Annotated in this window: 102 protein-coding genes, 1 tRNA gene, 4 pseudogenes and 2 riboswitches (2 of these 109 cut by a window edge); of the genes and pseudogenes, 52 read left to right on the top strand and 55 right to left on the bottom strand. The window is 69.5% G+C overall.

Going from position 1 to position 112479, the window contains the following annotated elements; all coding sequences use genetic code 11:
• Positions 1-577 carry the 3' portion of a DUF3750 domain-containing protein gene (locus ACWPN3_RS06915; RefSeq protein WP_492243858.1) on the top strand. The gene continues 191 nt to the left of window position 1, outside the view, so the window shows 577 of its 768 coding nt (coding positions 192-768); its start codon lies beyond the left edge, outside the window; the stop codon is at positions 575-577.
• A 61-nt stretch (positions 578-638) separates the two neighbouring features.
• On the opposite strand, the gene ACWPN3_RS06910 is transcribed toward ACWPN3_RS06915, so the two are convergent.
• The 12 genes from ACWPN3_RS06910 to hisG all read right to left on the bottom strand — a co-directional run bounded on the left by ACWPN3_RS06910 (position 639) and on the right by hisG (position 11582).
• The gene (locus ACWPN3_RS06910; RefSeq protein WP_492243859.1) at positions 639-1595 is read right to left on the bottom strand and encodes a glycosyltransferase family 2 protein; all 957 of its coding nucleotides are present in this window, start codon (positions 1593-1595) and stop codon (positions 639-641) included.
• A gap of 383 nt (positions 1596-1978) precedes the next feature.
• Positions 1979-2054, bottom strand: a tRNA-Phe gene (locus ACWPN3_RS06905).
• 118 nt (positions 2055-2172) lie between these two features.
• Entirely contained in the window at positions 2173-2424 is a 252-nt protein-coding gene (locus ACWPN3_RS06900; protein ID WP_492243860.1) for a DNA gyrase inhibitor YacG, read from the bottom strand.
• A 29-nt stretch (positions 2425-2453) separates the two neighbouring features.
• The gene (locus tag ACWPN3_RS06895) at positions 2454-3689 is read right to left on the bottom strand and encodes a ribonuclease E/G (protein WP_492261192.1); all 1236 of its coding nucleotides are present in this window, start codon (positions 3687-3689) and stop codon (positions 2454-2456) included.
• Positions 3676-4308: a Maf family protein gene (locus tag ACWPN3_RS06890; protein WP_492243862.1), complete on the bottom strand. Its 633-nt coding sequence runs from the start codon at positions 4306-4308 to the stop codon at positions 3676-3678. Before ACWPN3_RS06890 ends, ACWPN3_RS06895 begins: the two co-directional genes overlap by 14 nt.
• 25 nt (positions 4309-4333) lie before the next feature.
• Positions 4334-4552 (bottom strand): translation initiation factor IF-1, encoded by a 219-nt coding sequence (gene infA / locus ACWPN3_RS06885; RefSeq protein ID WP_012977999.1) that lies wholly within the window; start codon positions 4550-4552, stop codon positions 4334-4336.
• Between the two features lie 157 nt (positions 4553-4709).
• Positions 4710-5888, bottom strand: coding sequence for a lysozyme family protein (locus ACWPN3_RS06880; RefSeq protein WP_492261191.1), 1179 nt, complete (start codon positions 5886-5888; stop codon positions 4710-4712).
• A gap of 112 nt (positions 5889-6000) precedes the next feature.
• Positions 6001-8376 carry a hybrid sensor histidine kinase/response regulator gene (locus tag ACWPN3_RS06875; RefSeq protein ID WP_109450589.1) on the bottom strand — a complete coding sequence of 792 codons (2376 nt, stop codon included), beginning with the start codon at positions 8374-8376 and terminating at the stop codon, positions 6001-6003.
• A gap of 203 nt (positions 8377-8579) precedes the next feature.
• Positions 8580-9047: an arsenate-mycothiol transferase ArsC gene (locus ACWPN3_RS06870; protein ID WP_109450592.1), complete on the bottom strand. Its 468-nt coding sequence runs from the start codon at positions 9045-9047 to the stop codon at positions 8580-8582.
• A 16-nt stretch (positions 9048-9063) separates the two neighbouring features.
• On the bottom strand, positions 9064-9546 hold the full coding sequence (locus ACWPN3_RS06865; protein ID WP_109450594.1) for a UPF0262 family protein: 483 nt from the start codon (positions 9544-9546) through the stop codon (positions 9064-9066).
• Positions 9547-9583: 37 nt separating this feature from the next.
• Positions 9584-10888 carry a histidinol dehydrogenase gene (hisD, locus tag ACWPN3_RS06860; protein WP_492243866.1) on the bottom strand — a complete coding sequence of 435 codons (1305 nt, stop codon included), beginning with the start codon at positions 10886-10888 and terminating at the stop codon, positions 9584-9586.
• Positions 10872-11582, bottom strand: a complete 711-nt coding sequence (hisG, locus tag ACWPN3_RS06855; protein WP_425290399.1) for an ATP phosphoribosyltransferase — start codon at positions 11580-11582, stop codon at positions 10872-10874. Before hisG ends, hisD begins: the two co-directional genes overlap by 17 nt.
• Before the next feature lie 546 nt (positions 11583-12128).
• Here hisG and ACWPN3_RS06850 point away from each other — a divergent pair.
• The 5 genes from ACWPN3_RS06850 (at position 12129) to ACWPN3_RS06830 (ending at position 15758) form a co-directional block, all read left to right on the top strand.
• A complete protein-coding gene (locus ACWPN3_RS06850; RefSeq protein WP_492243867.1) occupies positions 12129-12329 on the top strand; it encodes a hypothetical protein in 201 nt (66 codons plus the stop codon).
• Positions 12330-12401: 72 nt separating this feature from the next.
• Entirely contained in the window at positions 12402-13181 is a 780-nt protein-coding gene (locus ACWPN3_RS06845; protein WP_109050373.1) for a MetQ/NlpA family ABC transporter substrate-binding protein, read from the top strand.
• Positions 13182-13225: 44 nt separating this feature from the next.
• Positions 13226-14278 (top strand): methionine ABC transporter ATP-binding protein, encoded by a 1053-nt coding sequence (locus ACWPN3_RS06840; protein WP_492243868.1) that lies wholly within the window; start codon positions 13226-13228, stop codon positions 14276-14278.
• Positions 14256-14924: a methionine ABC transporter permease gene (locus ACWPN3_RS06835; RefSeq protein ID WP_109450600.1), complete on the top strand. Its 669-nt coding sequence runs from the start codon at positions 14256-14258 to the stop codon at positions 14922-14924. The genes ACWPN3_RS06840 and ACWPN3_RS06835 overlap by 23 nt, the downstream gene beginning before the upstream one ends.
• A 42-nt stretch (positions 14925-14966) precedes the next feature.
• Positions 14967-15758: a MetQ/NlpA family ABC transporter substrate-binding protein gene (locus ACWPN3_RS06830; protein WP_109450602.1), complete on the top strand. Its 792-nt coding sequence runs from the start codon at positions 14967-14969 to the stop codon at positions 15756-15758.
• Here the strand turns inward: ACWPN3_RS06830 and ACWPN3_RS06825 are convergent.
• Positions 15689-19408 (bottom strand): tetratricopeptide repeat protein, encoded by a 3720-nt coding sequence (locus ACWPN3_RS06825; protein ID WP_492261190.1) that lies wholly within the window; start codon positions 19406-19408, stop codon positions 15689-15691. The genes ACWPN3_RS06830 and ACWPN3_RS06825 overlap by 70 nt on opposite strands.
• A gap of 219 nt (positions 19409-19627) precedes the next feature.
• Here ACWPN3_RS06825 and ACWPN3_RS06820 point away from each other — a divergent pair, with 219 nt between their 5' ends.
• The 11 genes and pseudogenes from ACWPN3_RS06820 to ACWPN3_RS06770 all read left to right on the top strand — a co-directional run bounded on the left by ACWPN3_RS06820 (position 19628) and on the right by ACWPN3_RS06770 (position 29916).
• The gene (locus ACWPN3_RS06820) at positions 19628-20023 is read left to right on the top strand and encodes a response regulator (protein WP_109450607.1); all 396 of its coding nucleotides are present in this window, start codon (positions 19628-19630) and stop codon (positions 20021-20023) included.
• Positions 20024-20033: 10 nt separating this feature from the next.
• Positions 20034-20666 (top strand): chemotaxis protein CheC, encoded by a 633-nt coding sequence (locus ACWPN3_RS06815; RefSeq protein ID WP_492243871.1) that lies wholly within the window; start codon positions 20034-20036, stop codon positions 20664-20666.
• 57 nt (positions 20667-20723) lie between these two features.
• Positions 20724-22712 carry a methyl-accepting chemotaxis protein gene (locus ACWPN3_RS06810; protein ID WP_492261189.1) on the top strand — a complete coding sequence of 663 codons (1989 nt, stop codon included), beginning with the start codon at positions 20724-20726 and terminating at the stop codon, positions 22710-22712.
• Positions 22713-22717: 5 nt separating this feature from the next.
• Positions 22718-23608: pseudogene (locus ACWPN3_RS06805) on the top strand (chemotaxis protein CheW); the annotation flags it as partial.
• Positions 23609-23726: 118 nt separating this feature from the next.
• Complete coding sequence (locus tag ACWPN3_RS06800; RefSeq protein ID WP_492261188.1) at positions 23727-24395, top strand: chemotaxis protein CheW; 669 nt, start codon at positions 23727-23729, stop codon at positions 24393-24395.
• Between the two features lie 19 nt (positions 24396-24414).
• Entirely contained in the window at positions 24415-25518 is a 1104-nt protein-coding gene (gene cheB, locus ACWPN3_RS06795) for a chemotaxis-specific protein-glutamate methyltransferase CheB (protein WP_492243874.1), read from the top strand.
• A 4-nt stretch (positions 25519-25522) separates the two neighbouring features.
• The gene (locus ACWPN3_RS06790; protein WP_492243875.1) at positions 25523-26146 is read left to right on the top strand and encodes a HEAT repeat domain-containing protein; all 624 of its coding nucleotides are present in this window, start codon (positions 25523-25525) and stop codon (positions 26144-26146) included.
• Between the two features lie 5 nt (positions 26147-26151).
• A complete protein-coding gene (locus ACWPN3_RS06785; protein WP_109450620.1) occupies positions 26152-27030 on the top strand; it encodes a CheR family methyltransferase in 879 nt (292 codons plus the stop codon).
• Positions 27027-27437, top strand: a complete 411-nt coding sequence (locus tag ACWPN3_RS06780) for a response regulator (protein ID WP_109450622.1) — start codon at positions 27027-27029, stop codon at positions 27435-27437. The genes ACWPN3_RS06785 and ACWPN3_RS06780 overlap by 4 nt, the downstream gene beginning before the upstream one ends.
• Positions 27434-29677 (top strand): chemotaxis protein CheA, encoded by a 2244-nt coding sequence (locus tag ACWPN3_RS06775; RefSeq protein ID WP_492243876.1) that lies wholly within the window; start codon positions 27434-27436, stop codon positions 29675-29677. The genes ACWPN3_RS06780 and ACWPN3_RS06775 overlap by 4 nt, the downstream gene beginning before the upstream one ends.
• The gene (locus ACWPN3_RS06770) at positions 29677-29916 is read left to right on the top strand and encodes a hypothetical protein (protein ID WP_109050385.1); all 240 of its coding nucleotides are present in this window, start codon (positions 29677-29679) and stop codon (positions 29914-29916) included. The genes ACWPN3_RS06775 and ACWPN3_RS06770 overlap by 1 nt, the downstream gene beginning before the upstream one ends.
• Here the strand turns inward: ACWPN3_RS06770 and bluB are convergent.
• Genes bluB through cobA form a run of 3 tightly spaced genes read right to left on the bottom strand, consistent with a single transcriptional unit; the run spans position 29888 to position 32653 of the window.
• On the bottom strand, positions 29888-30544 hold the full coding sequence (bluB, locus tag ACWPN3_RS06765) for a 5,6-dimethylbenzimidazole synthase (protein WP_492243877.1): 657 nt from the start codon (positions 30542-30544) through the stop codon (positions 29888-29890). The two genes, ACWPN3_RS06770 and bluB, sit on opposite strands and share 29 nt — an antisense overlap.
• 2 nt (positions 30545-30546) lie before the next feature.
• Entirely contained in the window at positions 30547-31860 is a 1314-nt protein-coding gene (locus ACWPN3_RS06760) for a cobyrinic acid a,c-diamide synthase CobB (RefSeq protein WP_492243878.1), read from the bottom strand.
• On the bottom strand, positions 31853-32653 hold the full coding sequence (gene cobA, locus ACWPN3_RS06755) for a uroporphyrinogen-III C-methyltransferase (RefSeq protein ID WP_492243879.1): 801 nt from the start codon (positions 32651-32653) through the stop codon (positions 31853-31855). The genes ACWPN3_RS06760 and cobA overlap by 8 nt, the downstream gene beginning before the upstream one ends.
• Between cobA and ACWPN3_RS06750 the strand changes: the two genes are divergently transcribed.
• On the top strand, positions 32652-33833 hold the full coding sequence (locus ACWPN3_RS06750) for a cobalt-precorrin-5B (C(1))-methyltransferase (RefSeq protein ID WP_109450687.1): 1182 nt from the start codon (positions 32652-32654) through the stop codon (positions 33831-33833). The genes cobA and ACWPN3_RS06750 overlap by 2 nt on opposite strands.
• Here the strand turns inward: ACWPN3_RS06750 and cobM are convergent.
• The 3 genes from cobM to cbiE are packed head-to-tail and all read right to left on the bottom strand — an operon-like array spanning position 33788 to position 36269.
• Entirely contained in the window at positions 33788-34573 is a 786-nt protein-coding gene (cobM, locus tag ACWPN3_RS06745) for a precorrin-4 C(11)-methyltransferase (RefSeq protein ID WP_109450689.1), read from the bottom strand. The two genes, ACWPN3_RS06750 and cobM, sit on opposite strands and share 46 nt — an antisense overlap.
• Complete coding sequence (locus tag ACWPN3_RS06740) at positions 34570-35013, bottom strand: cobalamin biosynthesis protein (protein ID WP_109450691.1); 444 nt, start codon at positions 35011-35013, stop codon at positions 34570-34572. The genes cobM and ACWPN3_RS06740 overlap by 4 nt, the downstream gene beginning before the upstream one ends.
• Positions 35001-36269 carry a precorrin-6y C5,15-methyltransferase (decarboxylating) subunit CbiE gene (cbiE, locus tag ACWPN3_RS06735; RefSeq protein WP_109450693.1) on the bottom strand — a complete coding sequence of 423 codons (1269 nt, stop codon included), beginning with the start codon at positions 36267-36269 and terminating at the stop codon, positions 35001-35003. The genes ACWPN3_RS06740 and cbiE overlap by 13 nt, the downstream gene beginning before the upstream one ends.
• Between cbiE and ACWPN3_RS06730 the strand changes: the two genes are divergently transcribed.
• The gene (locus ACWPN3_RS06730) at positions 36268-37062 is read left to right on the top strand and encodes a cobalt-precorrin-6A reductase (RefSeq protein WP_492243880.1); all 795 of its coding nucleotides are present in this window, start codon (positions 36268-36270) and stop codon (positions 37060-37062) included. The two genes, cbiE and ACWPN3_RS06730, sit on opposite strands and share 2 nt — an antisense overlap.
• A gap of 125 nt (positions 37063-37187) precedes the next feature.
• Here ACWPN3_RS06730 and cobJ read toward each other — a convergent pair whose 3' ends face one another.
• From cobJ to ACWPN3_RS06690, 8 genes and pseudogenes are all read right to left on the bottom strand, one after another.
• Positions 37188-37961 (bottom strand): precorrin-3B C(17)-methyltransferase, encoded by a 774-nt coding sequence (cobJ, locus tag ACWPN3_RS06725; protein ID WP_492243881.1) that lies wholly within the window; start codon positions 37959-37961, stop codon positions 37188-37190.
• Complete coding sequence (locus tag ACWPN3_RS06720; RefSeq protein ID WP_492243882.1) at positions 37958-38710, bottom strand: precorrin-2 C(20)-methyltransferase; 753 nt, start codon at positions 38708-38710, stop codon at positions 37958-37960. Before ACWPN3_RS06720 ends, cobJ begins: the two co-directional genes overlap by 4 nt.
• The gene (locus ACWPN3_RS06715) at positions 38707-39345 is read right to left on the bottom strand and encodes a precorrin-8X methylmutase (protein WP_109448255.1); all 639 of its coding nucleotides are present in this window, start codon (positions 39343-39345) and stop codon (positions 38707-38709) included. Before ACWPN3_RS06715 ends, ACWPN3_RS06720 begins: the two co-directional genes overlap by 4 nt.
• Positions 39338-40678 (bottom strand): precorrin-3B synthase, encoded by a 1341-nt coding sequence (cobG, locus tag ACWPN3_RS06710; RefSeq protein WP_492261187.1) that lies wholly within the window; start codon positions 40676-40678, stop codon positions 39338-39340. The genes ACWPN3_RS06715 and cobG overlap by 8 nt, the downstream gene beginning before the upstream one ends.
• A complete protein-coding gene (cobN, locus tag ACWPN3_RS06705) occupies positions 40675-44079 on the bottom strand; it encodes a cobaltochelatase subunit CobN (RefSeq protein WP_492261186.1) in 3405 nt (1134 codons plus the stop codon). The genes cobG and cobN overlap by 4 nt, the downstream gene beginning before the upstream one ends.
• An 87-nt stretch (positions 44080-44166) precedes the next feature.
• Positions 44167-45229 (bottom strand): annotated as a pseudogene (cobW, locus tag ACWPN3_RS06700) (cobalamin biosynthesis protein CobW).
• Positions 45230-45242: 13 nt separating this feature from the next.
• A complete protein-coding gene (locus ACWPN3_RS06695) occupies positions 45243-46022 on the bottom strand; it encodes a CbtA family protein (RefSeq protein ID WP_492243887.1) in 780 nt (259 codons plus the stop codon).
• 10 nt (positions 46023-46032) lie between these two features.
• Complete coding sequence (locus tag ACWPN3_RS06690; RefSeq protein WP_492243888.1) at positions 46033-46218, bottom strand: CbtB domain-containing protein; 186 nt, start codon at positions 46216-46218, stop codon at positions 46033-46035.
• Between the two features lie 45 nt (positions 46219-46263).
• Positions 46264-46494: riboswitch (cobalamin riboswitch) on the bottom strand.
• A gap of 318 nt (positions 46495-46812) precedes the next feature.
• Here ACWPN3_RS06690 and ACWPN3_RS06685 point away from each other — a divergent pair.
• From ACWPN3_RS06685 to ACWPN3_RS06655, 7 genes are all read left to right on the top strand, one after another.
• Entirely contained in the window at positions 46813-47589 is a 777-nt protein-coding gene (locus ACWPN3_RS06685; RefSeq protein WP_492243889.1) for an ABC transporter ATP-binding protein, read from the top strand.
• Between the two features lie 23 nt (positions 47590-47612).
• Entirely contained in the window at positions 47613-48305 is a 693-nt protein-coding gene (locus ACWPN3_RS06680) for an ABC transporter ATP-binding protein (protein WP_492261185.1), read from the top strand.
• A 163-nt stretch (positions 48306-48468) separates the two neighbouring features.
• On the top strand, positions 48469-49677 hold the full coding sequence (locus ACWPN3_RS06675) for an ABC transporter substrate-binding protein (protein WP_492261184.1): 1209 nt from the start codon (positions 48469-48471) through the stop codon (positions 49675-49677).
• Positions 49678-49806: 129 nt separating this feature from the next.
• The gene (locus ACWPN3_RS06670) at positions 49807-50694 is read left to right on the top strand and encodes a branched-chain amino acid ABC transporter permease (RefSeq protein WP_492243890.1); all 888 of its coding nucleotides are present in this window, start codon (positions 49807-49809) and stop codon (positions 50692-50694) included.
• Between the two features lie 3 nt (positions 50695-50697).
• Complete coding sequence (locus ACWPN3_RS06665) at positions 50698-51672, top strand: branched-chain amino acid ABC transporter permease (RefSeq protein WP_492243891.1); 975 nt, start codon at positions 50698-50700, stop codon at positions 51670-51672.
• A 405-nt stretch (positions 51673-52077) separates the two neighbouring features.
• On the top strand, positions 52078-53490 hold the full coding sequence (locus ACWPN3_RS06660; RefSeq protein WP_247873269.1) for a sigma-54 interaction domain-containing protein: 1413 nt from the start codon (positions 52078-52080) through the stop codon (positions 53488-53490).
• Between the two features lie 112 nt (positions 53491-53602).
• Positions 53603-54415: an IclR family transcriptional regulator gene (locus ACWPN3_RS06655; protein WP_492243892.1), complete on the top strand. Its 813-nt coding sequence runs from the start codon at positions 53603-53605 to the stop codon at positions 54413-54415.
• A gap of 313 nt (positions 54416-54728) precedes the next feature.
• Here the strand turns inward: ACWPN3_RS06655 and ACWPN3_RS06650 are convergent, their stop codons facing one another.
• Positions 54729-56402, bottom strand: coding sequence for a methyl-accepting chemotaxis protein (locus ACWPN3_RS06650; protein ID WP_492243893.1), 1674 nt, complete (start codon positions 56400-56402; stop codon positions 54729-54731).
• A 320-nt stretch (positions 56403-56722) separates the two neighbouring features.
• On the opposite strand from ACWPN3_RS06650, the gene ACWPN3_RS06645 reads away from it, so the two are divergent.
• Positions 56723-57385 carry a DedA family protein gene (locus ACWPN3_RS06645; protein WP_492261183.1) on the top strand — a complete coding sequence of 221 codons (663 nt, stop codon included), beginning with the start codon at positions 56723-56725 and terminating at the stop codon, positions 57383-57385.
• A 21-nt stretch (positions 57386-57406) separates the two neighbouring features.
• On the opposite strand, the gene ACWPN3_RS06640 is transcribed toward ACWPN3_RS06645, so the two are convergent.
• A complete protein-coding gene (locus ACWPN3_RS06640; protein WP_109451296.1) occupies positions 57407-58060 on the bottom strand; it encodes a LysE family translocator in 654 nt (217 codons plus the stop codon).
• A gap of 219 nt (positions 58061-58279) precedes the next feature.
• On the opposite strand from ACWPN3_RS06640, the gene ACWPN3_RS06635 reads away from it, so the two are divergent.
• Together ACWPN3_RS06635 and ACWPN3_RS06630 are read left to right on the top strand one after the other, a co-directional pair.
• The gene (locus tag ACWPN3_RS06635) at positions 58280-59269 is read left to right on the top strand and encodes a BMP family lipoprotein (RefSeq protein ID WP_109451298.1); all 990 of its coding nucleotides are present in this window, start codon (positions 58280-58282) and stop codon (positions 59267-59269) included.
• A gap of 11 nt (positions 59270-59280) precedes the next feature.
• A complete protein-coding gene (locus ACWPN3_RS06630; RefSeq protein ID WP_492243894.1) occupies positions 59281-60825 on the top strand; it encodes an ABC transporter ATP-binding protein in 1545 nt (514 codons plus the stop codon).
• 12 nt (positions 60826-60837) lie between these two features.
• Here the strand turns inward: ACWPN3_RS06630 and ACWPN3_RS06625 are convergent, their stop codons facing one another.
• Positions 60838-61551: an SDR family NAD(P)-dependent oxidoreductase gene (locus ACWPN3_RS06625; RefSeq protein ID WP_492243895.1), complete on the bottom strand. Its 714-nt coding sequence runs from the start codon at positions 61549-61551 to the stop codon at positions 60838-60840.
• Between the two features lie 134 nt (positions 61552-61685).
• On the opposite strand from ACWPN3_RS06625, the gene ACWPN3_RS06620 reads away from it, so the two are divergent.
• The gene (locus tag ACWPN3_RS06620; protein ID WP_492243896.1) at positions 61686-62609 is read left to right on the top strand and encodes a LysR family transcriptional regulator; all 924 of its coding nucleotides are present in this window, start codon (positions 61686-61688) and stop codon (positions 62607-62609) included.
• A gap of 31 nt (positions 62610-62640) precedes the next feature.
• Here the strand turns inward: ACWPN3_RS06620 and ACWPN3_RS06615 are convergent, their stop codons facing one another.
• Complete coding sequence (locus ACWPN3_RS06615; protein WP_492243897.1) at positions 62641-63069, bottom strand: VOC family protein; 429 nt, start codon at positions 63067-63069, stop codon at positions 62641-62643.
• A gap of 168 nt (positions 63070-63237) precedes the next feature.
• On the opposite strand from ACWPN3_RS06615, the gene gcvA reads away from it, so the two are divergent.
• Positions 63238-64134, top strand: a complete 897-nt coding sequence (gene gcvA, locus ACWPN3_RS06610) for a transcriptional regulator GcvA (RefSeq protein ID WP_109451304.1) — start codon at positions 63238-63240, stop codon at positions 64132-64134.
• A 69-nt stretch (positions 64135-64203) separates the two neighbouring features.
• Here gcvA and pcp read toward each other — a convergent pair whose 3' ends face one another.
• The 5 genes from pcp to ACWPN3_RS06585 form a co-directional block, all read right to left on the bottom strand.
• Positions 64204-64863 (bottom strand): pyroglutamyl-peptidase I, encoded by a 660-nt coding sequence (gene pcp / locus ACWPN3_RS06605; RefSeq protein WP_492243898.1) that lies wholly within the window; start codon positions 64861-64863, stop codon positions 64204-64206.
• A 30-nt stretch (positions 64864-64893) separates the two neighbouring features.
• The gene (locus ACWPN3_RS06600; RefSeq protein WP_492243899.1) at positions 64894-66321 is read right to left on the bottom strand and encodes a glycosyltransferase family 9 protein; all 1428 of its coding nucleotides are present in this window, start codon (positions 66319-66321) and stop codon (positions 64894-64896) included.
• Entirely contained in the window at positions 66318-66551 is a 234-nt protein-coding gene (locus ACWPN3_RS06595) for a hypothetical protein (protein ID WP_492243900.1), read from the bottom strand. Before ACWPN3_RS06595 ends, ACWPN3_RS06600 begins: the two co-directional genes overlap by 4 nt.
• A 113-nt stretch (positions 66552-66664) precedes the next feature.
• Positions 66665-67546 (bottom strand): RNA polymerase sigma factor RpoH, encoded by an 882-nt coding sequence (gene rpoH, locus ACWPN3_RS06590; RefSeq protein WP_109451310.1) that lies wholly within the window; start codon positions 67544-67546, stop codon positions 66665-66667.
• 136 nt (positions 67547-67682) lie between these two features.
• Positions 67683-68423 (bottom strand): helix-turn-helix domain-containing protein, encoded by a 741-nt coding sequence (locus ACWPN3_RS06585; RefSeq protein ID WP_492243901.1) that lies wholly within the window; start codon positions 68421-68423, stop codon positions 67683-67685.
• Positions 68424-68626: 203 nt separating this feature from the next.
• On the opposite strand from ACWPN3_RS06585, the gene ACWPN3_RS06580 reads away from it, so the two are divergent.
• From ACWPN3_RS06580 to ACWPN3_RS06555, 6 genes are all read left to right on the top strand, one after another.
• The gene (locus ACWPN3_RS06580) at positions 68627-69079 is read left to right on the top strand and encodes a DMT family transporter (RefSeq protein ID WP_492243902.1); all 453 of its coding nucleotides are present in this window, start codon (positions 68627-68629) and stop codon (positions 69077-69079) included.
• A gap of 12 nt (positions 69080-69091) precedes the next feature.
• The gene (locus tag ACWPN3_RS06575) at positions 69092-69784 is read left to right on the top strand and encodes a metallophosphoesterase family protein (protein ID WP_492243903.1); all 693 of its coding nucleotides are present in this window, start codon (positions 69092-69094) and stop codon (positions 69782-69784) included.
• Positions 69785-69893: 109 nt separating this feature from the next.
• Positions 69894-70658 carry an ABC transporter permease subunit gene (locus tag ACWPN3_RS06570; RefSeq protein WP_109451316.1) on the top strand — a complete coding sequence of 255 codons (765 nt, stop codon included), beginning with the start codon at positions 69894-69896 and terminating at the stop codon, positions 70656-70658.
• 16 nt (positions 70659-70674) lie between these two features.
• Positions 70675-71475 (top strand): ABC transporter permease subunit, encoded by an 801-nt coding sequence (locus ACWPN3_RS06565; protein WP_492243904.1) that lies wholly within the window; start codon positions 70675-70677, stop codon positions 71473-71475.
• On the top strand, positions 71472-73178 hold the full coding sequence (locus tag ACWPN3_RS06560) for an ABC transporter ATP-binding protein (protein WP_492243905.1): 1707 nt from the start codon (positions 71472-71474) through the stop codon (positions 73176-73178). Before ACWPN3_RS06565 ends, ACWPN3_RS06560 begins: the two co-directional genes overlap by 4 nt.
• A 96-nt stretch (positions 73179-73274) precedes the next feature.
• A complete protein-coding gene (locus tag ACWPN3_RS06555) occupies positions 73275-74348 on the top strand; it encodes a sensor histidine kinase (RefSeq protein ID WP_109451322.1) in 1074 nt (357 codons plus the stop codon).
• 12 nt (positions 74349-74360) lie between these two features.
• Here the strand turns inward: ACWPN3_RS06555 and ACWPN3_RS06550 are convergent, their stop codons facing one another.
• Positions 74361-75608, bottom strand: a complete 1248-nt coding sequence (locus ACWPN3_RS06550) for a winged helix-turn-helix domain-containing protein (RefSeq protein WP_492243906.1) — start codon at positions 75606-75608, stop codon at positions 74361-74363.
• A gap of 132 nt (positions 75609-75740) precedes the next feature.
• Between ACWPN3_RS06550 and ACWPN3_RS06545 the strand changes: the two genes are divergently transcribed.
• Positions 75741-76943, top strand: a complete 1203-nt coding sequence (locus ACWPN3_RS06545; RefSeq protein WP_492261182.1) for an NnrS family protein — start codon at positions 75741-75743, stop codon at positions 76941-76943.
• A gap of 40 nt (positions 76944-76983) precedes the next feature.
• Here ACWPN3_RS06545 and ACWPN3_RS06540 read toward each other — a convergent pair whose 3' ends face one another.
• The 6 genes and pseudogenes from ACWPN3_RS06540 to ACWPN3_RS06515 form a co-directional block, all read right to left on the bottom strand.
• Positions 76984-77358, bottom strand: coding sequence for a response regulator (locus ACWPN3_RS06540; RefSeq protein WP_109451328.1), 375 nt, complete (start codon positions 77356-77358; stop codon positions 76984-76986).
• 160 nt (positions 77359-77518) lie between these two features.
• Entirely contained in the window at positions 77519-77911 is a 393-nt protein-coding gene (locus ACWPN3_RS06535; protein WP_109453247.1) for a hypothetical protein, read from the bottom strand.
• Between the two features lie 125 nt (positions 77912-78036).
• Complete coding sequence (locus ACWPN3_RS06530; RefSeq protein WP_492261248.1) at positions 78037-78384, bottom strand: Hpt domain-containing protein; 348 nt, start codon at positions 78382-78384, stop codon at positions 78037-78039.
• 156 nt (positions 78385-78540) lie between these two features.
• Positions 78541-79083 (bottom strand): annotated as a pseudogene (locus ACWPN3_RS06525) (response regulator); the annotation flags it as partial.
• Positions 79084-79153: 70 nt separating this feature from the next.
• Positions 79154-80698 (bottom strand): annotated as a pseudogene (locus tag ACWPN3_RS06520) (histidine kinase dimerization/phospho-acceptor domain-containing protein); the annotation flags it as partial.
• Positions 80699-80772: 74 nt separating this feature from the next.
• Positions 80773-81624, bottom strand: a complete 852-nt coding sequence (locus ACWPN3_RS06515) for a phosphate/phosphite/phosphonate ABC transporter substrate-binding protein (RefSeq protein ID WP_492243909.1) — start codon at positions 81622-81624, stop codon at positions 80773-80775.
• A 370-nt stretch (positions 81625-81994) separates the two neighbouring features.
• Here ACWPN3_RS06515 and ACWPN3_RS06510 point away from each other — a divergent pair, with 370 nt between their 5' ends.
• Positions 81995-82183: a hypothetical protein gene (locus tag ACWPN3_RS06510; RefSeq protein WP_109050254.1), complete on the top strand. Its 189-nt coding sequence runs from the start codon at positions 81995-81997 to the stop codon at positions 82181-82183.
• A gap of 85 nt (positions 82184-82268) precedes the next feature.
• On the opposite strand, the gene ACWPN3_RS06505 is transcribed toward ACWPN3_RS06510, so the two are convergent.
• The 7 genes from ACWPN3_RS06505 to ACWPN3_RS06475 form a co-directional block, all read right to left on the bottom strand.
• Complete coding sequence (locus ACWPN3_RS06505; protein ID WP_109451334.1) at positions 82269-85343, bottom strand: multidrug efflux RND transporter permease subunit; 3075 nt, start codon at positions 85341-85343, stop codon at positions 82269-82271.
• Between the two features lie 10 nt (positions 85344-85353).
• Positions 85354-86592, bottom strand: coding sequence for an efflux RND transporter periplasmic adaptor subunit (locus ACWPN3_RS06500; protein WP_247873272.1), 1239 nt, complete (start codon positions 86590-86592; stop codon positions 85354-85356).
• A 6-nt stretch (positions 86593-86598) separates the two neighbouring features.
• The gene (locus tag ACWPN3_RS06495; RefSeq protein WP_492243911.1) at positions 86599-87387 is read right to left on the bottom strand and encodes a TetR/AcrR family transcriptional regulator; all 789 of its coding nucleotides are present in this window, start codon (positions 87385-87387) and stop codon (positions 86599-86601) included.
• Positions 87388-87552: 165 nt separating this feature from the next.
• Positions 87553-88593: a sensor histidine kinase gene (locus tag ACWPN3_RS06490; protein WP_109451338.1), complete on the bottom strand. Its 1041-nt coding sequence runs from the start codon at positions 88591-88593 to the stop codon at positions 87553-87555.
• On the bottom strand, positions 88590-89039 hold the full coding sequence (locus ACWPN3_RS06485; RefSeq protein ID WP_109451340.1) for a response regulator: 450 nt from the start codon (positions 89037-89039) through the stop codon (positions 88590-88592). Before ACWPN3_RS06485 ends, ACWPN3_RS06490 begins: the two co-directional genes overlap by 4 nt.
• Positions 89029-90528 (bottom strand): sensor histidine kinase, encoded by a 1500-nt coding sequence (locus ACWPN3_RS06480; protein ID WP_109451342.1) that lies wholly within the window; start codon positions 90526-90528, stop codon positions 89029-89031. Before ACWPN3_RS06480 ends, ACWPN3_RS06485 begins: the two co-directional genes overlap by 11 nt.
• Positions 90529-90634: 106 nt before the next feature.
• Positions 90635-91222 carry a LysE family translocator gene (locus tag ACWPN3_RS06475; RefSeq protein WP_492243913.1) on the bottom strand — a complete coding sequence of 196 codons (588 nt, stop codon included), beginning with the start codon at positions 91220-91222 and terminating at the stop codon, positions 90635-90637.
• Between the two features lie 297 nt (positions 91223-91519).
• On the opposite strand from ACWPN3_RS06475, the gene ACWPN3_RS06470 reads away from it, so the two are divergent.
• The 3 genes from ACWPN3_RS06470 (at position 91520) to ACWPN3_RS06460 (ending at position 94902) form a co-directional block, all read left to right on the top strand.
• Positions 91520-92707 carry a urate hydroxylase PuuD gene (locus tag ACWPN3_RS06470; RefSeq protein WP_492243914.1) on the top strand — a complete coding sequence of 396 codons (1188 nt, stop codon included), beginning with the start codon at positions 91520-91522 and terminating at the stop codon, positions 92705-92707.
• Between the two features lie 582 nt (positions 92708-93289).
• Positions 93290-94090 (top strand): guanine deaminase, encoded by an 801-nt coding sequence (locus ACWPN3_RS06465; RefSeq protein ID WP_492261247.1) that lies wholly within the window; start codon positions 93290-93292, stop codon positions 94088-94090.
• A 26-nt stretch (positions 94091-94116) separates the two neighbouring features.
• A riboswitch (yybP-ykoY riboswitch) is annotated at positions 94117-94241 on the top strand.
• 82 nt (positions 94242-94323) lie between these two features.
• A complete protein-coding gene (locus ACWPN3_RS06460; RefSeq protein WP_098736136.1) occupies positions 94324-94902 on the top strand; it encodes a manganese efflux pump MntP in 579 nt (192 codons plus the stop codon).
• Positions 94903-94963: 61 nt separating this feature from the next.
• Here ACWPN3_RS06460 and ACWPN3_RS06455 read toward each other — a convergent pair whose 3' ends face one another.
• Positions 94964-96367 carry a CoA transferase gene (locus ACWPN3_RS06455; protein ID WP_492243916.1) on the bottom strand — a complete coding sequence of 468 codons (1404 nt, stop codon included), beginning with the start codon at positions 96365-96367 and terminating at the stop codon, positions 94964-94966.
• Positions 96368-96476: 109 nt separating this feature from the next.
• Between ACWPN3_RS06455 and ACWPN3_RS06450 the strand changes: the two genes are divergently transcribed.
• On the top strand, positions 96477-97706 hold the full coding sequence (locus ACWPN3_RS06450) for a citrate/2-methylcitrate synthase (RefSeq protein ID WP_492243917.1): 1230 nt from the start codon (positions 96477-96479) through the stop codon (positions 97704-97706).
• A 5-nt stretch (positions 97707-97711) separates the two neighbouring features.
• Here the strand turns inward: ACWPN3_RS06450 and tenA are convergent, their stop codons facing one another.
• From tenA to ACWPN3_RS06435, 3 genes are read right to left on the bottom strand one after another with little or no spacing between them, the layout of a single operon-like run.
• The gene (gene tenA / locus ACWPN3_RS06445; RefSeq protein ID WP_109447313.1) at positions 97712-98410 is read right to left on the bottom strand and encodes a thiaminase II; all 699 of its coding nucleotides are present in this window, start codon (positions 98408-98410) and stop codon (positions 97712-97714) included.
• A 49-nt stretch (positions 98411-98459) separates the two neighbouring features.
• Positions 98460-99299, bottom strand: a complete 840-nt coding sequence (locus ACWPN3_RS06440) for an ABC transporter permease (protein ID WP_109447310.1) — start codon at positions 99297-99299, stop codon at positions 98460-98462.
• Complete coding sequence (locus tag ACWPN3_RS06435) at positions 99286-100125, bottom strand: ABC transporter ATP-binding protein (protein ID WP_247873033.1); 840 nt, start codon at positions 100123-100125, stop codon at positions 99286-99288. The genes ACWPN3_RS06440 and ACWPN3_RS06435 overlap by 14 nt, the downstream gene beginning before the upstream one ends.
• 87 nt (positions 100126-100212) lie before the next feature.
• Here ACWPN3_RS06435 and ACWPN3_RS06430 point away from each other — a divergent pair, with 87 nt between their 5' ends.
• The 3 genes from ACWPN3_RS06430 to ACWPN3_RS06420 all read left to right on the top strand — a co-directional run bounded on the left by ACWPN3_RS06430 (position 100213) and on the right by ACWPN3_RS06420 (position 102611).
• The gene (locus tag ACWPN3_RS06430) at positions 100213-101607 is read left to right on the top strand and encodes an ActS/PrrB/RegB family redox-sensitive histidine kinase (RefSeq protein WP_492243918.1); all 1395 of its coding nucleotides are present in this window, start codon (positions 100213-100215) and stop codon (positions 101605-101607) included.
• A 9-nt stretch (positions 101608-101616) separates the two neighbouring features.
• The gene (locus ACWPN3_RS06425; RefSeq protein ID WP_492243919.1) at positions 101617-102213 is read left to right on the top strand and encodes an ActR/PrrA/RegA family redox response regulator transcription factor; all 597 of its coding nucleotides are present in this window, start codon (positions 101617-101619) and stop codon (positions 102211-102213) included.
• A 188-nt stretch (positions 102214-102401) separates the two neighbouring features.
• Positions 102402-102611: an addiction module protein gene (locus tag ACWPN3_RS06420; RefSeq protein WP_492243920.1), complete on the top strand. Its 210-nt coding sequence runs from the start codon at positions 102402-102404 to the stop codon at positions 102609-102611.
• A gap of 354 nt (positions 102612-102965) precedes the next feature.
• On the opposite strand, the gene ACWPN3_RS06415 is transcribed toward ACWPN3_RS06420, so the two are convergent.
• On the bottom strand, positions 102966-103127 hold the full coding sequence (locus tag ACWPN3_RS06415) for a hypothetical protein (RefSeq protein ID WP_492243921.1): 162 nt from the start codon (positions 103125-103127) through the stop codon (positions 102966-102968).
• A gap of 720 nt (positions 103128-103847) precedes the next feature.
• Between ACWPN3_RS06415 and ACWPN3_RS06410 the strand changes: the two genes are divergently transcribed.
• The 6 genes from ACWPN3_RS06410 to ACWPN3_RS06385 form a co-directional block, all read left to right on the top strand.
• The gene (locus ACWPN3_RS06410) at positions 103848-106052 is read left to right on the top strand and encodes a GumC family protein (RefSeq protein WP_492243922.1); all 2205 of its coding nucleotides are present in this window, start codon (positions 103848-103850) and stop codon (positions 106050-106052) included.
• An 87-nt stretch (positions 106053-106139) separates the two neighbouring features.
• Positions 106140-107603, top strand: a complete 1464-nt coding sequence (locus ACWPN3_RS06405) for a flippase (protein ID WP_109447300.1) — start codon at positions 106140-106142, stop codon at positions 107601-107603.
• A gap of 407 nt (positions 107604-108010) precedes the next feature.
• A complete protein-coding gene (locus ACWPN3_RS06400) occupies positions 108011-109366 on the top strand; it encodes a nucleotide sugar dehydrogenase (protein WP_109447298.1) in 1356 nt (451 codons plus the stop codon).
• A gap of 48 nt (positions 109367-109414) precedes the next feature.
• Positions 109415-110410, top strand: coding sequence for an NAD-dependent epimerase/dehydratase family protein (locus ACWPN3_RS06395; protein ID WP_109447296.1), 996 nt, complete (start codon positions 109415-109417; stop codon positions 110408-110410).
• 132 nt (positions 110411-110542) lie between these two features.
• Positions 110543-111508 (top strand): GDP-L-fucose synthase family protein, encoded by a 966-nt coding sequence (locus tag ACWPN3_RS06390; protein WP_492243923.1) that lies wholly within the window; start codon positions 110543-110545, stop codon positions 111506-111508.
• A gap of 6 nt (positions 111509-111514) precedes the next feature.
• A protein-coding gene (locus ACWPN3_RS06385) for a glycosyltransferase family 4 protein (RefSeq protein ID WP_109447292.1) crosses the window boundary here: on the top strand, positions 111515-112479 show its 5' portion. 331 nt of this gene lie beyond the right edge of the window; the window shows 965 of its 1296 coding nt (coding positions 1-965); its start codon is at positions 111515-111517; its stop codon lies beyond the right edge, outside the window.

The raw sequence follows: 112479 nt of genomic DNA, 5'->3' as shown, positions 1-112479 counted from the left end.
CGCCTTCGGCGTGCATCCCTGGTTCGCCGTGAAGCCGGCCGGCGCCCGCAGCTACACGGTCTACGAGGTGATCGGCTGGCGCGCCTACCGTGGCCTGTCGGTGGTGTCCGTCAGCAACCGCGATCCCGACGGCCGCTGGTTCGGCGCCCAGCCGGCCCTGCTGGCGGAGTTGCGTGGCCCCGCCGCCGAAGCCGCCATTCCCAAGATCGCCAAGGCCGCCGCCGGCTATCCCTATGCCGGCGAGTACCGCGTCTGGCCCGGCCCCAACAGCAACACCTTCGCCGCCTGGGTCGCCCGTGCCGTGCCGGAGCTGCGGCTCGACCTGCCATCGACCGCGCTGGGCAAGGATTATCTCGGCCGCGGCCTGTTCGCGTGGGCGCCGAGCGGCACCGGCTGGCAGATCAGCCTGTTCGGCGTCGCCGGCCTGCTGCTGGCTCTGGAGGAGGGGGTGGAGCTGAATGTGCTGGGGCTGACCATCGGCATCGACCCGCTGGACCTTGCAGTGAAACTGCCGGGAATCGGACGGGTGGGATGGTTCGGGTCGGGGACCGTCGATGCGACGCAGGGTAAGTCCTGACTTGCGCCCGGCCATAAGGACCGCGCCCGCCGGTTGAGGGTGAGCGCGAAGCCCAAGGGAATTAGGGGGCCTTAGAGAAAGGAGCCCATGATTGAGCGGAGAAATAGGCGTCGGCAAAGCCGGTGCAGGAGGAAAATCGAGGCGGTAGTAAATCGAATCGAATAATTCCAATATTCTGCACGTAAATCTCTTTTGGATTTATGAAACGATGTTTATGGCGTGCCAGAAGCATGTGCCTGTTGCGGTGCTCGACCTCCTGAAAGAGGCGTTTCTTGTTCGGATCGGTATAAAGATCCTTGCTTCCGCCGCCAAAACGACTGAAATGGGGTATGCTGGTGAACGCCACTTTCAGCCCATGCGCGTTTGCCCGCATACAGTAATCGAGATCGTCATAAAGAAGAGGGGCAAAGCCCTCATCAAGAAGGCCGACCATATCCAATGCTCGTCGAGATAGGATCAGAGGCGAACGAATCACCATAGGGCATAATGTAACCATGGACTCGAACCGATTGTCCGAAGGCAATCGGAACCGTTTGGCGATGGTGTGAAGATAAATATAATGGTCGCCGTCGATTACCGGCGGGTCTGGAATATTGTCTAATGCTTCGATCTTGTTCGGTATCTGCCAGGAACTTTGTGGAGGGTTTTCAGAGCTTACGCAACGCACACCAATCTGTCCGACTCCACGACCGCTCAGAATGTCGATCCCATTGCTCTCCATGAAGTCGACACAGACATCAAGCCAGTCGGCTGCCAATATAAAGTCGTCATCCTGCACGATGGCGACCCAGTCTCCGGTCGCGGCAGCGATTCCGGCGTTGTTTGCACGAACCTCCCAGATGTCGTTGGTGACGATCAACCGGTCTGCATAGCATCCCAAAATCGCTTGAGTGCCATCAGTGCTTCCATCGTCGACCGCCACCAGTTCCGCGTCACGAGCGGATCGGCGAAGTTGATCGAGAAAAACATCAAGATAATGAGCTTTGTTGTGAACACTAAGAACGATGCTGGACTTCATGAGGATTTCCAGGAACAGGTCAATCGCGCTTATAGAAACAAAGCGGCATCCCAACAATAGGATAGGATCTGCGCTGTTGCAAACAGCCAGCGCAAGCCGCATCCCTGTCGGGCAAGCCCGTCGTCAAGCCGGCCGATCCGTCCCCGCTTTCGGCCGCGCCAACACTCCAATCACTGAACGGTCCAGCTTCGGCGTTCCAGATCGAGGAAACAGCGGTGATCAGAAGAGGCGTAGCCCTTCACCATGCCTGCCGCATGCTCGCAGGGCCGTGTCCAGCCCAGGCTACGCGTTCCGAAGTTCGTGGCCGGTACGCCAAAAACGGCGAAGAGCCTTTTCAGGCTCGCCTGCACCAACCAACCCGCTGAATTTAAAAGAAGGGAGGGTGGTGCCCAGGGACGGAGTCGAACCGCCGACACGGGGATTTTCAGTCCCCTGCTCTACCAACTGAGCTACCTGGGCATCTCGGCGCCGCTTGGTGGGTGACCGTTTCGGTCGGTGCGGCGCGTCGTGTGGGGCGCTTTTTAGAGAGGTTCGGACGGGCTGTCCAGAGGAAAATTCAAAAAATTTTCGACCCCGCTCACAGCCCCTCGTCGGGGTCGGATCCGCCGGGCACATCGGCGGTTTCCGGGCCTTCGATGCGGTAGACTCCGCCCAGCCAGCGCGACAGGTCGATGTCGGCGCAGCGCTTGGAACAGAAGGGGCGGGTGGCCGGCTCGGTGGGGCGGCCGCAGATCGGGCAGTTGGTGCCCGCCTTGGTGCCCGCCTGGGCCTGGGGCTGCGCATGGGGCTGGGAGCGCTGCGGTGCGCCGGGGGAGCGGGAGTCGGTCAAGGGAAGGCCTCCGTAACGAACTTAAGCAGTCAGGGCCGCAGCAGGGCCGCCAGCGGCGTGCCGCGGCGGGCCCGGGTCAGTTCGACCAGACCCAGTTTGGACATGCCATAAACTTGGGTCTGCACCGGGTCGCTTTCCACCGCCTGCGACAGTGCGGCCAGCACACGCTCGGCATCGCCGCGGCTGCGCATGTTGACGAAATCCACCACCACGATGCCGCCGACATTGCGCAGGCGAAGCTGGCGCGCGATCTCCGCCGCGGCGTCGAGGTTGACGTCCAGGGGGTTGCCGCGCTCCCCGGCATTCACGTCGACCACCGTCAGCGCCTCCGTCCGCTCGATCACCAGCGAACCGCCGAGCGGCAGCGGCACCCGGACGTCGAGCAACTCGGCAATCGCAAAGTCGAGGTCGCGCAGGTCGAACAGGCGTTGGGCGTCGGTGTGGCCGCCGAGGCGCGGCAGCAGGTCGGGGGCGTGGTGCCCGCACCAGTCGCGCAAGGCCGACAGCAGCGGCCCATCGCCGATCCTGATCCCGCCAGCGGGCGGCGGGTCGTCGACCAGGATGGCGGCCGGGGCGGCCGCCCCTTGCTCGATCAGGGCGCGGGTGGGGGCGTCGGGGCCGGGATGCAGCAGGCGCGGGGCGGAGCCGGCGCGGGCATCGTCGCGGATGGCGCGCCATTGCAGGTGCAGCGCCTCCGATTCGGCGGCCAGCAGATCGTCGGATACCTGGGCGGCGCCGGCGCGCACGATCCAGCCGGCGCCGGTGGCGAGCTGTTCGATGCGGCGGGCCAGTGCCGTCCGTTCCGGACCGGAGCCGAGGCGCTTCGACACCGCGATGTCACGGCCGAGCGGGGCATGCACCAGGAACCGGCCGGGCAGGGTGATGTCCATCGTCAGCGATGGACCCTTGGCCCCGGCGGCGTCGGCCTTCACCTGCACCAGCACCGGCTGGCCGGTGCGCAGCAGCGCGCCGATGGGGGCCGGCTTGGCGCCCGGCCGATTGGCGCGCGGTTGTGGGGAATCGTCGTCGAGGACGGGACGGCGCACGTCGGCCGCCGGCAGCAGGCCGGACAGGCTGTTCCCGAGATCGACGAAGGCGCCGTTCAGGCCGGTGGCGATGCGCTCGACCCGGCCGAGGATGATGGCGCCGAGCAGCGACGGGCGGCCGGCATGGTCGATGTGCAGGTCGGTCAGGCGGCCGTCGGTCAGCACCGCCGCCCGCGTCAGCGGGCCGTCGCGGTCGACCAGCAGCTCAAGCCTGCTCATCGGTCGGATGGGGGATCGGGGGGTGCGGGAAGCCGGCGCCGTGCAGCATGCCGGCGACCTCGTGCAGCGACAGCCCGACGACGTTGCTGTAGGAACCGCCGATCCAGCGCACCAACGCCCCCGCCCGGCCCTGGATGGCATAGCCGCCGGCCTTGCCCTTCCATTCGCCGGACGCGATGTAGGCGTCGGCTTCCGACCGGTCGAGCACCTTGAAGGTGACGTCGGTGCGGACCAGCCGGTCGATCCGGCGGTGACCGTCTCCGTCGGGCACCAGCAGCACGATGCCGCCGATCACCCGGTGCCGCCGGCCGGACAGCAGGGACAGGCAGCGTCGTGCCTCCTCCTCCCGTTCGGCCTTGGGCAGGATGCGGCGGCCACAGGCGACCACGGTGTCGGCAGCGAGAATCCACGAGTCGGGATGGCGCGCGGCGACGCACGACGCCTTCTCCGCCGCCAGACGTAGGGCGTGCTGGGGCGGGAGTTCGTCGCGCAGCGGCGTTTCGTCGAGATCGGCGGGATCGACCGCGTCGGGCACGATGCCGATCTGGCGCAGCAGGTCGAGCCGGCGGGGCGAGGCCGAAGCCAGCACCAGCCGGGGCGCCTTGGACGGGATCGTCACGGGGAACCGCGATGCAGCAAGGATGCTACTTGAACCGGAAGGTGATGCGGCCCTTGGTCAGGTCGTACGGCGTCATTTCCACATTGACGCGGTCGCCCGCCAGGACGCGAATCCGGTTCTTACGCATCTTGCCGGAGGTGTGCGCCAGAACCTCGTGATCGTTGTCGAGCTTCACCCGGAACATCGCGTTCGGAAGCAATTCGACGACGGTCCCGGAAAACTCGATCAGATCTTCCTTTGCCATAGGCCCTTATGTCCGTCCTAATAGTTTCGCGGCAATAACTGACCTTCCAAGGCCGCCGGGTCAAGGGGGATTCCCACCTCCGATGCGTTCGGCCGCAGCCATTCGCGCGGGGCAGCCCCGCGTTGCGTGCCGGAAATACCCCTCAACCCGCGTCCCGTCAGACCGACTGGTAGGGGTTGAGTGGCGATGCACCGCCTTCTTCCAGGCGGCGCGGCTGGTCCATCGCCTTGCCGATCGCCGCGAACATCTCGCGCTGGTCGATCTCCATGCGGCGGGTCAGGCGGCCGACGGTTTCCGCCGCACTGAGCGCACGGCCGCTGGATCTGTCGTGGAACAGGTTGTGATTCGCCTTCGCAGCACTGGGCAACAGGTCGGCGGCGACCGCGCCCGGTGTCGATTCGGCGGCTCGGATCAGCTTCGCCGCCCCGCCGGAGCCCAGAACATAGGCCATGCGGCTTTCCAATTCGCTGGCCGGGCGGCCCAGCCGCTTCTCCAGCGCCTCGCGCCCCTCGGCCAGATAGCGGGCGGCCATGCCGGCCGACAGGTCGACGTCGTGGCGAAGCTCCAGGATCTGGCGGCGGATCGCCGGATCCTTGACGCTGGACACCCCGTTGCGGACCTGGATGTGCGAGGCCAGCTCGCCCTGGCCATAGGCGGCGCCATGGCGGCGGAACAGGTCGAGCCAGGTCGATTCGAGGAACTGGAACGGGCCGGCGGCCGAGCTGCGGCTGTTCTTCGCCGCACTGTCCAGCCCGCTCTCCTGGGTCGCCTGGGCGAGGATGGCGGTGAAGCTGTGGCCCGACAGGCCGGCGACCTGCTGCGAGGCGACCAGCACCCGCGTGGCGGTCGGATCCTCGGCCGCAACGGCCTTCACCGCCTCCGCCACCTTGGCGGAGCTTGGGGCCGGTGAAGTCTGCGCCGGTGCCGCCGGCTTCAGACCGGGCAGGGGCGCGCGCGGCGCTGCGGTCTCCGCGGACGTGGAGTCGGAGGCCATCAGGACCGGCGCTTCGGGCTTTGCGGCGGGAACCGGCACTGTGCTGCCGTCGGCGAGGCGGATGGGGGTGACCGGCTTGGCCGCGGGCAGGGGAACCTGGGTCCCGTCGCCCAGCAGGATCGGGGCCGGCGGCTTTGAAGTCGGCAGGGGGGCGGCCGGCAATGGCGGGGTCTTCTGACCGTTCGCCGGCCGGCCGACCGGCACGGTCCCGGCGCCTGTCCGGGTGGACTGGACCAGCGTGTCGCGGAAGGACGGCTCGCCGACGCTGCCGTCGGTGAGCGCGGGGGAGGCGTCGGGCTTGCGCTCCGGAACGGGGGCGAGAGGGGGCTGCGCAACCTTCATGGCACACACTTCGCTACGGACCGGCCGAGCCTGCCGGGAGAAAGCCCCGTCTTTCCATGCCCCACGAGCGTGGGCATGGCCGGACGGATGCAGGCACTATAGCACCAACTCGTCAGCGATGTGCGATCAACTGTGGGCGCGGGGCGTCGTCCCCGGCCTCATCCCCGCCGGGGAACGGATGGCCGGCCAGCGGATCATCAGGCAGCGGATCGTCGGGCAGCGGATCATCGGGATGCGCGACGCGCGCCCAGCGGCCGATGGCGGCCAGCAGCTTGGATTTTTCCAGCGGTTTGGCCAGATGGGCGTTCATGCCGGCCTGCAGGCAGCGTTCGACCTCGATCTGCATCACGCCGGCGGTCAGGGCGAGAATCGGGATGCGGCTCACCGGGCCGGGCAGGGCGCGGATGCGACGGGTGGCCTCCAGCCCGTCCATCACCGGCATCTGCACGTCCATCAGCACGAGGTCGTAAGGCTGCTCCTGCACCGTGGCCACCGCGGCGGCGCCGTCGTCCACCGCGTCGACCCGATGGCCGGCCCTGGTCAGCATGGTCACCGCCAGATCGCGGTTCATCGCCAGATCCTCCGCCAGCAGGATGCGGGCGCTGGCGACGCCGGACTCGAGAGGGGACAGGATGGCGCTGTCGGGCTGGATCGCGGCGCTGCCGGCGGGCAGCAGAGGCAGCGAGAACCAGAAGGTGCTGCCGGTGCCGAGCTGGCTTTCCATGCCGATCTCCCCGCCCATCAGCTCCACCAGCCGGCGGCAGATCGCCAGCCCCAGCCCGGTGCCGCCGCGCCCGCGCTCCAGCTGGGTGAAGCGCTGGAACAGGTCGCGCTGCCGTTCGGGGGCGATGCCGATCCCGCTGTCGGTGACGGTGAAGGTGCAGATGCGGCCGCCGCCCTTGCTGCCGTCCTCGATCGCCTTCACCGTCAGGCGGACCGAACCGCGGTCGGTGAACTTCACCGCGTTGCTCAGCAGGTTCAGCAGGAGCTGGCGCAGCCGGTCGGGGTCGCCCATGACGAAGCCGCGGGCGGTGGCCGAGATGCCGGTCTGCAGCTCCAGCCCCTTCTGTTCCGCGGCCAGCCGGACGATGGCGACGCAGCGGTCGGCCAGATCGTCCAGCCGGAAGGGCACGCTGACCAGGTCGAGCCGCCCCGCCTCCAGCTTCGACAGGTCGAGCACGTCGTTGATGACGGTCAGCAGCGACCGTCCGGCATCCCGCACCTGCGAGGCGTAGCGCCGCTGTTCGGCGGTCAGCGGGGTTTCCAGCAGCATTTCCGCGAACCCGATCACGCCGTTCATCGGCGTGCGGATCTCGTGGCTCATGGTGGCGAGGAATTCCTCCTTGGCGCGGCTGCCGGCCCGCGCCTCCTCCATGGCGGAGCGCAGCTCCTGCTCGCGCTGCTTCAGGCGGCGCGACATGTTGTTGAAGGCATGGGAGACGACGCGGAATTCGTGGGGGGCGCGGTCCGCCTCGATCACGGTGCCGCCGCCGCCGTCGCCGATGCGGGTGGCCGCGGTGCCGAGTTCCCACACCCAGCGCAGGACCGAGGCGCGCAGCAGCACCCAAAGGGCGGTGACGCTGACCAGCGCCGCGATGGCGAGCAGGCCCAGGCTCTGCCACAGGTCGCGCCGGGCCTCCGCCAGGATCGGCCCGGTCGGCATGCCGACGGCGAAGACGGTGTCGGTCTCGTCCGAATGGCGGAAGGCCCACAGCCGGCCACGGCCGTCGGCGCTTTCCGCATCCAGCGTGCCGTCCTTCTCCTTCAGCATCTGCCGGATATGCGGCATGTTGCCGATGTTGCGGTTCAGCCAGCCCTCAGGATCGGGCTGGCGGGCGACGATCACGCCGTGGCGGTCCAGCACCATGACGCGGGCGTCCGGCTGCTTCATCACCTTCACCAGATCGGTCAGCCAGGTGAGGTCGACCGCCACGCCCATGACGCGGACGATCCGCCCATCCTCGATGATCGGGCTGGCGACGATGATCAGCGGCTTCAGCGAGCGCTTGCCGATGATGAAATCGCTGACCACCCAGCTTCTGGTGTCCAGCACGCGCTGGAAATATTCGCGTTCCCGCAGGGTGATGCCGGCACCGGGGCCGGTGGTGTCGCAGATGATGTTGCCGTCGGCGTCGGTCAGCCAGACGCCGGTGGTCCAGCGGTGCTGGCGCGGCATCGGCGCCAGGGTGGCGACGCAGGCGTCGGTGTGGTCCATCGTCGCGTTGCGGATGGCGGGCACCAGCGACAGCACGCCAAGCAGGTTGCGCGCCTCGCCGATCAGGTCGTGCTGGCGCTCCACCCCGTCGTCGGCCAGATGCTGCACCAGCTCTCGCGCCGCGTCGATGTGGTCGTCGAGCTGCTGGTCGGCGAGATAGAGCGTCCCCCCCAGCGGCAGCGCCAGCGAGGCCAGCACCACGCCCATCAGGCGGGCGCGCAGGCTGCGCGGGCTGAAGGCGCGGAGCAGGCGGTGCATCGGACCTGCGGGCATGGATGACGGCTCTCCGCGGGAATGTTCGTCTACGCCCCCCGAGCCTAAGGCGGCTCAGGGTGCGTTGCGATGACACAGCTCAATAGCACTGGCGGGGACGCGAAGTGAACACGGAGCCGCGCAAAAAGTTGCAGAATACCAATTTTATTACCGACCATGCCGTGTGGTGGGCGATTAGACGGGGCGATTAGACGGGGTGACCGTCAGACGGTCGGCCCGCGGGACAGCGGGAAGCGCTGCTTCATCTTGGCCATCAGGCCGTCGCGGACCTGGCGGTAGGCTTCCAGCATGGCGTCGCGGGTGCCGTCGACCAGGGTGGGGTCGAAGGTGTTCCAGAACTCCACGTCGCAAGCCATGGTGCGCGTCATCTCGATGGCGCGGTGCTGTGCCTCCGGCGACAGCGAGACGATCAGGTCGAAGTTGGTGTCCTCCAGATCCTCGAAGGTGCGGCAGCGGTGCTTGGACAGGTCGATGCCGATCTCCTCCATCACCGCGACGGCGAAGGGATCGACCTCGTCGCCCTCGCGGACGCCGACGGAATCCACATAGACCCGCGTGCCGTGGTAATGGCGCATCATCGCCGCCGCCATCGGCGAACGGATCATGTTGTAGGTACAGGCGAACAATACGCTCGTGACCGGCAGAGGGGTGAGGACCGGGGTCGCCGCCATGGCCTTGCCCGGTCCGTCAGCCGCGAATGTGCAGGACGCAGATCAGCGTGAACAGCCGGCGCGCGGTCTGCAGGTCCATCTCCACCTTGCCGGCCAGCCGTTCGCGCAGCATCTCGGACCCCTCGTTGTGCAGGCCGCGGCGGCCCATGTCGATGGCTTCGATCTGCGACGGCGTCGACCGCTTGATGGCGGCGTAATAGCTCTCGCAGATCAGGAAATAGTCGCGGACGATCGACCGGAAGCCGGTGATCGGCAGCATCAGCCGGTCGAGTTCGCTGTTGTCCTCGCGCCGGACGTCGAAGACCAGCCGGTTGTCCTCGATCGACAGATGCAGGTGGTACGGCCCGTCCTCCGCGAACTCGCAGGGGCAGAACTCGTTGTCCTCCAGCAGGTCGAAGATGGCGACGGCGCGCTCATGCTCGACCTCCGGCTTGTGGCGGACGACACTCCGCTCGTCGAGCGTCACATGGGTGATGCGCCGCTTGCTTTTCGTCGTCACGCCCCGCCTCCCCCGCAGTCTTCAGTCTTTGTAGAACTTATTCTTTATAGTTTGGCAGCCGCTGGGCGACGGAGCGCGCATGCGCCTCCAGCCCCTCGGCCATCGCCAGCGTCACCGCCGCCGGGCCGATGGCCCGCAGGCTGTCGGCGTCGCAGGCGACGAAGGTCGTCCGCTTCATGAAGTCCAGCACGTTGAGGCCGGAGGAGAAGCGGGCGCTGCGCGCCGTCGGCAGCACATGGTTGGGACCGGCGACATAGTCGCCGATGGCCTCCGGCGTGTAGCGGCCGAGGAAGATGGCGCCGGCATTGCGGACCTTCGCCGCCAGCGCGTCCGGATCCTCGACGGCCAGCTCCAGATGCTCCGGCGCCAGCCGGTCGACCAGGGCGGGGGCATCGGCCATCAGGTCGCCGACCAGCACGATGGCGCCATGCTCGCGCCAGCTTTCGCCGGCGATTGCCGTGCGCGGCAGGGTCTCCAGATGCCTGTCCACCGCCGCGGCCACCGCGTCGGCGAAGGCGGCATCGTCGGTGATCAGGATCGACTGGGCCGAGGTGTCGTGCTCGGCCTGCGACAGCAAATCCATGGCGATCCAGGCCGGATCGTTGTGGCCGTCGGCGACCACCAGGATCTCCGACGGGCCGGCGATGCTGTCGATGCCGACGAGGCCGTAGACCTGCCGCTTGGCGGCGGCGACGAAGGCGTTGCCGGGGCCGACGATCTTGTCGACCGGCCGGATCGTCGCCGTGCCGTGGGCCAGCGCCGCGACCGCCTGGGCACCGCCGATGCGGTAGATCTCGTCGATGCCGCAGCGCTTGGCGGCGGCCAGCACCAGCGGGTTGATCGCCCCGTCCGGCGTCGGCACCACCATGACGACGCGCTCGACGCCCGCCACCTTGGCCGGCAGCGCGTTCATCAGCACCGAGGACGGGTAGGAGGCGGTGCCGCCCGGCACATAGAGGCCGACGGCGCCGACCGCCGTCCAGCGCGCACCCAGCCGCACGCCGGCGGCGTCGCGGTAGTCGGTGACCTCCGGGATCTGGCGGCGGTGGAAATCCTCGATCCGCTGGGCGGCGAGGTCGAGCGCCTCCAGCGTCTCGGCCGAGCATTTGGCCGTGGCCGCGTCGATCTCGTCCCGGCCGATGCGCAGGGTGTCGGCGGTCAGGGTCTGGCGGTCCCAGCGGGCGGTGTAGTCGATCAGCGCCGCGTCGCCGCGGCTGCGGACCTGCTCGATGACGCCCGCGACCAGCGTCTGGACATCCTCGCTGGCCTCGCGCTTGGCGTGCAGCAGCGCCTCGAAGCCGGCGGCGAAGTCCGCGTCGCGAATATCAAGCCTGACGGGCATTCACCGCCTCCCGGAACTTGTCGATCCACTGAGAAATCTCGGCCGTCCGCGTCTTGAAGGCGGCGCGGTTGACGATCAGGCGCGAGGTGACGTCGGCGATATGCTCCACCTCCACCAGCCCGTTGGCCTGCAGGGTCGAGCCGGTGGAGACCAGATCGACGATGCGGCGGCAGAGGCCCAGCGTCGGCGCCAGCTCCATGGCACCGTTCAGCTTGACGCATTCGGCCTGGACGCCGCGCGCGGCGAAGTGACGCTTGGTCACCTCCGGGTATTTGGTGGCGACCCGCACATGGCTCCAGCGCGACGGATCGTCGCTCTCCAGCATCTCCGCCGGTTCGGCGACCGACAGCCGGCAGGCGCCGATGCCGAGGTCGAGCGGGGCGTAGATCTCCGGATAGTCGAACTCCATCAGCACGTCATTGCCCGCCACGCCCAGATGGGCGGCGCCGAAGGCGACGAAGGTCGCCACGTCGAAGGAGCGGACGCGGATGATGCTGAGGTTCGGCACGTTGGTGGCGAAGCGCAGAAGCCGGCTCTTGTCGTCGTCGAAGGCCGGCTCCGGATGGATGCCGGCATGGGACAGCAGCGGGCGCAGCTCCTTCAGGATGCGGCCCTTGGGCAGGGCCAGCACCAGCTGGTCGTCGACAGGAACCTCGGCGGCCGGCAAGCCCAGGGCGCTGGTATCGGCGGACAAAACACTCTCCTCGCATCGCTCGCCGGGGCGGTGTGGGGGCCCCGGATGAACCATCGCCGCGATAGATAGCACATTCCGGGCGCCCGTCACCTGTCGCTGTCGCGACCGCGAGATTTAACGGGAAAAATATGCTCAATGAGGAATTTCACACAAACCGCAAAAATGGGTTTGACCAAACTCCATCAAAAGGGTAGATAAAAATCCATGGACGCCCCGCCGGGCATCCCGCGGCAATTTGACTTCTGCAGCTTGCGCCGCGTCACCAAACGCTAAAGCGCCACGATACCGGTCGTGGACCTCTTCAAGAAGGAGAGACCGGAATGACATCGCGAGTTTCCGCTCCCCCATCCGCGCTTCGGACCGCTTTTCCGGCCTGCATGATGCGCTCGGGCCTGTGTTGCCGCTGACATCGCGGCCCCAAGACACAGCGCCCATTCCGCACATCCGCCGATCCTGACCATCAGGTCCCGAACGCATCTGCGCCGCCGCCCCGCCATGACGAGGGCCGCCCGCGCGCCCAATCCCATCTGGGGGGAGCAGTCCGCCATGTCCCACGCCAACGCCTACGCCATCGAAGTCCAGGGCCGCTCCGCCGGCATCGTCGTCGCCGAACGCGGCGGCTTCACCTTCTTCGTGTCCGATTGGGCTTTCCGCGATCTCGACCGCCGTGTCTTCCGCAATGTCGGACAGGCCCAGCGCGCCGCCCACCAGCATTGCAGCCGGCTGCCCGACACCCGCCGCCGCTGAACCCCGATAAAAGCCCGCTGCCAAGAAACCCGCTCCAATAGCCCGCTGCTGAAAATCCTGAGGAAAGACCCGATGAAGCGTATCCTGATGTCGGTGGCCGTCGCCGCCGGCCTGCTGACCGCCGCGACCTCCGCTTTCGCCGCTCCGCTGAAGCTGGGCGTGTCGGCCGGCCCCTATGGCGAGATCCTGGAATTCACCGCCAAGCTGGCCGCCAAGGAGGGCATCGAGGCGCAGGTGATCGAGTTCACCGATTGGAACATGCCCAACGCGGCGCTCCAGGCCGGCGACATCGACGCCAACAACTTCCAGCACCAGCCCTTCCTCGACAATCAGGTCAAGCAGCGCGGCTACGACATCGTCTCCGTCGCCAAGAGCGTCGTGGTGCCGATGGGCGTCTACAGCAGCAAGGTGAAGGCGCTGGCCGACCTGAAGCCGGGCGCGTCGGTGTCGATCCCCAACGATCCCACCAACGGCGCCCGCGCCCTGTTCCTGCTGGCCAAGGCCGGCGTGATCGGGCTGAAGGAGGGCGCCGGCCTCAACACCACCATCGCCGACGTGGTGAACCCGAAGGGCATCAAGCTGGTGGAACTGGACGCCGCCCAGCTGCCGCGCTCGCTCGACGACGTGGATGCGTCGGTCATCACCCTCAACTATGCCGTGCTGGCCGGGCTGGAGCCGAAGAAGGCCCTGGTGCTGGAGGATGACCAGTCCAAGTGGAACCTGGTGTGGGCGGTCCGCAAGGATCGCATAGAAGACCCGACGATCAAGCGCTTCATTGCGCTGTATCGTTCGCCCGAAGTGCGGCAGTTTATCGAAACGCGCTTCAACGGTTCCATCATTCCGACGTGGTGAGGGAGGCTGGGGGACGCTGGACGTCCCCTTTTGCCGATTAAAAGATGATAACGCTAACAAACATTCACAAGACTTACGCGGCGCGCGGCGGTGGGGCTCCGGTCCATGCGCTGACCGACATCGACCTGTCCATCGAACGCGGCGAGGTCTTCGGGATCATCGGCCGGTCCGGCGCCGGCAAATCCACGCTGCTGCGCACGGTCAATCTGCTGGAAAGCCCGAGTTCGGGCAGCGTCACGGTGGACGGGGTGGAGATGACCGCCCTGTCGGCGGCGGAGCTGCGCAAGGCCCGCCATTCCATCGGCATGATCTTCCAGCACTTCAACCTGCTGTCCTCGCGCACCGTCTTCGACAATGTGGCGCTGCCGCTGGAACTGGCCGGTACCCCGAAGGCGGAGATCCGCCGGACGGTGGAGCCGCTGCTCGACCTCGTCGGGCTGGCCGACAAGCGCGACCGCTACCCGGCGGAGCTGTCGGGCGGGCAGAAACAGCGCGTCGGCATCGCCCGCGCGCTGGCCAGTAAGCCGAAGGTGCTGCTGTCGGACGAGGCGACCTCCGCACTCGACCCGGAGACGACGACGCAGATCCTGCATCTGCTGGGCGACATCAACCGGCGGCTCGGCCTGACCATCGTGCTGATCACCCACGAGATCGCGGTGATCAAGGAGATCTGCCACAAGGTGGCGGTGATGGAGAATGGCCGGGTGATCGAGCAGGGGCCGGTCTTCGACATCTTCGCCCACCCCAACCACCCGACCACCCGCAGCTTCGTCGATCCCGTCATCAACCGCGGCATCCCCGACAGCCTGCGCGACCGGCTGTCGCCCCAGCCCGGTTTGGGGAGCAACCCGGTGCTGCGCATCACCTTCACCGGCGCGAAGGCGACCACCCCGGTCATCAGCGCCATCAGCCGCCAGCTGAACCTGGACCTGAACATCTGGCACGGCCAGATCGACGAGATCCAGGGCGCGCCGTTCGGCACGCTGGTGGTGGAGGCGCTGGGCGATCAGGCCAAGGTCGATGCCGCCATCGCGCTGGTGAAAGAGAACAATCTGGGTGTCGAGGTGTTGGGCCATGCTCTCCCCGCAAATCATTGACCTGCTGATCAAGGGGCTGATCGACACGCTGCACATGGTGGCGGTGTCGGGCGCCATCGGGACGCTGATCGGCCTGCCCATCGGCGTGATGCTGGCCGTCACCGGCCGAGGCGAGCTGTTGCAGAATTTCGCCTTCAACAAGGTGATGGGGGCGGTGGTCAACATGACCCGCTCCACCCCCTTCATCATCCTGGTGGTGGCGATCATCCCCTTCACCCGGCTGATCGCCGGCACCTCCATCGGCACCAACGCCGCCATCGTGCCGCTGACCGTCGCCGCCGCCCCCTTCATCGCCCGCGTGGTGGAGAATGCGGTGCGCGAGGTCGACCGCGGGCTGGTCGAGGCGGCGCAGGCGATGGGGGCCACGCCGTTCCAGATCATCCGCAAGGTCCTGCTGCCGGAAGCCCTGCCGGGCATCGTCGCCGGCCTGACCCTGTCGGCGGTCAGCCTGGTCGGCTATTCCGCCATGGTCGGTGCGGTCGGCGGCGGCGGCCTGGGCGATCTCGGCATTCGCTACGGCTATCAACGCTTCCTGCCGGAGGTGATGCTGGCGGTGGTGATCGTACTGATCGTGCTGGTGCAGATCGTCCAGTCGACGGGCGACCTGATCGCCCGCCGCGTCAACAAACGCAATCTGAAGTCCTGACCCCCCAAAAGACCTGACTCAAGAAACCGAGGAGTGTTCGAGATGCTGCGCTTCCGTTCGCTGGCTTCGCTGCTGGCCGGTGCCGCCACCATGGCCATCGCGCTTGGTGCTTCCGCCGAGACCATCAAGGTCGGCGTCACCGCCGGTCCGCATGCCCAGATCCTGGAAGCGGTGAAGCCCATCGCCGCCAAGGACGGGCTGGACATCCAGATCCTGGAATTCACCGACTACGTCATCCCGAACCAGGCGCTGGCCGGCGGCGATCTCGACGCCAACAGCTTCCAGCACCAGCCCTATCTGGACAACCAGGTGAAGGACCGCGGCTTCGATCTGGTCAGCGTCGGCAAGACGGTGGTCTATCCCATCGGCATCTATTCCAAGAAGGTGAAGAGCCTGGAAGAGCTGCCGACGGGTGCCAAGTTCGCCATTCCCAACGACCCGACCAACGGCGGCCGCGTCCTGCTGCTGCTCCAGGCCAAGGGCCTGATCAAGCTGAAGGACGGCGGCACCCTGAAGGCCTCGCCCATCGACATCGTCGAGAACCCGAAGAAGCTGGAGATCGTCGAGCTGGACGCCGCCCAGCTGCCGCGCTCGCTGGACGACGTGACTGCCGCCGCGATCAACACCAACTTCGCGCTGGAGGCCGGCATCGACCCGGTCAAGGACGCCATCGCCCGCGAGGCGGCCGACAGCCCCTATGCCAACGTCATCGCCGTCCGCAAGGCCGACAAGGACAAGCCCTGGGTCGCCAAGCTGGTGAAGTCCTACAACAGCCCCGAGGTGAAGGAGTTCATCCTCACCAAGTTCAAGAACGCCGTGGTTCCGGCATTCTGAGTCAGCGCGTTCTGAGACCGATGAGGGCACGCCCGGCGGCGCTGAGCGCGTCGCCGAGCGTCCCGCCCGGTTCCGGGCAGACCAGCCGCATCGACGGATACCAGGGCCGGCAGCCGGTGCCGAGCGCCGTCCAGTCCCCCGCCGGCCCGATCCGCCAGACCGGCACGCCCAGCGCGCCGGCCATCTCCGCCACCGAAGTTCCGGCGGAGATCACCAGAATCCAGCGCCGCGGTCAGGGCCGCCGCACCATCCAGATCGTTTTTGAGGTCGAGCGGTGGGCGGTGGATCGCGATGCCGAAACGCCGTTCGGCGTCGGCGAGTTCGGCCTCGCACTCGTCATATTGCAGGCTGATCAGCCGCAGGCCGGGCAGGGTGAGAATCGGCGCCCAGTCGGTCAGCGGGGCGTAATTGGCGTCGCGCGCGGCACCGCGCATGCCGCTGCGCCAGCAGATACCGACGGTGAGGCTGGAGCCGGCCCCCCCCAACCACTCCCGCCACCGCTCCACCGCCGCCTCGTCGGCGCGCAGCCATCCGCCACGCTTCGCAAAGCCGGCCAGCCCCCAGCCCAGCCGCAACGGCAGCGACCCGGCCGGGATGTGACAGTCGGCATCCGCCGGATCCGCGGTCGCGGCGCGCACCGTCGCCTGTGGGAAGGAGCGCGCGAACAGCGCCACCAGCCGCGGCTCGCATTCCACGATGATCCGGCCCGCGGCTGCGGCTGCGCGTGCGATCAGACCGGGGTAGCAGGCGCTGTGCATCAGCTCGTCGCCGACTCCCTGCTCGCGCCAGACCAGCAGCGTCCGTACCGCCAGGTCGCCGCCGTCCCAGGCGGGAATGCGGAAGCGGCGGTCGGGCAAGGCCTGTCCGGCGGCGAAGCGGGCCTCCAACCCGGTCCAACCGGTGTCTAGTTCCCCACGTGCCAGCGCCGCATAGCCGCGGTTGAAGGCGGCGAGCGTCAGGGTCGGGTCGTCCTCCACCGCCTGCCGGTAGGCAGCATCGGCCTCGACCGGACGGCCGGCGGCGTGCAGGGCGTTGCCCTGGTTGTAGCGCCATTCCGCCCGCTTGGGCTCCAGCGCCAGGGCGCGGCCCCAGCCCTTCAGCGCGGCATCGGGCCGGCCCTGCCGCTGGCGCAGATCGGCCAGCCCGGCCCAGCCGGCGCCGGTTCCGGGCGCAAACAGGATCACCCGCCACCAGGCCAGCCCGGCAGCATTGCCGTCGCCCGCCCGCTCCAGTGCCAACGCGAGGTTGCCCAGCGTGGCGAGATCGCCGTGGTGGCCCTGGAGCGCCAGACGCAGATGGGCGACCGCCTCCGCCGGCCGGTCGAGCGCCAGGGCCGCCAGCCCCAGGTTGCTGATCGCCGCCGGGTCGCCGGGTCGCAGGCGCAAGGCCCGGCCGGCGGTGCGCTCCGCCTCGGCGGCATGGTCGGGGTCGCGCAGGGCCTCGGCCGACAGGGCGGTCCAGCCCTCCGCGACAGCGGGGTCGAGGGCGAGCGCCCGCATGAAGAAGGGCCGGCCTTCCCCGCCCATCGCCTGCCGCGCCAGCCCGGCATTGATCCACAGCCCGGCATGGACGGGGGCGAGGCGCCGTGCCGCGTCGGTCGCCTCTGCCGCTTCGGCCGCCGCGCCGCGGGACAGCCGCAGGGCGCCGAGATTGCCGAGCGCCTCGACATCCTCGGGCGCCAGCGCCGCGGCGGCCTGCCAATCGGCCTCGGCGTCGGCGAGCGCGCCCATCTCCTGCCGGGCCAGGGCGCGGCGCTTGTGGCGGTCGGCGCTCGGCTCCGCCGCGATGGCGCGGGTCAGCAGGGTGTCGGCGATGTCGGGGCGGCCGGCCTGCTGGCCGAGCAGCGCGTAGCCTTCCAGCGCCGCCGGCACCTCGCCGCCCTGGTCGAGGATGCGCTGATAGGCCTTTTCCGCGTCCGGCCAGCGGCCCGACCCGTGCAGGTCGCGCGCTTCGGCCAGCCACTCCTCGATTGGCAGAGCTGAGGGCGGAGCAGGGGCCAAGCGGCGCAATTCCGCCGCCATGCGCGCCAGCACGTCCGGCAACCCCTCGCCGGGGCGGGTGCTCCACAGCCGCATCGACGGGAACCAGGGGCGCACCCCGGTGCCGAGCGCCGTCCAGTCGCCGGCCGGGCCGAAGCGCCAGACCGGCACCCCGAGTGCGCCCGCCATCTCGCCGACGGAACTCGCCACCGTCACCACGAGGTCGAGGCCGGCGATCAGTGCCGCCACGCCTTCCAGATCGTTCTTCAGATCGGTGCCGGGCCAGCGCTGGACCGTCACGCCGAGTTGCCCTTCGACAGCGGCGATCTCCGCCTCGCGCCCGTCATATTGCAGGGTGACTGGGATCAGGCCGGGCAGGGTCAGCAGCGGCGCCCAGTCGGCGAGCGTGGTGTAGGAGGCCTTGCGCTCCCCCAGCATATTCTGGCTGCCCCAGCAGAGGCCGACGCGCAGCCCCGGCTCCAGCGCCGCCAGCCGGTCGCGCCACTCCGCCAGCCGCAGCGGGTCGGGCGCCAGCCAGGAGGGCCGGGCGGGAAAGTCGGCGAGGCCGGGGCGCAGCAGCCGGGGCAGCGATCCCATCGGCAGATGCGCGCCGGCGTCGGCGGGGGCGGGATCCGCCGTCTGCGCCCGTACGGTGACGCCGGGAAGGGCGCGGCCGACCAGCCCGGTCAGGCGGGCATCGACCTCGACGACCAGCGTTTCCGGGCCGAGCCGCTCCGCAAGGTCGGGCAGGGCGGTGCCGAACATCAGCTCGTCGCCCAACCCCTGTTCGCGCCAGACCAGCAGGCGCGCCCCCGGAGTTCCGTCCCAGGCCGGCAGGGAAAAGCTGCGCCCGGCCGACACGCGGCGGGAGACGAAGCGCGCCTCGTACTCCTCCCAGCCTCCGGTCAGCCGGCCGCGCCCGAGCAGCCGCAGGGCGAGGTTCCAGCGGGCCAGCGCAAAGCCGGGCGCCTGGATCAGCGCCTGGGCGTAGAGCGCCTCCGCCTCGTCGCCGCGGCCCTGGGCCTCGCGCAGCAGGGCGAGGTTCACCATGGCTTCGGCATCGCCGGGGGCGAGCCGCAGGGCCTCCAGATGCGCCGCCTCGGCCTCATTGGTGCGGCCGGTCTCCTTCAGCACGACGCCGAGGTTGGTCAGGGCGGTGGCATGGCCGGGGTCGAGCCGCAGGGCATGGCGCAGCGCCGTTTCGGCCTCGGCATAGTCATCCTGCTCCCGCAGCAGCGTGCCGAGATTGGCCCAGGCCTCGGCATAGCCGGCATTCAGGTCCAGCGCGCGGCGGTAATGGACGGCGGCCTCCGCCAGCCGGCCCTGCTCCTGGAGCGCGCTGCCCAGGCTGTTGTGCGCCTCCGCATAGGGTTCGCGGAGCGCGAGCGCCCGGCGGTATTCCGCCTCCGCCTCCGCCAGCCGGCCCAGCGCGTGCAGCGCGAGGCCGAGGTTGGCGTGCTGTTCGGCGACGCCGGGGCGGTGCAGGACGGCCTGCCCGATCAGGCGGACGGCGTCGGCATCCAGCCCGCGCTGGTGGTGCAGCACGCCGATCAGGTGCAGTGCGTCAGCGTTCCGCCCGTCGGCGGCCAGCATGGCGCGATAGGCGCGCTCCGCCCCGTCCAGGTCGCCGGCGCGGTGATGGGCCAGCGCCTCGCGCAGGAGGGCGGCCAATCGGGCCGGGAGTTTGGAGGCGGCGGAAGGCGGCATTGGGCGTCGGCCGGATCGGAGAAAACGTGTCGTTTCGATAGCATGAGTCGGCGGGATGGCGCGCAGGCAAAATCCCAAGAACATTTAAGGGGACTGGCGCGGCACATTTCATTCTGTATACTTGCGCTCAATTCGGTCCAGGCTAGGCTTCCTTGGCCAATATCCATCCAAAAGGCGTATATCTTGAGTAAGACTGCAATCATTGTCGATGACAGCAAGCTTTCGCGCATGCATGTGCGGGCCATGGTCTTGCGCAACAAGCCGGACTGGACGGTGGTCGAGGCTGCGAACGGCGGCGAACTCTTCACGACGTTGCAGGACACGCCGGTCGATGTTGCCATCATCGACTACAACATGCCCGGCGACAACGGCGTGGAGACCGCGGCCAAGCTGCGCCAGAGCCATCCGGGCATCCACATCGCCATCATCACCGCCAATGCCCAGGACGCGGTGGTGTCCGGCATCCGCGGCGTCGGCGCCGCCTTCATGCCCAAGCCGCTGGAGGAGGAGCAGGTCGTCCGCTTCCTGAACTCCACCGCCCTGCCGCCACGCCGCCCGACACAGCCGCAGCAGGAGTGACCGCATTCCCATGCTGAGCGATCTGGAGCGCGACGCCCTGGCCGAACTGGGCAACATCGGCATCGGCCGGGCATCGACGGCGCTCGGCCGCATGCTGGGCGGGCTGGTGACCCTGTCGGTCCCGACGGTGGACATGGTGCCGCCGGACACGGTGGCCGAGCTGCTGGACCGGGCGCTGACGCCGCCGCTGGTGGGCATCTCGGAAACGCTGGGCGGGCTGTTCGCCGGCTGCGCCCTGCTGGTCTTCCCCCAGGCGGGCAGCATTGCCCTGGTGCGCGCCGCCCTGCCGCCCGAAATCCCCGCCGAGGAGGTGCCGGAGCTGGAGGACGAGGTGCTGTCGGAGTTGGGCAACGTCGTCCTGAACAGCGCGCTGGCGCTGGTCGCCAACCTGCTGGGCGAACCGGTCGACACCGGTCTGCCGGCGGTGTTCCGCGGCAATGCGGCGGAGGTGTTGCGGGGCTGTGCGGGAACGGCTCCGACGGCGGAGGGAGCCGCGGTGCTGTTCCACATTGATCTGCGCACCAGCCTGCCGGGCGGCGAAGGCGTCGTGGTCGGCGGGCGGGTGGTCCTGCTGCTCGACGCCGGCTCGGCCGGCGCGCTCCAGGCGACGCTCGGCCGCTACATCGGCCGGCTCGTGGCGTAACGGAAACAAGAACAACCGGCCGGTCGGACAGGCGGGTAAGGAAGACGGGTAAGGACCATGGCACTCATCAAGAAGACCAAGATCGATACGGCGCGCACCGCCCGGACCAGGTCCGGCGCCGACGACGAGGGTCCGGACCGGTCCGCCGCCGCTGTCGAGTCCGCGCCGGCCGCCTCGGCAGCCGCCCCCCCGATGGCCGCCGCCACGGGTGCGCCGCAGCGCCGCCGGGCGCGCGCCGATTCGCGCCGCCGACAGGCCGCCACCGGCATCGCCGCCGCCTCGACCGAACTGGCCAGCGGCATCACCCAGGCGGCGTCGGCGGCGGAGGAACTGCGCCGGGCGATGGAGCAGATCGCCGCCGGAGCCGAGGAGTCGGCCGGCGCCACCCAGCAGTCGCAGCGCATGATCGGCCGCGCGTCGGAACTGCTGACCCGCTCGCGCAGCACGGCGGAGCAGGCGGTGCTGCGGGTCGAGGCGTTGCAGGCGACGCTGAAGGACGTCAGCGGCCAGATCCTGTCCTCCATCGAGGGCATCGTCCGCGCCGCCGAACGGCAGGAAGCATCGGTGAGTCTGGTCCGCGACCTGGAAGCCCAGGCCCGCGAGATCGGCACCATTGTGCAGAGCGTCGCCGCCATCGCCGACCAGACCAATCTGCTGGCGCTGAACGCCGCCATCGAGGCAGCCCGCGCCGGGGAGGCCGGCAAGGGCTTCGCCGTCGTCGCCGACGAGGTGCAGGCGCTGGCCGAACGGTCGGAGCGCAGCGCCAACGACATCCAGTCGATGGTCGGGGAAATCCAGGATGCGGTGGCCGCCATCGCCGCCGGCATCGTCGCCTCGTCGGACGCGGCCAAGGCGGAAGTGGAGCGCGGCCGCAGGATCGTCGAGCAGCTGGAAGGCGTGCGGTCGGACATGTCGACCCTGGTCCAGGGCGCGCAGGAGACGATCCGCGCCGCGGTCGAGGCCGATCAGGCGGCGCGCGAGGCCCTGCGCGGGGCCGAGACCATCGCCGCCAGCGCCGAGGAACAGTCCGCCGCCGCCGAGGAGGCGCTGCGGACCGCGGGCGAGCAGGCGGTGGCCCTGGCCCAGAGCCAGCGCGCCGCCGGCCAGCTGTCCGAGGTGGCCGAGGATCTGGAGGGCACCGCAGACCTCGCCGCCACCGCCGACGAGCTGGCGTCGGCCGCCGAGGAGCTGTCGGCCGCCATCGAGGAGATCAACCGCGGGGCGGCCCAGATCATGACCGCCATCGGCCAGATCTCCGGCGGGGCGCAGTCGCAGAGTGCCGCCACCCACCAGCTTGCCTCCGCCATCGCGGAAATCGACGCGGCGGCGACGCTGGCCGCCGGCCGGGCCGGCGAGTCGGTGGAACGCTGCACCGCGATGGAAGGGCTGCTGGGCGAGACGCGGGACACCATCGGCCGGCTTGCCGACGGCATGCTGGAGGCGGTGGAGTCTTCCCGCCGGGCCGGGGACCGGCTGGACGCGCTGGACCGGATCGGCCGGCGCATCGACAAGGTGGTGGACGCCATCGCCACCGTCGCCATCCAGACCGGCATGCTGGCGGTCAGCGGCTCCATCGAGGCGGCGCGGGCGGGCGAGTTCGGCCGCGGCTTCACCGTGGTCAGCGGCGACATCCGCAAGCTGGCCGGCGACAGCGCCGACAGTGCGGAGCGGGTGAAGGACATCGTCCGCGACATCCAGGACCAGATGCTGCGGGTGCGCCGCGACGTGGAGGAGGGGTCGGCCACCGCGGTGACGGAGATCGCGCGGCACCGCGCCTTCGGCGTCACCCTGACCGCCAGCGCGCAGGAGCTGCGGGTGGTCACCGCCGGCAGCCGCGAAATCCTGGAGGCCGCCACCGAGACGACCATGGCGCTCCGCGAGACCCGCGTCGGGGTGGAGCAGGTGGCCACCGCCGCCGCCGCCGCGAACCTCGCCGGCACCGAAGCGGCCAAGGCGGCGCGCGAGCAGGCGAAGGGTGCCGAGGAACTGGCGTCGGCGATCGAGGAGATCGCGGCGATGGCCGACAGCCTGCTGGGCGCGGTTTGACCGCCGTGGCCGGGCGCGCGCCAGGGGAGACGGACGGGGAGACGGGCGGCGCTCTCGACTTCGTCACGGTGACGGTCGCCGACCTGCGCCTTGCCCTGCCGCTGCCGGCGGTCCGCGCGGTGATCCGGTTGCCGGAGCTGGTGCGCATCCCGCTGGGGCCGCCCAGCCTGGACGGGCTGGCGCACTGGCATGGCGACGCGGTGCCGGTGCTGGACCTCGCCACGGCGTTGGGCAGGCCGGGCGGCGCGGAGCCGACGCGGGAGACGCGGGTGGTGCTGGTCGGGCATCGCAGCCAGATGGGCGGCCAGACGACGGTGGGGCTGCGGGTGGATGCGATGGCCGGCATCCTGCGCAGCAATCCCGACCGCATCGATCCGGTGACGCAGGAGGAGGGCGGGCTCGACCCCGCCCTGCTGGACGGCCTGCTGCGTGACGGCCCGGCGACCATCCTGAAGCTGGATGCGCTGATCGACAGCCAGTTCGGCGATCCGGCGGAGACGGAGCGGACGGACCGGGGCTCAGCCTCCGCGGCGGCCGGCTTCGGTCCCGTGCCGGCCGGGGGAAGTGGTGCCGCGGGCGGTATCAAGGGCACTGTCGACCGGCAGGCCCTGCTGGTCTTCGAGGTGTCGGGACAGGAATTCGCCCTGCCGGTGGATCGGGTGCGCGAGGTTTTGCCGGCCCCGCGCGAGGTCACGCGCATGGCGCGGTCCAGGGCGCACCTGCTGGGCGTGATGGCGGTGCGCGACCGGCTGCTGCCGCTGGTGGGCCTGCGCGCCCTGTTCGGGCTGGAGGCTGGCGAAGGGCAGGACTCCAGTGGATTGGCGGCCGGGCGCCGCGTCGTCGTGGTGCGCTCCGGCAATGGGCAGGCGCCGGTCGGCGTGCTGGTGGACGAGGTGCGCGAGATCCTGCGGCTCGACCCGGCGCTGATCGACCCGGTGCCGCCGCTGCTCGCCCGCGAGCCGGAATTCGAGGATTCTGGACGGCATCGCCAGAGCGGATGGCGGGGCTGGCGGCGTGTCCGGTGGTGGGCAGCGGCTGGTGTCGGTGCTGTCGGCGGAGCGGCTGTTCCGCCATGGCGCCGCATTCGGGACAGGGGCGGGCGCTGCGGAGGCGGACGGGGAAGGGGACGGGATGGAACCGGCGCAGCCTGCGGATGGCTCCAACGGGATCGGCGGTGCGGGGGAACGCTTCGTCGTCTTCCGCCTTGCCGGGGCGGAATATGGCCTGCCGGTCTCCGCCGTGCGCGAGGTGTTGCGCCGGCCCGACAGCATCACGCCATTGCCCAATGCGCCCGACTTCGTCGCTGGCGTGCTGACCCTGCGCGGCGAGGTGCTGCCGCTGATCGACCAGCGCCGGCTGCTGGCGCTGCCGGCCGCCGACAGCAAGAGCGGACCAGCCGGGCTGGAGCGCGGGCGGGTGGTGGTGGTCGGGCGCGACGGGCTGCTGGTCGGGCTGCTGGTCGACGGGCTGTCCGGCCTGCTGACCGTCCCGGCGGATCGGATCGGTCCGGCCCCGGCGGTGTCGGCGGCGCAGCGCCGGCTGATCCGCCGGGTGGCGACGCTGGATGCGGCAGGGGATATGGCCGGGGATGTGGCCGGTGCCGCCCGCCTGATCCTGCTGATGGAGGCGGACAGCCTGCTCGACATGGACCGACTGGCGGAGCTGCCCGTTACCCCGCGGTGACGGACGGATGGGGGGCGGCGTGCTGACGGTTCTGGTGGTGGACGATTCCGCGCTGATGCGCCGGCGCATCGCGGATCTGCTGGTCGAGGCCGGTTTCCGGGTGGAGACCGCGGCGACGGGAGAGGAGGCGCTGGCGCGCCTGCCGGAGGTCGATCCGGATGTGGTGACGCTGGACATCACCATGCCCGGCATGGACGGGCTGACCTGCCTTGCCCGCATCATGGTGGAGCACCCCAAGCCGGTCGTCATGGTCTCCGCCCTCACCGGGGCGGGGGCGGGCGAGACGCTGGAGGCGCTGCGGCTGGGGGCGGTGGAGGCGGTGCAGAAGCCGGCCGCCGGCTCCATCGGCCGCATCGGCGAGGAGCTGGTGGAGACGGTGCGCGCCGCCGCATCCTCCCGCCCGCGCCGGGTGCATGGTCTGCGCGAACGGCTGCGGCTGGCCCGCGCCCGCATCGCGGGTGAGGATTTCGTGGCGCCCGCACCGCCGGCGGCGCCCTCCGTGGCGGTGGATGGCGAGGTCGAGGGCGTGGTGCTGGTCGGCGTGTCCACCGGCGGGCCCAGCACGCTGGAGGACATCCTGCCGCTGCTGCCGGCCGGCTTCCCCTGGCCGGTGGTGGTGGCGCAGCATATGCCGGCCGCCTTCACCGCGACGCTGGCGCGGCGACTGGACGAGATGTGCGCGCTGAGCGTGGTGGAGGTGGAGCGGGCGACGGTGCTGGAGCCGGGCACGATCTGCATCGCCCGCGGCGGTGCCGACGTGGAGCTGGCGCGGCGGGGCGGACGCTTGCAGGCGGTCTGCGTGCCGTCCTCGCCCGACCGGCCCTGGCACCCCAACGCCGACCGGCTGGTGACCAGCGCCATGCGGCTGCTGCCGCCGGAGCGGCTGGTCGGCGTGCTGCTGACCGGCATGGGCAATGACGGGGCGGCGTCCATGGCCGAGCTTCATGCCCGCGGCGGCCGCACCATCGCGGAATCGGAGGACAGCGCGGTGGTCTTCGGCATGCCGCAGGATCTCATCCGGCGCGGCGGTGCCGGCGTCGTGCTGCCGTCGGACCGGATCGCCGGCCAACTGACCCGCTGGCTGTCGCCCGCCGCGCGGCGGACCGAAAGGACTAGGGAGTGACGCCATGGGACTTGTGAAGAAGAAGGCCGCTCCGGAGGTCTCCCCGGCCGCCGCCGGGGGGGTGCGCGATCCGCTGGCCGCGCTGGAGGATGCCGACGCCGCGGTCCGCCGCGATGCCGCCCACGGGCTGGGCCACAGCCCGCCGCCGGGTGCCGAAGCGGCGCTCGCCCGCCGGCTTCAGGCGGAGGGCGACGCCGGCGTGCGCGAGGCCATCCTGACGGCGCTTGCCCGCATCGCCACGCCTGCGGCGGCGGCGGTCCTCGTCCCCTTCCTCGACCGCGAGGATGCGGCCTTGCGCAACGCGGCGCTGGAAAGCCTGCAGCAGATGCCGGCGGAGGTCGCCGCCCCGGCGCTGCTGCCGCTGCTCGACCATGCCGACACCGATCTGCGCATCTTCGCGGTGCAGGGGTTGGGAAGCCTCGTCCATCCGGACCGCGCCGACTGGCTGGCACGGGTGATGGAGCGCGATCGCGACGTGAATGTCGGCCTCGCCGCGGTGGAGGCGCTGGCCGAGGCCGGCAGCCCGGAAGCGCTGTCCAACCTGGAGACCCTGGCCCGCCGCTTCCCCGACGACGCCTTCGTCGCCTTCGCCGTCGATGCCGCGCGTTCGAGCTTCGGCGGACGGTGAACGGAGTGAGCGAAACCGACCCGCAAGGCCTGTCGCCGGAGGATTATGCGACCCTGTGCGGCTTCCTGCGGGACCGCACCGGCCTGTCCTTCACCGAGGCCAAGCGCTATTTCGTCGACCGCCGCGTCGCCGCCCGCATGCAGGCGGTCGGGGCGACGGATCTGCGCGCCTACATGAACCTGCTGCGCTTCCAGGCGTCGGGGGAGGAGCTTCAGCGGCTCGTCAACCTGATGACGGTGAACGAGACCTATTTCTTCCGCGAAAAATACCAGTTCGACTGCCTGGTGAATTCCGCCCTCGACGAGCTGGTGCGCGGGCGGCCGAAGGGGTCGCGGCTGCGCATCTGGTCGGCCGGCTGCGCCACCGGGGAGGAGCCCTATTCCATCGCCATCATGCTGCTGGAGAACTGGAGCCGGGTGGACGATTACGAGATCGAGCTGCTGGCGTCCGACATCGACAGTGCGGTGCTGGAGCGCGCGCGCGAAGGCATCTATGACGAGCGCGCCCTGCAAGGGCTGCCGGCGCATCTGCGCGCCAAATATTTCCAGCCCCTGCGCGGGGCGGCCGACGATTGGGGACCGCGCTGGCAGATCGTCGAGGATTTGCGGGACTCGGTCGATTTCTCGCTGGTCAACCTCGCCGACCCGCAGCAGGTCCGCGGTTTCCGCGGGATCGACGTGATCTTTTGCCGCAACCTGCTGATCTATTTCGACGATCTTGGCCGACGGGAGACCGCGAGCATGTTCCACGATGCCCTGGCGCCGGGCGGCTTCGTCTGTCTCGGCCATTCGGAAAGCATGAGCCGCATGTCCTCGCTGTTCGTGCCGCGCCGGTTCCCCGACGCCATCCTTTACCAGAAGCCGGTCGACGGGGGTGCCGCATGAGCGCGAACCATACCGGCGGGCCGCGCGTCCTGGTGGTGGACGACGCCGTGACCGTGCGCGCCTTCAGCCGCCGCGTGCTGGAGGGCGCCGGCTTCGTGGTGGACGAGGCGGTGAACGGCATCGAGGGGCTGGAGCGCGCCATGGCCGTCGTGCCCGACCTGGTGATCGTCGACGTCAACATGCGCAAGATGGACGGCTACACCATGCTGCGCGTCCTGCGCCGCGATCCGGCGCTGCGCGACGTGCCGGCCATCATGATCAGCACCGAATCGAAGGACAGCGACCGCGAACAGGCCCTGTTGGCCGGTGCCAACTGGTACATCGTCAAGCCGCCGCGGCCGGAGGTGCTGGTGGAAGCGGCGCGGCTGCTGACAGGGCAACCTCTCACCACGGAGGGCGTGCCATGAGCGAGCTGTTCGACCAGTTCGTCGTCGAGGCGCAGGAGCTGCTGGAGACGGCCGGCGGCGCGCTTCTGGCACTGGAGCGCGATCCCGCCGACCGCGCGTCGGTGGACGAGCTGTTCCGCGCCTTCCACACGCTGAAGGGGGCGAGCGGCCTGTTCGACATGGCGCCCTTCACCCGGCTGGTCCATGTCGGGGAGGACACGCTGTCGCTGCTGCGCGACGGCCGGCGCGGCATGACGCCGGAGCTGGCCGACCGGCTGTTCCGCGCGCTCGACCAGTGCGCCCGCTGGGTGGCGGCGCTGGAGGACACCGGCGCCCTGCCCGCCGACGCGGCGCAGGCATCGGAGACGCTGGTCCGCGGGCTGTCCGGGGTGTCTGCGGAGGGGGCGGCCGGTGGCGGCGAGGCCGCCGGGGAGACGGACGCCTTCCCCTGGGTGGCGGCGCTGGCCGGCGAGGACCGGGAGGCGGTTGGGGTGGCCGGCGGCGTGCTGACCGCCATCGACTACAGGCCCGATCCGGACTGCTTCTTCACCGGCGACGATCCGCTGGCCCTGTTCCGGCGGGTCCCCGACCTGCGGTGGCTCCGGATCGAGCCGGCCGAGCCGCTGCCGCCCCTGGCGCAGTTGGACCCCTACCGCTGCCTGCTGCGCTTCCGCGCGCTGAGCGGGGCCGGGGTGGAGGCGGTGGCGCCGGCCTTCCGCAGCGTTCCCGATCAGGTGCGGATCGGCAGCGTCACACTGATGCCTGCTGCGGCGCCCCCCGCGGCACCGCCCTCCGCCAAGCCGATCACCATGGCGCCGCCGGGCTCGCTGGCGGCGGCGATGCTGGAGGAGCAGGCGCGCATTCTCGATCTGCCCGGCAGCGCTGCCGAACGCCAATCCCGCAACGCCGCGGTGACGCGTGCGGTCACCGCGATCCTGACCGCGCTGGGCCGGTCGGCCGACCGGGCCGTCGTGGCGGCGGCCTGCGTCGATTCCAGGACGTTGCGCCGCTTCCTGGCCGACGGGCCTCCGGAAAAGGACCCTGCGGAAAAACCCGCCGCTGCCGAGGCGCGGCCCGCCTCCCCGCGCCGTGCCCTGCGGGTGGAGCCGGAGCGGATGGACGCGCTGATGGCGCTGGTCGGCGAGCTGTCGGTGGTGAAGGGGCAGTTGGAACCGCTGGTCCGTCGCGTCGGGGACGGCGAGCTGACGCGCGACATGAAGGCCTTCTCCGCCCGGCTGGACAGCCTGGTCGGCGACCTGCGCCATGCGGCGCTGCGCCTGCGGCTGCTGCCGCTTGCCCGCGTGTTCGATCCGCTGCCCCGGCTGGTGCGCGACACCGCCCGCCGGCTGGACAAGACGGTCGAGCTGGTGCTGGACGGGGCGGAGACGGAGGCCGACAAGGACATCCTCGACGTGCTGGGCGAGCCGTTGCTGCATCTGGTGCGCAACGCAATCGACCACGGCATCGAAGCGCCGGAGCGCCGGGCCGCGTCGGGCAAGCCACCGGGCGGCACCTTGCGGGTCCATGCCTTCCAGGACAAGGGCGGGGTGGTGGTGGAGGTGTCGGACGACGGCGCCGGCATCGACCCGGCGGCGATGCGCAAGGCCGCCGTCGCCAAGGGGTTGCTCGCCCCGGATGCCGCCGCGGCGCTCGGCGACGACGAGGCCGTGCGGCTGGTCTTCGCCCCCGGCTTCAGCACCGCCGGCAGCGTATCCGACCTGTCGGGCCGCGGGGTCGGCATGGATGCGGTGCGTGCGGCGGTGGAACGGGCCGGCGGCCGGGTGGAGATCGCCTCGACCCCCGGCAGCGGCACGCGGGTGCGGCTGTCGCTGCCGCTGACGCTCAGCATCACCCGGGTTGTGGTGGTGGAGGCGGCGGGATCCTTCTACGGCATCCCGGTGGCGGTGGTCGGCGGCGTCCAGCGGGTGCCGCGTGCCGAGATCCGCGGGGTGAAGCGGGCGGAAAGCGTCGTGCTGCGCGACCGGGTGGTGCCGCTGGTCCGCCTGCGACGCCTGCTGGGCCAGCCCCCCGATGACGGGCACGGGCATGGGGGCGGGCGGGAGGGCAGGGCCGACTGCGTCGTGCTCGCCGAACTGGGCGACGGGCCGGTCGCCGTGGCGGTGGACGATGTCGGCGAGCGTGCCGACGTGGTGCTGCGTCCGATGAGCGGGGTTCTGCGGGGCTTACGCGGCTATGCCGGCACGGCGGTGCTGGGCGACGGCCGGCTGATCCTGGTGCTCGATCTGCGGGAGCTGTTGTGATGCCGATCCGTTATGACGCCGACCTCGCCCGCTTCGAGGCCGCCTGCACCGTCGAGGACGCCCTGCCGCTTGCCGAATGGCTGGAGGCGACGGCGGCGCCGCGCGTCGATCTGTCGGCTTGCACCGATCTGCACACCGCACTGCTGCAACTTTTGCTGGCGGCGCGGCCGACGATGACAGCGGGGCCGGAGGACGCGTTTCTGGCGCGCGTTATCTCCCTCCCTGCCACCGGTCCCTGAACACCAGTTCCTCCAAGGGCAGGCGCTTGCGCCAGCCCTTGGTTTCCAACTCCGGCGTCGCTTCGAAATGGGTGACGTGGCCGAGGCAGAGATAGGCGATCGGCACGATCCGCTCCGGGATGCCGAGCGCTTCCCTCAGCGCCTCCTCGTGCAAAATGCTGACCCAGCCGACCCCGAGCCCTTCCGCCCTCGCGGCCAGCCACAGGTTCTGCACGGCGCAGACGCAGCTGTAGAGGTCCATCGCCGGCATGTGGGTGCGGCCCAGCACCACCGGGCCGGAGCGCTCGCGGTCGCAAGTGATGCACAGGTTCACCGGTGCCTCGCGGATGCCCTCCAGCTTCAGGCGGCTGTAGAGGCTGCGTCGCTCGCCGTCGAACATCGCCTCCGCCTCTTCGTTGGCGCTGGCGAAGTCGGCGTGGATGCGGGATTTCACCTGCGGATCGGTGATGACGATGAAGTTCCAGGGCTGCATGAAGCCGACCGACGGCGCATGGTGGGCGGCCAGCAGGATGCGGGTCAGCACCTCGTCCGGGACCGGGTCGGGGCGGAACTGGCCGCGCACGTCGCGGCGTGAGAAGATCGCCTTGTAGAGCGCGTCGCGCTCCTCCGCGGTGAAATCCTCCTCCATCGTCACCCCCGCGCGATCAGATGGACGAAGGAGCCCAACGCCCGCCCGCGCCGGCTGCCGAGCGCGCCCAGGTCGCTGCCGTCCGCCGCCGTCGCGGCGAGCAGCGGCGCGTCGTCGCCGCGGGACAGGGTGGAGGCGTAATGGAACTCATGCCCCATCAGCAGCGATCCTGCCTCTCCCAGCGGTCCGTCGGCCAGCAGCGACGCCCGGCGATAGCCCAGATGCAGCCGCCGCTTGGCGAAGGAGGTGCGCACCCCCAGCAGCCCGGTCATCTTGTGGGTGACGCCATCGGCATCCTCCAGCGTTTCGCCCATCACCATGTAGCCGCCGCATTCGCCATAGACCGGCACCCGCTCCGCTGCCGCGCGCAGGCCGTCGCGGAAGATGGTGTTGGCGGCGAGGCGGCCGGCATGCAGCTCCGGATAGCCGCCGGGCAGATAGACGGCGTCCGCGTCCGGCGGCGGCGCCTCATCGGCCAGCGGCGAGAAGAAGAGCAGTTCCGCGCCCGCCGCCTGCCAGCCGGCGGTCAGGTGGGGATAGACGAAGGTGAAAGCGGCATCCCGCGCGATGGCGATGCGCTGGCCCGGCGGCGGCAGGGCAGGGGCATCGCTGCCGCGCCCGGCTATGGACGGCTTGGCGAGCGCAACGACACGGTCGATGTCGACATGCTCGGCGATGAAGCGGCCGAGTGCCTCCAACCGGTCGGACAGCCCCTCCGTCTCGTCAGCCTGGACGAGCCCGAGATGGCGCTCGGGCAGGCTGAGATCCGGCGCGCGCGGCAGGGAGCCCAGGACCGGGATGCCCAGCGCCTCGACGGCGCCGCCGGCCAGTGCTGTGTGGCGCGGACTGCCGACATTGTTCAGCACGACGCCGCCGATGGTCACGTCGTCGCGGTAGGTGGCGAAGCCCTTGACCAAGGCGGCGGCCGACTGCGACTGGCCTTTGGCGTTCACCACCAGCAGCACCGGCCAGCCGGTGCGCGCTGCGATCTCCGCCGTCGAGCCGGTGCCGGTGGCCCCGACGCCGGCAACGCCGTCGAACAGGCCCATCAGCGCTTCGCAGACCAGCAGATCGGCGCCCTCGGCGGCACGGGCGGCCAGCCCGTCCAGCAAATCCGGCCCCATCGCCCAGCTGTCGAGATTGACGCTGGGCCGGCCGGTGGCGGCGCGGTGGAAGGCCGGGTCGATGTAGTCCGGCCCCGACTTCACCGCCCCCACCGCCACGCCGCGGGCGCGGAGCGCCGCCAGCAGGCCGAGTGTCAACGTCGTCTTGCCGGTGCCCGAGGCCGGTGCCGCGATGATCAGGCCATTAGCCATGGTGCAGCGCCGTCTGGGCCGGCAGCCAGTCCAGCGCCGGGTGCAGCCGTACCACCTCGCCGATCACGATGATGGCCGGCGGCTCCAGCCCGCTCGCCGCCAGATCGGCGACGCAGGTGCCGAGGCTGGTGACGAGGCTCTTCTGGTTGGCGGTCGTCGCCTCCGTCACCACGCCGACGGGGGTGTCGGCGGACAGGCCGCCGGCCATCAGCTCCGCCGCGATGGTCGGCAGCGCCTTCCACCCCATATAGAGGATCAGCGGCGCCTTGGTGGCGGCCAGCGCCCGCCAATCCGGCCCGCCGCCCAGCGAATGGCCGGTCGCCAGGATCACCGCCTGGTTGGTGTCGCGGTGGGTCGCCGGGATGCCGGCATAGGCCGGGCCGGCGATGCCCGACGTGATGCCGGGGACGATGCGGAAGGGGATGCGCTCAGCCGCCAGCGCCTGCGCCTCCTCGCCGCCGCGGCCGAAGACGAAGGGGTCGCCGCCTTTCAGCCGCAGGACGCGGTGCCCCTCCTTCGCCAGCTCGATCAGGCGGTTGGTGATGTCGTCCTGATGGGCGGAGGGCCGGCCGCCGCGCTTTCCGGCGAACTCCAGCCTTGCCGATGGGCTGGCGAGCGCCATGATCCGTTCGTTGACGAGCGCGTCATGGACGATGACATCGGCTTGCCTTAGACCTTGCAGGGCCAGCAGGGTCAACAGGCCGGGGTCGCCGGGGCCGGAGCCGGCCAGCCAGACGCTGCCGGGGGCGAAGGGAACCAGGACGCTTTCGGGAATGGACGACTCAAACGACATGAACGCGGACTCAGGGTCGGAGAAGACGGAAGGCGGTGCGGAGGATGCTACACCCTTGCGCCGCGGCTGGACGACGGGAACCTGCGCCACCGCCGCGGCGCGGGCGGCGGCGGATGCCCTGTTCGGCGGGGAGTTCCCCGACCCGGTGACGGTGACCCTGCCCGGCGGCCAGGCCCCGGCCTTCGCCCTGGCCGTGACCGAACGGGGGGAGGGGACGGACGGCTCCCCGGGCGAACCCTGGGCCATGGCCGGCATAATCAAGGATGCCGGCGACGATCCCGACGTGACCCATGGCGCGCTGGTGCGGGCGCGGGTGTGGCGCGGTGCGCCCTGCAGCGGCGTGACTTTCCGCGCCGGTCCCGGCGTCGGCACCGTGACCTTGCCCGGCCTGCCGCTGCCGGTCGGCGAGCCGGCGATCAACCCGGTGCCGCGCCGCATGATCGCTCAGGCGGTGGGGGAGGCGGCGGGCGCCGCCGGCCAGCCGGCCGATCTGGTGGTCGAGGTCGGGGTGGAGAATGGCGAGCAGCTTGCCAAGCGCACCATGAACGGGCGGCTCGGCATTCTCGGCGGGCTGTCGATCCTGGGAACCACGGGGATCGTCGTGCCCTATTCCTGCGCGGCATGGATCGCCTCGATTCAGCGCGGCGTCGATGTGGCGCGGGCGGCCGGGCTGCCCCATGTCGCGGCCTGCACCGGCGACCTGTCGGAAAAGGCGGTGGTGGCGCGCTATGGCCTGCCGGAGCAGGCTCTGCTCGACATGGGCGATTTCGTCGGCGGCACGCTGAAGTATCTGCGCCGGCACCCGATTCCGCGCCTGACGCTGTGCGGCGGCTTCGCCAAGTTCGGCAAGCTGGCGCGCGGGCTGATGGATTTGCACAGCAAGCGCCATGCTGTCGATTTCGACTGGCTGGCCGACCGGCTGGCGGATCTTGGAGCCGGGCCGGAGCTGGTCGCGCAGGCGCGCGGCGCCAACACCGCGGCGCAGGTGCTGGGCATGGCGGACGCCGCCGGTCTGCCGCTGGCCGACCATGTGGCCGAGCTGGCGCGCCGCGCCGCGCAGGAGGTGCTGGAGGATGCGCCGGTCGCGGTCGAGGTGCTGGTCACCGACCGCCAGGGGCGCATCGTCGGCGAGGCTCACTCCCCCAACTCCTGGCCCAACTCCTGGCCCAGCCCCCGATAGCGCCTCACATGGCTACCGTCATAGAGCGCGCTGCAGCGGAACTCCTCATGGCCCAGCGCCGGGCCGACCAGGATCAGCGCGGTGCGTTCCATCGGTGAGGCGGCGACCTGGGCGGCGATGTCGGCCAGCGTGCCGCGCAGCACCCGCTCGTCCGGCCAGGTGGCGCGGTAGACCACCGCCGCCGGGCAGTCGGCGCCGTAGAGCGGGGTCAGCCGCTCCACCACCCGGTCGATGACGTGGATCGACAGGTGGACCGCCAGCGTGGCGCCTGAGGCGCCCAGCACCTCCAGCGTCTCGTTCGCCGGCATCGCCGAGGCGCGGCCCTCGGTGCGGGTCAGGATCAGTGTTTGGCTGACCTCCGGCAGGGTCAGCTCCCGCCCCAGCGCGGCCGATGCGGCGGCGAAGGCCGGCACGCCGGGGGTGATGCTGTAGGGGATGCCCAGCTCCCGCAGCGCGCGGGTCTGCTCGCCCAAGGCGCTGTAGACCGACAGGTCGCCGGAATGCAGCCGTGCCACATCCTGGCCGGCGGCATGGGCGGCCTGGAACTCGGCGACGATCTCTTCCAGCGTCAAGGGCGCGGTGTCGATGATGCGCGCATCGGCCGGTGCGTGGGCAATGATCTCCTTCGGGACCAGGGAGCCGGCATAGAGGCAGACCGGGCAGCGGGCGATCAGGTCGCGGCCGCGGAGCGTCAGCAGGTCGGGAGCGCCCGGTCCGGCACCGATGAAATGGACGGTCATGAACGGGTCTCCGACAGGACGATGGCAGGCAGGGCGAGCGCCACGGTGGCGCGGGGGGTGGAGCGGCGCGGCAGCAGCAGGCGCGATCCCGGCCCGGCGGCGGCCAGTGCCGCGGCTTCTGCCACCGAGGCCAGCCCGACCGCGGCCAGCACGGTGGAGGAGCGGGTGTGGACACGGTCCTGTGCCGCCAGCATCGCGTCCTCCTCGATGAAGCGCAGCGGCAGGCCGAGCGCGCGGGCGGCTTCGGCCAACCCTGCCTCGTCGGCCTTCATCGCCGGGGCTGCCAGCGCCGCCAACTGGCGCGCGGCATCGGGCAGCGCCGCTTCGTCGAAGGCGTCGGCGACCAGAGTGGCGATCTCCTCCCAACCGCAGCCGCGGCGGCAGCCCAGCCCGACAAAGACGGGACCGAACAGCAGGGCGTCGGGAGTCAGGCGGTCCATGTGTCCTCCCGGTACGGCTTTTCTGCGCAAGGTTTTTCTGCACAAGGCTTTTCGGCCCGCCACAGCGTCACCGGCATCGATGCGCGCCAGCCGCGGAAGCCGCCGACCGCCGAGGCGCGGGCCACCGAAATCTGGGTCAGCTCGCCGCCCAGCCGTTTGTGGGCGTCGAACAGCACGGCCTCGCTTTCCAGCGTCACTGCATTGGCGGCGATCCGGCCGCCGGAGGGCAGGGCGTCCCAGCAGGCGGCCAGCAGGCCATCCGCGGTCAGCCCGCCGCCGATGAAGATGGCGTCCGGCCGCTCCAGACCCTCCAGTGTAGCCGGGGCCTTGCCGCGTGCCAGCGTCAGGCCGGGCACGCCGAAGGTGGCGGCGTTGGTCAGGATGCGGGCAATCCGCTCCGGGTGGTGTTCGACGGCGATGGCTCGGTTGGCCGGGTCGCGCAGCATCCATTCGATGCCGATCGAGCCCGACCCGGCGCCAACGTCCCACAGCAGTTCCCCGCGGCGGGGCGCGAGGAAGGACAGGGTGACGGCGCGCACCTCGCGCTTGGTGATCTGGCCGTCATGCTCGAACCAGTCGTCGGGCAGGCCGGGGGCCAGCGGCAGGATGCGGGCATCGGGGGCGGCGACGCAGTCGAGCGCGATGGTGTTGAGATCGGCGGTGCGCTCGGCGGTCCAGCCGTCGGCGGTGGCCTCCAGCCGGGCCTCGCGCGGGCCGCCCATCGCCTCCAGAACCATCAGGCGCGAGGCGCCGAAGCCGCGGGCGCGCAGCAGGGCGGCCAGCTTCGCCGGGGTCGTTCCGTCCCAGGAAAGAAGCAGCAGCTTGGCGTTGGGTTGCAGATGCGGAACGACCTGCTCCAGCGGGCGGCCGTGAACGGTCAGGCAGCGGCAGTCCTGCAAGGGCCAGCCCAGCCGGGATGCGGCGAGGCTGAAGGCGGAGGCCGCCGGAATCAACGTCATTTCCGCAGCCGGAACGAGTCGCGACAGGGTGGCGCCGACGCCGTACCAGGACGGATCGCCGCTCGCCAGCACGCAGACCCGCTGGCCGCGCATGCTGAGCAGGCCAGGGAAGGCATCGGTCATCGGCGACGGCCAGGCCAGCCGTTCCTGTCCCGCAACGACCGGCACGAGATCGAGGTGACGACTGCCGCCATGGAGGATGGCCGCACTCTCCACCGCGGCGCGGGCGGCGGGCGACAAACCGTCCCAGCCATCCTCGCCGATGCCGACGATGGTGAGCCAGCGGGTCGTTCCCATGCTATCCATGGCGCCGATCCTGACGGGTGGGGAGGGGGAGATGGTCAAGGCGCTGACGGTCAAAATACTGATCCTGGGCGGCACGACGGAGGCGACGGCGCTGGCCAAACGGCTGGCCGGCCATCCGCGCATCGACGCCTGCGTCTCGCTGGCCGGTCGCACGAAGAACCCGGTGCTGCCGCCGCTGCCGACCCGCATCGGCGGCTTCGGCGGGGTGGAGGGGCTGGCCGGTTATCTGCGCGCCGAGGGCATAGAGGCTGTGATCGACGCGACCCACCCTTTCGCGGCGCAGATCTCCGCCAATGCCGCCGTGGCCTGCGCGCGGGCCGGCGTGCCGCTGCGCCTCCTGACCCGTCCGGCCTGGGTAACGGGGCCGGGCGACCGCTGGATCGGCGTGACGGACATGGCGGCCGCGGCGCTGGCTTTGCGCGGCCTGGGCGACACCGTGTTCCTGACCATCGGCCGGCAGGAGGTCGCGGCCTTCGAGGCAATGCCGGACAAGCGCTACCTGATCCGTGCCGTCGACCCGCCCGATCCGATGCCGGCCCTGCCGCGCATGAGCCTGATCCTCGACCGCGGGCCGTTCACCGTCGAGAGCGAACTGGCGCTGATGCGGGGGGAGGGGGTGGAGGTGGTCGTCAGCAAGAACAGCGGCGGACGCGCCACCGACTCCAAGCTGGAGGCCGCGCGCCGGCTCGGCCTGCCGGTGGTGATGGTGGAGCGGCCGGCCGGAAACGGTGTCGCCGAGCTGCACGACGTGGAGGACGCTGTGGGGTGGCTGGAGGGGATGTGAGGCGAGGATTTTCGGGAAATCATGCCGCGCGTCCCCCTCACCCAGCCCTCTCCCCGGGGGAGAGAGGGTTACTCGCGGCGGGTAGGTCGCGGGCATCCCTGCCCGCAATGCCGTCACGCCCATCCTCACCCCCGGTAATGCCGGGGGGTGTAGACCCAGCGCCCACCATCCGCACGCGCCACGAACCGCGTGTGCGAGGCACCGATGATGACCAGCGTGCGCATGTCGGCCTGCTCGGCCCGCACCTCGCCCAGCGTCGTCACCGTCAGCTCCTCGTCGGGGCGGCCGACGGCGCGGCCCAGCACGATGGGCGTCTCTGGCGCGCGGATGTCGCGCAGGGCGTCGAAGGCGGCGCCCAGCTGCCAGGGCCGGGCCTTGGAGATCGGGTTGTAGAGCGCGATGACGAAATCCGCCTCCGCCGCCAGACGCAGGCGCCGCAGCACCACCTCCCACGGCTTCAGATTGTCGGACAGCGAGATGGCGCAGAAATCATGGCCGAGCGGCGCGCCGGCCCGCGCCGCGGCGGCCTGCATGGCGGAAACGCCGGGATCGACCGAGAGAGGCACCGCGCGCCACGCCTCGGGAGCGTCGGGATCGTCCAGCGCCTCGAAGATGGCGGCGGCCATGGCGAAGATGCCGGGATCGCCGCCCGACACCACCGCCACCCGCCGGCCCTGCGCCGCCAGATCGAGCGCGAAGCGGGCGCGGTCCAGCTCCACCCGGTTGTCGGAGGCGTGGCGCACCTGATCGCCCGGCGGCACGCGATCGACATAAGGGAAATAGCCGACAAGGTCGGTCGCCTCGGCCAGATCGCGCCGGGCTTCCGGCGTCAGCCAGTCATCGGGGCCCGGACCCAGTCCAACAACTTTCAACCAGCCATTGTTCACCGGGCCGCTCATCCGCGCTTGCCCTCGCCCGGAATGACGATCTGGGAGAAGTAGGGGGCGACGTCCGGCGCCTCCAGGAAGGGCATGAAGCGCTGTTCGTCCATGCTGGCGCGCTCGACATACCAGGCCCGCTCGGCCAGTCCGGCGGCGGCGATGGCGCGGCGGACCTTGGGCAGGTTCTGGCCCAGCTTCATCACCACGCAGGCATCGGCGGCGGTGAGCGCGCGGACCAGCGCCGCCTCGTCCAGCGTGCCGGGGATCACCGACAGCACGTCGTCGCGCAGCATCAGCGGGCGCGGCAGCAGCGAGGCGCTGCACACCATGCTGGTGACGCCGGGAACCACCTCCGCCTTGAAACGGCCGGACAGCCGCAGGAACAGGTGCATGAAGGAGCCGTAGAAGAACGGGTCTCCCTCGTTCAGCGCTGCGACCGAACGGCCGGCGGCGAGATGCTCGGCGATGCGCTCGGCGGACTCATCGAAGAAGGCTTCGATCTGGCGACCGTAGTCCGGGTGGGTCGGCGGCAGCTCCACCGTCACCGGATAGACCATCGGCAATTCGATCTGGTCGGGCCTGATCGCCTGATCGGCGATGCGGCGGGCCTGGCCACGGGTGCCGCGCTTGCAGAAATAGGCGACGACCGGGCAGGCGCCGATGGTGCGCACCGCCTTCAAGGTCATCAGCTCCGGGTCGCCGGGACCGACGCCGACACCGAACAGGGTGCCCGGAAGGAGATTGGGGAAGAAGATATCGTCGCTCATTCGACGTCGCTCGCCAGCGCGTTGACGGCGGCGGCGGCCATGGCACTGCCGCCGCGCCGGCCGCGGATCGCCAGATAAGGCACGCCGAAGGGGTTTTCCGCCAGCGCCTCCTTGCTTTCCATCGCCCCGACGAAGCCGACGGGAAATCCGAGGATCGCCGCCGGTTTCGGCGCGCCGGCCGCCAGCATCTCCAGCAGGTAGAACAGGGCGGTCGGCGCATTGCCGATGGCGACGACCGATCCGCCGAGCCGGTCGCCCCACAGGTCGAGTGCCGCGGCGGAGCGGGTATTGCCGATGGTCTTCGCCAGATCGGGCACGGCGGCGTCGCGGAGCGTACAGACCACGGCGTTGCCGGCCGGCAGGCGGGCGCGGGTCACGCCATGGGCGACCATTTCGCTGTCGCAGAGGATGGGGGCGCCGGCGCGCAGGGCGGCACGGGTGGCACTGCCGACATCGGTGGAGAACAGCAGGTCCTGGGCCGCATCGACCATGCCGCAGGCGTGGATGACGCGCACCGCGACCGGCTTGAGGTCGTCGGGAATGGCGGTCAGGTCGGCCTCCGCCCGGATGGTGGCGAAGGACTGGCGGTAGATGGCCGCTCCGTCGCGGATATAGTCATAGAGCGGCTCAGGCACCGGTGGACTCCTCGGTCAACAGATCCGCGACGCGGGCCACGGCGTCGGCGGGGGACAGGCCGGTGTACGGGGAAGCGTCACCGGCTTTTGCGTTCAGGGCGACGTCATACACCCCGTCGCGGGCGGTCAGGGTGACATCGGCGATGGCGGGATGGGCGCAGCCCTTGGCGCAGCCCGACACATGCACCATTCGCACGGGGTCCAGCAAGGGGCCTGCGCGCTCGGCGATGGCGAGCGCCGCCGCATGTGTGTCGGTGGTGCCGACATCGCAGCCGCCAGCCCCGCTGCAAGCGGTCAGCTTCAGCCGGCGGTCGGTGTGGGACAGGATGGCGCCGTGGGTGTGGGCGACGGCTTCGGCGTCCTTGGAGGGGGCGACGAGGATGAGAGCGCGCCAGGGGGTGATGCGGATCTCGGCGCAGGCGGAGGCGAGGGCGGCGAGGGTGGTGGCGGTGAGGCGGCCGAAGGGGAAGGCGGTGGTGAGGAAGGATGGCGCCTCCCCAACGCGGGATTCCTTCTCCTCCCTGGGGAGAAGGTTAGGATGAGGGGGTTCGGCATCGCCGAAGACATCCATGAGGTGCGTCCCCCTCACCTTGATCCTCTCCCCGGGGGGGAGAGGAGAAATCAGGCGGGAGAGGCGTTTGCCGATTTCATCAGTGCCAATCGCCGCGACCAGACCCGCCATGCGGCGTGGCGGCTCCGGCAGTGTCGCGCGCAACTCGAGAAAGGCACGCCCGAGCACCGACGCCACATCCGCAACGTCGTCCGCCCGGCAAAGCCCCAGCGGCGCCGCCTTCGCCAGCGTCCCGCCCAAGGACACCCGGAACCGTTCGCCATCCACCGCGTCGAAGCGTACGTCCGTGCTGCTGTCCGCCAGATGGCCGATGCCGCCGCCGCAAACCAGCCAGCCGAACTTCGGCGGCAGGCGGTGCAGAGCGGCATCCTCCGCCAGCCGGGCATCCAGCGTACGCGCCGCCGCCCATACGTCCATCGCCGCTGTGGGATCCAGTCCGGCGGTGGGGGAGCACAGCACGTTGCGGACCGCTTCGCTCGCCGCATCGCCGGAGACGTGTCCCATGCCGCGCAGGGTGTCGGTCACCGGCTCCAGCCCATCGGCGGCGATGCCGCGCAGTTGCAGGTTGCCCCGCTGGCTGAGGTCGATCAGACCGTTGCCGTAACGACTTCCCAACTCCGCGATCTGGCGGGCATGATCGGCCGGCAGCACGCCGGCCGGAACGCGGACGCGCAGCAGCAGCCCGTCGCCGACCTGCATCGGCGCCAGCACGCCGGGGCAGGCGCCGCGGCGCCGCGGCTGGATGGTGGCAGGGTTCGTCATGCGGCGCTCTCCCGGAGGCGCTGCAGATCCTCCGCGGTGGAGTTGCGGCGGGGATGCCACAGGCCGCGGTCGAGCGCCTCGCTCATGCGCGCCAGAATGTGCCGGGCAGCGGCAGGGTTGTCCTGTGACAGGAAGTCCCACACCTGCGAATCCTCGACGTACGCGTCGAACAGCTGGTCGAAATGGGCGGGACGTACGGCATCGGTGGTGGCGGCGAAGGCGAACAGGGTATCGACGCTCGCCGCCAGTTCCGCGGCGCCGCGATAGCCATGGCGCATCATGCCCTGGATCCAGCGCGGGTTGGCCGCCCGGCCGCGCAGGGTGCGGGCGATCTCCTCCGCCAGGGTACGGATGGCGAGCCTGTCCGGATCGGCGCTGTCGAGATGGTAGAGCGCCGGCTCGGAGTCCTCCAGCGCGGCCGCGGCGGCGAAGCCGCCCTCGAACTGCATGAAACCGTCGGTGGACAGCACGTCGTGCTCGCGCTGGTCCTGATGGTGGACCAGGGCGTCGGCACCGCCAACCCGGCGGCGGAACAAGGCCGGCAGCGGAACCCCCTCCAGCCCGGCGCCATAGGCGTGGCAGCCGCCCTCCAGATAGGCGGCGCCGAAATCGGCCCGCGCGGTCCAGTCGCCGCGCGCGATCATGCCGGACAGCGCCGTGCCGTAGATGCCGGGAGCGGCACCGAAGATGCGGGCGGTGGCCCAGCGGCGGGCGTCCTCCGCGGCCGTGCCGGCGCTGGCGAGGCGCTGTTCCTCGGCTCTGGCGGTGGCGGCCAGCGGGTTGGTGTCGTCGGGTTCGTCCAGCCCGGCGACGGCGCGCACCGCCTGATCGAACAGGGCGATCTGCTGCGGGAAGACATCGCGGAACAGGCCGGAGATGCGCAGCGTCACATCGACCCGCGGTCGGCCCAGCACGCCGGCCGGCATGATCTCGTAGCCGGTGACGCGGCCGGAGCCGTTCTCCCAAATCGGGCGGACGCCGAGCAGGGCCAGCGCCTGGGCCAGCTCGTCGCCGCCGGTGCGCATGGCGGGCGTGCCCCAGCAATCGACCACCAGCCGGCGCGGCCAGTCGCCATGGTCCTGAAGATAGCGGGTGATCAGCGCATCCGCCGCCTGCCAGCCGAGAGTCCAGGCGGTCGGCGTCGGCACCCCGCGCGGGTCGAGCGCATAGAGGTTGCGGCCGGTCGGCAGCGTGTCCGCCCGCCCGCGCGCCGGCGATCCGCCGGGCCCGGGGCGGACGAAGCGGCCGTCCAGCCCGTCGAGCAGAGCCCGCATCTCCGCCTCGCCGCAGGCATCGACCGCCGTGGCGACCATGGCCGGATCGGCGCTCCGTGCGACAGCGGCGGTCAGCCGGTCGCGGCGCTCGCCGGCCGGGCTGTGGCCGAAGACATGCAGGCCGTCGCGGATTTGCAGTTCCTTGATGTCGCAGAGATGGGCGTCCAGCCGCGACAGGATGGCGTCGGGATCGTCGTCGGGCCGCAAATTGCAATCGGCGGCGATGCCGGATTTCCAGGCGAGGTCGAGAATGGTCTCGCGCAGCATGCCCAGCCGCCGCGGGTCGAGGCCGGTCGCCTGCGAATATTCGTCGATGGCGGTTTCCAGCGCGGCGAGGTCGCCGTAGAGGCCGGATTCCACCGGCGGCGGAGTCAAATGGCCGATCAGCACGGCGCCCAGCCGGCGGCGGGCCTGCACCCCCTCGCCGGGGTTGTTGACGATGAAGGGATAGAGGGTCGGCAGGGCGCCGCCGACGATTTCCGGCCAGCACTCTGCCGACAGCGCCACCGCCTTGCCGGGCAGCCACTCCAGCGTGCCATGGGCGCCGATCTGCACCAGCGCATCGATGCCGACGGCATGGCGCAGCCACAAATGGAAGGCGAGATAGCCGTGGCTGGGCGGGGTGTCGGGGTCGTGATGCTGGGCGGTGGTCAGGGGCCCGTGGCCGCGGCTGGGCTGCACCGCCACCACGGCATTGCCGCAGGGCAGGGTGCGGAAGGCGAAGGCGCCGTCGCGGCAGGCCGGGTCGGCGGCGGGCTCGCCCCAGGTCTCGGCAATGCGGGCGCGCAAGCTCGGCGGGGCCAAGCGCAGATAGTCGGCGAGCGGCAGGGTCGCGGTGGGTGGGCCGGTGAGGGACTCCATCAGCGTGGCGGCGCTGTCCGGAATGGCGGACAGTCCGTATCCCTCGGCGGACAGGCGCTGGAGCATCGCCACGGTGCTGGCCGGGCTGTCGAGGCCGACGGCATGGCCGATGCCGCCGCCGGGGCCGGGATAGTCGGACAGCACCAGCGCGACCCGCCGCTCCGCCCGTGGGGTGCGGAACAGGCGGACCCAACTGGCCGCGAGGTCGGCGGTGAAGGCGACGCGGTCGGGGATCGGCCGCAGGGCCGGTGCGGCGAATTGCAGATCGGGGTCGGGATCCCCCGCTGTCTTGAAGGCGATGGCGCGGGCGATGATGCGGCCGTCCATCTCCGGCAGCACGACGTTCATCGCGAGGTCGGACGGCGCCAGCCCGCGCGAGGACGCCTGCCAGCCGGCTTCCGGCGTGGTGGCGAGAATGGCTTGCAGCACCGGCGTGCCGTTGGCCTCCAGCGGCGAACCGTCCTCGCGCGCCGCCGAGAAGGCGGTGGTGTTGACGACGACGGCGGCGTTCTGCGCAATCAGGCTGGCCCGCATCCAGGCGGCGCAGTCCGGTTCCTTCAGGCTGGCGACGAACAGCGGCCGGGGGGCGAGGCCGCGGGCGGCCAGCGTGTCGCACAGGGCATGGACCGGGGCGAGGTCGCCGGCCAGCAGATGGGAGCGGTAGAACACCACCGCCGCGACCGGGGAGTCGGCAGCCAGGGGGGCGGCTGCGGGGCCGGTCCAACCGTCGTATGCGCCAAAGCGCGGGACGGGAGCCGAGTTTTCGTGGGGCAGCGGCGTGCCGGCCAGCGTCGCGGCGCAGGCCAGCAGATGGGTCATGTTGGCCGGGCCGCCCTCGGTGAAGTAGCGCCACAGCCGGTCGGCGGTGTCCGGCGGAACGGTGCCGTAGGCGGCCAGGTTTGGGTCGGGCTGCGCCTCTCCGGACAGGACGGCGAGCGGGATGCCGCGCTCGCGGCAGAGGGCGGACAGGCGGTCGAGACCATAGCGCCAGTAACCGCTGCCGCCCAGCAGGCGCAGAACCACCAGCTTGGCCTTGGCGACGACGGTGTCGGCGTAGAGATCGACCGACAGCGGATGGCCGAGCCGGTTGAGGTTGGCGAGGCGGAGGCTGGGCAGCCACTCGCGGCCCGCCCGCCATGCGGCGGCGAGCGCGGTCAGGTCGCTGTCGGAAAAGGACAGCATGACGAGGTCGGCCGGCGTCTGCCCCAGGTCTTCCGCCTGGGGGCCGGCGTCCAGTTCGTCCTGGCGGGCGGCAAGCAGGTGCATGGTTTGATGTCCAGGGGCGACTGCCCCCTCCCCCCCTCGGAAACGGCGAAGGTCAAGGAGGGGGCGGACGCCGCACTACTCTAACTCTTAACCGGCAATCGCCCGTGTCACCGCATCGCGGTCCAGCCCGGTCTCCCCAATCACCACCAGACGGCTGCGGCGCTCCTCGCCCGGCTTCCACAGGCGGTCGTAATGGGTCTGGATGCGGGTGCCCACACCCTGGACCAGCAGGCGCATCGGCTTGGCCGGCACGTCGATGAAGCCCTTCAGGCGCAGAACGCCATGCAGGCCGGCGACCTTTTCCAGCGTCATCGCCAGGGCGGCCGGATCGGGCTGCGCCGGCAGCTCCACCACGAAGCTGGTGAAGTCGTCGTGGTCGTGGCCCTCTTCGTCGTCATGGTGGCTGGGACGGTTGGCGAGATCGTCTTCCACCGCCGCACCGACACCGAGCAGGACCAGCGGATCGACCGCGCCCTGGGAGGCGCGGACCAGCTTGGCGTCGCGGCCGACCGTGTGCGCGAGGGCGCCGCGGATCAGGTCCTCGACGCGGGCGAGATCGCCGTCGGCCAGCAGGTCGGTTCTTGTTGACGACGATCAGGTCGGCGCAGAGCAGCTGGTCCTCGAACACCTCCTCGATCGGCGTCTCGTGATCGACGGTGCCGGCGGCGTCGCGCTGGGCCTCCAGCGCCGCGGGATCGGGGGCGAAGCGGCCCTCCGCGGCGGCGGCGGCGTCCACCACGGCGATCACGCCGTCGACGGTGACGCGGGTCTTGATCGCCGGCCAGTGGAAGGCCTGGACCAGCGGCTTGGGCAAAGCGAGGCCGCTGGTCTCGATCACGATGTGCTCGGGCGGCTCCGGCCGGGCCAGCAGCTTCTCGATGGCCGGGACGAAATCGTCGGCGACGGTGCAGCACAGGCAGCCGTTCGCCAGCTCGATCACGTCGTCTTCGGTGCAGGTCGGGTTGCCGCAGGCGCGCAGGATGTCGCCGTCGATGCCGACATCGCCGAACTCGTTGATGATCAGCGCCAGCCGGCGGCCGTCGGCCTTTTCCAGCAGGCCGCGGATCAGCGTGGTTTTGCCGGCGCCGAGGAAGCCGGTGATGACGGTCGCAGGAACCTTGCCGGCGGCCGTTTTCGCAAGAGCGGACATGAACTTCGCCTCCTTAACGCGCGCCGGGCTGAACCCGCAGGGCCGGGTGCCGTTCGGCCGGTTCGACCACGCCGCTCATCAGCCAGCCGCAGACGGAGCCCAGGATCGCCCAGAACAGGGCGGCGGAGCCCAGCGAGGCGGCGACGAAGCGGGCGGCCAGTTCCGGGGGAACGGCACCCTCGGCGCTTTCCGGATGGGGGGCACCGATCAGATGGGGCAGCGCTGCGGCCAGAACGGCGACGGCGATGACCAGACGGTTGCGGGCGAAGGCGAGGGCGGCGATGCCGACGCCGGCCCCGGCCGCGGCGGACAGCCACCAGAGCTGACGCAGCTCCAGCTCGGCCCCGGCCATGCCCGGCAGTTCCGGGGCCAGACCGAAGGACGGGGCCAGCGACACGGCGACGAAGCCGCCCATGCCCCAGACCAGCCCGCGGCGGGCATCAACCGGCCGTCCGGCCAGCAGGATCGCCGCCCCCAGCAGCAGCGCATAGGCGACGCCGGCGATCAGGTTGGCGGCGATGGTCAGGCCGATGCGCTGCATCGCCTCGTCCAGCGTGACCGGCACACCTTCGCCGACCTCGCGCACGGGGCCATGCTGGTGGCCTTCGGCCTGGCTGGCGGCCGGAGCCGCATTCGGGGCTGGCGCGGTTGCGGGAGGCGGGGTCACCACCTCGTATTTCTCGGCTTCGAGGATCAGCGGGACGGTCGTCGCCTGCTGAACGACGGAAGCGGCCGTGCCGGAGAGCACGCCCGCGACCAAAGCGGCTGTGAACAGCCGCCGGATCAGTTCCATGACCCGCTGCTTAGTGGCAGGGGAACGCGAAGGAGTGACGGGCGTCGTGCGCCGCATCGTGGATCTGCTGCGGCTGGGCGAAGCCGACGCCATACAGCAGGAAGCTGCCGAGCAGGATCGCGGCGAAGGCGGCGACCGCGGTCTGGGCGGCGCTGCGGGTCGCGGTGCTGGCGGCGTTCATCGAACGGGCGGTCATCGAAAACATCCTTGTTCTCCCGCCACACCCGGCGGGGTTGGAAAAGGTTCTGTGTGTCCGCCGGCAGGTTTCCTGGCTCGCGGGTCGTCGCATCGCCGTCCGCCTTCCCGGCCGCGGAGGGCCAGTGGCATGATGGACGGGACGCTCGCCGCTCACAGTTGCGGGGGCAGCCACGGCTTTGGCGCTTCCGGGAAACCCGGGAAGGTCCGTACCGCATTCCCTATTATCCCCGCCGCCCGTCAGGACGGGCAGGGCACCGTCGGACGGCCACCATCGCAGTGCCGAGCCCGTTTGGCAAGCCCGCAATAAGGCGTCTGCCACACGGACGATCTTGCATGCCGACACTTTGGATGCTGTCATGTTTTGTGGACAGAGTGTCCAGGGATCCGACACTTTCCGACGCAGGGGTGTCGGTCAGAGGGAGGACACCGAACCGAAACCCGCGGAGAAACAAAGGGGCCGGCGGCCCGGCCGAAGCGACCCCGTATCTGGCACGCTTCGTGCGTACAACAATCGGTGAAACGTCCCGCCGCACGGCGGCCGCCGGGCATATGCCCGGGACATAAGGACGAACGGGAGGAGAATTCGCGACCGATGAACGCCGCACCGAACGACGACATCATCCTGGAAGCGCGCAACCTGACAAAGGAGTTCAAGGGGTTCGTGGCGGTTCGCGACGTGAACCTGCAGGTTCGCCGCGGCACCATCCACGCGCTGATCGGCCCGAACGGCGCCGGCAAGAGCACGGTGTTCAACCTGCTGACCAAGTTCCTCACCCCCACCCGCGGCCAGATCCTCTACAAGGGCCGCGACATCACCCGCACCAAGCCGGCCGACATCGCCCTGATGGGTCTGGTCCGCTCCTTCCAGATCTCGGCCGTCTTCCCGCATCTCAGCGTGCTGGAGAATGTCCGGGTGGCACTCCAGCGCCCGCTCGGCACCAGCTTCCATTTCTGGAAGTCCGAATCCTCGCTCTACGACCTGCACAACCGGGCGCTGGAGCTGATCGAGGCGGTGAACCTCACCCCCTGGGCCGGCCATCTGGCGGCCGAGCTGCCCTATGGCCGCAAGCGCGCCCTGGAGATCGCCACCACGCTGGCGCTCGACCCGGAGGTGATGCTGCTCGACGAGCCGCTGGCCGGCATGGGCCATGAGGACATCGAGGGCACTGCCGCCCTGATCAAGCGCGTCGCCGCCGACCGCACCGTTCTGATGGTGGAGCACAATCTGTCGGTCGTTGCCCACCTGTCGGACACCATCACCGTTCTGCGCCGCGGCGAGATCCTGGCGGAGGGGCCCTACGAGGTCGTCTCGAAGAACCCGCAGGTGATGGAAGCATATATGGGCACGGGGGGGACCGGACATGCCTGACGGGATGAACACCAGAGACCGCCATGCTGGAGATCGCCGACCTGCACGGCTTCTACGGCGAGAGCCATGTGCTGCACGGCGTCAGCCTGGAGGTGCGGCAAGGCGAGGTGGTGACGCTGCTGGGCCGCAACGGCGCCGGCAAGACCTCGACCATGCGCGCCATCATGGGCATCATGGGCAAGCGCACCGGCTCGATCCGCTTCCAGGGCACCGAGCTGATCGGCATGGCCCAGCACAAAATCCCGCGGCTCGGCATCGGCTATGTGCCGGAGGAGCGCGGCATCTTCTCCAGCCTCAGCGTCGACGAGAACCTGACGCTGCCGCCGGTGGTCAAGGAGGGCGGGATGACGGTCCCGCAGATCCATGAGCTGTTCCCCAACCTGAAGGGCCGCGGCTCGACCCAGGGGACGCGCCTGTCGGGCGGCGAGCAGCAGATGCTGGCGATTGCCCGCATCCTGCGCACCGGCGCCACCCTGATCCTGCTGGACGAGCCGACCGAGGGCCTGGCCCCGGTCATCATCGAGCAGATCGGTGTCGCGGTGCGGGCGCTCAAGGCACGCGGTTTCACCATCGTGCTGGTCGAGCAGAACTTCCGCTTCGCCGCCACCATCGCCGACCGCCATTACGTGATGGAGGAAGGCCATGTGGTCGACATGATCCCCAACGACCAGCTCCACGCCAACATGGACAAGCTGCACACCTATCTCGGCGTGTAGGCGCTCCAGCCCCGACATCACCGGCGCGAACGCCGCCCCGACCCCATCGAAGGGCAGGGCGGCGAACCGCCGGTTCCATGCCCGATTGCCTGCTCCAGGCACGGCAGAGGGACCCGCGACGGGACCCGGCCGACAACAAAAACCAAGAGGGAGAGACCTTCTGATGCGCACGCTTCTTCTCGCCGGCACCGCCCTGCTGACGCTCGCCGGGACAGTCGTTCCGGCTGCCGCCCAGGTGTCGGACAACGTCATCCGCATCGGCGTGCTGAACGACCGTTCCGGCATCTACGCCGATCTGGCCGGCGAAGGCTCCGCCATCGCCGCGCGGATGGCGGCGGAGGAGTTCGGCAACAAGGTCGCCGGCGCGCCCGTCGAGATCGTCGTCGCCGATCACCAGAACAAGGCCGACATCGCCGCGTCGAAGGCGCGCGAGTGGGTCGACACCGGCGGCGTCGACGTCATCGCCGACGTGCCGAACTCCGCCGCCGCCCTGGCGGTGCAGGGCATCACCAAGGACAAGAAGCGCATCTTCCTGATGTCCGGTCCGGGCGCCACCGCGCTGAGCGGTGCGCAGTGCAGCCCCTACGGCTTCCAGTGGACCTACGACAACTACGCCATGGCCGCCGGCACCGGCCGAGCCCTCTATGAGCAGGGCAAGAAGAAGTGGTTCTTCGTGACCGCCGACTATGCCTTCGGCCAGTCGCTGGAAGAGGAGACCACCAAGATGGTGAAGTCGCTCGGCGGCACCATCTCCGGCTCGGTGCGCCATCCGCTCGGCACCTCGGACTTCTCGTCCTTCCTGTTGCAGGCGCAAGGGTCCGGCGCCGACGTCATCGGTCTGGCGAATGCCGGCGGCGACACCGTCAACGCGGTCAAGCAGGCCGCGGAGTTCGGCATCACCCAGTCGGGCCAGAGCCTGGCCGGCCTGCTGATGTTCATCTCCGACGTGCATGCGCTGGGCCTGCAATCGGCGCAGGGGCTGATGCTGACCACTGGCTTCTACTGGGACGCGGACGAGCAGACCCGCGAGTGGTCGAAAAAGTTCGAAGCCAAGGCCGGCAAGAAGCCGACCATGGTGCAGGCCGGCGTCTATTCGGCGGTGAAGCACTACCTGAAGGCGGTCGAGGCGGCGAAGACCGACGATGCCGACAAGGTCGCCGCCACGATGCGCGAACTGCCGGTCGAGGACATGTTCGCCAAGAAGGGCAAGATCGCCGCCAACGGCCGCATGTTCCACGACATGTATCTGGCCCAGGTGAAGACCCCCGCCGAGTTGAAGGGGGCCTGGGACTATTACAAGATCGTCAAGACCATCCCGGCCGACACCGCCTTCATGGACCCCAAGCAGAGCGGCTGTACGCTGGTGAAGTGAGGGGCGGTGAAGTGAGGCGTTGAGCCGTCCTCCGGTCCCGCCCGCCCGTTGGCGGGGCCGGAGGACGGCAATCGACGACCATCCAATCCAAAACAAGAACAACAACCACGAACCGGGAGAGACGCGGAGATGTTCAGCCTGCTGGGTGTTCCGCCCCAAGTGTTGTTCGGGCAGCTTCTGCTCGGACTGATCAATGGTTCCTTCTATGCGCTGCTCAGCCTTGGGCTGGCGGTGATCTTCGGCATGTTGAACGTCATCAACTTCGCCCATGGCGCGCTCTACATGGTCGGCGCCTTCGTGGCGTGGCTGCTGCTGACCTATGCCGGGATCGGCTACTGGGGGGCGCTTGTCGTGGCGCCGCTGGTGGTCGGGCTGCTCGGCATCGTGCTGGAAAAGTCGATGCTGTCGCGGCTCTACAAGCTCGACCACCTCTATGGCCTGCTGCTCACCTTCGGTCTGGCGCTGATCCTGGAGGGGGCGTTCCGCCACCAGTACGGCGTGTCGGGCCAGCCCTATCCGATTCCCGACGCGCTGAAGGGCGGGCAGAATCTGGGCTTCATGTTCCTGCCCAACTACCGCGCCTGGGTCGTCGTCGCCTCCCTCACCGTCTGCTTCGGCACCTGGTTCGCCATCGAGCGGACGAAGCTGGGGGCCTATCTGCGCGCGGCGACGGAGAACCCGACGCTGGTGCAGGCCTTCGGCATCAACGTGCCGGTGATGGTGTCGCTGACCTACGGCTTCGGCGTGGCGCTGGCCGGGCTGGCCGGCGTGCTGGCCGCACCCATCTATCAGGTGTCGCCGCTGATGGGGACCAACCTGATCATCATCGTCTTCGCCGTTGTGGTGATCGGCGGCATGGGCTCGATCCTGGGCGCCATCGTCACCGGCCTGGGGCTGGGGCTGCTGGAGGGGCTGACCAAGGTCTTCTACCCGGAAGCCTCCAACATCGTCGTGTTCGTCGTGATGGCGATCGTTCTTCTCATCAAGCCCGCGGGCCTCTTCGGACGGGAGCGCTGATCCATGAGCGTCGCCAGCAATTCCACCCCTGTCGCCCTGCGCGGCCCCGCCCGCGGCGCCGGAACGGCGATCATCGCCGCCGTCCTGCTGCTGGTCGCCGTCGTAGCCCCCTTCGTGCTCTATCCCGTCTTCCTGATGAAGGTGCTGTGCTTCGCGCTGTTCGCCTGCGCCTTCAACCTGCTGATCGGCTTCGCCGGCTTGCTGAGCTTCGGCCATGCCGCCTTCTTCGGCGGGGCGGCCTACATCGCCGCCCACACGGTGAAGGTCTGGGGCTGGGCGCCGGAGTTCGGGCTGATCGCCGCCACCGCGGTGGCCGGGCTGATGGGGCTGGTCTTCGGCCTGATCGCCATCCGCCGCCAGGGCATCTATTTCGCCATGATCACGCTGGCGCTGAGCCAGATGGTGTTCTTCCTGGCGCTCCAGCTTCCCTTCACCCACGGCGAGGACGGCATCCAGGGCGTGCCGCGCGGCACCCTGTTCGGGCTGTTCGACCTCAGCCAGCCGCTGACCATGTACTACACCGTGCTGGCGATCTTCGTCGCCGGCTTCGCCCTGATCTGGCGCACGGTGCATTCGCCCTTCGGCCAGGTGTTGAAGGCGATCCGCGAGAACGAGCCGCGCGCGGTGTCGCTCGGCTACCGCACCGACCGCTACAAGCTGGTGGCCTTCGTGCTGTCGGCCTCGCTGGCAGGGCTTGCCGGCGGCACCAAGGCTTTGGTGTTCCAGCTCGCCAGCCTGACCGACGTGACGTGGCAGATGTCGGGCGAGGTGGTGCTGATGACGCTGCTGGGCGGCATGGGCACGCTGTTCGGACCGGTGGTGGGTGCCGGGCTGGTGGTGACGCTGGAAAGCTACCTCGCCTCCACCAGCCTGCCGGTGCCGGTGGTGATCGGCTGCATCTTCGTCGTCTGCGTGCTGGTCTTCCGCCGCGGCATCGTCGGCGAGCTGCTGGCCCGCCTGCCGAAGCGGGGGCACTGACCCCGCGGGCCGTTTCCGCGGAACTCCTGACAGAACTCCCCCAGGGGGGACCGAAAGGTCCCCCTCTTTTTCCTCATCCCCTCACCCGACTCTCACGCGCGTGAGTTGAAAATCCGGAAATCGCGAAGGGGTATGGCGGAGGATGTAGAGAACAGGTCCGGGTTGCCTTTTTAAAAAGCGCGCCCGCGAGGCGTTCCATAAAGGTCTGGTCTGATGAACGGGTGCGGATGACCGCGCGCACCCGCCCGATCCTGTGCGCCTTCCCTTTAATCCGACGGATGGGCTACTATGTTGACCTCTGATATTGTTGGCAAATTGCGCTGCAACGCAGCAGACCCCAAAGCGGGCATCGCAAGGGGCCTCGACACCGGGACGACGAAGATCGGTCCCGTTTGGGAGGGTGACGTGGGCGACACCGTGGATTTCGAAGCGCTGCGCCAGCGGGCGGTCCACTCCCTGTTCGAGCATCTGGAATCCATGTGCGTCGGCGCCGTCGCCGTCGATCACGCCGGCCGCATCGCCTGGATGGACGAGAAGTACAAGGCGCTGCTGGGCGTTCCCGGCGATCCGCGCGGTCGGCAGGTGGAGGACGTCATCCCCAACAGCCAGCTGCGCCGGGTGATCGACAGCGGCCAGCCGCAGCCGCTGGACATCATGGAGTTCGACGACCGGTCCTTCGTGGTGACGCGGATGCCGCTGTTCGGCACCGACGGCTCGATCATCGGCGCCATCGGCTTCGTGCTGTTCGACCGCGCCGAATATCTCCGCCCGCTGGTCCGCAAATACGAGAAGATGCAGGAGGAGTTGGCCCGCACCCAGCAGGAGCTGGCGCATGAACGCCGCGCCAAATACTCCTTCTCGCAGTTCCTGGGCGCCAGCGAATCGATCCGTGAGATCAAGCGGCTGGGCCGCCGCGCCGCCCAGATGGATTCGACCGTCCTGTTGCTGGGCGAGACCGGGACCGGCAAGGAGCTGCTGGCCCAGGCCATCCATTCGGCCAGCCCGCGGGCGTCCAAGCCCTTCGTCGGAGTCAATGTCGCCGCCATTCCGGAAACCCTGCTGGAGGCGGAGTTCTTCGGCGTCGCCCCCGGCGCCTTCACCGGCGCCGACCGCCGTCACCGCGACGGCAAGTTCCAGCTCGCCAACGGCGGCACCCTGTTCCTCGACGAGATCGGCGACATGCCGCTGCCGGTGCAGGCCAAGCTTCTGCGCGTGTTGCAGGAGCGGGAGATCGAGCCGCTCGGCTCCAACAAGGTGGTGCGGGTCGATGTGCGCATCATCGCCGCCACCAGCCGCGACCTGCATGCCCTGGTGCGCGAGAAGCAGTTCCGCGCCGACCTCTATTACCGGCTGAACGTGGTGCCGATCACCCTGCCGCCCCTGCGCGACCGGCCGGAAGACATCGAGAGCATCGCCGACCGCATCCTGGAACAGCTGGCGATCCAGCAGGGCACGCCGCCGCGCGAACTGCTGGAATCGGCGGTGCAGGTGCTGCGCGACTATGACTGGCCCGGCAATGTGCGCGAGCTTTACAACACGCTGGAGCGGGTGGTGGCGCTGACCGACGCGCCGATCCTGACGGCACCGCACATCCGCAGCGTGCTGCCCGGCCAGCATCCGGCCGGCGCGTCGGCCCTGCCGCTGGCGGCCGGAGCGCGGCCGTTGCAGGAGGTTCTGCACGCCGCCGAGCGCCACGCCATCGCCGCGGCGCTGGAGGAGGCCAACGGGGTCAAGGCGCGGGCGGCGAAGCTGCTGGGCATTTCGCGCGCGTCGCTGTACGAACGCATGGTGACGCTGGGGCTGGGGGCGACCCAGTAGCGCAGGCACAGGCGGGGCACAGTAAATTTCGTACTGCGGAATGCTGTTTCATTGACGTGCTGTCTAGCGGCTGGCAGGATCGTCCCGCAAAGGTTTGCGGGAGGGTTCGGGCATGCGCAGGCGGGAAGAGGCTCTGGTCGCCGACGATCTGGCGGAAGACGAGAAGGATCCGCGCTTCGTCACGGCACTCGCCCGCGGACTGGAACTGCTGCGCGCCTTCCGCCGCAACGAATCGATGCTCGGCAACCTGGAGCTGGCGCAGCGCACCGGCCTGCCCAAGCCGACGGTGTCGCGGCTGACCTACACGCTGGCCAAGCTGGGATACCTCTCCTACGACCACACCACCGGCAAGTACCGGCTCGGCACCTCGGTGCTGGCGCTGGGATATGCCAGCCTGTCGGGCATGGGCATCCGGCAGGTCGCCCGCCCGCTGATGCAGGAACTGGCCGACGAGACCGGGCTGGCGGTGGCGCTGGGCGGGCGCGACCGGCTGAGCATGATCTATCTGGAATGCTGCAAGGCCAACGGCCCGATCACCCTGTCGCTGGATGTCGGCTCCCACATCAAGCTGTCGACCACCGGCATGGGCCGCGCCTATCTGGCTGCCTTGCCGGAGGCGGAACGCGCGCCCTTGATGGCGAAGCTGGAAGAGCATGAGGGGGAGCGCTGGCCGCAGATCCGCGACGGCATCCTCCAGGCCGTCGAGGATTACCGGACGCGCGGCTATTGCCGCTCCATCGGTGCCTGGAAGTCGGAGGTCCATGCCGTCGGCGTCCCGTTCGTGCCGCGCGACGGCTCGCAGGTGCTGGCCTTCAACTGCGGCGGACCGGCCTTCATGGTCGATCTGAAGAGGCTGGAGGAGGAGTTCGCACCGCGGTTGGTGGCGATGGTCCGACGGATCGACGCGACCCTGTTCAACGGGTGATGGGCCAGGGGGAGCGACCCGGACGCCGCTGCCCATCCCGCGCCAATCGGTTTTTCCTATCGGGGTATCCTGAAAAATCGATTGGACTGATCAGGTGTTTATAGCCATTCTTTGAATCGTTCCAGACAGGCTTCCCGATCCGGTTTGTCCTGTTCAGGCCGGTCCTCCATTCGGTGCCAGGGGTGGCCGGCCCCCCGGAAGGGCGGGGATTTCGGGGATGTGCGGGCACGTTCAATCCAACGCCCCGCCGTCTCCGCCCTTCCGGGATCTGGTCCCGCGGTTCCGGCCTGCTGTTAAGCCTTTTGTTGGCCCGTCAGGCCGCCCTGACCCGCGACAGGAAGCCGTCCACCTCATCGCGCAGGCGCCCCGCCTCCTGCGACAGCAGCGAGGCGGCGGACAGCACCTCGTTCGACGAGGTGCCGGCCTCGTCGGCGGCCTTGCTGACGCCGGCGATGCTGGAGGAGACCTCCTGGGTTCCCTCTGCCGCCTGCTGGACGTTGCGGCCGATCTCGCCGGTGGCGGCAGTCTGCTCCTCGACCGCCGCGGCGATGCTGTTGGAGATCTCGTTCACCTGGGTGATGGTGCGGCCGATGTTGCGGATGGCGGTGACGGCGCCGCCGGTCTGGGTCTGGATTTCCGCGATCTGGGTGGAGATGTCCTCGGTCGCCTTGGCGGTCTGGTTGGCGAGCTGCTTCACCTCGCTGGCGACCACGGCGAAGCCTTTCCCCGCCTCGCCGGCCCGCGCCGCCTCGATGGTGGCGTTGAGTGCCAGCAGGTTGGTCTGGCTGGCGATGTTCTGGATCAGGCTGACCACGTCGCCGATCCGCTGGGCCGCCACGGCCAGCCCTTCGACCGTGCCGTTGGTGCGCTCGGCCTCGCTCACCGCCTGGCCGGAGATGGTGGCGGACTCGGCCACCTGCCGGCTGATCTCGCCGATGGAACTGCTGAGTTCTTCCGAGGCCGCCGCCACCGTCTGCACGTTGGCCGAAGCCTGTTCGGTCGCGGCGGCTACCGCCGTCGACTGGCGGGCCGTCTCCTCGGCGACCGCCGACATGGTCCGCGCGGTGGACTGGAGCTGCGCCGCGGCGCTGGAGACCGCCTCGACGACGGTGCCGATGCTCGTCTCGAACTCGTCCGCCAGGCCGAGCATGGCCTGCCTGCGCTCCGACGCCGCCCTGGCCTCGGCCTGCTTCGCCTCCTCTTCCAACTCGCGGCTGCGGATCAGGTTGGCTTTGAAGACGCTGGCGGTTTCGGCGATCTCCCCAACCTCGTCGCGGCGGCCCGTTCCGGCGATCTCGACCGTCAGGTTGCCGTCGGCCAGCCCGCGCAGCGACGAGACGATGGACTTGATCGGCCCGACGATGCCCTTCTGCGAGACCAGCAGGCCGAGCAGAAGCCCCGCCACGGTTCCGACGCCGGCGAGGACGAACATCCAGGTCAGCTTCAAGGCCGCCATCGCCTCGGCCGCTCGCGCCAGTTCGGTCGAGTCCTTCTCGGTGAAATCGAGGAAGGCCGTGATGTCGCTGCGCAGGCTCCGGATATCGGCACGGCTCGCCTCCACGGCGATTTTCATCGTCCGCTGCCCATCGGTCAGCGTGGACGAGCCCTGGAGCTTGCGCGCCGCATCGAGGGACGCCACCAGCTTCTCGTAATAGGCGGGAAGCTGGCGTTCGATCTTCAGCAGGATGGCCACCTGCTCCCCTTCGACCGTGCCCTTGAGCCGTGTGATGGCGTCGGCAATCGCCTTGCGGCGTTCCCCGATGGCGGTCGAGACGGTGCCGACCTCGCCCGGATCGATCGCGAGGCTGTATTCGTCGCGGTTGATTTCGGCGAGCAGGCGGTTGAGGCGGGAACTGAGACGCACCTCCGTCGTCGCTTCGTCAAGGTCCGTGATCGCAGATCCAAGGGATTGCAATCCAATTGCGCCGAAACCGGCAATGGTCATGCTCACCACGGACAGCATGCCGACGATCAGCATGATCTTCATCGAGATTTTAAGATTGCCCAAAGACATCCCTTAATACCCCCTCAAGTTGCGAGTTTTATTTACAAGTTTACATGTTATTTTTATTAGAAATTCATTATGTGCATTGTATAATCTTAAAATTGCTTTACACGGCGTCGCAAAATACAACCTATGAAGAAAGTCGTATTCTTGGAATGATTTTAAAGTATCTGTGGTCGGGGTGATGTTCTGCCATTGGGCGAACCCGATCTTCCGTCGTTTGCGCCTTTGCGGTCGGGAACTCTTCATGACGGCGGGCCGTTTTCGGAATGCGGCTGGATTCCGGCAGGGGAGAAGAGTTCTTGGCAGGCGGCTTGACGGACTGGCTGGTGCAGGTGATGCACAACCTCCACTATGTCGGAATTTTCTTTCTGGTGGCATTGGCGCGGGTCTTCCCGCCGATCCCCGCCGAGTTGGTGATCCCGCTGGCCGGGATCGGGGCGGCGACCGGCGAGTTCACGCTGGTCGGGGTCGCCATCGCCGGCGGGCTCGGTTCGCTGGCCGGACAGCTGGTGTGGTTCCTGCCGAGCCGGCTGATGGGCCGCGACCGGCTGGAGGCGTTCTTGAAGAAGTACGGCCCCTGGCTGACCATCAATCCGAAGAAGGTGCGGCAGAGCACCGACTGGTTCGCCAAGCGCGGCGGGCTGGCGGTGCTGTTCTCGCAACCGGTGCCGGGGGTGCGGACTTTGATCTCGATCCCGGCCGGCGCCTGCAAGATGTCGATCCTGAACTATTCGCTGGCGTCCGGCATCGGGTCGGTGCTGTGGACGCTGCTGCTGGCCTGGACCGGCTACATGCTGTCCACCTGGCCCTTCGCGCACCGGCTGGTCGGCTATTTCACCGTCGGGCTGCTGGTGGTGCTGGTCGGCCTCTATCTCTGGCGGCTGTCCAAACACCTGCATCTGCTGCGCAAGGGCGGCACGGCCGCGGAGGCGCCGGGCATCACGCCGTCGGCAGGCTGCTGAGAGGCAGTCGCTGCCCGGGGATCAGGCCGTCGCCATCCCGACGATGCCGGTGGCGGCCATGCCCAGCGCCCACAGGCCGAACAGGCCCAGCGCCACGCCGGTGCAGTGGTTCAGCATGGTCAGCCCGCGGTCGGAGATGCGGTGGCGAACGGCGGCCACCCCCATCGACAGCGTTATCCACCACAGCGACGAGCCGATGAAGACACCCAGCACCAGGGTCGAGGCTTCCAGCCGGTCCAGCGTGCCGCCCAGTCCGAAGCCGGCGAAGATGGCGATGAAGGCCATGATGGTCGCCGGGTTGGTCAGGGTCAGCGACAGGCCGGTCATGAAGCCGGCCAGCCAGGATTTGCTGTCGGGGGCGGAGGCCGCCTCGCGCTCGTCGGCGTCGGGATGCTGGCGGAAGGTGCGGACCGCCACCACCAGCAGGAAGATGCCGCCGATCAGCTGGAAGGCGATCTCGTGCCCGCGCAGGAAGCTGAGCGCCGCCGACACGCCGAAGGCGGCGATGGCGCCATAGAAGGTGTCGGCCACCGCGGCGCCGAATCCGGTGAAGAAGCCCATCAGGGGGCCGTGCTGGAGGGTGCGGCGGATGCACAGCAGACCGATCGGCCCGACGGGTGCGGCGATGGCGAATCCAAGAGCAATTCCCTGCAAGAGCACCCAGACTTCGTTCACCGAGCGTCGCCCCCATTTTCTTGTGGCCAGGTTCAGATGGCCGTGTCCATCGCCAGTTCGTCGCAATGACTGTCGGCGGGGGTGATAAACGCCCCCGTCCCTGGCGTCAACCGGGGGAGACCCGATTCGCTCCGTTGCATCGTCCGCTTTCCCTGTTGTGTGAAATCATGGCGCGGTTATCCTTTGGGTCAAGTTTCCGCAGTCGGGAGTGGGTGGGACATGAAGACGCGTATTCTTGCAGCCATGCTGGCGGTGACCGCGGCCGGAGCGGGAGTCGGCGCTCCGGCGCTGGCCGACGACTTCTCGCCGGCCGTGGTGTTCGACCAGGGCGGCAAGTTCGACAAGTCCTTCAACGAGGCCGCCTATAACGGCGCCGAGCGGTTCAAGAAGGAAACCGGCACCGCCTACCGCGAGTTCGAGATCACCAACGAGGGCCAGCGCGAGCAGGCCATGCGCACGCTGGTCCGCCGCGGCGCCTCGGTCATCGTCGCCGTCGGCTTCTCGCAGACCGCGGCGGTGGACAAGGTGGCGAAGGAATCGCCCAACACCAAGTTCTGCCTGATCGACGACAAGCTGGACGCCCCCAACGTCCAGTCGGTGACCTTCAAGGAGGAGGAGGGATCCTTCCTGGTCGGCATGGCGGCGGCGCTGGCGTCGAAGACTGCCAAGGTCGGCTTCATCGGCGGCATGGACATCCCGCTGATCCGCAACTTCCTGACCGGCTACGAGCAGGGCGTGAAGCATGTCGCCGCCGCCGACGAGGTGTTCGTTAACATGACCGGCACCACGCCTGCCGCCTGGAACGACCCCGGCCGCGGGGCGGAGCTGGCCAAGAGCCAGTTCGGCCGCGGCGCCGACGTGGTTTTCGCCGCGGCGGGCGCCACCGGTCTCGGCGTGCTGCAGGCGGCGGCCGATGCCGGCAAGCTGTCCATCGGCGTCGACAGCAACCAGAACCATGTCCATCCCGGCAAGGTCCTGACCTCGATGGTCAAGCGGGTGGACGTCGTCGTCTATGACTGCATGAAGTCGGCGAAGGACGGCAGCTGGAAGGCCGGGCACCGCGTCGTCGGTCTGAAGGAGGACGGCGTCGGCTATGCGCTGGACGACAACAACCGCAAGCTGATCACGCCGGAGATGGAAGCGAAGCTGGAAGAGGCGAAGAAGCAGATCATCGCGGGCTCGCTGGCGGTCAAGCCGTACCAGCCGTAAGCGGACCCTTCATGACGCAGGCAAACGCGCCGGCCATCCGGTCGGAAGTCGCCCTGGAAACGGTGGCGATCAACAAGTGGTTCGGCACCAACCATGCCAACCGCGACGTGTCGCTGTCGGTCCCGGCCGGCACCATCCATGGGGTGATCGGCGAGAATGGCGCCGGCAAGTCGACGATCATGAGCATCGTCTACGGCTATCTGCGCGCCGACAGTGGGGAAATCCGGGTGAACGGCAATCCCGCCGCCATCCGCACCCCGCGCGACGCCCTGGCTGCCGGCATCGGCATGGTCCACCAGCACTTCATGCTGGTGGACCCCTTCAGCGTGCTGGAGAATGTGCTGCTGGGGGCGGAGGGCGGCGTCACGCTGGCGGGCGGCCTTGCCCGGGCCAGGACCGAACTGACCCGGCTGGCCCGCGACTATGGGCTGGAGGTCGATCTCGACAGCCCGGTCGGCGACCTGCCGGTCGGCGCCCAGCAGCGGGTCGAGATCCTGAAGGCGCTCTATCGCGGCGCCGACATCCTGATCCTCGACGAGCCGACCGGCGTGCTGACCCCGCAGGAGGCCGACCATCTGTTCCGCATCCTGCGGGCGCTGCGCCAGCAGGGCAAGACGGTCGTCATCATCACCCACAAGCTCCGCGAGATCATGGAGCTGACCGACAATGTCACGGTGATGCGGCGCGGGCAGGTGGTCGCCAACGTCGCCACCTGCGACACCAGCCGGGAGCAGCTGGCCGAGCTGATGGTCGGCCGCAAGGTTCTGCTGCGGGTCGACAAGACGCCGGCCAAACCGGGTGCGGAGGTTCTGCGGGTCGAGGGCTTGCGGGTGCGCGATCCCTCCGGCGTCGAGCGGGTGAAGGGCGTCGGCCTGTCGGTGCGGGCCGGCGAGATCGTCGGCATCGCCGGCGTGTCCGGCAACGGCCAGTCCGAACTGTTGGAGGCGCTGGCCGGCATGCGGCCCATCGCCGGCGGCTCCGTGCACCTGCGCGGGGAGGAGCTGGCCGGCCGGCCCGACCGCTTCAACGCCCGCGCGCTGCGCGGGCTGGGCGTCGGGCATGTGCCGGAGGACCGGCAGAAGGTCGGGCTGGTCACCAGCTTTTCGGCGGAGGAATGCTCGATCCTGGGATTTCAGGACGATCCGGCCTGGAACGGCCGGGTGCTGCTCGACCGCGACGCGGTGGCGGAAAGCTGCGCCCGCCGGATGGAGGAATACGACACCCGCCCGCGCGACGGGTCGCTGGCGGCGGCCAACTTCTCCGGCGGCAACCAGCAGAAGATCGTGCTGGCCCGCGAGATCGAGCGGAACCCCGACCTGCTGCTGGTCGGCCAGCCCACCCGCGGCGTCGACATCGGCGCCATCGAGTTCATCCACCGCCGGCTGGTCGCCCTGCGCGACCAGGGCAAGGCGATCCTGCTGGTCTCGGTCGAACTCGACGAAATCCGGGCGCTCGCCGACCGCATCGTCGTGATGTTCGACGGCCACATCGTCGGCGAGGTGATGCCGGACCGGGCGGACGAGAAGACGCTGGGGCTGATGATGGCGGGCGGGTGAGGGGGGCGCTCCTCACCAGGGAACCGTTTGCCCCCGATAGTCGAGATACTCCAGACCGGGCCTGTCCTGCTTGGCGAGAAGGACATCGACCAGCTTCGGAATGCTGTCCTCGATGGACAGCGGCGCATCGGCGCCGCCGAGCGCGGTGCGGATCCAGCCCGGCGCCATCACCGCCAGGGGGCGGGCGGCGCCGGGCTGACGCGCCGCGAAGCTGCGCATGAACATGTTCAGCGCCGCCTTGCTGCCGCGATAAAGCTCGCGCTGGCCGGACAGGTTGTTGGCGATGCTTCCCTGACCGGAGGACATCACGCCGATCAGCCCGGTGGCGGTGACGTTGCGCTCCAGGCCTTCGATGACTCGCATGGGCCCTAGGGCGTTGGTGGTCATGACGTGGATGAACTCGTCGGTGGAAACCTCGCCGATGGTCTGCGTTGGGTCGCGGTTGGAGGTTCCGGCATTGACGAACAGCATGTCGAACGTCCGGTCCGCCAACCTGTCGCGGAGCGCGGCCAGCTGGTCGGGCGCGCAGATGTCGAGGCTTTCGATCTCGACTTGCCCGGGATGGGCGTCGGCCAGATCGTGCAGCTCGGTGCGATTGGGACCGCGCACCGTGCCGAGGACGCTCCAGCCCTTCTTCAGGAATTCGGCGGCCATGGCATGGCCGAGGCCGCGCGACGCGCCGACCAGCAGAATGCTGCGATGGGTGTCGGTGGGGAGATGCTGCATGGGATCGTGGCTCCTGCTGTCGCTGTCCATGCTCCATATGTCCGGGGCCCTGGCTTTGCGCCAGACGCACAGGATGCAAAGATCGATTGCGTCCGGCGCTATGCATGGGAAGAGCGGCGGGCTATCCTGCGCCGATGCAGGCCATCGATCTGAACCTTCTCCTGCCGCTGGATGCGCTGCTCACCGAACGCAGCGTGACGGGTGCCGCCCGCCGTCTGGGCCTGAGCCCGTCCGCCATGAGCCGGACGCTTGCACGCCTGCGCCGGGTGACGGGCGATCCGCTGCTGGTCCAGGCCGGCCGCGGCCTTGTCCCGACGCCCTATGCCGAGGAGATTGCCGGCCACGTCCATGCACTCTGCCGCGACGTGCAGGCTGTCCTTCAGCCTGCGGCCGGGCGGCTGGACCTCGCGTCGCTCCATCGCACCTTCACCATCCGGGCCGGCGAGGGGTTCGTGGAACTGATGGCTGCGGCGGTGATGGCTGCGGTGGCGGACGCGGCACCGCATGTCCGCCTGCGGTTCGTGCCGAAGCCCGACAAGGAGGCGGAGCCGCTGCGGGACGGGCGGGTCGACCTGGAGATCGGCGTGCTCGGCACCTCGGCGCCGGAGTTGCTGACGCAGCTTCTGTTTCGTGACAGGCTGGTCTGCGTCGCCCGCAGAGGGCATCCGCTGCTGGCGGACGGCGTGGTGACGGCGGACCGCTATGCCGCCTGCGGCCATGTCGCCGCGTCGCGCCGGGGCGAGTTCCATGGACCGGTCGACGACGCTCTGGCGGAGCTGGGCCTCAGCCGCCGCGTGCCGCTGGTCGTCCCGCGCTACCCCGACGCGATGCGGGTCGCCGCCGGGTCGGACCTGATCGCGGCGGTCCCGCGCTCCTGCCTGGGCAACGGGCTGACGGGCGGGTATCCCGGCGGTCAGGGGTTGGACAGCTTTGAACTGCCGGTGCGGACGGCGGATTTCGCCATCTCCGCCATCTGGCATCCGCGCCTCCAGGCCGACCCGGCCCACCGCTGGCTCCGCGAGACCATCGCCGCGGTGTGCCGGCGGGCCTATCCGTGAGGACGGCCCGCGGCCCGTGCTCTCCGACCGGTTACTTCGCGAACAGCTTCGACATGTCGGCGAAGGCCTTGAATTCCAGCGCGTTGCCGGCGGGATCGAGGAAGAACATGGTGGACTGTTCGCCGACCTGACCCTTGAAGCGGGTGTAGGGCTCGATCACGAACTTGACGCCGGCGGCCTTCAGCTTCTCGGCGAAGGCGTCCCAGTCGGCGGGTTGCAGCACGACGCCGAAATGCGGGACCGGCACGTCGTGGCCGTCCACCGGGTTGTGGTGGGCTGGGGCGGCGCCGGGGTCGCGCGGCTTCAGGTGGGCGACGATCTGGTGGCCGAACAGGTCGAAGTCGATCCACTCGTCGCTGCTGCGTCCCTCCGGGCAGCCCAGGACGGTGCCGTAGAAATGGCGGGCGGCGGCCAGATCGTCGACCGGGAAGGCGATGTGGAAGGGCGTCAGCGTCGTCATCGGAGGGTTGGCCTTTCAGGACCGGGTGGCGGTGAGCTGCCTGGGTGGCTGCCAAGGGCGGTTGCCAGTAGCGGCTGTTGGTGCCCCCAGCAGAGCGTATCCCCGCACACTTGACAAACGAGTTCTCAGGCAGAGATTTATGAGTTCAACTCATGATTCGGATTGCCCATGCCCGACCGCGCTTCCGGACGCCATTTGCCGTCGCTCAATGCCGTTCGCAGCTTCGTCGCGGTGGCCCGCCATCTCAGCTTCACCCGGGCGGCGGACGAGCTGGCGGTGACCCAGGGCGCGGTCAGCCGCATGATGCAGACCCTCCAGGCCGATCTGGGGGTCGAGCTGATCCGCCGTGTCGGCCGCGGCATCGAGCTGACGCCGACCGGGGCGGCCTTCTATGGCGAGGCGTCGGCGGCGCTCGACCGCATCGCCGCGGCGGCGCGGGCGGCCCGCGCGCAGGAGGGCGGGGTGCTGCGGGTCAGCGCGCTGCCGACCCTGACGCAGCGCTGGCTGATCCCGCGGCTGAAGGGCTTCCAGGCGGAGAACCCCGACATCCAGGTCGAGGTCAGCGTCGGCGAGCACCGTGTCGATTTCGCCAAGGAGCGCATCGACGTCGCCATCCGCTATGGCGTGGAGGAATGGCCAGGAGCCGAGATCGCGACCCTGATGCCGGAGACGATGGGCGTCTTCTGCGCGCCGTCGCTGCTGGAGCAGGGGCCGCCGTTGAGCCATCCCGCCGATCTGGCGCAGCACCGGCTGTTGCAGCACACCACCCGGCCCGATTCCTGGCGCGTCTATCTCGCCGCCTTCGGCCTGCCGCTGCCCGAGGCGGCGCTGTCGCTGGCCTTCGAGCATTTCTTCATGATCATCGAAGCGGCGTCGGCGGGCATGGGGGTGGCCCTGCTGCCGGTCTTCCTGGTCGGGGACGATGTAGCGTCGGGGCGGCTGGTCCAGCCCTTCACCGAGACGCTGCGGCCGCGCGGCCGCTACCTGATCGCCCACGCGCCGGGCGCCGAGCGGGCGCGCCGGGTGCGCCGCTTCAAAGAGTGGCTGCTGACCGAGGTGGCGTAGAGTGCGATTGCTTCAGACGGTATCGTCTGAAGCGTGAACCGGACGGAAAACCGAAAAACTGGCGTCCGGCTATTCCAGCGTGCCGGCCGCCTCATGCCGGTCCTCGCCGGTCGCCAGCAGGGTATCCACGGCGATGCGCAGGCCGGCGACAACCTGCTCGACCGCCATCGACGGGGCTCCCGGGTGGCGAACCGCCTGCTCCGGCGCGAGCGGGATGTGCAGGAAGCCGACGCGCAAGCTCGGCCGCCGCACCGCCCGCAGGTGGCAGGCGCCATAGAACAAGTGGTTGCAGACGAAGCTGCCGGCGCTGTGCGACAGGGCGGCGGGGATGCCGGCCTCGCGCAGGGCGGCGGCGATGGCTTTGACCGGCAGGCTGGTGAAATAGGCCGCTGGGCCGCCCGCCGCGACCGGCGCATCGACCGGCCGATTGCCGGCATTGTCGGGGATGCGGGCGTCGTCGAGGTTGACCGCCACCCGCTCCAGCGAAAGCTCCGCCCGGCTCTGTGCCTGCCCGACGGCGAGCAGGGCCACCGGGTCGGTTTCCGCCACCGCGCGGTCCAGCGCGTCGAGCGCCGCGCCGAACACGCAGGGCATCAGCCGGGCGGCGACACGGTGGCCGCGGCACTCCCAGCCGTCCAACTGCCGCACCGCCTGCCAGGACGGGTTGACGGGCTCGCCGCCGAACGGCTTGAAGCCGGTGAGCAGAACGGTGGGCAGGACGGTCGGCATCGCAGAAGTCCTTACGAAATTTCATCGTGCTCAAGCCGGACCGCGATGATGGCGGGGGAGCCGCGCCGCGCGCAACAGCTCTTCGCGCACCCGCGCCACCACCGGCGCCCAATCGCCGGGGCGCTGCTGGCGGAACAGGCGGAGCGTCGGGTACCAGGGGCTGTCATCGCGGTCGAGCAGCCAGCGCCAGCAGCCGCTGAAGCGCGACAGCACCCACACCGGCACGCCCAGCGCCCCGGCGAGATGGACGACGGCGGTGTCCACCCCGATCACGAGGTCGAGCTGCCGGACGATGGCCGCGGTGTCGGCGAAGTCGGTGACGCCGGACATCGGGTCGAAGAGCGTGGGCCCGTCCAGCTGAGCCGCCGCCGGTCCCTTTTGCAGGCTGACCCAGGACACGCCCGGCATCGTCAGCAGCGGCGCAAGCTGCGCAAGGGTAACGCTGCGGCGGGCGGCGGTCCGGCTGGCGGCGGCATGGCCCAGCCGCGGGTCGCCGGCCCAGACCAGCCCGACCCGCAAATCCTCCGTCTCCGGCAGGGCTCCTATCCAATGCCGGACGGCATCCGGCGGGGGCGTGAGATAGGGCACCTCCGCCGGAATGCGGTCGGGCGGCACCGCCAGCCGCTGCATCAGCGACAGCAGCGGCACCCAGAGATCGTAGGCGTTGGGAGCGGGCAGGGCGGCGGTCACCGCATCGACGCCCTCCATGCCGGCCAGCAGCCGGACCAGCGGCGCCCTGCATTGCAGGACGATCCGCCGCGCGCCGCGCGCCTTCACCAGCGGGATCAGGCGGATGAAGTGCAGTGTGTCGCCGAAGCCCTGTTCCTCCACCACCAGCAGGGTCTTGCCGGCGATGTCCTGGCCCACCCATTCGGGGTTGGCCCATTTGGGGTTGGTGCAGGCAGGCTTGGTCAGCGCCAGTTCCCGTGCCTGCCAGCGCGCCTCGTATGCCTGCCAGCCTTCCGCGAAGAGCCCATGCTGGAGCAGCGCCTCGGCCAGATTGTAGCGCACGCTCGGCATTGCCGGGGCGAGGGCAGCCGCACGGCGCAGCAGGGCCAGCGCGCCGCGATGGTCGCCGCAATCCTGCCCGGCATGGGCCATCGCCAGATAGGGGGTGTAGAGGCCGGGGGCCAGCGCGATGGCCCGGCGGCAGGCGTCGATGGCGGCCAGTGGATGGTCGGCCTCCTGCAGGATCGCGCCGAGGTTGGCATAGGCCTCGGCCATGTCGGGGCGGCGGACCAGCGCCTCGATGCAGGACGACACCGCCTCGTCCGCCCGGCCGAGCCGGCGCAGGGCCGCGCCGCGGTTGACATAGGCTTGCGCCGCCTGCGCGGAAGGCAGACGCGGGTCGCCCAGCAGCCGGTCATAGACCGCCAGCGCCTGCGCCCAGCATCCGGCCCGGTGCAGGCGCAGCGCCATGCCGAAACCGGTTTCGACGCCGGATCGGGCGGCACTCATCGGCGCGGAACGCCGAGAGCCCCCAGGAGATGCGGCGGGATGCTGCCATGGTCGGCGATGACGTTGGCGTCGTCCGCCGACAGGCCGAGATGGATCAGGCGGTTGATGACCTGCCAGCGGCCGATCCTGTTGCTCTCATACAGGGCCAGCGCGTCCTTGATGACCTCGATCGCCGAGGTCCGGGGGATGGATGTCCGGGGGATGGTTTTCGACGAATTGGTTTTCGACATGGGCCGCCTCCACGAGGCCGGCGGAAACCGCCGGCGCTGATGGAGGGGTTACACGGCGCAGCCCGCTGAAGCTGGCGCGGAATCCGCAAGCCGATGTCAGACCGGGCCCAGGATCAGGCCGCGACGGCCGCCGCCAGGACACGGGTCTGGCGGGCGACCTTCTCAAAGGCCTTTTCCTCGATCTGGCGGATGCGCTCGCGGCTGACGCCGTAGCGGACCGACAAATCCTCCAGGGTCAGCGGGCTGTCGGACAGACGGCGGCTGGTCAGGATGTCGCGCTCGCGGTCGTTCAGCACGGCCATCGCCTCGTGCAGCAGGGCGCTGCGCTGGCGGGCCTCGCCGCGTTCGACCAGCGATTCCTCCACCGACGGACGCTCGTCGGCCAGCAGATCCTGCCATTCGCCCGAATCGCCGTCGGCGCTCATCGGCGCGTTCAGCGAGGCCACCGGCCCCGACATGCGGCGGTTCATGGCGACCACGTCCTCTTCCGGCACGGAAAGGTCGGTGGCGATGCTGGTGACGCTGTCGGGCTGCAGGTCGCCGCTGCCATATTCGCCCAGCTTCCGCTTCAGGCGGCCCAGGCTGAAGAACAGCTTCTTCTGCGCGGCGGTGGTGCCGATCTTCACGAGGCTCCAGGACCGCAGGATGTAATCCTGGATCGAAGCCTTGATCCACCACATCGCGTAGGTGGACAGGCGGAAGCCGCGTTCGGGCTCGAATTTCTTGACGGCGGTCATCAGGCCGAGATTGCCCTCGGCGATCAGGTCGGACAGCGGCAGGCCGTAGCCGCGGTAACCGCCGGCGATCTTGACGACGAGACGGAGGTGGCTGGTGACCAGCTTGTGCGCCGCATCGACATCGCCATGCTCGGTCCAGGCCTTGGCCAGCATGTATTCGTCCTCGGCCGTCAGGACCGGGTAACGGTGCGTGTCGTTGATGTAGCGGGACAGCGATTCGCCGGAATCGGGCGAACGGAGGGCGATGGCGGTGCTCATGTCACATCCTCGTGCAAAGCGATATGACGGGTTCAGGACCCCCTATCGGCGGGCCCAGGCCTCTCCGGCGGAGCAGGCAGGCATATAGTACAAAACTGGTGCTGTAAGTCAAGCGCGGCGGTCGGGTATAGGAGGCTCAGGGGGCCGGCGGCAGGTTCCGGCGGTACTGGCCCGGCGTGACGCCGAAGGCGCGCCGGAAACAGCGGCCGAGATGGCTTTGATCGGAAAAGCCGGCTTCGGCCGCCACGGCGGCGACCGGGTCTCCGGCGCGCAGCAGGCGCCGCGCCTCGTTCAATCGTTCGGACAGCCGGAAGAGCTGCGGCGCGACACCATGCTGCCTGCGGAACCTGCGCGAGAAACCTTCGCGGCTCATCCCGGCGAGGCGGGCGCCCTCGCCGACCGTTTCCCAGGAGGGAGTCATCGCCTCCACCCGTTGCGCCGGCATGCCGGCCTCGCACCGGTGAGTCCCGATCATCGCCGCCAGATCGGGCCAGTCGATGCTCCCCTGCCGCCACCGCAGGGCCATCCCGGCAAACAGGGCGGCGGCGTCGCAGGCCGCGGGCGGGGTGTAGATGTTGATGCAGAAGACATCGGCCGGTTCGGAAAGCGAGCTGTGCGGCGTTCCGGCCGGAATTCTCACCCCCCGGCCCGGTGCGACATCGACCGGCATGTCCCCGATCAGGAAGCGCCGGCGGCCCGACAGGACGAAGGTCAGCTGGTCCTCGTCATGGAAATGCACCGGCAGCGAGACGTCCTGTCCGCACACGACGCCGAGTTCGACGATGTCGCGGCTGAGCGGCCGCCAATAGTTCCAGGCACCGCCTTTGCCCATGCCGCCGTTGCCCATGTCGCTGGGAAGCTGAAACGATGCCGTCATGACGAACCACCCCGCTTCCGGCCGTAGCCCTTTCGGAAAATCGACGGTCGCGCAACCATAATCAAACTCCGGTTGCATGGGCAAGGCCGCGGCCCGGTCACATGCGTTCCAGACGGCGGAGGTCATGCGCTGCTATCCATCCTCCGGGACGCGCCGCATGGAAAACCCTCCATGCCGGCCGGCATGTTTTCGGGGAGTACGGCATGACCGCCGCCTTGTCCGCCTTTTCCTATCTTCTCGTCGTCGGCGCCGGCGTGAGCGTCGCTTTGCAGCAGGTGCTGAACGCAAACCTGCGGGCCGAGCTCGGGTCGCCCTGGTGGGCGGGCTTCGTCAGCTACCTCGTCGGCATGCTGGCGATGCTGGCGGTGGCGCTGACATCCTCCGGCCCCCGGCTCACCGACCAGCTGGCCGGACCGACGTCGTGGCTGTCCTGGACGGGGGGTCTTTTCGGCGCGCTGTTCATCGGGACCGCCATCCTGATGGTTCCCCGCCTCGGTGCCGCGACCGTGCTCGCTTTGATCGTCGTCGGCCAGATGCTCGGCTCGCTTGCCTTCGACCATTTCGGCCTGTTCGGGCTTCCCCACCATCCGGTGAGCCTCACCCGGCTGGCCGGTGCGGCGTCCCTGCTGCTGGGCGTCGTCCTGATCCGCGCCTGACACCGGGAGGCCATGGTGAAGCTGGTCATCATATCCGACATCCACGGCAACCACGACGCCTTGCGCGCCCTGCCCGAGGCGTATGACGAACTCTGGGTGCTGGGCGACCTCGTCAATTACGGGCCGCAACCGAACGAGGTGGTCACCGACATCATGGAGAAGGCGTCGCTGGCGATCCAGGGAAACCACGACCATGCGGTGGCGCACGGCGACAACTCGCGCTGGAGCGCGCGCTATCGGCCGTTGGCCGAAGCGACCAGACGCTACACGTCCTCCGCCCTCGGCGACGCGCAGAAGGCCTATCTGCGCGGGCTTCCGCAGCAGGCGCAGGCCGAGCGCGACGGCCTCCGGTTCCACCTGACGCACGCGATGCCGTCGGATCCGCTCTATGGCCGGCACCCCGGCGATGCCGCCGGGTGGGAAAGGGAACTTGACGGAGTGCGGGCCGATGTCCTCGTCGTCGGGCATACCCATGTGCCGATGCTGCGCAGGATCGGCGACAGGGTGGTGCTCAATCCGGGAAGCCTCGGCCAGCCCCGCAACGGCACGACGCTGGCAAGCTACGCCGTCTGCGAGGACGGTCGTTTCGCACTCAAATCCTTTCGCTATCCGGTCCAGGCGACGATTGCGAAGCTCAAAAGCCTTGGCTTTCCGCATCCTGTCGAACGCGAACTGGTCGCCATTCTCGAAACCGGTTCGGTCTGATCGGACGCGGTCGCCCTCCGACGCTAATTCTGTTGCCCGGCGGGGGAGGGGCGCTTACGGTCGCATGTCGCCCCACATATGGTCTTTCCCCACCGGTCCCCCTGCCCAGATGCCGCGTCCCGTGATCCGCCGCCTGATCGATGCCGTGCCGACCGCCGTCCTGCCGATGCTGGCGGGGGTCGGGCTGTCGGCGCTGGTGGCGCCGCAGCCGGATGCCGCCATGGCGCTGCTGCGCGGGCTGGTGGTGACGCTTCTGCTGACGCTGCCGTCGCTGGCGGTCGGAACCGCGCTGGGCACGCTCGCCGGATCCTGGGCCGCGGTCGCGCCGCGGTCGGCCGGCGGGCTGGTCGGCCGGCTGCTGTCCGGCGCCGGGCCGCTGCTGCCGGGCTTCCTGCTGGCTGCGGCTGCGGCTCTGGCTGTGCGGGCCGGGGCGTCGGCGGCGCCGCTGGGCTGGACCGCCCTGTCGATTCCCGCCGCCTGCCAGGCCGCCCGGCTGGCGCGCCCGGCGATGGGCCGCGCCCTGGGCTCGGGGCCGGAGGGTGGGGCGGTGCGGATGGCCCGCGGGCTGGGGCTGGATGAGCGCACCGTGCTGCGCCACCACGCCCTGCCGCAGGCGGTCGCCCCGGTGATGGGAGGCTTGCGCGCTGCTGTGCTGGCGGCGATGGTCGGTGCGGTGGCGCTGGAAAGCCTGCTGGACCTGCCGGGGGCGGGGGCGCTGATGGTCGATGCCGCCCGCGCCGGATCGGCCGCCGGGGCGGTGCCGGTCCTGGTGGCGCTGGGCGGGCTGACCGCCCTGCTGAACGCGCTGGGCCTCGGGGTGCGCGACTGGATCGACCCGGCCAACCACAGCTCCACGCCCTACGACGGGGCGTGACCGAAAAAGGACGCCGATGGCCGAGTACGACCAACCGCCGCTTTCCCATCCGGTTCCGCCGGACACCCCGCGTGCCGGCTTTGCCCGCGGGCTGTCGGGTGCCGCCATCCTCGCCGCCCTGGCGCTCGCCTGCGCCGCAGCACCGCTGATGGCCGACGGCAGCGCTGTGCACCGGCTGGACGCCGACCCGGTCGCCGCGGCGCTGCTCGACGGGCGGGGCAGCCTGTCCTTCGCGCTGCTCGCCGCGGTGCTGGGCGGGCTGCTGGGCATCGGCTGGGCGCTGCTGGCCGGGATGCTCGGCACGCTGACCGGCAGCCGGGCTGAGCGGCGCACCATCGCCGCCGCCCAGCGGATGGCCGGCTGGCCGCTCGCCCTGCTGGTTCCGCTTGCCGGCGGGCTGATGGGACCGGTCTGGCTGCTGGCGCTGGTCACCGCGCTGACGGCAGCCCCCGCGGTCGCGGCGCTCGCCCATGCCGAGCTGTCGGGCCTGATGCGGGCGGAGTTCCTGACCGCCGCCCGCGCCGCCGGCCTGGCGGAAGGCGAGGTTGTGCGCCGGCACCTGATCCCCAACCTGACACGCCCGCTGCTGGCCGCCGGGGTGCTGGCCCTGCCGCGGGTCCTGGCGGCGGAGAGTTTCGCCAGCCTGCTCGGCCTCGGCCTGCCGCCGGCCCTGGGCAGCTGGGGCGCTTCGGTCGGGCTGGCGGCACGGCTGGGCGACCCGGTGGCCTTCGTCCCGCCGGCCCTGCTGCTGGCGCTCGCCCTCTGGGCCGCCTGCGCCATCGCCGACGGCATGGCGGCCGGACACCGCAAGCCATGACCGATGCATCCGTCCTTGGGGCCACGAAGCCCGCGCCGGTCGAAACCGAGGCGCTGACCCTCATGCTGGGTGACCGCGTCCTGCTCGACCGCGCCACCCTGCGGGTGGAGCGCGGGCAGGTTCTGGCCATCACCGGCGGCGCCGGCAGCGGCAAGACCGCCCTGCTGGGGGCGCTCGCCGGCCGGTTGCCGGCCGGTGTCGACATGGCGGGGAGCGCCCGCATCGACGGGCATCTGCTGATCGCCCAGGGCGGCCGGCTGGCGCCGCGCCGGCCGCTGGCCCTGCAGGTGGCGGAGGTGGTCGGCCACCATCTGGGGCTCGACCTGCGGTCGTCGCTGCGCCGCATGGCCGACGGGCTGGACCGCATGGGCGTTCCCGCCGCAGCCCGGCGTTTCGACCTGCCGCCGGAACAGCTGCCGGAACAGCTGCGCTGGGCCTGCCTGTTCGCCATGGCGGTGGCGGTGGGGCCGGCGGTGCTGCTGGCCGACGCGCCGGCCGCCGGGCTGGACCCGACGGTGCGGCTGCGGCTTCTCCATCGGTTGGCCGACTGGGCGCGGGCCGACGGGGTGGCGCTGGTCCTGGCCGGACGGCCGGAGGACGGGCTGGCCGGTCCGGCCGACCGGGTGCTGGCGCTGCGCCGCGCCCGTCTGCTGCCGCCCAGCCCGGCAAGAACCGAACCGCTGGCGCCGCTGGAGCAGCCAGGAGCCGCCCGCCTGCATGCCCGCGGTGTCGGCATGTCCTATCCGCTCGCCCCCGGCCCGCGGGGGGAGGCGCGGTCGCTGGCGGTGCTGCACGGCATCGACCTGGATGTGCGCACGGGCGAGACGCTGGCCCTGCTGGGCGAGACCGGCAGCGCCAAGGCGACGCTCGCCCGCTCGCTGCTGTGCCTGCCGCCGCCGACGGCGGGTGCGGTGGTGTGGATGGGCCGCGACCTGATGGCGGCCTCCGCGCCGCCGGCTGCGGCTGACGGCAGGGGCGACGACCCCGACCGCGGTGGATTGCGCCGTGCCCGGCGCGACCTGCAACCGCTGTTCCCCGACCCGGCCGCCTCCTTCGACCCGGCGATGACGCTCGGCGCCCAGTTCGGCCTCGTGCTGGAGAGCCTGCGTCCGGACATCGCCGCCGACCGCCGCGACCACCGCATCGACGAGGCGCTGGAGGAGGCCGGCCTGCGTCCGGAAGCGGCGCTCCGCTGGCCGTCGGCGCTGAGCGTCGCGGAGGCCGCCCATGCCGGCCTTGCCCGCGCCATCCTGTCGGAGCCGCGCGTGCTGATCGCCGACGAGCCGGCATCCAGCCTGTCGGCGGAGGAGCGCGAAACCTTCCTCGACACGCTGATGGCGGTGCGCGACCGCCGCCGGCTGTCGCTGGTCCTGGCGACCGAGCGGTATGACGAAGGGCTGCGCGATGCCCATCGCGGTATCGTGATGCTGGCCGGGCGCGTGGTGGAGAGTGCGGACGCCGGAACGCTGCGGACGGCGCCGCTGCACCCCTACAGCCGGGCGATGCTGGCGGCAGCGCAGGGCGAACGCCCGGCGCTGGAGGGCGATGCGCCGTCGGCCTTCGCCCAGCCGGCCGGCTGTCCGCTGCGCCGCCGCTGCCCGCTGGCGCGGGAGTTCTGCGCCCAGGCCGTTCCGACGCTGGAGGAGGTGGCGCCCGGCCACCATATGGCCTGCCATTACTGGGACACGCCGACGGACGGGTGAGCGGGATCGACTCAACGACTGGCTGTTTTCATGCCATTGTGTTATCCTTTCAGGACGCAAGTTTCCTCATCCTGAACGCCTGCCGCCGGGGAGCCGATGCCGTCCCTGTCCATCGCCATGCCCGATCTGAACCGTCTGCCGGCACTGGAGCTGCTGGCCGGGCTCGCCACGCCGCTGTGGCTGGCGCGGGCGGAGGATGGCGGCGTGGTCTGGCTGAACGGAACCGCCCACGCGCTGCTCGACCCGGATGCGGCGGGCGGCAGCCTGCGGATCGAGCCGGCCGGACCCGGAACGACGGCCACCGAGGCAGCGGTGACCATCCGCGGAGCCGGCGGCCCGCCGCTCGCGCTGACTGCCCGCATCGTGCCTGTGCCGGACTGCGACCTGATCCTGCTGGAGGGGGCGGTCGACAGTGCCGGCCTGAAGGCCCAGGCGCTGGAACTGGCCGCGGCCAACCGCCGCAAGTCCGAATATGTCCATCACCTGAGCCACGAGCTGCGCACGCCGCTGACCGCCGTCATCGGCTTCGCCGAGATGCTGCGCGACCGGCTGCTGGGACCGCCCGACAGCCCGCGCTATGGCGAGGCGGCGGCCCAGATCGTCGCCGCCGGCGACTATATGCTGGAGTTGATCAACAACCTGCTCGACCTTGCCCGCATCGAGGCCGGCCGGCTGGACCTGCATGAGGAGGAGTGCCCGCCGGCCCTGATCGTCGACGTCACCCTGTCGATGATGGCGGGCCGGGCGGAGCGGTCGGGCGTGACCCTGTCCGCCTGCCTGCCGGCCGATCTGCCGCTGCTGCGGGCCGATCCGTCGCTGGTCCGGCAGATGCTGACCAATCTCGTCGGCAACGCGCTGAAATTCACCGCTGCCGGGGGCCATGTGACGGTGTCGGCGGAGCATGAGGCGGATGGCGGTCTGGTCCTGACGGTCGCCGACGACGGCCGCGGCATGCCGCCCGACCGCATTCCGCAGGCGCTGACCGCCTTTGCACAGCTCCACGACCCTGCCCATGATCCGATGACGGTGGCCCAGCATGGGTCCGGCCTCGGCCTGCCGCTGACCGCCGCCCTGGTGGAGCTGCATGGCGGCAGCATCGCCGTCGACAGCGCACCGGGGCACGGCACGACGGTGCGGCTGCGCTTTCCGCCGGAGCGGGTGGTGGGGTAGGCGGAGTCGGCTTCAGTATGCCTGAGCCTCGCCCAACACCCCCGCCAAGGCCGGCGCCAGATCGCCGGCGCCGACCACGGTCACCCGCTCCAGCCCCAGCCAGCCGGCAAGCCGGCGCAGTTCCGCCGCCAGGGCCGGGGCGACGGCATCGGCCTGGGCATGCGGTTCGCCGTGGGCGGCCTGGACCAGCAGGGTGCCGGCCTTGCGGTCGGATTTCAGGTCGACACGGGCGGCGATGCGCTCGTCCATCAGGAAGGGCAGGACGTAATAGCCATGCTCGCGCTTGTGGGCGGGGGTGTAGATCTCCAGCCGGATGCGGGCGCCGAACAGCCGTTCGGTGCGCTGCCGCTCCCAGATCAGCGAATCGAAGGGGGAGAGCAGGGCGCGGGACGCCGCCTTGCGCGGGATGCGCAGGTCGGGGGTGACGTAGGCGATGCGGTCCCAGCCCTCCACCGTCACCGGCAGCAACTCGCCGCCCTCCACCAGTTCGGCGATGCGCAGGCGGGCGTCGGCGACGTCCAGACGGTGGTAATCGCGCAGGTCGCGCTCGGTCGCCACGCCATGGGCGCGGGCGGCGATGCGCAGCAGGGCGCGCTGGGCCTCCGCCTCCTCCGGGGTGGGGGTGTCGAGCACGGCGGCGGGCAGCACCCGCTCCGGCAGGTCGTAGAGCCGCTCGAACCCGCGCCGGCCGGCGGTGGTGACGAGGCCGGCCCAGAACAGGTACTCCAGCGCCCGCTTGCCGTCGCTCCACCCCCACCAGCCGCCGGCGCCGCGCCCGGCCTCGCTGAGTTCGGACGCTCCCATCGGCCCGCGTGACGCCACCTCCGCCAGAACCTTATCGATGTAGGGACGGCGTTCGACGGCGAAGCGCGCCAGTTCGCCATAGGTCCCCTCGCCGCGTTCGGCCCGCGCCATGCGCCAGCGGAACAGCGGCTGCTGCTCCACCGGGATCAGGGAGGCCTCGTGGCCCCAATATTCGAACAGCGCCCGCCGCCTGCCGCCATAGGCCAGCCGGTCGAGCAGAGCCGCCTCGTAGGGACCGAGCCGCGAGAAGAGCGGCAGGTAATGGGAACGGACCAGCACATTGACGGAATCGATCTGCACCAGCCCCAGCCGCCCGATCAGGCGCCGGGCATGACGGGCTTCGACCGTGTCGACGTCGGCGGCATCGGTGGCGACGGCGGGGCTGTTGGGGAAACCCTGGGCGGCGATGGCGACGCGGCGCGCCTCGCGCAGGGACAGGCTGTCTGGACGGGGCATGGGTACGGAGGGAGGTTGGATGGGACGCCAGCTTGAGAATGCGTTTGATTTTCGTCAAGGCGGCGTGACGGCACGGGGCGCAGGCTGACGGTCATCCTGCATTGCAGCACCCGTCCTGCGGAGTTCCTGTCCATGTCCTCCCCCAGTCTTGCCGGCCGTGACGACGGCCCCGCCATCCCGATCCTGTTCCAGTATGGCTTCCGTTTCTTCTTCCTGTTCAGCGGTGTGGCCGCTGTCGGGCTGCTGGCCGCCTGGCTGGGCGTGCTGGTGACCGGCGAATGGCCGGAGCATGCGGCGGGCGCCAGCGCCTGGCATGCGCATGAGATGCTGTTCGGCATGGTGGTGGCCGCCATCGCCGGCTTCCTGCTGACCGCGGTGCCGAGCTGGACGGGGACCAGGGCGGTCTCCGGCGCGCCGCTGATGGCGCTCGCAGCACTGTGGATCGCCGGCCGCGTCGCCGTGTTCCCCTGGACCGGCATGCCGGAACCGGTGGCGGCGGTGATCGATGTCGCCTTCCTGCCGGGACTCGGCATCGCGCTCGCCCGGCCGCTGGTGAAGGCGGGCAAGTGGCGGAACAGCGCCTTCCTGATCCTGATCGGATTGCTGACCGCCGCCAACCTGCTGATCCATCTGGACTGGCTGGAGATGCTGGACGGCGGGGCTGATGCCGGCTTTGCGCTGGGGCTCGGCATCGTCCTGATGATGGTGACGGTGATCGGCGGGCGCATCCTGCCGGCCTTCACCCGCAACGGGCTCGGCAAGGACGGCCTCGGCGTGCGGTCCTGGCCGATGGTGGAGCGGCCGACGCTGGTTCTGACGCTGGCGCTGATCCCGGCGACGATGCTGGCCCCGGAGTTGGCGGTCACCGGATCGATCGCGCTTGCCGCCGCGGTGGCCCATGCCATGCGGCTGGCCGGTTGGCAGGGCTGGAAGGCTTGGCGCTCGCCGATCCTGTGGATCCTGCATGTCGGCTATCTTTGGGTGCCGGTGGCGCTGACCTTGCGTGGGCTGCATGCCCTGGCCGGGCTGCCCGCTGCTTCGGGAACCCATGCGATGACGGTCGGTGCCTTCGCCACGCTGATCCTGGCGGTGATGAGCCGCGCCTCGCTCGGCCACACCGGACGGCCGCTGACGGTGTCGCGGGCGACGGTCGCCGCCTATGTGTTGCTGACGCTCGCCGCGGCCGGCCGCACCGCCTCGCCGCTGCTGCCGGTGGACTGGGTGTGGGGGGCGCTGCAATGGTCGGGCTATGCCTGGGTCGCCGCCTTCGCCCTCTACCTCGTCGCCTATGCCCCGGTCCTGCTGGCGCCGCGGGCCGATGGGCGGCCGGGCTGACGGGCTTAGCAGGACGGACAAGGTGCAGTGGGGCGGGGCGTTACGCCCCGCCGCGGAAATAGCGGTCGATGGCGTCGGTCATCTCGACCTCGCGGAAGGGCTTGGTCAGGACCGGGCGGGCCTGATGGCTCTTCGGCAGGCCGGCGGCGCCATGGCCGGTGGTGAAGACGAAGGGGATGCCCTTGGCGCCCAGAGCGTCGGCGACGCTATCGACGCGCTCACCGCGCAGGGTGACGTCCAGCAGGGCGGCGTCGATGCCGCCCTCGGCGATCAGGTCCAGCGCCTCCGCCACCGTGCCGGCGGGGCCGACGACGACGACATTCTGGACTTCCAGCGAATCCTCGATGGCCATGGCCACCAGCGGTTCGTCTTCGACGAGCAGGATGCGCAAGGGCTTGGATCGGTCGGCTTCCATGGACAGGCGGCTCGCTGCTGGTCAAAGCGGTGGTCGGCGGACAGATGGGGGTCGCAATCCCATCCGGCAACCGGCGTGAGCTTTTCCGTTCAGCCGTCCGCTTGTCCACCCCGACCTTGGTCATCGCCCATTGGGCCATCCGCAAGCTCGGGCTGGACTATCACCCCAGATCATCAAGTGCCTGTTGGAGGGAGGGGTAGAGCGCCTCGACCAGCGATCCGTCCGGCCTAACCGGCGATGGCAGCACGTCCGCCCCTTGCAGCGCGCGGGCCAGGGGCAGGCCGCCGACCTCGACGAAGCCGCCGCGCTCGCCATACTGGCCGACGATCCAGTCCTTGAGCGCCGGGTCGCCGTCCAGCGCGTTGTTGTGCGAAATCATCGCATGGGTGCCGTCGTCGGACCGGCGATACCAGGCATGGCTGCCGTCGCCCAAATCCATCGGCGTGAAGCCGGCCGCGGTCATCGCCTGGCGAACCGCCGGCCGCACCCGGTCAATCCTCACCCCGGACCGCGTGCCGGTCCATTGGTCGAGATCGTCCGCAAGCTCGCTCATGGTGCCTCTCTGGTCGTTGTCCTGATGGATCAACGCTTCAGGGAAGCTTTTGTGCCGCGACCACCTGTCCGAATGTGGAAGCCGCCATTGCCTGATGGGTGCTGTCCAACCGTCGGCTTATCCGTTCAGACGTTCATGGGCGTGCGTGCGGCCAATGCTGCGAGCGAGCGGTCGAGCAGCTCGTAGAGACGCCCTTCCTGTTCCAGAACCGCGGCGGCGGGGGCGTGTTCCAACTCCTTCGCCAACAGGCCGAGGGCGGCGGCGCCGAGATTGAGCGAGGTGCCCTTCAGCGTGTGGGCGGTGCGGTTGTGCGGCTCTCCGGCGCGTGCCTGGGCGACTAGGCCGTCGATGGTCTTGCGGCCATTCTCGGTGAAGCCGGCGATGGAGGCGGCCCAGTCGTCGGCCGTCAGCACCTCCAGCAGCAGCGATACCTGTTCTTCGTCCAGCAGGTCGGCGTCCGGGATAGCGGTCATGTCAGCCTTCTGAGACGGGGATTCGGGAGCGGCCTGTTCCGGGGTGGGGGGCGGGCTGTTCCCGCCATTGCCCTTGCCCAGCACCGAAGCCATTTCGGCGAAGAGCAGGGCGGGACGCAAGGGCTTGGTGACGAAGCCGTTCATTCCGGCCGACAGGCATTCCGGCCGCGAGCTGCCCGACGCATGGGCGGTCAGCGCCAGGATCGGCACGCTGCCCCTGTCTCCGGGGAGGTCGCGCACGCGGCGGGTGGCGGTCAGCCCGTCCATGCCCGGCATCTGGATGTCCATCAGCACGAGGTCGAAGGGCTGGTCGCGGACCATGCGCACCGCCTCGCCGCCGCTGGCGGCCAGCGCCACGCTGTGGCCGGCGCGTTCCAGGATGCCGCGGACGATGTCGCGGTTCACCTCGATGTCGTCGACCGCCAGCACGCGCAGCGGCGGCAAGGCGGCGACGCGCGCGGCCTCGCCCAGGCTGGTTCCGTGGCCGGCATCGACGCGGCGCAGCGCCGACGGATCGCCGGGACCGGCGACGATGGTGAAGCGGAAGACGCTGCCGCGGCCGGGAGCGGTGTCGACGGCGATGCTGCCGCCCATCAGCAGGCAGAGGTCGCGGCAGATCGCCAGCCCCAGCCCGGTGCCGCCATAGCGCCGGGTGATCGAGCTGTCGGCCTGGGTGAAGCGGTCGAACAGGGTCGGCACCGAGTTCGGGCGCGATGCCGATGCCGGTGTCCTCCACCTCGAACTCCAGCAGGAAGGAGTCCGGGCGGCCCTGGGGAGCGGACTCGGCAGGGTCGCGATCCAGCCGGCGCACCCGCACGGCGATGTGGCCGTCTTCGGTGAATTTCACCGCGTTGCCGACCAGATTGAACAGGATCTGGCGCAGCCGGGCCGGGTCGGTGACGATCACCTCCGGCACCGACGGCATAAGCCGGGCCGACAGGTCCAGCCGCTTGTCGGTGGCATTGGGGCGCAGCACCTCCAGCACGCCGTCGATCAGCTGGGGCAGGGCGCAGTCGGCCTCCTCCAGGTCGATGCGCCGGGCCTCCAGCTTCGACAGGTCCAGGATGTCGTCCAACAGCCGCAGCAGCGTTTCGGCCGACCGGCGGGCGACGTCGGCCAGCCGCTTCTCCTTCGCCGGCAGCGAGGCATCGGCCAGCAGGGTCAGGTTGCCCAGCACGCCGTTCATCGGGGTGCGCAGCTCGTGGCTGACGGTCGCCAGGAATTCGGTCTTCGACCGGCTGGCGGCTTCCGCCTTCTCCTTGGCCTGGAGCAGCTGTTCGGCGGCGCGCCGCGGCTCGGTCACGTCGATGCACAGCCACAGCTTGCCGATGGCGGTCCCGGCAGCATTGCGCACCGGCACATTGTGCCAGCTGACGATGCGCCCGTCGGTCAGCGTCATCTCGCGCCGCTCGTCGCCGTCCACCGCCGACAGCAGCGTGTGGTCGGTGTCGCTGGGGGCGTTGCCGGCATTGGCAAGCGTCTCGTCCAGCCGGTGGCCGACCGGCGCCCCGGCAATGGCGAACAGGGCGGAGAAGGCCGGGTTGGCATAGGCGATGCGCCCGTCGGCGCCGACGAACAGCACGCCGAAATCCATTGCCGACAGCAGGGCCGACAGGCGGGCGCGTTCCTGCTCCATGTCGCGGGCGAGCGCCTCCTGCTCGTCCAGGGCCACGGTCAGCTGGTCGACGCGCTCCTTGATGGCGTGGGACATGGTGTTGAAGGCGGCCCCCAGCCGGCCGATGTCGTCGTCGCCTTCCGCCAGTGCCGGCGGGCTGTAATCGCCGGCCGCCACCCGTTCGCTGGCCCGCGCCAGCGCCGCCAGATGGCGGGTCAGCCACAGGCCGAGCAGGGTCAGCAGCCCGGCCGACAGCAGGATCTCCGACAGGGCGATGGCGATGCCCTGGGTCAGCAGGTCGCGGCGGGCCTGGACGATGTGGGCCAGCTCCAGGCCGAACTGCACCGTGCCCAGCTTCTGGCCGGCCAGCGACACCGGCACCGTCACGTCGTAGCGGGCGACGCCGTCCTTGGCGTCCAGCGTCAGCGTCGGGTCGGGAGCGGGCAGGCTGCGGTCCTGCGGCCAGCCGCTGGTCGCCACCAGCTTGCCCTTGCTGTCGGCGACGGCGAGATAGAGCACGCCGCCGGTGGAGCGGCTTTCGTCCAGCACCGCCTGCAGGGTCGCATAGTCGCGCTGGGCCAGCGGCGCCACCAGGGCGGCGTTCAGCACCGGCGCCACCTGTTCGGCATGCAGCTTGGCCTGTTCGGCGAGGCTGCCGTAGAGCAGGCGCACGCTGTTGGCGACCAGCAGGGTCAGCATGATCGCCTCGACCGCCATGGCGGCGGCCAGCATGCGCCCGCGCAGCGTCTTCCAGGGCGCCAGACGGGACAGGATCATTTCCCGGCCTTCAGGACGCTCCGGACCTCGTCGGCCAGCGGCTCCATCGCCTCCAGCTCCTCGTCGGTGACCGGGCGGTAGCCGCCCAGTTGGTTGGCGTCGAAATAGGTCCGGCCCTCCGCGGTTTCGCCGAAGGCGAACAGCGCCTTGCGCAGCGGCTCGGCCAGGGTGGCCTGCTTGCCGTTCAGCATATAGACGCGCCCGGCCATCGACCGGCTTTCGGCGACGGTGGACAGCTGGGCCTGCACCTCCGGCGCCAGCTTGGCGCGGTTGGCCAGCGACATGAAGCCGGCCGACGCGTCGCCGGCCAGGATCAGCTGGGCCACGCTGTCGGCGGCGCTGACATAGCGGAGCTGGATGTTGGGCAGCTTCTGCTCGGCCAGCCAGTGCTGGCCCCACAGGGTGACCAGCGACGATGGGCTGAGCCCCAGCACGGTGGTGCCGGCCAGCGACTGGACCGTCCGGTAGGGACCCTTGGCCGCCGTCACCAGCACGGCGCGGAAGTCCGATTTGTAGGTCAGCAGCGGCAGGTAGCCGGCATCCTTGCGCAGCATCTCCGCCTGATGGCCGGTGGTCACGGCGATGTCGTAGTCCTGCTCGACCGCGCGGCGGGCGAAGGCGGTGAAGTCGGGCGCCGTCACGATCTCCACCGGCCGGCCCAGCGCCGCCTCCACCGCGCGGCGGACGGGCTGGTACTGTTCGATGATGACGCGGGCGCTGGTGTGCGGGGCGATGCCGATGCGGAACGCCTGCTCCTCTGCCAGAGCCGGAAACGGAGCGGTGGCCGCCAGGCCGCACAGCACGGCGGAACAGAGCGCGGCGAGGCGGACGAACGGTCGCTTGGTCATGGCTTTCGGCTCCCTACGGACTGCAGGTTTGAAATGCCGGCGCTTGGACGGACAGCATTCGTGACGGCGGCGGCCCGAGCGGTGGTCTAGGACGAAAGATATAACATTCGATAAATGCCGCAGGTAGGGGCAAGAGCGCACAGGGTGGCCTTTGCCGGGCATGAACCGGCCAACACCCACTGCTGGCGGCGCTCCTTGGACCTTTGACCGTCACACCCCGCATCATTCCGGCGGAGGTGCGCAACTTCGGAACGGCGGCCGGACAGGATTCTGCACGAAGCCAAGAAAGATCACGCTTTGGTTGCGGACCGGTCCGCTATGTGTCGGAGAGCCCGCATCAACCCCCGCACAGCCACCGAGGACCCCGCCCGTGCCGGAACGAGCCCAGGACCCGCAGTCCGCCATCTGCCGCGCCATCCGCCTCCTGCGCAGTCACAGCCGCGGCTGCGACAGCGTCGAGACCCGGCGCCTGCTGATCCACACGGAACGCTGGATGATCTGGATGCTCCGCCGCGAGGAGGGCGAGGATTTGCCGGTGCCGGCGGAGCTGGCGGGGTGAGAGGCCCCGAAAGAAAGCTCCGAACGAAAACAGGCCCCTCCCGGTTGGGAGGGGCCTGTTTCGTCGAAGGATGCCCGACGGCGCGTCAGGTCGTGCTGCGCAGCTGCTCCGCCCGGTTGGAGCGGGAGGCGGCGTAGTGGTCCTTGGCCAGCAGGGTGTAGACGGCCGGCAGGACGAACAGGGTGAACAGCGTGCCGATCAGCATGCCCGACACGATGACCAGACCGATGGAGAAGCGGCTGGCCGCACCGGCACCCGCCGCGGTCAGCAGCGGCAGCAGGCCGACCACCATCGCCGCGGTGGTCATCAGGATCGGGCGCAGGCGGACGCGGGCGGCATGCTCGATGGCGGTGCGGCGGTCGACGCCCTCGTTGAGCTGCATCTCGCGGGCGAACTCCACCAGCAGGATGCCGTGCTTGGAGATCAGGCCGATCAAGGTCACCAGACCGACCTGGGTGTAGATGTTCATGGTGGCGACGCCGAAGAACAGCGGCAGCAGCGCGCCGCAGATCGACATCGGCACCGACACCAGGATGACCAGCGGGTCGCGCAGCGATTCGAACTGCGCGGCCAGCACCAGATAGATCACGATCAGCGCGAAGGCGAAGGTGACCATCAGCTGGCTGCCCTCCGTCACGAACTGGCGCGATTCCGACAGGTAGGCGTGGTTGAAGCCGGCCGGCAGCTGGGTGCGCGCCTGCTCCTCCAGGAACTCGACGACCTGACCCATCGAGACGCCCGGCATCGGCACGGCGGAGAAGGTGGCCGAGGGCAGCTGGTTGTACTTGTTCAGCGCGTTGGGCTCCACCGCGGTTTCCACCGACACCACGGTCGACAACGGGATCTGGGCGCCCGAACCGGAGGTGACGTAGTAGTTAGTCAGAGACTCAGGAGTCAGGCGCTCGGCCCGCGGCACCTGGGGAATGACCTCGTAGGAGCGGCCGTTCAGGTTGAAGCGGTTGACGTAGTTGCCGCCGACCAGCACCGACAGCGTGCTCGACACCGACTGCATGGTCAGCCCGAGATCGGCGGCCTTGGCGCGGTCGATCTTCAGCCGGACGACCGGGCTGTCATATTGCAGGTCGCTGTCGGTGACGATGAACATGCCGCTCTTGGTGGCGGCGTCCTTGATCCGCTCGATGGCGTCGAAGATGGTGCGGTAGTCGCCGGGGCTGGAGATCACCATCTGCACCGGCAGGCCGCCGGTCGAGCCGGGCAGGGCCGGCGGCGACACCAGGAACACGTTGATGCCCGTCACCTTGCCCAACTCGGCCTGGGCCAGCGGCTGCAGCTCCTTGGCCGACCGCTTGCGCTCGCCCCACGGCTTCAGGATCATGCCGGCGAAGCCCTGGTTGAGGGTGGGCAGGCCGGTCAGGATGAAGCGGGTGTCGGTCTCCGGGAAGGCGGCGAAGGTCTCGTCGATCTGCTTGCCGAAGCTGTCGATGTAGTCGAGGTTGGCGTATTGCGGCCCCTTGGAGATGCCGAACAGGATGCCCTGGTCCTCTTCCGGCGCCAGTTCCGACATGGTGTTGGCGAACAGGTAGCCGACCGACAGCAGGATGCCGACCGCGAACAGCAGGGTCGCGGCGCGATAGTCGAGCATGCCGTGCAGCCGCCGCTCGTACCAGCCCGCCAGCCGTTCGAACTGGCGGTCGAGGAAGGCGGCGAAGCGGCCCGGCTCCCCCTCCTTCAGAATGACGGAGCACATCATCGGCGACAGGGTCAGCGCCACCACACCCGACACGATCACCGACGCGGCCAGCGTGAAGGCGAATTCGCGGAACAGCGCGCCGGTCAGGCCGCCGAGCAGGCCGATGGGGGCGTAGACCGCCGCCAGCGTGATGGTCATCGAGATGACCGGCCCGATGATCTCGCGGGCGCCGATCAGCGACGCGGCGACCTTCGACTTGCCGTGCTCGATATGCCGGTGGATGTTCTCCACCACCACGATGGCGTCGTCGACCACGAGGCCGATGGCGAGCACCATCGCCAGCAGCGTCAGCAGGTTCAGCGAGAATCCCAAAGCCAGCATGAAGGTGGCCGCACCGACGATGGACAGCGGAATCGTCACCACCGGGATCAGAACCGAGCGCAGGCTGCCGAGGAACAGGAAGATGACGACGATGACGATGGCGACCGCCTCCAGCAGCGTCTTCACCACCTCGTCGATGGAGGCCTGGATGAAGCGGGTGCTGTCGTAGACGATCTCCATGTTCATGTTGGGCGGCAGGTTGCGCCGCAGCTCCGGCTCCATCTTGCGGATGTCGGCGACGATGTTCAGCGGGTTGCCGGTGGGGGTGCTGTCGATGCCGATGAAGATCGCCTGCTGCCCGTTCATCGCCACGCTGGCGTCGAAGCTCTTGGAGCTGAGTTCGACCGTGGCGATGTCGCGCATGCGCACCAGCGCCCCGTCCTTGGCCTTCACCACCATGTCGCGGAACTGCTCAACGTCGGTCAGGCCGGTGTTGGCGGTGACGTTGGAGATGACGAAGACGCCCTTGGTCTGGCCGGGAGCCGACTGGTAGTTGTTGGCGGCCACCGCCGCCGAGACGTCGGCCGGCGAGATGTTGCGCGCCGCCATCTTGACCGGGTCGAGCCACAGCCGCATGGCGAAGGTCTGGCCGCCCAGAATCTGGGCGCGGGCGACGCCCTCCACCGTGGACAGCACCGGCTGCACCACGCGCGTCAGGTAGTCGGAGATCGCCGCTCCCGACAATTCGGGGCTGGAGAAGCCCATATAGAGGATCGAGGTGGTCTCGCCGGTCGATTTCAGGATGACCGGGTCGTTGGCCTCGCGTGGCAGCTGGTATTTGACCTGCTGCACCTTTGCCATCACGTCGGTCATCGCGACGTTGGGGTCGAAGTTCAGCCGGACATAGGCGGTGACGACGCTCTGCCCCTGGGTGGAGGAGGAGGTCAGATAGTCGAGGCCCTCGGCCGAGGAGACCGCCTGTTCGATCGGCGTGGCGATGAAGCCCTGCATCAGCTCCGGCGAGGCGCCGGGATAGCTGGTGGTCACGGTGATGACCGTGTTCTGCAACTGCGGATACTGCCGGATCGGCAGCTCCAGCAGCGCGCGGGCCCCGACCAGCAGGATCAGCAGGCTGACCACGAGCGACAGGACCGGCCGGCGGATGAAGATATCGGTGAAACTGCCCATGGCGTCGGCCTCAGTTCTGCGGCAGGGTCTGCGGCGGGGTCAGCGGATTCTTCTCCGCCGGGACCACGGCCGCGCCGTTGGCGAGCTTCAGCTGGCCCGACACCACGACGCGGTCGCCGGGGTTGATGCCGCTGCGGATCTCCACGCGGTTGGCGAGGCGGTCGCCGACCTTGACCGGCTTGCGCTCCACCACCAGCTGCTCCTTGCCGTCCTGGGTCTTCTGCGATTGGGCGACGAAGACCGAATCGCCGTAGACCGTGTAGTCGACCGCGGTTTCCGGAACGGTCAGCGTGTTGGGCTGCGGCGGCAGGACGACGCGGACATTGGCGAACATGCCCGGCCGCAGCTGGCGCTCCCGGTTGTCCATGGTGGCCTGCACCTTGACGGCCCGGGTGTCGGCGCTGACCTGCGGCTCGATGGTGGTGATCTTCGCCTCGAAATCGCGGCCCGGCAGGGCGTCGACGTTGATCAGCACGCCCTGGCCGACCGACAGCTTGGTGAAGCTCTGCTCCGGCAGGGTGAAGTTGATGTAGAGCTGCGACAGGTCGGTCAGCGTCACGATGGTGGCGCCGGGATTGACGTAGTCGCCGACATTGACCTGCCGGATGCCCAGCTCGCCGTCGAACGGCGCCTTGATCAGCTTCTGGCCGATCAGCGCGCTGGTGCGCTTCATGTTGGCGTTGGTCTCGTCGAGCTGCGCCTGATACTGGTCGACGTTGCTCTGGGGCGTCGCCTGGCTGCGGCGCAGGTCGCGGTAGCGCTCCAGGTTCAGCTCGGCCAGACGCGCCTGGGCGCGCTGGGCCAGCAGGTCGGCCTGCTCGGTGGCGTCGTTCAACTGCACCAGCGGGTCGCCGGCCTTGACGCGGGCGCCCGATTCGAAGGGGATGCGGTCGATGCGGCCGGCGACTTCGGGGGCTACCGTCACCTGACGCGCCGCCTGGAGCGTGCCGATGGCGGTCAGGTATTTCGGGATGGTCTGCACCGTCGCCTCGGCCAGCGCCACCGGGGTGGGCGGCGGCTTGTTGTTGGCGAAGAAGTCGGCGATGGCCTTGGCGCGGAAGCTGTTGAAGCCGTACAGCCCCGCACCCAGCAGTCCCAGGATCACCAGCGTGATGACGATGCGCACGGTCAGCCGCCCGCGCGTCACCGGCTTGCGCGGCGGCGAGGTGGGGGGAGGCGCCCCGCGACCCGGCTCGGACGCCGGGTGGCCGAATGACGTCTCGGTCTTTGGCGAATGGTCCAGGGTCACGATCGGCTACTCCGGTCTCTCGGGTGTGGGTTCGTCATTCTCGGCTGCGCCATTCATGGGCTTGGCTGCGCCATTTGCGGGCTTGGCTGCGCCATGTGGCGGCGGCTCCGGCGGCGGCTGGGAAGGCACGAAGGGAAAGCGTCCGCCGCTTTCATGCGCGGCGATGGCGGTGTCACGCAGGCCGAGCCCGCGCAGGATGAACCAGATCGTCTGGCGCGCAAGGTCGGGACGGCCGCAGGGATAGGGTACGATGGCCCCGCCGGACAGGCAGACGGTCGCCATCATCTCGCAAAGATGCTCGGCGAGCCAGAATCCGTTCTCCGCATCGACCGGACCCGGCAGCAGGTCGCCGGCGGCGGTCGCGGCCTCGATGGAGGCGGCGAAGCAGGGCAGGAAGCGGCTGCGGATGCCCTCGAAAACCTGCCGCATGAACTCGCCGTCTTCGAGCAGGCTGATGATCGACAGGCGATGGCGGGCGCGTTCGTCGGGATCGGCCGGCAGCTCGATCACGAAGTAGTTCACCATCCCCTGGATCATCTGCACCAGCGTGCTGGTGCTGGGCGGCAACGCCACCAGCCGTTCATATTCCGGATCGCCGTCGATGCAGCTGAGGAAGATCGACTCGTAGAGCGAGGCCTTGGACGGAAAATGCTTGAAGATCAGCGCCTCCGACACGCCGGCGGCCTGCGCGATCTCCTTGGTGGTGGTCGCGGCGAAGCCCTTGCGTGCGAACAGCGGCAAGGCGGCGTCGAGGATCGCCCGCTTGCGGGCGTGGCTGTCGAGGCGCGGGGCCATCAGAAGGGGGCCATCGGAGGGTGCCGGGTCAGTCGCTTGTGATAAGTGAGTGCTTACTCACCTTGCCGGCGGAGATATAGCTTGGGTGCGGCATCCTGTCCATGGGGTTTGGATGGATGGCCGAGGGTCTCCTGCCCGGCCCCTGACAGGAGCGGTCTGCGGCGGTCAGAGCGGTTGCAGCGGCATCGTCAGCGTCACCCGGGTGCCGGCATGCTGACGGTCATGATGCAGCAGCGCCCCCAGGCTGGCCGCCATCGCCTGGACGATGCGGGTGCCGAGGCCGGTTCCCTGGGGGGCATCGTCGCCGGAGAAGCCGACTCCGTCATCCTCGACGCTCACCGACAGCTGCCCTTCGGCAGCCGTCGCCCGCACGCGGATGCTGCCGGCCCGGCCGTCGGGATAGGCGTATTTGCAGGCGTTCGTGACCAGTTCGGTCACGATGACCGCCAGGGACACGGCCTTGTCGGTCGGCACGGAGACCTCGTCGGCGACGACGACGAAGCTGTCCGGGCGCTGGGACGCCATGGCGGTGTGCATTTCGGCGAGCAGCGTTTCCAGATAGGCGTCGAAGCGGACGGAGCGGACGTCGTCGGAGGTGTAGAGGCTTCGGTGGATGCCGGCGATCGCGGTGATGCGCAGCTGGGTCTCGTCCAGGGCGGTGCGGGCCATGGAATCGGACAGGCTTGACCGCTGCATCCGCACGAAGGCCGCCACCAGGGCCAGACTGTTGGCGACCCGGTGGTTGACCTCCCGCAGCAGCAGCTCCGCCCGGTCCCGTGCGGCGCGCATCTCCCGGTCCGCGCGCTCCCGTTCCCGGCGCAGAATGGCCTTTTCGAGCGCCTGCTCGATGGCCGCCGCCAGCAGATCGAAGAATCCCTCGCCGGTCTCCTTGGGAACATAGTCGTCAGCACCGGCCTTCAGCGCCGCGACGGCCACCCGCGTGTCGCCGGCACCGGTGACATAGATGACCGGCGGGGCATTCTCGCGCGCCAGCAGGGCGGGCAGTATGTCCAACCCGGTCGCTCCCGGCATCTCGTGGTCCAGCCCGACCACCGCGATGCCGCCCTGTTCAAGCCGCTCCAACCCGTCCCGGCCATCCTTCGCCCACTCCACCGCGTAGCCGCGCCGTTCGAGTTTCCGCTGCACCAGCCGGGCCAGGGCAACGTCGTCGTCGATGTAGAGGATGCGTATGGCCGGGTCGGTCATGCCTCCGCCTCGGGAACCTGGATGACGGAGAAGAACAGACCGAGCTGCCGGATCGCGGTGGCGAAGCTTTCGTAGTTCACCGGCTTGGTGATGTAGACGTTGGCGCCGATGTCGTAGCAGCGCTGGATTTCCTGCCGGTCGTCGGTGGTGGTCAGCACCACGACGGGGAAGCGCTTGGTGTGGGGGTTCGCCTTGAGCCTGGACAGGATATCGACCCCGGTCATGTCCGGCAGGTTCAGATCCAGCAGGATCAGAAGCGCCCGGCCCATGCTGGCCTGTCCGCTTCCGTCCGGACCGAACAGGTAATCGAGGGCGCTGGTGCCGTCGGTGAAGGGCACGATCTCGTTGGTGACGCCGGCCCGCCGGATGTTCTTCTCGATCAGGCGGGCATGTCCCTCGTCGTCCTCGATCATGACGATGCAGACCGATTGAGGGTCACGATTCATGAGCGGGCTTCTCCGGGGACAGGGCAAGAACTTTCGGAAGGCTTATGCGAAAGATACTGCCCTGTCCAGGAACGGAATCGACAGTGACATCGCCTTGCAGGCGCCGGACGAGCGTGCGGACATAGGCGAGGCCGATTCCCTCTCCCGGACGGTCCTGCACGCCGGACCGGCGGAACAGCTCGAAGATGCGTTCGTGATCCTGCGGTGCAATTCCGCGGCCGTTGTCCGCGACCTCGAAGATCAGCGAATCCGCTTCCGACCGTCCGCGGATGGCGATCCGGCCGGGCCGGGCGGGGTCGAGATATTTGATCGCATTGTCCAGCAGGTTCCCGAACACCTGCTCCAGGGCGAGCCGGTCGGAGACGAGCGACGGCAGCGGGCCGGCGATGTCGACGGCACAGCCCAGTTCGCCGGCCCGGTGGCGGTTGCTGGCGGCCACGGCTTCCACAAGAGCCTGCATGGAGACGGGTTCGGGGTTCAGCGTCCGGCTGCCCTGGCGCGACAAGGCGAGGATGGCGTTGATCAGACGATCCATCTTCGTCGTCGACGTGCGGATGAAGCCGATGGCCTCCGGCATGTCCTCGGCGACCGCCCGCCGCGCCTCCGCCGCCGTGGCGTCGTCGCCATCCGCCGGTCGGCGATCGAGATCGGCGGTTACGCTGGCCAGCCCCGCTTCGAGCTCGCTGGTGAAGCCCATCACGTTGACCAGCGGCGCGCGCAGATCGTGGCTGACGATGTAGGCGAAGCGCTGGATCTCGCCGTTGGCCCGCTGCAACTCCATGGTGCGGTCCGACACGCGCTGCTCCAGGGAATCGTTGAGGGCCTGGATCGCACGCTGCGCCTGCATGAGGGCGCGCGTGTAGCCGACCGCAATCCACACGGCACCGCCGACGACCAGCAGGATGAACAGGCCGCCCAGGATCGCCACCCATCCCGATGTCCTGGCCTGCCCGGTCAGGGCGCGGAGCTGGGTGTCGAGCTGCGCATCGGCGGGGGTGATCAGGTCGGCGAGCGAGCGCCGGGCATCGTCCATCAGCCTCATGCCGCGCCCGGTCTGCACGATGGCTAGGGAGTCGTCCCGGCGTCCGGCCTCCATCAGGGCGATGGTCTCCGCCAACTCCTGCCGCTTGGCCGCAGCCAGATCGACGAGATGGTCGAGGATGCGCAGCTCGCCGGCATCGCCGTCGGCCAGCTCGCGCAGCCGGGCGATGGTGGCGTCCACCGCCGCGACGGCCGTCTCGTAGGGCTTGAGATACTGGCGGTCCTCGGTCAGCAGGTAGCCGCGCTGTCCGATCTCGGCATCCTGCAACTGGCTGAGCAGGGTCCCGGCGGCGACGCGCAGGGACGATATCCGGCTGACCGAGCGGGAATATTGCTGAGTGCTGTCTGCCAGCCACCCCGACATCACGATAATCGCCAGCAGCGCGAAGGCGGCGGCGAGCAGCATCAGAAGGGCACGGCGGGTGACTGTGCTGCCGGACGTGGGCATCGCGGAGAGCCGTGCGGTACGAGGAAGAATTAGTTCCTCTACCAATTCGCAGGAGGGTTGGCAATCGATTGACGGCTCGGGTCTTTCGGCGGCCGGGGATTTGCCGTCATGGATCGATCCAGATCGGCAGGATCGATGCGACCAGGAGAAGCGCCAGCGCGATGTTGAGTGCTCTCCAGTGCCGGTCCCGGGTCAGGACGCGCCGGAGCAGCCGGCCGCCCAGGCACCAGACCGACAGCGATATCGACGCGAAGCATCCGAAGGCAATTCCGAGAATAACGGCAACTTCGGCCGGACCGTCGCCAATCGACGAGAAGGATGCGGCGGCTCCGGTGGTCATCGCCCAGCCCTTCGGATTGTACAGGACAAGCCAGGCACCGCCCGCGATGCTCGCCGGCTTGGCAACCGATCCGGTCGTCTTCGGAGCACCCGTCCGTGACAGCTGAAAAGCCAGCCAGAGAAGATAAGCCGTTCCCGCGATCTTGACCGCCGTCTGTATCGCCGGCACGGCAACGAATATACCCTCGATCCCGGCCGCGGCGGCGGCGGCCATGCCGGCGAGGCCGAGCGATATTCCGGCGATCAACGGAAGCGATCCCCGATAGCCGAAATTCATGCCCGATGCGGTGGCAAGCGTCGTGGCCCCGCCGGGAGACATCGTTGCCGCCAGCACGAAAAGCGCGAAACCGCTCAAGGTTTGCATCTCCTCCACCCCCCGACCCGATGACCTGAGGTCTGGTTAGAGCGGTCGGAGGAATTAAGGAATGGAATAATCTTAATCTTTCACATTACGTATCCTAATGGAGCGGATGGCTGAGGGCGTCGCCATGATCGTGACTGCCGCGGCCGCACTCCTTCGGCAGCGAGCTTGAAACCGCAGTTCCATCTTTCGTCATTTTTTGAAGCTGTTGGGACGGACGAATGGTTTTCCGCAGCTGCACACTGGCCTTACAGTCAAGCCATCGACCTGACCGGAAGGAGCGTGCGCGCGATGGAGCCCATCCTGTGGGAATGGATCAACGCCCTGGCGCGGTGGCTGCACGTCATCACCGCCATCGCCTGGATCGGATCGTCCTTCTACTTCATCCATCTCGACGCCTCGCTGCGCAAGCGCACCGGGGCGCCGGCCGGGACGGCGGGCGACGCCTGGCAGATCCATGGCGGCGGCTTCTACCACATGACCAAATACATGGTCGCCCCGCCGCAGCTGCCGGAGGAGCTGACCTGGTTCAAGTGGGAATCCTACGCGACGTGGCTCAGCGGCTTCTTCCTGATGTGCGTGCTGTATTACCGCGGCGCCGACCTGTTTTTGATCGACCAGGACGTGCTGGCGCTCAGCCACTGGCAGGCGGTGGCGATCAGCGTCGGCGCGCTGGTGGCGGGCTGGGTCGCCTATGACCTGATGTGCAAGTCGCCGCTTGGCCGCAACGACGGGGCGTTGGCTGTCGCCGGATTCGTCATGCTGGTGGCGACCGCCTGGGGCATGACGAAGATCTTCAGCGGGCGCGGCGCCATGCTGCAGGTCGGCGCCCTGATGGCGACGATGATGGCCTGCAACGTCTTCATGCTGATCATCCCCAACCAGCGCAAGACGGTGGCCGCCATGCTGCGCGGCGAGACGCCGGATCCGTCGCTGGGCAAAAAGGCCAAGCAGCGCTCGCTGCACAACAATTACCTGACCCTGCCGGTCGTCTTCCTGATGCTGTCCAACCATTACCCGCTGGTCAGCTCCACCCGCTACAACTGGGTGATGGTGGCGCTGGTCCTGGTGGTCGGCACGGCGATCCGCCATTTCTTCAACAGCCGCCATGCCGGCAAGCCGACGCCCTGGTGGACCTGGGGGGTGGCCGCCGCCGGCATGCTGGGCTGCATCTGGCTCAGCACCCTGGGGCCGGCGACCGCCGATACGGCGGCTGCGGCGCCGGTGAAGGTCGGCTTCAATCAGGTGGAGGAGATCGTCGCCACCCGCTGCAGCATGTGTCATGCCGCCCAGCCGGTGTGGGAGGGCATCGCCACCCCGCCGCGCGGCGTCGTGCTGGAGGGCGACGGCATCCGCCGCCATGCCGAGCAGATCCGCCTGCAAGCCGGCTACAGCAGCGCCATGCCCCCCGCCAACATCACCGGAATCACCCCGCAGGAGCGGGCGGTGTTGGCGGCGTGGTCCGGGGACATTAAGTAACCCTCCCTCACAGCACTCCATCGAACCGGACCCCCATGCCCGACCAGTTTATCGCCGCCCCCGTTTCCGCCGCCGTCCGCGGGCGCCTGCTCAGCTTCAACCGCGCACCCGCCGGACCGGGGGACCTCGATTGCCTGACCTATCGTGAGGACGGGCTGCTGCTGGTCGGGGCGGACGGGCGGATTCTGGAGGCCGGTGACTGGGCCGACCTGCGTGGCCGGGTTCCGGACGGGGTGGCGGTCGACGACCACAGCGGCAAGTTGGTGCTGCCGGGCTTCATCGACACCCACATCCATTTCCCGCAGACCCAGGTCATCGCCTCCTACGGCGCCCAGCTGCTCGACTGGCTGGAAAAATACACCTTCATCGAGGAGCAGCGCTTCGCCGACCCGGTCCATGCCGCCGCCAACGCCGCCTTCTTCATGGACGAGCTGCTGCGCAACGGCACGACCACGGCTGTGGTCTACGGCTCGGTCCACCCGCAGTCGGTCGACGCCCTATTCGCCGAGGCCGAGGCGCGCGGCGCCGGGCTGATCGCCGGCAAGGTGATGATGGACCGCCATGCGCCCGCCGCCCTGACCGATACGGCCGAGAGCAGCTATCGCGACGGCAAGGATTCTGATCGGCCGCTGGCACGGGACCGGGCGGCAGCGCTACGCCGTGACTCCGCGCTTCGCCATCACCTCGACCGAGGCGCAGCTGGAGGCCGCCGGCGCGCTGCTGCGCGAGCATCCCGGCGTCCACATGCAGACCCATTTGTCGGAGAACACCGACGAGATCGCCGAGGTGGGGCGGCTGTTCCCAGGTGCCCGCGACTACACCGACGTCTATGACCGCTTCGGGCTGCTGGGGCCGACCTCGCTGTTCGGCCACTGCATCCATCTGTCGGAAGCGGAGATGGCCCGGCTGTCGGAGAGCGGCTCGGTCGCCGTTTTCTGCCCGACCAGCAACCTGTTCATCGGCAGCGGCCTGTTCGACCTCGACGCCCTGTCGAAGCCGGAGCGGCCGGTGCGCACCGCCATCGCCACCGATGTCGGCGGCGGCACCAGCTATTCCATGCTGCGCACCGCGGCGGAGGCCTACAAGGTGCTGCAACTGCGGCGGCAGAACCTGCCGGCGCTCGCCGCCTTGCACTGGATGACCCGCGGCAATGCCGAAGCCTTGGGCATGGCCGGCGAGATCGGCAGCCTGGAGCCCGGCCGCTGGGCCGACCTCGTCGTGCTCGATCCCGCCGCGACGCCGGCTATGCGACATCGCATGAAGGCGGTGGACTGCGATCTGGAGGAGGAGCTGTTCATCCAAGTGACGCTGGGCGACGACCGTTCGGTGGCCGCCACCTATCTACGCGGCCGCAATTCGCACCTGCGGCAAACCGGCGCTTGACCCAAGCCCCTAGTCCCTGTAGGACTTCCGCCGTCATTGGGGAGTAGCCACCCGCCGGCAGCGATCCGGTGGGGTTCGCGTCAACAGACTTGGATGGTTTCGGCCTCCGGCCGTTACCGCCATGGCGCGCACGGCGACCAAAGGGTCGACCCGGCGAGACCAGTGGATCGGACATCTCCGCGGCCAGCCGGAGTCCGTCCGATTCCACTGTGTTGTCTGGCCCGGGAATAGCCATGATCGCCACGTCCCTCGCGCTCGCCTTCAGCCTTTCGATGGACAGCTTCGCCGCCGCTCTCGGCCGCGGGGCCTGTTCGCGCCGTGCCGGTTTGCCGGAAGCGGTGCGGGTGGGAGCCGCCTTCGGCGTCTGCCAGTTCGCCATGCCGCTGGTCGGCTGGGGCATCGGCATCGCTTTCGCCAGCCTGGTGGAGTCGGTTGATCACTGGATCGCCTTCGGCCTGCTGCTGGCGGTCGGCGGTGCGATGCTGCGCAACGCCATCATGGACGGCGAGGATGAGGGCGAGGAGGATTGCGGCCCGGTGCGCAGCGTGCGCGCCGAATGGCTGGCCCTGCTGACCACCGCCGTCGCCACCAGCATCGACGCCGCCGCCGTGGGGGCGGGCTTGGCGCTGGTCGATGTCGACATGGTGACGACCTCGGCGCTGATCGGCGTGGTGACCTTCGCCGTCGCCTTCGGCGGCGTGCTGATCGGCAAGGCCGCCGGCAACCATCTGGGGCGCTGGGCGGAAATGGCCGGCGGCGTGGTGCTGATCGGGCTGGGCGCGAAGATCCTGCTCGAGCACACGATGGGGTAAGCGCTGCACCGAACGGCGGGAGAGGCACCGAAAATGCCGAAACTCCCGCCGCCTTGCCGGCCTACCAGCGCGCCTCGTCCGTGCCGAGCGGTCCGGCCGGCCGTTCCCAGCGGACCGGCGATCCTTCGACCGTCACGGCGGGCTTCAGGCGCAGGGCCGGTCCCCAGGCCGTATTTTCCGGATCGTTCGTGAAATCCTCCATGCCGAGGGGCGGCATGGTCGGGCCGCCGTCAGAGGACGGCAGTTCGGTGAGCAGCGTCCCGACCCTGGCCAGGGATGTGCGCCAGCTCGATCCCCGCCCGTCCGCGAGCCGGCGGGTCAGGCCGCGCACCGCAGCGGTGGCGAGAAGATAGCCGGCGGCATGGTCGAGCGCCTGGACCGGCAAGGGCCTGGGCCGGTTGCCGCCCTCGCGGCGCATCCCTTCGGCGGCGATCCCGCCGCTCATCTGCACCAGACTGTCGAAGCCCCGGCGGCTCCTCCAGGGGCCGGTCCAGCCATAGGCATCCAGCGACACATCGATCAGGCCGGGGCGGATGCGCTGCCGGGTTTGAAGGTCGAGCCCCAGCCGGTCGAGGGCATCGGCACGATAGCCGTGCACCAGCAGGTCGGCCTGGCACAGCAATTCCGCGAACCGTGCCCGCTGGCCGGGGTCGCGCAGGTCGAAGCGGGCGCGGCGCTTGCCGAGCGTCATCTCGGGCAGAAGGGCAGGTTCGTCCCACCAAGGCGGGTCGATCCGCAGCACCTCGGCGCCGAAACCGGCAAGGAACCGCGTGGCGGCCGGTCCGGCGAGGACGCGGGTCAGGTCCAGAACCTTCACGCCTGCCAGGGGACGCTCCGGCCGGGCAGGGGGCCGGGCAGGAGTATGGACGGCGTCGGCCGGCTCCTGTGCCTCGACCCACAGCAGCGGTTCCCGGGCGACCGCCTGTCCTTGCGGATGGCTTCGCCAGGATGTGAGATCGCGCATCGTCGCGGCGCACCCGCCTTCGCCGACGACTGCGCTTTCCAACCCGTCGGCGTCCCAGCGGCGGACGGCGGCGGCCACCGCATCGCGGTCGGGCGGTGCGCCGAGACAGCGAAGGGCTGCATCGCGGTGGTGCACGGCGTTGGTGTGAAGGCGGATCCAGCCATCCCTGGCCTCGTAGTCGCCGGCGATCGGGTCCCAGGCGGGTGGCAGGCTCCAGCCCAACGGCTTTACGGAGGTGCCGAACCACAGGGAGGCCAGACGCTGGTCGACCGTCACGGACGGGTTGTGGCCGAAGGCTGCTTCCTTGAATTCGGCGACGGCCAGACCGGCCGCGGCCGTTGCGGCGGTGGCCAGCGCACTGACCGCGAAGACGGAGGGAAGAGTCCCTTCGCCACGAAGCACGACCGAGCCAACCAGCCGGTCGTCGCCGCCGGCGGCCCGCCAGATTTCGGCAAGGGCCGTGCGTTGCGGGGAACCGGAGTCCCCGTTCATCAGCGCCATGATTTTCTCCATCGGAAGAGCGGGTTCCAGGCCGCTCCGGCTTCACTCCATCGCGGGCCAGCTATATCGTCAATCTTGATTGTTTCGATCAATGTGACGGGTGGGCACCATGACGGGCGCGCTGACGGTCTATCTGTCCGCCGAAGAGGCGGCGAAACGGTTGGGAGTGTCCCGCCAGACCCTCTACGCCTATGTCAGCCGCGGCCTGTTGCAGGCCCATCCCGCGGCGGACCCGCGGCAAAGCCGTTATCTGGCCGATGAGGTCGAACGGCTGGGGGTGGAGCGCAAACGCGGCCGGCGGCCGAAGGAGGTCGCCAAATCAACACTGGATTGGGGAGCGCCGGTCCTGGAATCGGCGATCACGCTGATCCGGCACGGGCGGCTCTATTACCGCGGACAGGACGCCGTGCGTCTGGCCGCCACGGCGACTCTGGAGGAGACCGCGGCGCTGTTCTGGGCCTGCGCGGTGGAAACCGCCTTCCCGCCGGAACCGCCGGTCGCCCTTCCCGGCTATGACGCCCTGCTGCCTCATTGCGCGGCGAGTTCGCCGGCGGAGGCCTTGCCCGCCCTGCTGCTGGCGGCATCGGCCGACGAGGCGACGGCGTCCTGGCGGCCGACCGATGGGCGGTTCTTCGAAAATTGCGGCAACCTGCTGCGCCTGCTCTTCGCGGCAGCCCTGCGCGGCCGGCCGAGTGCTGCACCGCTGCACTGCCAGTTGGCCACCGCATGGGGGCTCGACGAGGCGGGGGCCGATCTCCTCCGCATGGCGCTGGTGCTGTGTGCCGATCATGAGCTGAACGCCTCCAGTTTCACGGCGCGCTGCATCGCCTCGACCGGGGCAAGTCTGCGGGCGGCGGCCGTTGGCGGACTCTGCGCCTTATCCGGCCACCGGCATGGTTCGACCACCACGCGGATCGAGCATTTCTGGGCGGGGCTGACGGAACGGGAGACCGTGGCAACCCAGATCGAACGGCGGCTGGCTGCGGGAGAGAGGATTCCGGGTTTCGGACATCCGCTCTATCCCAGCGGCGATGTCCGCGCCAAGGCGCTGCTGGCCCGGCTTCTCCCGGACTTCCCGGTGGCGGCGGACCTGCTGGGCGCCACCGAAGGGCTGACCGGTCAGGCGCCGTCGATCGACATCGCCCTGGTGGTCCTGCGGCGGCATCTCGGGTTGCCTGAGGGAGCGGCCTTCACGCTGTTCGCCCTCGGCCGCGCCGCCGGCTGGATCGCCCAGGCGATGGAGCAGCGGGCCACGGACCATCTGATCCGTCCCCGCGCCATCTACACGGGGGTGCGACCTGACGAGGCCGGCGGCGATGTCGTGGCGGATGAGTCCTGAGCCGGCTATCCCGCCAGCGTCATGCCCATTTCCCAGAAATCCGCTTCCAGCCGGGACGCCTGCCGGAAGATGGTCAGCAGCCGGGGAAAGCGCGCCTCGGTCATGCCGTCGGCGGCCAGCCGGTCCAAATTCTCCCGCGCCGCCCGCGCCACCTCCTGATAGGCCTCGCCGGCATATTCGGCGATCCAGACGCGGTAGGGGTTGGTCTCAATCAGCGCACCCGGCAATGCCGCCAGCCGGCGGCCGATCTCGGCATAGCCGATGATGCAGGGGCTGAGTGCCACATGCAGGTCCAGCAGGTCGCCGCGCAAGCCGGTTTCCAGCACATAGCGGGTGTAGGCCATCGTCGCCTTGGACTCCGCCGCCTGCTCCAGTTCGGCGGCCGGCAGGCCCCAGCCGGCGCACAGGCCGACATGCAGGTCCATCTCCATGTCGAGGATCGCCTTCAGCCCGTTCAGCGAAGCCCGCATCTCGCGCAGGTCGCGGCCCTTGTAGATGGCGAGCGCATAGGCGCGGGCGAAATGGATCAGGAACAGGTAATCCTGCACCAGATAATGGCGGAAGCACTCCTGCGGCAGCGTGCCGTCGCCCATCCCGCGCACGAAGGCATGGTCGACATAGGCCGTCCAGTCCGGCTGCGCCCCGGCGACGAGCCGGTCGAACAGGTCGGGGGTGGCAGGGCCGGCGGCGGTGGGCGGGGTCATGGCGGCGGTCTCCGGTGCGGCTGACGACGTGGGGCCGACACTTTAGCCGCTATTCTCCCGTTTGCAGCAAGGCACCGCGCACCCGCGCCCGATGGAAGGCGTAGAGGAACACGGCGATGCCGCCCGCCATGTAGACCGCGTTCAGCCCGACCGCCCAGGCCAGATGGTCCCAGCGCAGCGTGCCGTCGAACACCAGCGCCCGCATGCCCTCGAACACATGGGCGGACGGCAGGGCGAGTGCCACCGGCTGGAGCCAGGCCGGCAGGACAGACACCGGGTAATAGACCGCGCTGACCGGGGCCAGCATGAAGACGACGATCCAGGCCAGCCCTTCCGCCCCCATGCCATAGCGCAGGATCAGCGCCACGATCAGCAGCCCCAGCGACCAACCCAGCACGATCAGGTTGGCGAAGAAGGCGGCGAGCGGCAGGCCGAGCGCGAAGACCGAATAGCCGAAGAAGGGGATCGCCAGCCCCGCCGCCGGCAGCACGCCGATCAGGGTGCGCAGCAGGCTCATGGTCATCAACGCCGTCACCCACTCGCCGGGGCGGAGCGGACTGACGAACAGATGGCCGAGGTTGCGCGACCACATTTCCTCAAGGAAGGAGATGGAGACGCCGAGCTGGCCGCGGAACAGCACGTCCCACAGCAGAACCGCGCTGACCAGCACGCCGGCGCCCTGCGCCACCCAGCCGCTGCCGCCGCCGCTGGATGAGGCCATGAACTGGTTGATGTAGCCCCACAGGATCATCTGCATGGTCGGCCAGTAGGCCAGTTCCAGGATGCGCGGCCAGGACCCGCGCAGCAGGTACCAGTAGCGCAGCACCATGGCGCCGACCCGGCGCAGCGAGAAGTCCGCGCGCGGAATCACCAAGTCATTCGGCGGCATCGGCGGTCTCCCCGGTCGGGATGCGGTCGTCGGAGGCGCGGGCGATGTCGAGGAAAACCTCCTCCAGCGTCTGGCGGCCATAGCGGGCGAGCAGCGCCGACGGCGCGCCGCGGTCGACGATCCGCCCCTGCCGCATCATCAGCACGCTGTCGCACAGCCGTTCCACCTCCAGCATGTTGTGGGAGGCCAGCAGGATGGCGGCGCCGGTGCGCAGCCGGTAGCGTTCGAGATATGTGCGGATCCAGTCGGCGGTGTCGGGATCGAGCGACGCCGTCGGTTCGTCCAGCAGCAGAAGCTCCGGGTCGTTCAGCAAGGCCTTGGCCAGCGCCACGCGGGTTTTCTGCCCTGCCGACAGTCCGCCCGACGGCCGATCCAGAAAACGCGACAGGTCAAGATGCTCGGCCAATTCTTGGACGCGCTTTTTGACGCATGTCAAACCGTAGAGGTGGGCATAGACGGTAAGGTTCTCCCGCACCGTCAGCCGATGGGGCAGCTCGACGTAGGGGGAGGAGAAGTTCATGCGCGGAAGCACGGCATGCCGATGGCGAGCCATGTCGACGCCCAGGATCTCCACTGTCCCGGCCGTCGGCAGCAACAGCCCCAGCAGCATCGAGATGGTCGTCGTCTTGCCCGCGCCGTTGCCGCCGAGAAGGCCGGTGACGCTGCCGCGCGGCACGGTGAAGCCGATGGCGTCGACCGCCGTGACGTCCCGCCCGTCCGGGGTGGGGAAGCGCTTGGTCAGCCCCTCCGCCCGGATGGCGGGGGCAATGGCCTGGGCAATGGCGGGGGTGGCCGGCTGCTGCTGTGGGATGGGTCGTTCGGTCATGGGCACAGAATATGGCGGCACGCGCCGCAACCGCCAGGGGCATGCGGCCCAGGGACAGGGATTGCGACAAGCATCGGGACAAGGATCATGGTGACGCTCGCCAGCGCGCTGACCGCACCGCTCCCGGCCTCCCCGGCGCCGCCGCACTGGGCGCAGCCCGACGGCCGCATCACCCTGCGCACGCTGATCCTGATCCGCTGGGTCGCGGTGCTCGGGCAGTTGGCCGCGGTGACCTTCGTCAATCTCGGGCTGGGTTTCCCGCTGCCGCTGGGGCCGGTGCTGGCCGCCATCAGCGCGTCGGCCCTGCTGAACGTGGTGGCGATGACCCAGCGCGGCGGCCGGCTGCGGCTGGCCGACCGCGACGCGGCGCTGTATCTCAGCTACGACATGCTGCAGCTGACGCTGCTGCTCTATCTCACCGGCGGGTTGAGCAACCCCTTCGCCATCCTGCTGCTGGCGCCGATGACCGTGGGTGCGGCCATCCTGTCGCGCTACAGCACGGTGCTGCTGACCGGGCTGAACCTTATCTGCCTGACGGCACTTGCCCTCTGGCACTTCCCGCTGCCGTGGGAGGAGCCGGTGCGCTCGATGGCGCCGCTCTATGCCTTTGGCGTCTGGCTGTCGCTGACGGTGTCGTCGGTCTTCATCGCCGGCTACGTCTTCCGCGTCGCCGCGGAGGCGCGGCGCTTCGCCGACGCGCTCGCCGCCTCGCAGGTGGCGCTTGCCCGCGAACAGCGGCTGGGCGCGCTCGGCGCGCTCGCCGCCGCCGCCGCGCACGAGCTGGGCTCGCCGCTCGGCACCATCGCCGTGGTGGCGAAGGAGCTGGCGCGCGACCTGCCGCCGGACAGCCCCTATGGCGAGGATGTCGAGCTTCTGCAAAGCCAGGTGATGCGCTGCCGCGAGATCCTGGCCGATCTGGCGCGCAAGCCGGAGGCCGATGGCGGCGACCCGTTCGAACGGCTGCCGCTGACCGCGCTGATCGAGGCCGCCGCCGCCCCGCACCGTCTCGGCCACATCGACTTCGCCGTGGAACCGCACCCGGTCGGCGAGGCGGAGGAGCCCTTCCTGCGCCGCAGCCCGGAGATCATCCACGGCATCGGCAACTTCATCCAGAACGCCCACCAGTTCGCCCGCCACAAGGTGACGGTCGCCGCCGCCTGGGACGGCTGCTCCGTCACCATCACGGTGATGGACGACGGCCCGGGCTTCCCGTCCCATCTGCTGGGCCGCATCGGCGAGCCGTACCTGTCGGTGCGCGGCGAGCGCTCCGGCCCCAAGGGGCAGGCGGGCGGCGGGCATATGGGCCTCGGCATTTTCATCGCGCAGACGCTGCTGGAGAAGACCGGCGCGACCGTGCGCTATACAAACAATCCGCCGGACGGCACGCCGCCCGCTGATCAGGTCGCCGGCGGGCACTCCAATCAGGGCGGAACCGGCGCGCGGATTTCCGTGCGCTGGAAGACCATCAACGCCAAGAAATGAGGTTTCACGGTGGACACCCTCAAAACATCCGATGACCTGCTGTCGGGCGATGCCGTCAAACTGACCTTCACTGGCGACGTCACCCGCAGCCTCCTGATCGTCGACGACGACGCCCCCTTCCGCACGCGGCTGGCCCGCGCCATGGAGAAGCGCGGCTTCAACGTCGTCGCGGTCGACAGCGTCCAGCTCGGCATCGAGGTGGCGCAGGAATCGGCCCCCGCCTTCGCGGTGGTCGACCTGCGTCTGGGCGACGGCAACGGGCTGGACGTGGTATCCGCCCTGCGCGATGCCCGTCCCGACGCCCGTGTCGTCATGCTGACCGGCTACGGCAACATCGCCACCGCCGTCGCCGCGGTGAAGGCCGGCGCCGTCGATTACCTGCCGAAGCCGGCCGACGCCGACGCGGTGGAATCAGCATTGCTGGCCGACGGCCGCCCGCTGCCCCAGCCGCCGGAAAACCCGATGTCGGCCGACCGCGTCCGCTGGGAACACATCCAGCGCGTCTTCGAACAGTGCGACCGCAACGTGTCGGAAACGGCGCGCCGCCTGAAGATGCACCGCCGCACGCTCCAGCGAATCTTGAACAAGCACGCGCCCCGCGCCTGAGCCGGCACGGTTCAGGTCGAACATGCGAACGGCCCGCCCCGGATCGGGAGCGGGCCGTTCGCATGTCGGGTAGCGGTGCTTGCCGTTCTTGCCGTTCGTGTTGGAGGCATGGGGAGAGATCGCCCCGGCTATCCTCGACAGGCTTGTTGGGCAGTGCCATCTTCAAGATGCACAGGAGAGACAAAGCCATGCCCGGGATCGACTTCAGTCATCTTTCGCCGCAGGAGCGCCTGAAGCTGGCGGAGGAATTGCTGGATAGCCTCAAAGACGCCGACATTCCGCTGACGGCAGGCATGAGGGCCGAACTCGACCGGCGCAACTCCAGCTTCTCCGAGACCAGCGCACATGCGGTTCCATGGGAGACGGTGCGCGCCAGAGTGAGGCAGCGCGACGCGTGAGCCTCCCGGTTTTTCTTTCTGCCCGAAGCGGAGACGGACCTGCGTGACGCCCAGGCTTGGTACGACAGCCGCGCCTTCGGTCTGGGCGACCGCTTCTTTGCCGCAGTCGACGGCAGTGATGCGGATCGGGCAGAGCCCGTTTCAGTTCCCGTTGGTTCATACCAACTCCCGCCGGGCCTTGGTCCGCCGTTTCCCCTATGCGCTTTATTTCCGCGTGGAAGCGGCTGCCGTCTTCATGATTGCCTGTGCCCATACCAGCCGTGATCCGTCACGCTGGCAAAGCCGGGCATAGCGTCCGGCAAGCGGCTTGTCGGTGATCGGGACGCGATGGACCGCCCCGTCGCCAGCCGGGCGTCAATTGCGCATCGGCTGGGCAGAGCCGTCTTCAAGAAATTCGATCATGCGCCGTTCGACCCGGAGCAGCACCTCCCGGGCAGGGAGATTGTGGCACTCACGGCTATGGTCGCGGATCAGCCTGATCGCGCTGACGGTAGCGGATTCCTGACGGTATGGCATGACGCAGTCTCCGTCCAAAAGACATAGGAACCCTATACCTTTTATAGTATCCATTACATCATAAAAATGCGTGTGCAGAACAATTTGCCGCAAGTCGGAATCGGGAATTCGGTCTGTCCTGTGCCGGCGGTCCGGCACAGGACATCGCGGCCCGGCGCCCGGTTTCCGGCATTATCCGCCTTTGGGCCTCACCCTCTAAAATCGTCGGGAAAGTGTGACAACGGCAGCCGGAACGGCGCGGAACTGTTCCGGCGCGGAACGTCGCCGTGTGTCCGGCGTTGCCGGGATGGGTCCTCGCAACCGGTCACAGCGTCGTCAGCACCAGGAAAAATCACGGGTTTGCCCGCAGGCCGGCCGGTGCGATCGAACGTCTGGCAACCTGTCCTTCCGGGTAACCCCCATTATCCCCCGACCTGCATCGACGGTTCATACTGCACTGCAACAGGGTCAGGAAGGCTACCCACTGCGCGCCCATTGCTCGCCGCATGCACTGGATGGCCGATGCAACGGCTGGACTAACACTGCGTTTCAGCCAATCGGACGAACCGCCGAGCCTGCCCACCGGACAGCATCCGCTGCCCGGAAGGAAGGATCGGGCAAACGGATGGTCCTATGGCCGCGCTTTCTGGTCGTTACGCGAGGAGGACCCTTTGGCCACCCAGGAACTTCAGGAACATCCCCGACGCAACACCCCTGAAGTCTCGGCGGGGCCCCGGGTCCATGTCGCCCGGCATTTCGTACGATCTGTCGGCCAGCGCCGCCAGCGCGGTGCGCCGGACCACGGGGTTGTTGCGCCGGCACAAGCTGCTGATCGGTACGGTTATCGTGGTCGGCACCGGGTTGGCGGCCCTGGTCGCCTTCCGGATGACGCCGCTCTACACCGCCGAAACGCTCATCATGGTGGAGCACCGCAAGAACACCGTCCTCAACTTCGAGGGGGTGGTGTCCGACATGACCCCCGACATCAGCGCGCTGCAGAGCGAGGTCGCGATCCTGAAGTCGCCGGCCTTCGCCGAAAAGGTGGTGGCGAAGCTCAAGCTGATGAACGATCCGGAGTTCAATGCCTCGCTGCGTCCGCCGCCCCCCGGATGGGTGTCCGCTCTGAACCCGCGCAACTGGATCCCCGACAGCTGGAAGGCGTCCAGCGGCGTGCCGCTGTCGCCGGAGGAGATCGAGCGCAACCACCTGACCTCCGTGGTCAATGCCGTGCTCGACAACACGTCGGTGCGTCCGCAGGGGCGCTCCTATGTCATCGCCGTCAGCTTCGACAGCGAGGATCCGCGCAAATCGTCGCTGATCGCCAACACCATGGCCGACCTCTATCTGGTCGACCAGCTCGACGAGAAGTTCAAGGCGTCCAAGCGCGCCACCCAATGGCTGGAGGAACGGCTGACCGACCTGCGCCGGGAAGCGCAGACCAGCGGCGACGCGGTGGAGAAGTACCGGACCCAGCATGGCCTGACCACCTCGTCCAACAACGAGAGCACGGTGGTCGGCCAGCAGCTGAGCCAGCTGAACGCCGACTATATCCTGGCCCGCACCAAGCGGCAGGAGGCGGAGACCAAGCTGCGCGACGTCACCGCCATGGCGAATTCGCCGCGCGGCGCCTCGGCGGTCGGCGATGTCATGGGCTCGCCGCTGATCCAAGCCCTGCGCGAGCGCGAGGTCGATCTGCAGCGCCAGATCGCCGACGCCACCAACCGCTATGGTAGCAAGCACCCGATGCTGCAGGCGCTGCAGAGCCAGCTGCGCGACCTGCAAGGCCAGATCAAGTCCGATGTCGGCAAGATCGTCTCCAACCTCAGCAACGAGGTGGAGTTGGCGAAGGGCCGCGAGCAGGGGCTGAAGGCCAGCCTGGACCAGGCCGAGGCCAAGCAGAACGAGCAGCAGCAGGCGACCGTCGGCCTGCGCACGCTGGAGCGCGACGCCACCACCGCCCAGTCGATGTACGAGGCGCTGCTGACCCGCTCGCAGCAGATCGCGACGCAGAACGACATGCGCCAGCCCGACGCCCGCATCGTGTCGGAGGCCTCGATCCCGCTCGACCCGTCGCAGCCGAACCGCAAGCTGATCCTGCTGCTGGCGCTGGTGGCGTCGGGCACGCTGGGCGTGCTGCTGGCCATGCTGCGCGAACGGGCCGAGAGCGGCTTCCGCAGCCCGCACCAGTTCGAGACGGCAACCGGCGTCCGCAGCCTCGGCATCGTGCCGCGCATCCCGCGTTTCGGCGGCTCGCCGGCCGCCTATGTGGTGGACAAGCCGATCTCCGCCTTCGCGGAATCGATGCAGAACCTGCGCACCTCGCTGCTGCTCGCCAATCCGGACGGGCGGCACCGGGTGATCCTGTTCAGCTCCTCCGTCCCCGGCGAGGGCAAGAGCTCCGTCGCCGCCGCCTTCGCCCGCACCTGCGCCAACGCCGGCCAGCGGACGATCCTGGTCGACTGCGACCTGCGGCGGAAGAGCCTGCACGAGATGCTGGGCATGCCCAACAACCGCGGTCTGGCCGAGGTGCTGGCCGGCACCGCGACGCTGGAGGAGGTGATCCAGGTCGACCCGCGCACCGGCCTGCACGTCATCCCCGCCGGTCATGGCCGCACGCTGCCGCAGGACACGCTGGGCTCGTCCGGCATGCATCAGCTGCTGTCGCGTCTGTCGGTCAACTACGACCGCATCGTGCTGGATTCGCCGCCAGTGCTGGCGGTGTCGGAGGGCAAGCTGCTGGCGGCGCTCGCCGACCAGACCGTCTTCATCGTCCGCTGGGGCATGACCAAGCGCGGCACCGCGATGGCCGGGCTCAAGGAGGTGATCGAGGCCGGCGGCGAGGTGGTCGGCGTCCTGTTCAGTCAGGTCGATACCCGGCGCCATGCCCAGTACGAGTTCCCCGACAGCGGGCGCTACCATGGCTACCGCCGCTACTACGCGAACTGACGACAAGGCTCCTCGGCCGGCCGAAAGCCGGCCGAGGATCTTTTGCGCAGTCCGTCACGATGTCTTCAACCACCGAAGAGCCCATGAATGTCCGCTGGACACCGCATCTTCCGGAACATCCGCGCCCTTGCCGCCGCGAAAGCGGCGACGATGGCGAGCGGGCTGGTCACCGCGGCCTGGACTGCGCGGGTTCTGGGACCGGACAGTTTCGGCGTGCTGGGCTTCGGCACCTCGCTGATGGCCTATGCGGCGCTGTTCGTGAACATGGGCCTGTCCACCTACGCCATCCGTGAGATCGCGAGAAACCGCGAGCAGGACGACCACCGCGAGCGGGCGGCCGAACTGTCGGAACATGTGCTGACCCTGCGCACCGTGCTGGCCCTGGTGGTCGGCGTTCTCTATGCGGCCTTCGTCCTCTCGCTGGACAAACCGATGGAGGTGAAGGCGGTTCTTCTGGTGCAGGCGGTGCAGTTGCTGGGGAACGCTCTGGTCCTCGACTTTGTTTACCAGGCGACCGAGAAGATGGGGGTGATCGCCACGCGCGAGATAGGCACCTCCATCGGCTCGATGCTTCTCGTCTTCCTGCTGGTGCGTGGGCCTGAGGACGCCATCACCGCAGCCGCCATCACCGGCGGTTCCATCACCGTCAACGCGCTGGTGATGATCGGCCGCTTCCGCCGTGACTTCGGCCACCTGCGCCCGCGGGTCGACCTGAAGGTGTGGCGCGAGATCCTGACGGCGGCGACGCCGATGGCGGTCGGCGTCTTCGCCTGGGCGATCTTCACCCATCTGGACGTCGTGATGCTGGGCTTCCTGGCCCCGCATATGGAGGTCGGCTGGTACAGCGCGGCGGTGAAGATCCAGACCCTGGCCAATCTGGTCGGCAACATCGTGATGAACGCCTTCCTGCCGCAGCTGGCCGCCGCCTATGGCGAGCTCGGGCCGATGCGCGACCGGATGCGGGCCTATGCCGGCGTCATGCTGGCGGTCGGCGGGCTGGTCATCGCTGGGGGCTTCGCCCTGGCGCCGTCCATCCTCGGCACGCTGTTCGGCGACGCCTACGCCCCGGCGACGCTGGCGCTGCGCCTGCTGATGCTGGCCTCAGCGGTGGTCTACGCCAACATGATCCTGGGCAACCCGCTGCTCGTCTGGCACCGCCAGACCGGCTACATGGTCGCGATGCTGTCGGGCGGTGCGCTGAACGCCCTGCTGAACATCTGGTGGATCCCCCGCTACGGCATCGAGGGCGCCGCGATGGCGACCTTCACCGCGGAACTGGCCGCCACCGTCGCCATCGCCTGGATCCACCGGCAGACGGTCGGGGAGCTGTATGGCGGGATCGCCGCGCGGGCCCTGCTGTGCGCCGGTGCGTCCATCGCCGCGGCGCTCGCGCTCGACAGTTTCGCCGCCCCGCTGTTCGACCGGATGCCGGCGCTGGTGCATTTCGTCGCCGGCAGCGTGGCGATGGTCGCGGTCTATGCGGCGATGGCCGTGCTGACCGGACTGGTCCACCTGAAACGGTTGCGGCGGCTGACCAGCGCCACGGCCTGAGAGGGGCGGGCCGTGGCTGGATGGATGGTTCAACCCTCAATTCTGCAAGGCCGGGTCGAAGGATACCGGCAGCAGGAACGGAATGCACCTATTGCACCACTTTCGAACGTCTCTGTTGGTGCCTCCAAGCATTCATTTGGCCGCGACGGGGGTTAGTACCATTAATACGGCGGAGATCTGCAATCATGGTCTTTTCATCGGACGGTGATTTCTGAAACACTTCGCGCTGCACAACGCCGGTAACGAGGTACTTCATCGTCACGGCGAAGTCACAACAAGAAAACAATTTCGAATTTCGAGGTTTCTCCGTCTGCATGCTTGGCAACAGGGCATGGCACGCGGGGCGTCTCCAAACTCTCGGCAACCCGCCGCCGGTGGCGGGGCCTCAGCAAACGGCAGGAGCGACGATGCTTCCCAAGACTTTTTCCGATCGTAACGTCTGCGTCCTCGGGCTCGGCTATGTCGGCCTGACGCTGGCGGTCGCGATGGCGGACGCCGGCTTCCAGGTGCACGGGGTCGAGGTGCGGCAGGACGTGCTCGACAAGCTCGGCCAGGGCAACCCGCACTTCCATGAGCCGGGCCTGACGGAGAAGCTGCGCCACGTCATCGCACGCGGCCGGCTGACCTTCAGCCGCAGCCAGGAGGATTGCAGCAAGGCCAGCGTCTTCATCATCACGGTCGGCACGCCGCTCAGCAAGGACGGCCGGGTCCGCACCGACATGATCGAGGCGGCGACCCGTCAGGTCGCCGGCAGCCTGCATGACGGCGACCTGGTCATCCTGCGCTCCACCGTGAAGCTGGGCACCACCCGCAACGTCGTGGCGCCGATCCTGCGTGCCACCGGCAAGAAGTTCGACATCGCCTTCTGCCCGGAGCGCACCCTGGAGGGCCAGGCGCTGCTGGAGCTGAACCAGCTGCCGCAGATCATCGGGGCGGAGAGCCTGGACGTCGCCACCCGTGCGGCGCAGATCTTCGGCTTCCTGACGCCGACCACCGTCAAGGTCTCCACCCTGGAGACGGCGGAGCTGATCAAGCTGGTCGACAACACCTACCGCGACGTCACCTTCGCCTTCTCCAACGAGATCGCCAAGCTGTGCAACGCCATGGAGATCTCGGCGGTCGAGGTGGCGCGCGCCGGCAAGCTGGGCTATCCGCGCACCAACCTGCCGCTGCCCGGCCCGGTCGGCGGTCCCTGCCTGGAGAAGGATCCCCATATCCTGATCGAGGCGGCGCGCGAGGTCGGCGTGGAGATGGCGATCACCGCCGCCGGCCGTCTGGTCAACGAAAGCCAGCCGGTCGAGGTCGCCGACTTCCTCGGCAAGCTCGCCAACTCGATGCAGGGCTTCCCGGAGGTGCCGACCATCAGCCTGATGGGCCTCGCCTTCAAGGGCCGTCCGGCGACCGACGATCTGCGCGGCACGATGGCCAAGCCGGTGCTGGAGGAGCTGCGCCAGCGCTTCCCGACCGCCCGCCTGCGCGGCTTCGACGCCGTGGTGCGCCCCGACGACATCCGCTCCTTCGGGCTGGAGCCGGCGGCCAACATGGCCGAGGCGGTGTCCGGCGCCAATCTGGCGGTGATCCTCAACAACCACCCGGTCTTCACCTCCATGCCGCTGCCGGATCTGGCGCATCGGATGGACCGTCCGGGCGTGATCTACGATTTCTGGAACAACTTCAACAGCCGCGATGTCGACCTGCCGGACGGCACCGCCTACGTGGCTCTCGGCAGCCATGGCGCCGCCCGCTACGCGCATGTGGCCTGACGCTATCCGGGCCTGCCACGGGCTGGCCGCAGAAGGAATTTGACTGACATGAAACACTATCTCGTCACCGGCGGCAGCGGCTTCATCGGCGCCGCCCTGGTCCACCGTCTGGTCCGTGATGGCCACCGCGTCCGCGTTCTGGACGACAATTCGCGCGGGCATACCGGACGGCTGGCCGGCGTGCTCGACGACGTGGAGTTCGTCCAGGGCGACATCCGCGACGCCGACGCCGTGCGCGGTGCGGTGCGGGGTGTCGACGGCGTGCTGCATCTGGCCGCCGTCAACGGGACCAAGCATTTCTACGAGAAGCCCGAAGTGGTGCTGGATGTCGGCGTGCGCGGCATGCTGAACGTGCTCGACGCCTGCCGCGCCGACGGCGTGGGCGATCTGGTCGTCGCCTCCTCCTCGGAGGCCTACCAGACCCCGCCGATGGTGCCGACGCCGGAGGACGTGCCGCTGGTGGTGCCGGACGTGCTGAACGCCCGCTACAGCTACGGCGGCTCCAAGCTGATCTCGGAGCTGCTGGCCGTCAACTGGGGCCGCAGCGGCTTCGACCGCGTGGCGATCTTCCGTCCGCACAACGTCTACGGCGCCGACATGGGCTGGGAGCATGTGGTGCCGGAATTCTCCCGCCGCGCGGTGGAGGCCATCGCCGGCCATCCAAACGGCACGGTGCCCTTCAAGATCCAGGGCGACGGCCGCCAGACCCGCGCCTTCGTCCACATCGACGACGCCATCGACGGCATCGTGACGGTGGTCGACAAGGGCGAGCATCTCGGCATCTACCATGTCGGCAACCCGGAGGAGGTCACCATCGCCGACCTCGCCCGCCAGACGGTCGCCTGCCTCGGCCGCGAGGCCCAGGTGATGCCCGGCCCGGCCGCCCCCGGCGGCACCGACCGCCGCAGCCCCGACATCGCCAAGCTGACCGCGCTGGGCTTCACCCCGCGCATCCCGCTCTCCGCCGGCCTGCCCGGCGTGGTCGAGTGGTATGCCGAGCGCGCGCGTGCGGACCTGGGGCGCATGGGGCAAGCGGCGGAGTAGGGCGTCATCAGGGGGGGCGTGACCGGCGGTCGCGCTCCCACCCGTCGTCCCTGCGAACGCGGACTCCCGCCTTCGCGGGGAGGACGGCCGATGAGGCATTCGTTCGCACAAGATCTTAAGGAGACGGCCCGCATGGACCGCAACAGCCGCATCTTCGTCGCCGGACACCGGGGACTCGTCGGATCCGCCATTCTGCGGCGGCTGACCGAAGCCGGACACACCGACCTCGTGATCCGCGACCGCTCGCAGCTCGACCTGACCGATCAGGCGGCGGTGCGCGCCTTCTTCGACCGCGAGGGCATCGAACAGGTGATCCTGGCCGCGGCGAAGGTGGGCGGCATCCTTGCCAACGACCGCTTCGGCGGCGACTTCATCCGCGACAACCTGCTGATCCAGAACAACGTCATCGACGCCGCCTGGCGCGCCGGCGTGAAAAAGCTGCTGTTCCTGGGATCCTCCTGCCTCTATCCCAAGCATGCCGAGCAGCCGATCAAGGAAGAGGCGCTGCTGACCGGCGAGATGGAGCCGAGTAACAAGCCCTACGCCGTCGCCAAGATCGCCGGCATCACCATGTGCCAGGCCTACCGGCGCCAGTACGGCTTCAACGCCATCTGCGCGATGCCGTCCAACCTGTACGGCCCCGGCGACCATTTCGAGCCCGAGACCTCGCATGCGCTGCCGGGCATGATCCGGCGCTTCCACGACGCCAAGGTGGCGGGCGACCGGACAGTCACCCTGTGGGGCACCGGCACGCCGCGGCGCGAGTTCCTCTATGTCGACGACATGGCGGATGCCTGCATCCATCTGATGGACCATTACGACAGCGGGGAGATCATCAATGTCGGCCCCGGTGAGGACATCGCCATCGCCGAGCTTGCCGCGTCGATCCGTGACACCGTCGGCTACACCGGCACGCTGACCCACGACCTGAGCAAGCCCGACGGCCACCCGCGCAAGCTGATGGACGTGTCGCGCCTGTTCGCCACCGGCTGGCGCCCGAAGGTGTCGCTGGAGGAGGGGCTGCGCCGCACATACGACTGGTTCCTGGAGAATGCCGCTCCGGACCGTCGCCAAGCCCCCAAGCAGGCAGCGGAGTAAAGCCCGATGCCGGACGATTCCATCCATCTGCGGCCGCCGGTCTTCGACCGGCCGGCTTCCAAGGCTTCAGCGGGCACGCCTTCCCTGACGGAGGTGCCCGTGCCGGAAGAACTGCTGCTCGTGGCGCAGAGCTATTGGCCGGAACCGGCCGGCAGCGCGCCGATGATGACCGACCTCGCCACCGCCTTCGCGGCGGCCGGGGCCGAGACAACGGTGCTGACCGCGCGTCCCAACTATCCCGGCAACAAGGTCTATGACGGCTACGCCGACGGGGCGCAGGACAGCAGGACGGTGGACGGGGTGCTGATCGAGCGCCTGCACACCATCCCGCCGGCCGGCGGCGGCATGAAGGCCCGGCTGATCCACGAGGGCGTGCTGCATGCCGGCTTCGCCGCCGCCCGCGCCCGCGGCCGGGTCGGACGCCACGCCGCCGTGCTGTCGCTCTGCCCGTCGATCCTGTCGGTGGCCATCGCCAACCGCTTCAAGGCGCCGGGCGGCCGCCACGTCGCCATCGTCCACGACATCCAGTCCGGCCTCGCCGGTGCCCTGGGCATGGGCGGCAAGGCGGCGGTCAAGGCGATCCGCGCCATGGAGCGCGCGGCGCTGAACCGCGCCGACGCCATCGTCGTCCTGTCGGAGCCGATGCGCGGCGTGCTGGAGGAGCTGGGCGTCACCCGGCCGATCCATGTGATCCCGCCCCATGTCGATGCCGACGCGGTCCACCCGCTGCCGCGCCCCGACCAGCCGCCGACGGCGCTCTACAGCGGCGCCTTCGCCCGCAAGCAGGGGCTGGAGCAGGTGCTGGACATGGCGGGCCATCTGGCCGAGCTGATGCCGCAGGCCCGCATCAAGATGCGCGGCCAGGGCGGGCTGGAGGAGGAGCTGAAGGGCCGCGCCCGCGCCATGGGGCTCGGCAACGTGATCTTCCAGCCGCTGGCGCCGAAGGACCAGCTGAACGAGGCGATGGCGGA

This window comes from Azospirillum sp. UENF 111221 (genome assembly GCF_058780625.1).
The sequence above is the reverse complement of the archived record's forward strand: the minus strand, read 5'-3'. Positions and strand labels throughout refer to the sequence as shown.

Excerpts from the sequence above, each read along its gene's own strand:
- ACWPN3_RS06540 (WP_109451328.1), bottom strand. The coding sequence starts at position 77,358 with ATGGAAGCCGACCGATCCAAGCCCTTGCGCATCCTGCTCGTCGAAGAC.
- ACWPN3_RS06810 (WP_492261189.1), top strand. The coding sequence starts at position 20,724 with ATGGCACTCATCAAGAAGACCAAGATCGATACGGCGCGCACCGCCCGG.
- infA (WP_012977999.1), bottom strand. The coding sequence starts at position 4,552 with ATGGCAAAGGAAGATCTGATCGAGTTTTCCGGGACCGTCGTCGAATTG.
- ACWPN3_RS06485 (WP_109451340.1), bottom strand. The coding sequence starts at position 89,039 with ATGAATCGTGACCCTCAATCGGTCTGCATCGTCATGATCGAGGACGAC.
- ACWPN3_RS06480 (WP_109451342.1), bottom strand. The coding sequence starts at position 90,528 with ATGCCCACGTCCGGCAGCACAGTCACCCGCCGTGCCCTTCTGATGCTG.
- ACWPN3_RS06740 (WP_109450691.1), bottom strand. The coding sequence starts at position 35,013 with ATGGACCGCCTGACTCCCGACGCCCTGCTGTTCGGTCCCGTCTTTGTC.
- ACWPN3_RS06845 (WP_109050373.1), top strand. The coding sequence starts at position 12,402 with ATGAAGCGTATCCTGATGTCGGTGGCCGTCGCCGCCGGCCTGCTGACC.
- ACWPN3_RS06635 (WP_109451298.1), top strand. The coding sequence starts at position 58,280 with ATGAAGACGCGTATTCTTGCAGCCATGCTGGCGGTGACCGCGGCCGGA.
- ACWPN3_RS06575 (WP_492243903.1), top strand. The coding sequence starts at position 69,092 with ATGGTGAAGCTGGTCATCATATCCGACATCCACGGCAACCACGACGCC.
- ACWPN3_RS06555 (WP_109451322.1), top strand. The coding sequence starts at position 73,275 with ATGCCGTCCCTGTCCATCGCCATGCCCGATCTGAACCGTCTGCCGGCA.
- ACWPN3_RS06895 (WP_492261192.1), bottom strand. The coding sequence starts at position 3,689 with ATGAGCAGGCTTGAGCTGCTGGTCGACCGCGACGGCCCGCTGACGCGG.
- ACWPN3_RS06870 (WP_109450592.1), bottom strand. The coding sequence starts at position 9,047 with ATGGCGGCGACCCCGGTCCTCACCCCTCTGCCGGTCACGAGCGTATTG.
- ACWPN3_RS06460 (WP_098736136.1), top strand. The coding sequence starts at position 94,324 with ATGATCGCCACGTCCCTCGCGCTCGCCTTCAGCCTTTCGATGGACAGC.
- ACWPN3_RS06495 (WP_492243911.1), bottom strand. The coding sequence starts at position 87,387 with ATGGCCCCGCGCCTCGACAGCCACGCCCGCAAGCGGGCGATCCTCGAC.
- cobG (WP_492261187.1), bottom strand. The coding sequence starts at position 40,678 with ATGACGAACCCTGCCACCATCCAGCCGCGGCGCCGCGGCGCCTGCCCC.
- ACWPN3_RS06565 (WP_492243904.1), top strand. The coding sequence starts at position 70,675 with ATGGCCGAGTACGACCAACCGCCGCTTTCCCATCCGGTTCCGCCGGAC.
- pcp (WP_492243898.1), bottom strand. The coding sequence starts at position 64,863 with ATGCCGACCGTCCTGCCCACCGTTCTGCTCACCGGCTTCAAGCCGTTC.
- gcvA (WP_109451304.1), top strand. The coding sequence starts at position 63,238 with ATGCCCGACCGCGCTTCCGGACGCCATTTGCCGTCGCTCAATGCCGTT.
- ACWPN3_RS06750 (WP_109450687.1), top strand. The coding sequence starts at position 32,652 with ATGAACGCGGACTCAGGGTCGGAGAAGACGGAAGGCGGTGCGGAGGAT.
- rpoH (WP_109451310.1), bottom strand. The coding sequence starts at position 67,546 with ATGAGCACCGCCATCGCCCTCCGTTCGCCCGATTCCGGCGAATCGCTG.
- ACWPN3_RS06685 (WP_492243889.1), top strand. The coding sequence starts at position 46,813 with ATGAACGCCGCACCGAACGACGACATCATCCTGGAAGCGCGCAACCTG.
- cobA (WP_492243879.1), bottom strand. The coding sequence starts at position 32,653 with ATGTCGTTTGAGTCGTCCATTCCCGAAAGCGTCCTGGTTCCCTTCGCC.
- ACWPN3_RS06620 (WP_492243896.1), top strand. The coding sequence starts at position 61,686 with ATGCAGGCCATCGATCTGAACCTTCTCCTGCCGCTGGATGCGCTGCTC.
- ACWPN3_RS06910 (WP_492243859.1), bottom strand. The coding sequence starts at position 1,595 with ATGAAGTCCAGCATCGTTCTTAGTGTTCACAACAAAGCTCATTATCTT.
- ACWPN3_RS06780 (WP_109450622.1), top strand. The coding sequence starts at position 27,027 with ATGAGCGCGAACCATACCGGCGGGCCGCGCGTCCTGGTGGTGGACGAC.
- ACWPN3_RS06655 (WP_492243892.1), top strand. The coding sequence starts at position 53,603 with ATGCGCAGGCGGGAAGAGGCTCTGGTCGCCGACGATCTGGCGGAAGAC.
- ACWPN3_RS06770 (WP_109050385.1), top strand. The coding sequence starts at position 29,677 with ATGCCGATCCGTTATGACGCCGACCTCGCCCGCTTCGAGGCCGCCTGC.
- ACWPN3_RS06775 (WP_492243876.1), top strand. The coding sequence starts at position 27,434 with ATGAGCGAGCTGTTCGACCAGTTCGTCGTCGAGGCGCAGGAGCTGCTG.
- ACWPN3_RS06515 (WP_492243909.1), bottom strand. The coding sequence starts at position 81,624 with ATGACCAAGCGACCGTTCGTCCGCCTCGCCGCGCTCTGTTCCGCCGTG.
- cobM (WP_109450689.1), bottom strand. The coding sequence starts at position 34,573 with ATGACCGTCCATTTCATCGGTGCCGGACCGGGCGCTCCCGACCTGCTG.
- ACWPN3_RS06570 (WP_109451316.1), top strand. The coding sequence starts at position 69,894 with ATGCCGCGTCCCGTGATCCGCCGCCTGATCGATGCCGTGCCGACCGCC.
- ACWPN3_RS06615 (WP_492243897.1), bottom strand. The coding sequence starts at position 63,069 with ATGACGACGCTGACGCCCTTCCACATCGCCTTCCCGGTCGACGATCTG.
- ACWPN3_RS06580 (WP_492243902.1), top strand. The coding sequence starts at position 68,627 with ATGACCGCCGCCTTGTCCGCCTTTTCCTATCTTCTCGTCGTCGGCGCC.
- ACWPN3_RS06625 (WP_492243895.1), bottom strand. The coding sequence starts at position 61,551 with ATGCAGCATCTCCCCACCGACACCCATCGCAGCATTCTGCTGGTCGGC.
- ACWPN3_RS06400 (WP_109447298.1), top strand. The coding sequence starts at position 108,011 with ATGCTTCCCAAGACTTTTTCCGATCGTAACGTCTGCGTCCTCGGGCTC.
- ACWPN3_RS06545 (WP_492261182.1), top strand. The coding sequence starts at position 75,741 with ATGTCCTCCCCCAGTCTTGCCGGCCGTGACGACGGCCCCGCCATCCCG.
- ACWPN3_RS06395 (WP_109447296.1), top strand. The coding sequence starts at position 109,415 with ATGAAACACTATCTCGTCACCGGCGGCAGCGGCTTCATCGGCGCCGCC.
- hisD (WP_492243866.1), bottom strand. The coding sequence starts at position 10,888 with ATGCCCGTCAGGCTTGATATTCGCGACGCGGACTTCGCCGCCGGCTTC.
- ACWPN3_RS06840 (WP_492243868.1), top strand. The coding sequence starts at position 13,226 with ATGATAACGCTAACAAACATTCACAAGACTTACGCGGCGCGCGGCGGT.
- cobJ (WP_492243881.1), bottom strand. The coding sequence starts at position 37,961 with ATGAGCGGCCCGGTGAACAATGGCTGGTTGAAAGTTGTTGGACTGGGT.
- ACWPN3_RS06680 (WP_492261185.1), top strand. The coding sequence starts at position 47,613 with ATGCTGGAGATCGCCGACCTGCACGGCTTCTACGGCGAGAGCCATGTG.
- ACWPN3_RS06420 (WP_492243920.1), top strand. The coding sequence starts at position 102,402 with ATGCCCGGGATCGACTTCAGTCATCTTTCGCCGCAGGAGCGCCTGAAG.
- ACWPN3_RS06650 (WP_492243893.1), bottom strand. The coding sequence starts at position 56,402 with ATGAAGATCATGCTGATCGTCGGCATGCTGTCCGTGGTGAGCATGACC.
- ACWPN3_RS06665 (WP_492243891.1), top strand. The coding sequence starts at position 50,698 with ATGAGCGTCGCCAGCAATTCCACCCCTGTCGCCCTGCGCGGCCCCGCC.
- ACWPN3_RS06830 (WP_109450602.1), top strand. The coding sequence starts at position 14,967 with ATGCTGCGCTTCCGTTCGCTGGCTTCGCTGCTGGCCGGTGCCGCCACC.
- ACWPN3_RS06630 (WP_492243894.1), top strand. The coding sequence starts at position 59,281 with ATGACGCAGGCAAACGCGCCGGCCATCCGGTCGGAAGTCGCCCTGGAA.
- ACWPN3_RS06490 (WP_109451338.1), bottom strand. The coding sequence starts at position 88,593 with ATGACCGACCCGGCCATACGCATCCTCTACATCGACGACGACGTTGCC.
- ACWPN3_RS06595 (WP_492243900.1), bottom strand. The coding sequence starts at position 66,551 with ATGTCGAAAACCAATTCGTCGAAAACCATCCCCCGGACATCCATCCCC.
- ACWPN3_RS06875 (WP_109450589.1), bottom strand. The coding sequence starts at position 8,376 with ATGCCCGCAGGTCCGATGCACCGCCTGCTCCGCGCCTTCAGCCCGCGC.
- ACWPN3_RS06415 (WP_492243921.1), bottom strand. The coding sequence starts at position 103,127 with ATGCCATACCGTCAGGAATCCGCTACCGTCAGCGCGATCAGGCTGATC.
- ACWPN3_RS06760 (WP_492243878.1), bottom strand. The coding sequence starts at position 31,860 with ATGGCTAATGGCCTGATCATCGCGGCACCGGCCTCGGGCACCGGCAAG.
- ACWPN3_RS06815 (WP_492243871.1), top strand. The coding sequence starts at position 20,034 with ATGCTGAGCGATCTGGAGCGCGACGCCCTGGCCGAACTGGGCAACATC.
- ACWPN3_RS06450 (WP_492243917.1), top strand. The coding sequence starts at position 96,477 with ATGACGGGCGCGCTGACGGTCTATCTGTCCGCCGAAGAGGCGGCGAAA.
- cbiE (WP_109450693.1), bottom strand. The coding sequence starts at position 36,269 with ATGGGAACGACCCGCTGGCTCACCATCGTCGGCATCGGCGAGGATGGC.
- ACWPN3_RS06600 (WP_492243899.1), bottom strand. The coding sequence starts at position 66,321 with ATGAGTGCCGCCCGATCCGGCGTCGAAACCGGTTTCGGCATGGCGCTG.
- ACWPN3_RS06695 (WP_492243887.1), bottom strand. The coding sequence starts at position 46,022 with ATGGAACTGATCCGGCGGCTGTTCACAGCCGCTTTGGTCGCGGGCGTG.
- ACWPN3_RS06675 (WP_492261184.1), top strand. The coding sequence starts at position 48,469 with ATGCGCACGCTTCTTCTCGCCGGCACCGCCCTGCTGACGCTCGCCGGG.
- ACWPN3_RS06670 (WP_492243890.1), top strand. The coding sequence starts at position 49,807 with ATGTTCAGCCTGCTGGGTGTTCCGCCCCAAGTGTTGTTCGGGCAGCTT.
- ACWPN3_RS06730 (WP_492243880.1), top strand. The coding sequence starts at position 36,268 with ATGCTATCCATGGCGCCGATCCTGACGGGTGGGGAGGGGGAGATGGTC.
- bluB (WP_492243877.1), bottom strand. The coding sequence starts at position 30,544 with ATGGAGGAGGATTTCACCGCGGAGGAGCGCGACGCGCTCTACAAGGCG.
- ACWPN3_RS06535 (WP_109453247.1), bottom strand. The coding sequence starts at position 77,911 with ATGAGCGAGCTTGCGGACGATCTCGACCAATGGACCGGCACGCGGTCC.
- ACWPN3_RS06430 (WP_492243918.1), top strand. The coding sequence starts at position 100,213 with ATGGTGACGCTCGCCAGCGCGCTGACCGCACCGCTCCCGGCCTCCCCG.
- tenA (WP_109447313.1), bottom strand. The coding sequence starts at position 98,410 with ATGACCCCGCCCACCGCCGCCGGCCCTGCCACCCCCGACCTGTTCGAC.
- ACWPN3_RS06850 (WP_492243867.1), top strand. The coding sequence starts at position 12,129 with ATGTCCCACGCCAACGCCTACGCCATCGAAGTCCAGGGCCGCTCCGCC.
- ACWPN3_RS06560 (WP_492243905.1), top strand. The coding sequence starts at position 71,472 with ATGACCGATGCATCCGTCCTTGGGGCCACGAAGCCCGCGCCGGTCGAA.
- ACWPN3_RS06585 (WP_492243901.1), bottom strand. The coding sequence starts at position 68,423 with ATGACGGCATCGTTTCAGCTTCCCAGCGACATGGGCAACGGCGGCATG.
- ACWPN3_RS06440 (WP_109447310.1), bottom strand. The coding sequence starts at position 99,299 with ATGCCGCCGAATGACTTGGTGATTCCGCGCGCGGACTTCTCGCTGCGC.
- ACWPN3_RS06530 (WP_492261248.1), bottom strand. The coding sequence starts at position 78,384 with ATGACCGCTATCCCGGACGCCGACCTGCTGGACGAAGAACAGGTATCG.
- ACWPN3_RS06790 (WP_492243875.1), top strand. The coding sequence starts at position 25,523 with ATGGGACTTGTGAAGAAGAAGGCCGCTCCGGAGGTCTCCCCGGCCGCC.
- ACWPN3_RS06455 (WP_492243916.1), bottom strand. The coding sequence starts at position 96,367 with ATGGCGCTGATGAACGGGGACTCCGGTTCCCCGCAACGCACGGCCCTT.
- ACWPN3_RS06435 (WP_247873033.1), bottom strand. The coding sequence starts at position 100,125 with ATGACCGAACGACCCATCCCACAGCAGCAGCCGGCCACCCCCGCCATT.
- ACWPN3_RS06550 (WP_492243906.1), bottom strand. The coding sequence starts at position 75,608 with ATGCCCCGTCCAGACAGCCTGTCCCTGCGCGAGGCGCGCCGCGTCGCC.
- cobN (WP_492261186.1), bottom strand. The coding sequence starts at position 44,079 with ATGCACCTGCTTGCCGCCCGCCAGGACGAACTGGACGCCGGCCCCCAG.
- ACWPN3_RS06470 (WP_492243914.1), top strand. The coding sequence starts at position 91,520 with ATGGAGCCCATCCTGTGGGAATGGATCAACGCCCTGGCGCGGTGGCTG.
- ACWPN3_RS06720 (WP_492243882.1), bottom strand. The coding sequence starts at position 38,710 with ATGAGCGACGATATCTTCTTCCCCAATCTCCTTCCGGGCACCCTGTTC.
- ACWPN3_RS06690 (WP_492243888.1), bottom strand. The coding sequence starts at position 46,218 with ATGACCGCCCGTTCGATGAACGCCGCCAGCACCGCGACCCGCAGCGCC.
- ACWPN3_RS06410 (WP_492243922.1), top strand. The coding sequence starts at position 103,848 with ATGTCGCCCGGCATTTCGTACGATCTGTCGGCCAGCGCCGCCAGCGCG.
- ACWPN3_RS06390 (WP_492243923.1), top strand. The coding sequence starts at position 110,543 with ATGGACCGCAACAGCCGCATCTTCGTCGCCGGACACCGGGGACTCGTC.
- ACWPN3_RS06880 (WP_492261191.1), bottom strand. The coding sequence starts at position 5,888 with ATGAAGGTTGCGCAGCCCCCTCTCGCCCCCGTTCCGGAGCGCAAGCCC.
- ACWPN3_RS06505 (WP_109451334.1), bottom strand. The coding sequence starts at position 85,343 with ATGGGCAGTTTCACCGATATCTTCATCCGCCGGCCGGTCCTGTCGCTC.
- ACWPN3_RS06405 (WP_109447300.1), top strand. The coding sequence starts at position 106,140 with ATGTCCGCTGGACACCGCATCTTCCGGAACATCCGCGCCCTTGCCGCC.
- ACWPN3_RS06835 (WP_109450600.1), top strand. The coding sequence starts at position 14,256 with ATGCTCTCCCCGCAAATCATTGACCTGCTGATCAAGGGGCTGATCGAC.